The organism is Grimontia sp. THUN1695 (assembly GCF_059704325.2).
The window spans coordinates 3,170,387-3,280,897 of record NZ_AP046577.1 but is presented as its reverse complement, the minus strand read 5'-3'; the positions used below and the strand labels follow the sequence as shown (position 1 = coordinate 3,280,897).

At 51.4% G+C, this 110,511-nt stretch carries 119 protein-coding genes; 37 read left to right on the top strand and 82 right to left on the bottom strand.

The window, feature by feature from the left end:
- Window positions 1–488 precede the first annotated feature (488 nt).
- The 39 genes from rplQ to fkpA all read right to left on the bottom strand — a co-directional run bounded on the left by rplQ (window position 489) and on the right by fkpA (window position 22,756).
- Complete coding sequence (gene rplQ, locus AC6IB1_RS18605; protein WP_497567833.1) at window positions 489–875, bottom strand: 50S ribosomal protein L17; 387 nt, start codon at window positions 873–875, stop codon at window positions 489–491.
- 35 nt (window positions 876–910) lie between these two features.
- Window positions 911–1,900, bottom strand: coding sequence for a DNA-directed RNA polymerase subunit alpha (locus tag AC6IB1_RS18600; RefSeq protein WP_002541536.1), 990 nt, complete (start codon window positions 1,898–1,900; stop codon window positions 911–913).
- Window positions 1,901–1,923: 23 nt separating this feature from the next.
- Window positions 1,924–2,544, bottom strand: coding sequence for a 30S ribosomal protein S4 (rpsD, locus tag AC6IB1_RS18595; RefSeq protein WP_005501237.1), 621 nt, complete (start codon window positions 2,542–2,544; stop codon window positions 1,924–1,926).
- Between the two features lie 30 nt (window positions 2,545–2,574).
- On the bottom strand, window positions 2,575–2,964 hold the full coding sequence (gene rpsK, locus AC6IB1_RS18590) for a 30S ribosomal protein S11 (protein WP_002541534.1): 390 nt from the start codon (window positions 2,962–2,964) through the stop codon (window positions 2,575–2,577).
- Window positions 2,965–2,983: 19 nt separating this feature from the next.
- Window positions 2,984–3,340, bottom strand: coding sequence for a 30S ribosomal protein S13 (gene rpsM, locus AC6IB1_RS18585; RefSeq protein WP_002541533.1), 357 nt, complete (start codon window positions 3,338–3,340; stop codon window positions 2,984–2,986).
- Between the two features lie 147 nt (window positions 3,341–3,487).
- Complete coding sequence (gene rpmJ / locus AC6IB1_RS18580; protein WP_000868186.1) at window positions 3,488–3,601, bottom strand: 50S ribosomal protein L36; 114 nt, start codon at window positions 3,599–3,601, stop codon at window positions 3,488–3,490.
- A gap of 26 nt (window positions 3,602–3,627) precedes the next feature.
- Window positions 3,628–4,953 carry a preprotein translocase subunit SecY gene (gene secY / locus AC6IB1_RS18575; protein ID WP_005501240.1) on the bottom strand — a complete coding sequence of 442 codons (1,326 nt, stop codon included), beginning with the start codon at window positions 4,951–4,953 and terminating at the stop codon, window positions 3,628–3,630.
- Window positions 4,954–4,975: 22 nt separating this feature from the next.
- Window positions 4,976–5,410 (bottom strand): 50S ribosomal protein L15, encoded by a 435-nt coding sequence (rplO, locus tag AC6IB1_RS18570; RefSeq protein ID WP_005501241.1) that lies wholly within the window; start codon window positions 5,408–5,410, stop codon window positions 4,976–4,978.
- A 5-nt stretch (window positions 5,411–5,415) separates the two neighbouring features.
- On the bottom strand, window positions 5,416–5,595 hold the full coding sequence (gene rpmD / locus AC6IB1_RS18565) for a 50S ribosomal protein L30 (RefSeq protein ID WP_002541431.1): 180 nt from the start codon (window positions 5,593–5,595) through the stop codon (window positions 5,416–5,418).
- Window positions 5,596–5,601: 6 nt separating this feature from the next.
- Window positions 5,602–6,099 (bottom strand): 30S ribosomal protein S5, encoded by a 498-nt coding sequence (gene rpsE, locus AC6IB1_RS18560; RefSeq protein WP_005501244.1) that lies wholly within the window; start codon window positions 6,097–6,099, stop codon window positions 5,602–5,604.
- 13 nt (window positions 6,100–6,112) lie between these two features.
- Window positions 6,113–6,466, bottom strand: a complete 354-nt coding sequence (rplR, locus tag AC6IB1_RS18555) for a 50S ribosomal protein L18 (protein WP_005501245.1) — start codon at window positions 6,464–6,466, stop codon at window positions 6,113–6,115.
- 9 nt (window positions 6,467–6,475) lie between these two features.
- A complete protein-coding gene (rplF, locus tag AC6IB1_RS18550; RefSeq protein ID WP_005501246.1) occupies window positions 6,476–7,009 on the bottom strand; it encodes a 50S ribosomal protein L6 in 534 nt (177 codons plus the stop codon).
- A 10-nt stretch (window positions 7,010–7,019) separates the two neighbouring features.
- Window positions 7,020–7,412, bottom strand: a complete 393-nt coding sequence (gene rpsH / locus AC6IB1_RS18545; RefSeq protein ID WP_005501247.1) for a 30S ribosomal protein S8 — start codon at window positions 7,410–7,412, stop codon at window positions 7,020–7,022.
- Between the two features lie 23 nt (window positions 7,413–7,435).
- A complete protein-coding gene (rpsN, locus tag AC6IB1_RS18540) occupies window positions 7,436–7,741 on the bottom strand; it encodes a 30S ribosomal protein S14 (protein WP_002541426.1) in 306 nt (101 codons plus the stop codon).
- Window positions 7,742–7,758: 17 nt separating this feature from the next.
- Window positions 7,759–8,298 carry a 50S ribosomal protein L5 gene (rplE, locus tag AC6IB1_RS18535; protein WP_005501248.1) on the bottom strand — a complete coding sequence of 180 codons (540 nt, stop codon included), beginning with the start codon at window positions 8,296–8,298 and terminating at the stop codon, window positions 7,759–7,761.
- Window positions 8,299–8,315: 17 nt separating this feature from the next.
- Window positions 8,316–8,630, bottom strand: coding sequence for a 50S ribosomal protein L24 (gene rplX / locus AC6IB1_RS18530; RefSeq protein ID WP_005501249.1), 315 nt, complete (start codon window positions 8,628–8,630; stop codon window positions 8,316–8,318).
- 12 nt (window positions 8,631–8,642) lie between these two features.
- Complete coding sequence (gene rplN, locus AC6IB1_RS18525) at window positions 8,643–9,014, bottom strand: 50S ribosomal protein L14 (protein ID WP_005501250.1); 372 nt, start codon at window positions 9,012–9,014, stop codon at window positions 8,643–8,645.
- Between the two features lie 158 nt (window positions 9,015–9,172).
- Window positions 9,173–9,427, bottom strand: a complete 255-nt coding sequence (rpsQ, locus tag AC6IB1_RS18520; RefSeq protein WP_005501254.1) for a 30S ribosomal protein S17 — start codon at window positions 9,425–9,427, stop codon at window positions 9,173–9,175.
- Window positions 9,427–9,618 carry a 50S ribosomal protein L29 gene (gene rpmC, locus AC6IB1_RS18515; protein ID WP_002541421.1) on the bottom strand — a complete coding sequence of 64 codons (192 nt, stop codon included), beginning with the start codon at window positions 9,616–9,618 and terminating at the stop codon, window positions 9,427–9,429. The genes rpsQ and rpmC overlap by 1 nt, the downstream gene beginning before the upstream one ends.
- Entirely contained in the window at window positions 9,618–10,028 is a 411-nt protein-coding gene (gene rplP / locus AC6IB1_RS18510) for a 50S ribosomal protein L16 (RefSeq protein WP_005501256.1), read from the bottom strand. Before rplP ends, rpmC begins: the two co-directional genes overlap by 1 nt.
- Window positions 10,029–10,039: 11 nt before the next feature.
- Complete coding sequence (gene rpsC, locus AC6IB1_RS18505; RefSeq protein ID WP_005501264.1) at window positions 10,040–10,729, bottom strand: 30S ribosomal protein S3; 690 nt, start codon at window positions 10,727–10,729, stop codon at window positions 10,040–10,042.
- A 19-nt stretch (window positions 10,730–10,748) separates the two neighbouring features.
- Window positions 10,749–11,081, bottom strand: a complete 333-nt coding sequence (rplV, locus tag AC6IB1_RS18500; protein WP_005501278.1) for a 50S ribosomal protein L22 — start codon at window positions 11,079–11,081, stop codon at window positions 10,749–10,751.
- A gap of 11 nt (window positions 11,082–11,092) precedes the next feature.
- Window positions 11,093–11,371, bottom strand: coding sequence for a 30S ribosomal protein S19 (rpsS, locus tag AC6IB1_RS18495; protein WP_002541417.1), 279 nt, complete (start codon window positions 11,369–11,371; stop codon window positions 11,093–11,095).
- A gap of 20 nt (window positions 11,372–11,391) precedes the next feature.
- A complete protein-coding gene (rplB, locus tag AC6IB1_RS18490; RefSeq protein ID WP_497567832.1) occupies window positions 11,392–12,216 on the bottom strand; it encodes a 50S ribosomal protein L2 in 825 nt (274 codons plus the stop codon).
- A 19-nt stretch (window positions 12,217–12,235) separates the two neighbouring features.
- A complete protein-coding gene (gene rplW / locus AC6IB1_RS18485; RefSeq protein ID WP_005501280.1) occupies window positions 12,236–12,538 on the bottom strand; it encodes a 50S ribosomal protein L23 in 303 nt (100 codons plus the stop codon).
- Complete coding sequence (gene rplD / locus AC6IB1_RS18480; protein ID WP_005501281.1) at window positions 12,535–13,137, bottom strand: 50S ribosomal protein L4; 603 nt, start codon at window positions 13,135–13,137, stop codon at window positions 12,535–12,537. The genes rplW and rplD overlap by 4 nt, the downstream gene beginning before the upstream one ends.
- A gap of 16 nt (window positions 13,138–13,153) precedes the next feature.
- Window positions 13,154–13,783 carry a 50S ribosomal protein L3 gene (gene rplC, locus AC6IB1_RS18475; RefSeq protein WP_005501282.1) on the bottom strand — a complete coding sequence of 210 codons (630 nt, stop codon included), beginning with the start codon at window positions 13,781–13,783 and terminating at the stop codon, window positions 13,154–13,156.
- Window positions 13,784–13,797: 14 nt separating this feature from the next.
- The gene (gene rpsJ, locus AC6IB1_RS18470) at window positions 13,798–14,109 is read right to left on the bottom strand and encodes a 30S ribosomal protein S10 (protein ID WP_005501283.1); all 312 of its coding nucleotides are present in this window, start codon (window positions 14,107–14,109) and stop codon (window positions 13,798–13,800) included.
- A 380-nt stretch (window positions 14,110–14,489) separates the two neighbouring features.
- The gene (bfr, locus tag AC6IB1_RS18465) at window positions 14,490–14,972 is read right to left on the bottom strand and encodes a bacterioferritin (protein WP_497567831.1); all 483 of its coding nucleotides are present in this window, start codon (window positions 14,970–14,972) and stop codon (window positions 14,490–14,492) included.
- Window positions 14,973–15,051: 79 nt separating this feature from the next.
- Window positions 15,052–15,243 (bottom strand): (2Fe-2S)-binding protein, encoded by a 192-nt coding sequence (locus tag AC6IB1_RS18460; RefSeq protein ID WP_497567830.1) that lies wholly within the window; start codon window positions 15,241–15,243, stop codon window positions 15,052–15,054.
- 194 nt (window positions 15,244–15,437) lie between these two features.
- Window positions 15,438–16,622, bottom strand: coding sequence for an elongation factor Tu (tuf, locus tag AC6IB1_RS18455; RefSeq protein ID WP_005501288.1), 1,185 nt, complete (start codon window positions 16,620–16,622; stop codon window positions 15,438–15,440).
- A gap of 104 nt (window positions 16,623–16,726) precedes the next feature.
- Complete coding sequence (fusA, locus tag AC6IB1_RS18450; protein ID WP_005501290.1) at window positions 16,727–18,823, bottom strand: elongation factor G; 2,097 nt, start codon at window positions 18,821–18,823, stop codon at window positions 16,727–16,729.
- A 72-nt stretch (window positions 18,824–18,895) separates the two neighbouring features.
- The gene (gene rpsG, locus AC6IB1_RS18445) at window positions 18,896–19,366 is read right to left on the bottom strand and encodes a 30S ribosomal protein S7 (protein ID WP_005501295.1); all 471 of its coding nucleotides are present in this window, start codon (window positions 19,364–19,366) and stop codon (window positions 18,896–18,898) included.
- Between the two features lie 98 nt (window positions 19,367–19,464).
- The gene (gene rpsL, locus AC6IB1_RS18440; protein ID WP_005501297.1) at window positions 19,465–19,839 is read right to left on the bottom strand and encodes a 30S ribosomal protein S12; all 375 of its coding nucleotides are present in this window, start codon (window positions 19,837–19,839) and stop codon (window positions 19,465–19,467) included.
- Between the two features lie 179 nt (window positions 19,840–20,018).
- Complete coding sequence (gene tusB / locus AC6IB1_RS18435; RefSeq protein WP_497567829.1) at window positions 20,019–20,309, bottom strand: sulfurtransferase complex subunit TusB; 291 nt, start codon at window positions 20,307–20,309, stop codon at window positions 20,019–20,021.
- Window positions 20,310–20,318: 9 nt separating this feature from the next.
- Window positions 20,319–20,675 (bottom strand): sulfurtransferase complex subunit TusC, encoded by a 357-nt coding sequence (gene tusC / locus AC6IB1_RS18430; protein WP_497567828.1) that lies wholly within the window; start codon window positions 20,673–20,675, stop codon window positions 20,319–20,321.
- Between the two features lie 8 nt (window positions 20,676–20,683).
- Window positions 20,684–21,076, bottom strand: coding sequence for a sulfurtransferase complex subunit TusD (gene tusD, locus AC6IB1_RS18425; protein WP_497567827.1), 393 nt, complete (start codon window positions 21,074–21,076; stop codon window positions 20,684–20,686).
- The gene (locus AC6IB1_RS18420; protein WP_497567826.1) at window positions 21,073–21,795 is read right to left on the bottom strand and encodes a helix-turn-helix transcriptional regulator; all 723 of its coding nucleotides are present in this window, start codon (window positions 21,793–21,795) and stop codon (window positions 21,073–21,075) included. The genes tusD and AC6IB1_RS18420 overlap by 4 nt, the downstream gene beginning before the upstream one ends.
- A 169-nt stretch (window positions 21,796–21,964) precedes the next feature.
- A complete protein-coding gene (fkpA, locus tag AC6IB1_RS18415; protein WP_497567825.1) occupies window positions 21,965–22,756 on the bottom strand; it encodes an FKBP-type peptidyl-prolyl cis-trans isomerase in 792 nt (263 codons plus the stop codon).
- Window positions 22,757–22,877: 121 nt separating this feature from the next.
- Between fkpA and AC6IB1_RS18410 the strand changes: the two genes are divergently transcribed.
- Window positions 22,878–23,855 (top strand): WD40 repeat domain-containing protein, encoded by a 978-nt coding sequence (locus AC6IB1_RS18410; RefSeq protein ID WP_497567824.1) that lies wholly within the window; start codon window positions 22,878–22,880, stop codon window positions 23,853–23,855.
- 13 nt (window positions 23,856–23,868) lie between these two features.
- Window positions 23,869–24,093 carry a SlyX family protein gene (locus AC6IB1_RS18405; RefSeq protein WP_497567823.1) on the top strand — a complete coding sequence of 75 codons (225 nt, stop codon included), beginning with the start codon at window positions 23,869–23,871 and terminating at the stop codon, window positions 24,091–24,093.
- Between the two features lie 97 nt (window positions 24,094–24,190).
- Here AC6IB1_RS18405 and slyD read toward each other — a convergent pair whose 3' ends face one another.
- From slyD to kefG, 4 genes are all read right to left on the bottom strand, one after another.
- Window positions 24,191–24,766 carry a peptidylprolyl isomerase gene (gene slyD, locus AC6IB1_RS18400; RefSeq protein ID WP_497567822.1) on the bottom strand — a complete coding sequence of 192 codons (576 nt, stop codon included), beginning with the start codon at window positions 24,764–24,766 and terminating at the stop codon, window positions 24,191–24,193.
- Between the two features lie 100 nt (window positions 24,767–24,866).
- Complete coding sequence (locus tag AC6IB1_RS18395; RefSeq protein ID WP_497567821.1) at window positions 24,867–25,076, bottom strand: YheV family putative zinc ribbon protein; 210 nt, start codon at window positions 25,074–25,076, stop codon at window positions 24,867–24,869.
- A 55-nt stretch (window positions 25,077–25,131) separates the two neighbouring features.
- On the bottom strand, window positions 25,132–26,931 hold the full coding sequence (gene kefB / locus AC6IB1_RS18390; RefSeq protein WP_497567820.1) for a glutathione-regulated potassium-efflux system protein KefB: 1,800 nt from the start codon (window positions 26,929–26,931) through the stop codon (window positions 25,132–25,134).
- On the bottom strand, window positions 26,931–27,494 hold the full coding sequence (gene kefG, locus AC6IB1_RS18385) for a glutathione-regulated potassium-efflux system ancillary protein KefG (protein WP_497567819.1): 564 nt from the start codon (window positions 27,492–27,494) through the stop codon (window positions 26,931–26,933). Before kefG ends, kefB begins: the two co-directional genes overlap by 1 nt.
- 262 nt (window positions 27,495–27,756) lie before the next feature.
- Between kefG and AC6IB1_RS18380 the strand changes: the two genes are divergently transcribed.
- The 6 genes from AC6IB1_RS18380 to AC6IB1_RS18355 all read left to right on the top strand — a co-directional run bounded on the left by AC6IB1_RS18380 (window position 27,757) and on the right by AC6IB1_RS18355 (window position 33,597).
- Complete coding sequence (locus tag AC6IB1_RS18380) at window positions 27,757–29,679, top strand: ABC transporter ATP-binding protein (RefSeq protein WP_497567818.1); 1,923 nt, start codon at window positions 27,757–27,759, stop codon at window positions 29,677–29,679.
- Window positions 29,622–30,140, top strand: coding sequence for a TIGR02444 family protein (locus AC6IB1_RS18375; protein ID WP_497567817.1), 519 nt, complete (start codon window positions 29,622–29,624; stop codon window positions 30,138–30,140). Before AC6IB1_RS18380 ends, AC6IB1_RS18375 begins: the two co-directional genes overlap by 58 nt.
- 281 nt (window positions 30,141–30,421) lie before the next feature.
- Window positions 30,422–31,405 (top strand): hydrolase, encoded by a 984-nt coding sequence (locus AC6IB1_RS18370; RefSeq protein ID WP_497567816.1) that lies wholly within the window; start codon window positions 30,422–30,424, stop codon window positions 31,403–31,405.
- A gap of 42 nt (window positions 31,406–31,447) precedes the next feature.
- Window positions 31,448–32,425, top strand: coding sequence for a DUF3187 family protein (locus AC6IB1_RS18365; RefSeq protein ID WP_497567815.1), 978 nt, complete (start codon window positions 31,448–31,450; stop codon window positions 32,423–32,425).
- A gap of 14 nt (window positions 32,426–32,439) precedes the next feature.
- Window positions 32,440–32,655 (top strand): YheU family protein, encoded by a 216-nt coding sequence (locus AC6IB1_RS18360; protein WP_497567814.1) that lies wholly within the window; start codon window positions 32,440–32,442, stop codon window positions 32,653–32,655.
- Between the two features lie 72 nt (window positions 32,656–32,727).
- Window positions 32,728–33,597, top strand: coding sequence for a phosphoribulokinase (locus tag AC6IB1_RS18355; protein WP_005501321.1), 870 nt, complete (start codon window positions 32,728–32,730; stop codon window positions 33,595–33,597).
- A gap of 128 nt (window positions 33,598–33,725) precedes the next feature.
- Here the strand turns inward: AC6IB1_RS18355 and AC6IB1_RS18350 are convergent, their stop codons facing one another.
- Window positions 33,726–34,133: an OsmC family protein gene (locus tag AC6IB1_RS18350; protein ID WP_497567813.1), complete on the bottom strand. Its 408-nt coding sequence runs from the start codon at window positions 34,131–34,133 to the stop codon at window positions 33,726–33,728.
- Window positions 34,134–34,369: 236 nt separating this feature from the next.
- Here AC6IB1_RS18350 and crp point away from each other — a divergent pair, with 236 nt between their 5' ends.
- Window positions 34,370–35,002, top strand: coding sequence for a cAMP-activated global transcriptional regulator CRP (crp, locus tag AC6IB1_RS18345; protein ID WP_002535199.1), 633 nt, complete (start codon window positions 34,370–34,372; stop codon window positions 35,000–35,002).
- Between the two features lie 184 nt (window positions 35,003–35,186).
- The gene (locus AC6IB1_RS18340) at window positions 35,187–35,381 is read left to right on the top strand and encodes a hypothetical protein (protein WP_497567812.1); all 195 of its coding nucleotides are present in this window, start codon (window positions 35,187–35,189) and stop codon (window positions 35,379–35,381) included.
- 18 nt (window positions 35,382–35,399) lie between these two features.
- Here AC6IB1_RS18340 and AC6IB1_RS18335 read toward each other — a convergent pair whose 3' ends face one another.
- From AC6IB1_RS18335 to AC6IB1_RS18305, 7 genes are all read right to left on the bottom strand, one after another.
- The gene (locus AC6IB1_RS18335) at window positions 35,400–36,191 is read right to left on the bottom strand and encodes a DUF1338 domain-containing protein (RefSeq protein ID WP_497569177.1); all 792 of its coding nucleotides are present in this window, start codon (window positions 36,189–36,191) and stop codon (window positions 35,400–35,402) included.
- A gap of 18 nt (window positions 36,192–36,209) precedes the next feature.
- On the bottom strand, window positions 36,210–37,667 hold the full coding sequence (gene astD / locus AC6IB1_RS18330; protein WP_497567811.1) for a succinylglutamate-semialdehyde dehydrogenase: 1,458 nt from the start codon (window positions 37,665–37,667) through the stop codon (window positions 36,210–36,212).
- A gap of 12 nt (window positions 37,668–37,679) precedes the next feature.
- Complete coding sequence (gene astA / locus AC6IB1_RS18325) at window positions 37,680–38,696, bottom strand: arginine N-succinyltransferase (RefSeq protein ID WP_497567810.1); 1,017 nt, start codon at window positions 38,694–38,696, stop codon at window positions 37,680–37,682.
- Between the two features lie 43 nt (window positions 38,697–38,739).
- The gene (locus AC6IB1_RS18320; protein WP_497567809.1) at window positions 38,740–39,957 is read right to left on the bottom strand and encodes an aspartate aminotransferase family protein; all 1,218 of its coding nucleotides are present in this window, start codon (window positions 39,955–39,957) and stop codon (window positions 38,740–38,742) included.
- A 318-nt stretch (window positions 39,958–40,275) separates the two neighbouring features.
- Window positions 40,276–40,854, bottom strand: coding sequence for an aminodeoxychorismate/anthranilate synthase component II (locus AC6IB1_RS18315; RefSeq protein WP_497569176.1), 579 nt, complete (start codon window positions 40,852–40,854; stop codon window positions 40,276–40,278).
- A 79-nt stretch (window positions 40,855–40,933) separates the two neighbouring features.
- Entirely contained in the window at window positions 40,934–41,902 is a 969-nt protein-coding gene (locus AC6IB1_RS18310) for a response regulator (protein ID WP_497567808.1), read from the bottom strand.
- On the bottom strand, window positions 41,892–45,221 hold the full coding sequence (locus AC6IB1_RS18305; RefSeq protein ID WP_497567807.1) for a PAS domain S-box protein: 3,330 nt from the start codon (window positions 45,219–45,221) through the stop codon (window positions 41,892–41,894). Before AC6IB1_RS18305 ends, AC6IB1_RS18310 begins: the two co-directional genes overlap by 11 nt.
- Window positions 45,222–45,453: 232 nt before the next feature.
- Between AC6IB1_RS18305 and AC6IB1_RS18300 the strand changes: the two genes are divergently transcribed.
- The gene (locus AC6IB1_RS18300) at window positions 45,454–46,875 is read left to right on the top strand and encodes an IS1182 family transposase (RefSeq protein ID WP_497567189.1); all 1,422 of its coding nucleotides are present in this window, start codon (window positions 45,454–45,456) and stop codon (window positions 46,873–46,875) included.
- A 130-nt stretch (window positions 46,876–47,005) separates the two neighbouring features.
- Here AC6IB1_RS18300 and AC6IB1_RS18295 read toward each other — a convergent pair whose 3' ends face one another.
- The 4 genes from AC6IB1_RS18295 to rpe all read right to left on the bottom strand — a co-directional run bounded on the left by AC6IB1_RS18295 (window position 47,006) and on the right by rpe (window position 52,551).
- Window positions 47,006–49,816 carry an ExeM/NucH family extracellular endonuclease gene (locus AC6IB1_RS18295; RefSeq protein WP_497567806.1) on the bottom strand — a complete coding sequence of 937 codons (2,811 nt, stop codon included), beginning with the start codon at window positions 49,814–49,816 and terminating at the stop codon, window positions 47,006–47,008.
- A gap of 264 nt (window positions 49,817–50,080) precedes the next feature.
- Window positions 50,081–51,097: a tryptophan--tRNA ligase gene (gene trpS / locus AC6IB1_RS18290; RefSeq protein WP_497567805.1), complete on the bottom strand. Its 1,017-nt coding sequence runs from the start codon at window positions 51,095–51,097 to the stop codon at window positions 50,081–50,083.
- A gap of 77 nt (window positions 51,098–51,174) precedes the next feature.
- The gene (locus AC6IB1_RS18285) at window positions 51,175–51,873 is read right to left on the bottom strand and encodes a phosphoglycolate phosphatase (protein WP_497567804.1); all 699 of its coding nucleotides are present in this window, start codon (window positions 51,871–51,873) and stop codon (window positions 51,175–51,177) included.
- A 3-nt stretch (window positions 51,874–51,876) separates the two neighbouring features.
- The gene (gene rpe / locus AC6IB1_RS18280; RefSeq protein WP_497567803.1) at window positions 51,877–52,551 is read right to left on the bottom strand and encodes a ribulose-phosphate 3-epimerase; all 675 of its coding nucleotides are present in this window, start codon (window positions 52,549–52,551) and stop codon (window positions 51,877–51,879) included.
- A gap of 186 nt (window positions 52,552–52,737) precedes the next feature.
- Between rpe and AC6IB1_RS18275 the strand changes: the two genes are divergently transcribed.
- A complete protein-coding gene (locus tag AC6IB1_RS18275; RefSeq protein WP_497567802.1) occupies window positions 52,738–52,950 on the top strand; it encodes a DUF2970 domain-containing protein in 213 nt (70 codons plus the stop codon).
- On the opposite strand, the gene dam is transcribed toward AC6IB1_RS18275, so the two are convergent.
- The 9 genes from dam to pilM all read right to left on the bottom strand — a co-directional run bounded on the left by dam (window position 52,869) and on the right by pilM (window position 61,665).
- Window positions 52,869–53,774: an adenine-specific DNA-methyltransferase gene (gene dam / locus AC6IB1_RS18270; protein ID WP_497567801.1), complete on the bottom strand. Its 906-nt coding sequence runs from the start codon at window positions 53,772–53,774 to the stop codon at window positions 52,869–52,871. The genes AC6IB1_RS18275 and dam overlap by 82 nt on opposite strands.
- Before the next feature lie 102 nt (window positions 53,775–53,876).
- Window positions 53,877–55,382 carry an AAA family ATPase gene (locus tag AC6IB1_RS18265; RefSeq protein ID WP_497569175.1) on the bottom strand — a complete coding sequence of 502 codons (1,506 nt, stop codon included), beginning with the start codon at window positions 55,380–55,382 and terminating at the stop codon, window positions 53,877–53,879.
- Between the two features lie 30 nt (window positions 55,383–55,412).
- Complete coding sequence (gene aroB, locus AC6IB1_RS18260) at window positions 55,413–56,489, bottom strand: 3-dehydroquinate synthase (protein ID WP_497567800.1); 1,077 nt, start codon at window positions 56,487–56,489, stop codon at window positions 55,413–55,415.
- Window positions 56,490–56,504: 15 nt separating this feature from the next.
- Entirely contained in the window at window positions 56,505–57,023 is a 519-nt protein-coding gene (gene aroK, locus AC6IB1_RS18255) for a shikimate kinase AroK (RefSeq protein WP_040528019.1), read from the bottom strand.
- 283 nt (window positions 57,024–57,306) lie between these two features.
- Complete coding sequence (locus tag AC6IB1_RS18250; protein ID WP_497567799.1) at window positions 57,307–59,043, bottom strand: type IV pilus secretin PilQ; 1,737 nt, start codon at window positions 59,041–59,043, stop codon at window positions 57,307–57,309.
- The gene (locus AC6IB1_RS18245) at window positions 59,040–59,570 is read right to left on the bottom strand and encodes a pilus assembly protein PilP (RefSeq protein WP_005501373.1); all 531 of its coding nucleotides are present in this window, start codon (window positions 59,568–59,570) and stop codon (window positions 59,040–59,042) included. Before AC6IB1_RS18245 ends, AC6IB1_RS18250 begins: the two co-directional genes overlap by 4 nt.
- Window positions 59,567–60,160 (bottom strand): type IV pilus inner membrane component PilO, encoded by a 594-nt coding sequence (locus AC6IB1_RS18240; RefSeq protein ID WP_005501375.1) that lies wholly within the window; start codon window positions 60,158–60,160, stop codon window positions 59,567–59,569. The genes AC6IB1_RS18245 and AC6IB1_RS18240 overlap by 4 nt, the downstream gene beginning before the upstream one ends.
- Window positions 60,150–60,740, bottom strand: a complete 591-nt coding sequence (locus AC6IB1_RS18235; protein WP_497567798.1) for a PilN domain-containing protein — start codon at window positions 60,738–60,740, stop codon at window positions 60,150–60,152. Before AC6IB1_RS18235 ends, AC6IB1_RS18240 begins: the two co-directional genes overlap by 11 nt.
- On the bottom strand, window positions 60,730–61,665 hold the full coding sequence (gene pilM, locus AC6IB1_RS18230) for a pilus assembly protein PilM (RefSeq protein ID WP_497567797.1): 936 nt from the start codon (window positions 61,663–61,665) through the stop codon (window positions 60,730–60,732). The genes AC6IB1_RS18235 and pilM overlap by 11 nt, the downstream gene beginning before the upstream one ends.
- Window positions 61,666–61,811: 146 nt before the next feature.
- Between pilM and AC6IB1_RS18225 the strand changes: the two genes are divergently transcribed.
- Entirely contained in the window at window positions 61,812–64,322 is a 2,511-nt protein-coding gene (locus AC6IB1_RS18225) for a penicillin-binding protein 1A (RefSeq protein ID WP_497567796.1), read from the top strand.
- A 53-nt stretch (window positions 64,323–64,375) separates the two neighbouring features.
- Here the strand turns inward: AC6IB1_RS18225 and oxyR are convergent, their stop codons facing one another.
- Window positions 64,376–65,281 carry a DNA-binding transcriptional regulator OxyR gene (gene oxyR / locus AC6IB1_RS18220; RefSeq protein WP_497567795.1) on the bottom strand — a complete coding sequence of 302 codons (906 nt, stop codon included), beginning with the start codon at window positions 65,279–65,281 and terminating at the stop codon, window positions 64,376–64,378.
- A 144-nt stretch (window positions 65,282–65,425) separates the two neighbouring features.
- Between oxyR and AC6IB1_RS18215 the strand changes: the two genes are divergently transcribed.
- The 3 genes from AC6IB1_RS18215 (at window position 65,426) to AC6IB1_RS18205 (ending at window position 68,097) form a co-directional block, all read left to right on the top strand.
- A complete protein-coding gene (locus AC6IB1_RS18215) occupies window positions 65,426–66,157 on the top strand; it encodes a glutathione peroxidase (protein ID WP_497567794.1) in 732 nt (243 codons plus the stop codon).
- 80 nt (window positions 66,158–66,237) lie between these two features.
- Entirely contained in the window at window positions 66,238–67,689 is a 1,452-nt protein-coding gene (locus AC6IB1_RS18210) for a dihydrolipoyl dehydrogenase (protein ID WP_497567793.1), read from the top strand.
- A gap of 162 nt (window positions 67,690–67,851) precedes the next feature.
- On the top strand, window positions 67,852–68,097 hold the full coding sequence (locus AC6IB1_RS18205) for a DUF3624 domain-containing protein (RefSeq protein WP_497567792.1): 246 nt from the start codon (window positions 67,852–67,854) through the stop codon (window positions 68,095–68,097).
- Between the two features lie 46 nt (window positions 68,098–68,143).
- On the opposite strand, the gene argH is transcribed toward AC6IB1_RS18205, so the two are convergent.
- The 4 genes from argH to argC form a co-directional block, all read right to left on the bottom strand.
- Window positions 68,144–70,021 (bottom strand): argininosuccinate lyase, encoded by a 1,878-nt coding sequence (argH, locus tag AC6IB1_RS18200; RefSeq protein WP_497567791.1) that lies wholly within the window; start codon window positions 70,019–70,021, stop codon window positions 68,144–68,146.
- Window positions 70,022–70,058: 37 nt separating this feature from the next.
- Window positions 70,059–71,270, bottom strand: coding sequence for an argininosuccinate synthase (locus AC6IB1_RS18195; RefSeq protein ID WP_497567790.1), 1,212 nt, complete (start codon window positions 71,268–71,270; stop codon window positions 70,059–70,061).
- A gap of 69 nt (window positions 71,271–71,339) precedes the next feature.
- Window positions 71,340–72,119, bottom strand: coding sequence for an acetylglutamate kinase (gene argB / locus AC6IB1_RS18190; protein WP_497567789.1), 780 nt, complete (start codon window positions 72,117–72,119; stop codon window positions 71,340–71,342).
- Window positions 72,120–72,129: 10 nt separating this feature from the next.
- Window positions 72,130–73,137 carry an N-acetyl-gamma-glutamyl-phosphate reductase gene (gene argC / locus AC6IB1_RS18185; protein WP_497567788.1) on the bottom strand — a complete coding sequence of 336 codons (1,008 nt, stop codon included), beginning with the start codon at window positions 73,135–73,137 and terminating at the stop codon, window positions 72,130–72,132.
- 478 nt (window positions 73,138–73,615) lie between these two features.
- On the opposite strand from argC, the gene ppc reads away from it, so the two are divergent.
- On the top strand, window positions 73,616–76,246 hold the full coding sequence (gene ppc / locus AC6IB1_RS18180) for a phosphoenolpyruvate carboxylase (protein WP_497567787.1): 2,631 nt from the start codon (window positions 73,616–73,618) through the stop codon (window positions 76,244–76,246).
- A gap of 350 nt (window positions 76,247–76,596) precedes the next feature.
- Window positions 76,597–77,169 carry a helix-turn-helix transcriptional regulator gene (locus AC6IB1_RS18175; RefSeq protein WP_497567786.1) on the top strand — a complete coding sequence of 191 codons (573 nt, stop codon included), beginning with the start codon at window positions 76,597–76,599 and terminating at the stop codon, window positions 77,167–77,169.
- 83 nt (window positions 77,170–77,252) lie between these two features.
- Here the strand turns inward: AC6IB1_RS18175 and metF are convergent, their stop codons facing one another.
- The 3 genes from metF to AC6IB1_RS18160 all read right to left on the bottom strand — a co-directional run bounded on the left by metF (window position 77,253) and on the right by AC6IB1_RS18160 (window position 81,996).
- Window positions 77,253–78,143, bottom strand: a complete 891-nt coding sequence (gene metF, locus AC6IB1_RS18170; protein ID WP_497567785.1) for a methylenetetrahydrofolate reductase — start codon at window positions 78,141–78,143, stop codon at window positions 77,253–77,255.
- Between the two features lie 245 nt (window positions 78,144–78,388).
- Window positions 78,389–80,833 (bottom strand): bifunctional aspartate kinase/homoserine dehydrogenase II, encoded by a 2,445-nt coding sequence (locus tag AC6IB1_RS18165; protein WP_497567784.1) that lies wholly within the window; start codon window positions 80,831–80,833, stop codon window positions 78,389–78,391.
- Window positions 80,830–81,996, bottom strand: a complete 1,167-nt coding sequence (locus AC6IB1_RS18160; protein WP_497567783.1) for an O-succinylhomoserine (thiol)-lyase — start codon at window positions 81,994–81,996, stop codon at window positions 80,830–80,832. The genes AC6IB1_RS18165 and AC6IB1_RS18160 overlap by 4 nt, the downstream gene beginning before the upstream one ends.
- Window positions 81,997–82,232: 236 nt before the next feature.
- Between AC6IB1_RS18160 and metJ the strand changes: the two genes are divergently transcribed.
- Complete coding sequence (gene metJ, locus AC6IB1_RS18155; protein ID WP_005501412.1) at window positions 82,233–82,550, top strand: met regulon transcriptional regulator MetJ; 318 nt, start codon at window positions 82,233–82,235, stop codon at window positions 82,548–82,550.
- Window positions 82,551–82,631: 81 nt separating this feature from the next.
- Here the strand turns inward: metJ and AC6IB1_RS18150 are convergent, their stop codons facing one another.
- Window positions 82,632–83,888 (bottom strand): malic enzyme-like NAD(P)-binding protein, encoded by a 1,257-nt coding sequence (locus tag AC6IB1_RS18150; RefSeq protein WP_497567782.1) that lies wholly within the window; start codon window positions 83,886–83,888, stop codon window positions 82,632–82,634.
- A gap of 481 nt (window positions 83,889–84,369) precedes the next feature.
- Here AC6IB1_RS18150 and AC6IB1_RS18145 point away from each other — a divergent pair, with 481 nt between their 5' ends.
- Window positions 84,370–85,791 (top strand): IS1182 family transposase, encoded by a 1,422-nt coding sequence (locus tag AC6IB1_RS18145; RefSeq protein ID WP_497567121.1) that lies wholly within the window; start codon window positions 84,370–84,372, stop codon window positions 85,789–85,791.
- 132 nt (window positions 85,792–85,923) lie between these two features.
- Here the strand turns inward: AC6IB1_RS18145 and rpmE are convergent, their stop codons facing one another.
- Window positions 85,924–86,136 (bottom strand): 50S ribosomal protein L31, encoded by a 213-nt coding sequence (rpmE, locus tag AC6IB1_RS18140; RefSeq protein ID WP_005501414.1) that lies wholly within the window; start codon window positions 86,134–86,136, stop codon window positions 85,924–85,926.
- A gap of 249 nt (window positions 86,137–86,385) precedes the next feature.
- Between rpmE and priA the strand changes: the two genes are divergently transcribed.
- From priA to rraA, 7 genes are all read left to right on the top strand, one after another.
- Window positions 86,386–88,581 (top strand): primosomal protein N', encoded by a 2,196-nt coding sequence (priA, locus tag AC6IB1_RS18135; protein ID WP_497567781.1) that lies wholly within the window; start codon window positions 86,386–86,388, stop codon window positions 88,579–88,581.
- Between the two features lie 161 nt (window positions 88,582–88,742).
- Complete coding sequence (gene cytR, locus AC6IB1_RS18130; protein WP_497569174.1) at window positions 88,743–89,771, top strand: DNA-binding transcriptional regulator CytR; 1,029 nt, start codon at window positions 88,743–88,745, stop codon at window positions 89,769–89,771.
- A gap of 81 nt (window positions 89,772–89,852) precedes the next feature.
- A complete protein-coding gene (locus AC6IB1_RS18125) occupies window positions 89,853–90,410 on the top strand; it encodes an SPOR domain-containing protein (protein WP_497567780.1) in 558 nt (185 codons plus the stop codon).
- A 138-nt stretch (window positions 90,411–90,548) separates the two neighbouring features.
- Window positions 90,549–91,073, top strand: coding sequence for an ATP-dependent protease subunit HslV (gene hslV, locus AC6IB1_RS18120; protein ID WP_497567779.1), 525 nt, complete (start codon window positions 90,549–90,551; stop codon window positions 91,071–91,073).
- A gap of 13 nt (window positions 91,074–91,086) precedes the next feature.
- Window positions 91,087–92,421 (top strand): ATP-dependent protease ATPase subunit HslU, encoded by a 1,335-nt coding sequence (gene hslU / locus AC6IB1_RS18115; RefSeq protein ID WP_497567778.1) that lies wholly within the window; start codon window positions 91,087–91,089, stop codon window positions 92,419–92,421.
- A gap of 142 nt (window positions 92,422–92,563) precedes the next feature.
- The gene (locus AC6IB1_RS18110; RefSeq protein ID WP_497567777.1) at window positions 92,564–93,469 is read left to right on the top strand and encodes a 1,4-dihydroxy-2-naphthoate polyprenyltransferase; all 906 of its coding nucleotides are present in this window, start codon (window positions 92,564–92,566) and stop codon (window positions 93,467–93,469) included.
- A 144-nt stretch (window positions 93,470–93,613) separates the two neighbouring features.
- On the top strand, window positions 93,614–94,099 hold the full coding sequence (rraA, locus tag AC6IB1_RS18105) for a ribonuclease E activity regulator RraA (RefSeq protein WP_497567776.1): 486 nt from the start codon (window positions 93,614–93,616) through the stop codon (window positions 94,097–94,099).
- Between the two features lie 57 nt (window positions 94,100–94,156).
- Here rraA and zapB read toward each other — a convergent pair whose 3' ends face one another.
- Window positions 94,157–94,399 (bottom strand): cell division protein ZapB, encoded by a 243-nt coding sequence (gene zapB, locus AC6IB1_RS18100; RefSeq protein WP_497567775.1) that lies wholly within the window; start codon window positions 94,397–94,399, stop codon window positions 94,157–94,159.
- A gap of 588 nt (window positions 94,400–94,987) precedes the next feature.
- On the opposite strand from zapB, the gene glpK reads away from it, so the two are divergent.
- From glpK to AC6IB1_RS18075, 5 genes are all read left to right on the top strand, one after another.
- Complete coding sequence (glpK, locus tag AC6IB1_RS18095; RefSeq protein WP_497567774.1) at window positions 94,988–96,493, top strand: glycerol kinase GlpK; 1,506 nt, start codon at window positions 94,988–94,990, stop codon at window positions 96,491–96,493.
- A 157-nt stretch (window positions 96,494–96,650) separates the two neighbouring features.
- On the top strand, window positions 96,651–97,658 hold the full coding sequence (gene glpX, locus AC6IB1_RS18090) for a class II fructose-bisphosphatase (RefSeq protein ID WP_497567773.1): 1,008 nt from the start codon (window positions 96,651–96,653) through the stop codon (window positions 97,656–97,658).
- A gap of 205 nt (window positions 97,659–97,863) precedes the next feature.
- A complete protein-coding gene (locus AC6IB1_RS18085) occupies window positions 97,864–98,481 on the top strand; it encodes a helix-turn-helix transcriptional regulator (RefSeq protein ID WP_497567772.1) in 618 nt (205 codons plus the stop codon).
- 38 nt (window positions 98,482–98,519) lie between these two features.
- A complete protein-coding gene (locus tag AC6IB1_RS18080) occupies window positions 98,520–99,263 on the top strand; it encodes a ferredoxin--NADP reductase (RefSeq protein WP_497567771.1) in 744 nt (247 codons plus the stop codon).
- Window positions 99,264–99,545: 282 nt separating this feature from the next.
- A complete protein-coding gene (locus AC6IB1_RS18075; protein WP_497567770.1) occupies window positions 99,546–99,884 on the top strand; it encodes a DUF3135 domain-containing protein in 339 nt (112 codons plus the stop codon).
- Window positions 99,885–99,951: 67 nt separating this feature from the next.
- On the opposite strand, the gene AC6IB1_RS18070 is transcribed toward AC6IB1_RS18075, so the two are convergent.
- Window positions 99,952–100,299 (bottom strand): 5-carboxymethyl-2-hydroxymuconate Delta-isomerase, encoded by a 348-nt coding sequence (locus AC6IB1_RS18070; RefSeq protein ID WP_497567769.1) that lies wholly within the window; start codon window positions 100,297–100,299, stop codon window positions 99,952–99,954.
- Between the two features lie 280 nt (window positions 100,300–100,579).
- Between AC6IB1_RS18070 and tpiA the strand changes: the two genes are divergently transcribed.
- Both tpiA and AC6IB1_RS18060 read left to right on the top strand, forming a co-directional pair.
- Complete coding sequence (gene tpiA, locus AC6IB1_RS18065) at window positions 100,580–101,350, top strand: triose-phosphate isomerase (protein WP_497567768.1); 771 nt, start codon at window positions 100,580–100,582, stop codon at window positions 101,348–101,350.
- Window positions 101,351–101,462: 112 nt separating this feature from the next.
- Entirely contained in the window at window positions 101,463–101,927 is a 465-nt protein-coding gene (locus AC6IB1_RS18060) for a tRNA (cytidine(34)-2'-O)-methyltransferase (RefSeq protein WP_497567767.1), read from the top strand.
- A gap of 25 nt (window positions 101,928–101,952) precedes the next feature.
- Here the strand turns inward: AC6IB1_RS18060 and cpxA are convergent, their stop codons facing one another.
- Both cpxA and AC6IB1_RS18050 read right to left on the bottom strand, forming a co-directional pair.
- Window positions 101,953–103,326 carry an envelope stress sensor histidine kinase CpxA gene (cpxA, locus tag AC6IB1_RS18055; protein ID WP_497567766.1) on the bottom strand — a complete coding sequence of 458 codons (1,374 nt, stop codon included), beginning with the start codon at window positions 103,324–103,326 and terminating at the stop codon, window positions 101,953–101,955.
- Window positions 103,326–104,021, bottom strand: coding sequence for a response regulator (locus AC6IB1_RS18050; protein WP_497567765.1), 696 nt, complete (start codon window positions 104,019–104,021; stop codon window positions 103,326–103,328). Before AC6IB1_RS18050 ends, cpxA begins: the two co-directional genes overlap by 1 nt.
- A gap of 176 nt (window positions 104,022–104,197) precedes the next feature.
- On the opposite strand from AC6IB1_RS18050, the gene AC6IB1_RS18045 reads away from it, so the two are divergent.
- The 3 genes from AC6IB1_RS18045 to pfkA all read left to right on the top strand — a co-directional run bounded on the left by AC6IB1_RS18045 (window position 104,198) and on the right by pfkA (window position 106,946).
- Window positions 104,198–104,680: a CpxP family protein gene (locus AC6IB1_RS18045; protein ID WP_497567764.1), complete on the top strand. Its 483-nt coding sequence runs from the start codon at window positions 104,198–104,200 to the stop codon at window positions 104,678–104,680.
- Window positions 104,681–104,827: 147 nt separating this feature from the next.
- Window positions 104,828–105,724 carry a CDF family cation-efflux transporter FieF gene (fieF, locus tag AC6IB1_RS18040; protein WP_497567763.1) on the top strand — a complete coding sequence of 299 codons (897 nt, stop codon included), beginning with the start codon at window positions 104,828–104,830 and terminating at the stop codon, window positions 105,722–105,724.
- A gap of 259 nt (window positions 105,725–105,983) precedes the next feature.
- On the top strand, window positions 105,984–106,946 hold the full coding sequence (pfkA, locus tag AC6IB1_RS18035) for a 6-phosphofructokinase (RefSeq protein WP_005501449.1): 963 nt from the start codon (window positions 105,984–105,986) through the stop codon (window positions 106,944–106,946).
- An 81-nt stretch (window positions 106,947–107,027) separates the two neighbouring features.
- On the opposite strand, the gene cysE is transcribed toward pfkA, so the two are convergent.
- The 4 genes from cysE to AC6IB1_RS18015 all read right to left on the bottom strand — a co-directional run bounded on the left by cysE (window position 107,028) and on the right by AC6IB1_RS18015 (window position 110,138).
- Complete coding sequence (cysE, locus tag AC6IB1_RS18030) at window positions 107,028–107,873, bottom strand: serine O-acetyltransferase (protein ID WP_497569173.1); 846 nt, start codon at window positions 107,871–107,873, stop codon at window positions 107,028–107,030.
- 216 nt (window positions 107,874–108,089) lie between these two features.
- Window positions 108,090–109,106 (bottom strand): NAD(P)H-dependent glycerol-3-phosphate dehydrogenase, encoded by a 1,017-nt coding sequence (gene gpsA, locus AC6IB1_RS18025; RefSeq protein WP_497567762.1) that lies wholly within the window; start codon window positions 109,104–109,106, stop codon window positions 108,090–108,092.
- Window positions 109,107–109,124: 18 nt separating this feature from the next.
- On the bottom strand, window positions 109,125–109,598 hold the full coding sequence (gene secB / locus AC6IB1_RS18020; RefSeq protein ID WP_497567761.1) for a protein-export chaperone SecB: 474 nt from the start codon (window positions 109,596–109,598) through the stop codon (window positions 109,125–109,127).
- A 99-nt stretch (window positions 109,599–109,697) separates the two neighbouring features.
- Window positions 109,698–110,138 carry a rhodanese-like domain-containing protein gene (locus AC6IB1_RS18015; RefSeq protein WP_497567760.1) on the bottom strand — a complete coding sequence of 147 codons (441 nt, stop codon included), beginning with the start codon at window positions 110,136–110,138 and terminating at the stop codon, window positions 109,698–109,700.
- Window positions 110,139–110,511: the final 373 nt, after the last annotated feature.

Here is a 110,511-nt window from a genome sequence, read left to right as displayed (position 1 = left end):
GCGGTTTTTAGTAAAAAGCAATGCACTTGAGCAAATATTGGCCGAAAGACGTATTTCCACACATTTTACTCACATCAAGCACACAAAATATTGTGTATAACTTCGCGTTAATACTGCCCAAAACCTTTACTCTCCTGCCCCAATTATATTGGACCAGAGGTGTTGCACTATGCGGAGCTATCAGACCAGTCAAACAATGAAATCTTGATAATGGGAGAATACGAGAGATTAGGGATACTTCTTCACAGCTATAGAAGTAGAAGTAGAAGTAGAAGTAGAAGTAGAAGTAGAAGTAGAAGTAGAAGTAGAAGTAGAAGTAGAAGTAGAAGTAGAAGTAGAAAAGCGTATTGCTCGCCCTGTAAATATCAATCGTAAGTTTCAATGGATATTTAGTAGGTTCTTGGGGAAAACTAATGGCATTAGAAAAATACAGATAAATAAAAAGCCAGGTTAAACCTGGCTTTTTATCCGAATGGACCGAGAGCGAATTACTCAGCTGTTTCTTCAGCAACTTGCTCTGGACGATCTACCAACTCGATGTAAGCCATAGGGGCTTTATCGCCAGCACGTACACCGCATTTCAGAATGCGAGTGTAACCGCCTGCACGAGAGGCAAAACGTGGACCCAGTTCATTGAACAGCTTCGCTACAACCGCGTCATTGCGGGTGCGAGCGAATGCAAGACGACGGTTAGCAACACTGTCGTTCTTTGCTAGGGTAATCAATGGCTCAATTACGCGACGCAGCTCTTTTGCCTTAGGCAGAGTAGTTTTGATAACTTCATGAGTTACCAGAGAGCTAGCCATGTTGCTGAACATCGCTTTGCGATGGCTGCTGTTGCGATTGAGTTGACGACCACTCTTACGATGGCGCATGACCTAATCCTTCTAACTAAGTAATCAGAATCTGATTAATCTTCAGCGATTGATGCTGGCGGCCAGTTTTCTAGGCGCATACCTAGAGACAGACCACGTGAAGCCAGCACGTCTTTAATTTCAGTCAAAGACTTCTTACCGAGGTTTGGCGTTTTAAGAAGCTCAACCTCAGTGCGCTGTACCAGATCACCGATGTAGTGGATCGCTTCTGCTTTCAAACAGTTAGCAGAGCGAACAGTTAGTTCAAGATCGTCTACAGGACGCAGTAGGATCGGATCGAACTCTGGCTTCTCTTCTTTCTCTTCAGGAACTCGTACATCACGCAGATCTACGAATGCATCCAATTGCTCAGCAAGAATCGTTGCTGCGCGACGAATAGCTTCCTCTGGATCAAGCGTACCATTGGTTTCCATATCGATAACCAGCTTGTCTAAGTCTGTACGTTGTTCAACACGTGCTGCTTCAACATTGTAAGCAATACGGTCTACTGGACTGAACGTTGCATCAACAAGCAAACGACCGATTGGGCGCTCGTCTTCTTCAGTGTGAATACGCGCTGACGCTGGTACATAGCCACGACCACGTTCTACCTTGATTCTCATACTGATTTCAGCATTTGAATCTGTCAGATGGCAGATTACGTGTTCTGGGTTCGCAATCTCAACACCACCGTCATGGGTGATGTCGCCTGCAACAACAGGGCCTGCACCAGACTTATTTAGGGTAAGGATAACTTCATCTTTACCCTCTACCTTAACGGCCAGGCCTTTAAGGTTAAGCAGGATTTCCAGGATATCTTCCTGTACGCCCTCTTTGGTGCTGTACTCGTGCAACACGCCGTCAATCTCTACTTCTGTCACTGCACAACCAGGCATAGACGACAGTAGGATGCGACGTAGAGCATTACCTAGGGTGTGACCAAAGCCACGCTCTAGCGGCTCAAGAGTTACTTTTGCGTGCGTCGAGCTAACTTGTTCGATGTCAACGAGACGCGGCTTAAGAAATTCTGTTACAGAACCCTGCATTGTGTCCTCTCTTTAGTTTAGCCTTACTTAGAGTAAAGCTCGACGATCAGGTGTTCGTTGATGTCAGCAGACAAATCTGAACGCTCTGGCAGACGCTTGAAAGTGCCTTCCATTTTGTTGCTGTCTACTTCGATCCAAGTTGGCAGCTCGCGCTGAGCAGCAATTTCAAGTGCTGCTTTGATGCGTGCTTGGTTTTTAGCTTTCTCACGAATGCTAATAACGTCGTTGGCCGTTACCTTGAAAGAAGGAACGTTAACCACTTTACCGTTAACCAAGATCGCTTTGTGGCTTACCAGCTGACGTGATTCTGCGCGAGTTGCACCGAAGCCCATGCGGTAAACTACATTGTCCAGACGACCTTCTAGAAGTTGCAGCAGATTTTCACCTGTGTTGCCTTTCAGGCGAGCAGCTTCTTTGTAGTAGTTACGGAATTGTTTTTCCAGTACGCCGTAGATGCGACGAACTTTTTGCTTCTCACGAAGCTGAACGCCGTAGTCAGACAGACGACCACGACGTGCGCCGTGTACGCCTGGGGCGTTGTCAATTTTACACTTGGTATCAATCGCGCGTACGCCTGACTTCAGGAACAAGTCAGTACCTTCGCGACGGCTAAGCTTCAGCTTAGGACCCAAATATCTTGCCATGATCTTTCTCCAGAATTCTAAGAAACAGCGTTATACGCGACGTTTCTTAGGTGGACGACAACCGTTATGTGGGATTGGAGTCGCATCAACAATGTTAGTGATACGGAAACCAGCCGCATTCAGAGCGCGAATTGTAGATTCACGACCTGGACCTGGGCCCTTAACCATAACTTCCAGGTTCTTCAGGCCATATTCTTTAGCCATCTCACCACAACGCTCTGCAGCAACCTGTGCAGCAAACGGCGTTGATTTACGAGAACCACGGAAACCAGAACCACCTGCAGTTGCCCATGCAAGAGCATTACCTTGACGGTCAGTAATGGTTACGATTGTGTTGTTGAAAGACGCATGAATGTGCGCTACGCCGTCAGCAACTTGCTTGCGTACGCGTTTACGTGCGCGATTTGGTTGTTTAGCCATAGTACTTTACCTACCCCGATTATTTCTTGATCGGCTTGCGCGGACCCTTACGGGTACGAGCATTGGTCTTCGTACGCTGACCACGTAGTGGCAAGCTGCGACGATGACGCAAACCGCGGTAACAACCAAGGTCCATCAGACGCTTGATGTTCATGGAAACTTCACGACGTAGATCACCTTCTACAGTGTACTTGGCAACGCCATCACGCAGTAGATCGATCTGCTCTTCAGTTAGTTCACTGATCTTAGTGCTTTCAGCAATACCAGTTTCAGCCAAGATAGCTTTTGAACGGGTTTTACCGATGCCATAGATCGCAGTCAATGCGATTACAGCATGCTTCTGATCAGGAATGTTAATGCCTGCAATACGGGCCACTATTCACTCCTAGTACTTTATCAAGAAGAACCGCTGCAAAGCCCGTTTAGGATACGCAGCGGCCATACCACTTCTTTTGCACACACAAAAGGTGGGCTGGCTAATGTAGCCAGCCTGCCTAAATTTTGCAAGAAAAATATTCTGCTATTAGCCTTGGCGCTGCTTGTGCTTTGGCTCACTGCAAATCACGCGAACAACACCGTTACGCTTGATAACTTTACAGTTACGGCAGATTTTCTTAACGGAAGCACGAACTTTCATTGCTAAACTCCGTAAATGACAATCTGTTATCGGCCGTAGCCTTTCAGATTGGCTTTCTTCAACACGGACTCATATTGTTGAGACATCAGATGTGTCTGAACTTGAGCCATAAAGTCCATGATTACTACGACTACGATAAGTAGGGATGTGCCGCCGAAATAGAAGCGTACATTCCAAGCAATCATCATGAACTCGGGGATCAGACAGATAAAGGTAATGTACAACGCACCCGCTAGGGTCAGCCGTGTCATTACTTTATCAATGTACTTCGCAGTCTGCTCGCCCGGGCGAATACCAGGTACGAATGCACCAGACTTCTTCAGATTGTCTGCTGTCTCACGCGGGTTGAATACCAACGCCGTGTAGAAGAAACAGAAGAAGATAATCGCTGCAGCATAAAGAATTACATACAGTGGTTGCCCTGGGCTTAGTGCCAATGACACGTCTGCCAGCCAACCTAACTGCTCACTTTGGCCAAACCATTGAGCCAAAGTGCCTGGAAACAGGATAATACTTGATGCAAAAATCGCTGGAATTACGCCTGCCATGTTCAATTTTAATGGCAAGTGAGTGCTTTGCGCTGCAAAAACACGACGGCCTTGCTGACGCTTCGCGTAGTTGACGACAATTCGACGCTGACCACGCTCAACAAACACCACAAACGCAATTACCGCGAATGCAATTACCGCAATCAACAGAAGAAGAAGCACGTGCAATTCACCTTGACGCGCTTGCTCCGCTGTCTGTCCGATAGCGGATGGTAATCCTGCAACGATACCCGCAAAGATAATAAGGGAAATACCGTTACCAATACCACGCTCAGTGATCTGCTCACCTAACCACATCAAGAACATGGTACCAGTGACCAGACTCACAACAGCGGTAAAGTAGAACCCAAGGCCAGGGTTAACCACAAGCCCAGGAATCATACTTGGCAAGCCCGTAGCGATACCAATCGCCTGGAACGTTGCCAACACCAGCGTACCGTAGCGGGTGTACTGGCTAATCTTGCGACGGCCAGACTCCCCTTCCTTCTTCAACTCAGCCAAGGCTGGATGAACCACCGTGAGCAGCTGGACAATAATCGATGCCGAAATATACGGCATGATACCCAGCGCCAGGATAGAAGCACGCTCAAGAGCACCACCAGAGAACATGTTAAACAGTTCAATGATGGTGCCTTGTTGCTGTTCGAACAGATCGGCAAGTACAGCAGCGTCAATACCAGGAATTGGCACAAAAGAACCGGCACGGAAAACCAATAACGCGCCTACCACAAACAGTAGACGGCTTTTCAGCTCCGCAAGTCCACCTTTTGCACTACTAAAATTTTGTCCTGGTTGTTTTGCCATCTGTACCTCGTCCTCGAGCTAATTATTCCTCGATTTTACCGCCAGCAGCTTCGATTGCAGCTTTAGCGCCTTTAGTAACGCGAAGACCTTTAACAGTCACTGAGCGAGCGATCTCACCAGACAGTACGATTTTCGCCGTACGGATGTCTTTAGTGATCACGTTAGCTGCTTTCAGTGTCTCAAGACTTACTACGTCACCATCAACTTTAGCCAGTTCGCTCAAGCGAACTTCCGCTGCAGTCAGGCTCTTACGAGAAGTAAAACCAAATTTTGGCAGACGCTGTTTCAAAGGCATTTGACCGCCTTCAAAACCTGGGCGTACAGAACCACCTGAACGTGATTTCTGACCTTTGTGACCACGGCCACCTGTTTTACCCAGGCCTGAACCGATACCACGGCCAACGCGCTTCTTAGAAGGCTTTGAACCTGCAGCCGGAGATAGAGTATTCAGACGCATTGTGATTACTCCTCCACTTTAACCATGTAGTAAACTTGATTGATCATGCCGCGTACGCAAGCAGTATCTTCAAGTTCAACAGTGTGGTTGATGCGACGTAGGCCCAAGCCACGCAGGGTAGCTTTGTGTTTCGGCAAACGACCGATTGAGCTACGAGTCTGAGTTACTTTGATTGTTTTAGCCATGTCGAATTACCCCAGAATTTCGTTTACAGGCAGACCACGCTTAGCAGCTACCATTTCTGGAGACTTCATACCACCCAGACCATCGATCGTTGCACGAACGATGTTGATTGGGTTGGTAGAACCGTATGCTTTTGCCAGAACGTTGCGAACACCCGCAACTTCCAGAACTGCACGCATCGCACCACCTGCGATGATACCTGTACCTTCTGATGCTGGCTGCATGTACACTTTAGAACCAGTGTGGCGGCCTTTAACAGCGTGGTGCAGCGTACCGTCGTTCAGCGCAACAGTAACCATGTTACGGCGCGCTTTTTCCATTGATTTTTGGATAGCAGCAGGCACTTCACGGGCTTTACCGTAACCGAAACCTACGCGACCATTGCCATCACCCACTACAGTCAGAGCGGTGAAGCTGAAGATGCGACCACCTTTAACCGTTTTAGATACACGGTTAACAGCAATCAGCTTCTCATGCAAATCACTTTGTTGTTTATCGTTAGCCATCTTTCCGCCTACCTTAGAATTTCAGACCAGCTTCACGGGCAGCTTCTGCCAGTGCAGCCACACGGCCGTGGTATTGGAAACCGGAACGGTCAAAAGCAACAGTCTCGATGCCTTTTTCCTTCGCACGCTCAGCAATAGCTTTACCTACAGCTGCCGCTGCGTCTTTGTTACCGGTGCTTTTCACTTGCTCACGGATCGCTTTTTCTACGGTAGAAGCAGCTGCGATTACTTCGGAGCCATTTGCCGCGATAACCTGTGCGTACACGTGACGTGGAGTACGGTGTACCACTAGGCGAGTCGCACCCAGTTCAGCAATCTTGCGACGCGCTCGGGTCGCACGACGGATACGAGCAATTTTCTTATCCATAGTGTTACCTTACTTCTTCTTAGCTTCTTTAGTACGCACAACTTCGTCAGCGTAACGAACACCTTTACCTTTGTAAGGCTCTGGCTGACGGTATGCACGGATATCAGCAGCGACTTGACCAATCAATTGTTTGTCTGTACCAGTCAAAACAATTTCAGTTTGGCTTGGGCATTCTGCTTTGATGCCTGCAGGCAGTTCATGTTCAACAGGGTGTGAGAAGCCCAGAGTCAGAGCGACTGCGTTACCCTTCATTGACGCACGATAACCAACACCTTTCAGGATCAGTTTCTTGGTATAGCCTTCAGTAACACCAACAACCATGTTGTTCACCAGTGCACGTGCGGTACCTGCTTGAGCATTAGCTTTAGCTACACCTTCACGTGGGGCAAACGTCACAGCATTGTCTTCTAGGCTGACTACCACTGCATTGTTGATAACGCGGGTCAATTCACCTTTGCTACCTTTTACAGTGATTTCCTGACCGTTCAGTTTCACCTCTACGCCGGCAGGAATAACTACGGGTGCTTTTGCAACACGAGACATTTCCTACTCCTTATGCTACGTAGCAGATGATTTCACCGCCCAGACCCGCTTTGCGAGCTGCGCGGTCGGTCATCAAACCTTTTGAAGTTGATACTACAGCAATACCCAGACCACCCATTACAGAAGGCAGCTCATCTTTTTTCTTGTAGATGCGCAGACCTGGACGGCTTACACGCTGGATTTGCTCGATAACTGGTTTAGCTTCGAAGTACTTTAGAGTAACTTCCAGCTCAGGCTTAACTTCGCCAGAAACAGCGTAGTCAGCCACATAACCTTCAGCTTTCAGTAGCTCAGCAATTGCCACTTTCAGCTTTGACGAAGGCATCTTAACAGCAACTTTCGCTGCTGCCTGACCGTTGCGGATGCGGGTCAGCATATCCGAAATCGGATCTTGCATGCTCATAAGTCTTTACTCCCGTGATTCAATTACCAGCTTGCCTTACGCAGACCCGGAATCTCGCCTTTCATGCAAGCTTCACGAACCTTGATTCGGCTCAGGCCGAATTTGCGTAGGTAGCCATGTGGACGACCAGTCTGGTTGCAGCGGTTACGCTGACGAGACTTAGCAGAATCACGCGGAAGAGTTTGAAGCTTCAGGACTGCATCCCAACGCTCTTCTTCAGACGCATTAACATTTTTGATGATAGCTTTCAGTGCTGCACGCTTCTCAGCGAACTTTGCTACCAGCTTCGCGCGTTTTACTTCGCGCGCTTTCATTGATTGCTTAGCCATTACAGTAACCCTTCACCTTACTTACGGAATGGGAAGTTAAAGGCAGCCAGCAGAGCTTGACCTTCCTCATCAGTCGCCGCTGAGGTCGTGATAGTGATATCAAGACCACGGATACGATCTACTTTGTCGTAGTCGATCTCTGGGAAGATGATTTGCTCACGAACGCCCATGCTATAGTTACCGCGACCGTCGAAAGATTTCGAACTAACGCCACGGAAGTCACGCACACGTGGAAGAGCGATTGAAATCAGACGCTCCAAGAAATCCCACATACGCTCGCCACGCAGGGTTACTTTACAACCAATTGGGTAGCCCTCACGGATCTTGAAGCCAGCAACTGATTTACGTGCTTTTGTGATCAGCGGCTTTTGACCTGAGATAGAAGCCAGGTCTGATGCTGCGTTTTCAAGCAGTTTTTTATCGTTGATTGCTTCGCCCACACCCATGTTCAGGGTGATCTTTTCGATCCTTGGGACTTGCATGATACTCTTGTATTTGAACTTTTCAGTCAGTTCTTTTACAACAGTCTCTTTGTAGTAATCATGCAGTTTCGCCATAGTGTACTACTCCAGAATTACTTGATAGTTTCGCCATTCGATTTGAAGAAACGCACTTTTTTGCCGTCTTCGAATCGGAAGCCTACACGGTCTGCTTTACCAGTTGCAGCGTTGTAGATAGCCACGTTAGAAACGTCCACTGCAGCTTCTTTTTCTACGATGCCACCTTGGATGCCCAGAGCCGGTACAGGCTTCTGGTGTTTCTTAACCAGGTTAATACCTTCAACGATAACTTTACCGGTGGTCAGAACCTTCGTTACTTTACCTTTCTTGCCTTTGTCTTTACCAGCAAGAAGGATAACTTCGTCGTTACGACGGATTTTAGCTGCCATTTTAACCGCTCCTTACAGAACTTCTGGCGCCAGAGACACAATCTTCATGAACTTATCGCCACGAAGTTCGCGTGTCACAGGGCCAAAGATACGAGTACCGATTGGTTGCTCAGTATTGTTATTCAACAGTACGCAAGCATTACGGTCGAAGCGAATGACAGAGCCGTCTGGACGACGAACGCCTTTACGGGTGCGAACTACAACCGCCTTCAGGACATCACCTTTTTTTACTTTACCGCGTGGGATTGCATCTTTAACGGTAACTTTGATGATATCGCCGATATGGGCGTAGCGACGGTGTGAACCACCCAGCACCTTAATACACATTACACTGCGAGCGCCGGAATTATCGGCTGCATCCAGCATACTTTGCATTTGGATCATTGTTAGTGCTCCGCTGTTATTACATCTAGACCCATCTCGGGTCGGGCTGCCTCATTACAAGGGCGGCGAATAATAACACTATTTTTTGAAGATGGGTAGATAAAAAATAAACGGCCCCAGAAAAGGAGCCGCTTCGTTTTTATCGCCGGAAAGCTACCTTACAGGCGTGCTTTCTCAACTACGCGTACCAATGTGTGAGACTTAGTCTTCGACAGTGGACGGCACTCACGGATTTCAACGGTATCGCCTTCTGCGCACTCGTTGTTTTCATCGTGAACGTGCAGTTTAGTAGTCTGACGAACAAACTTACCGTAGATTGGGTGTTTCACAAAACGCTCAATCGCAACAACGATAGATTTATCCATCTTGTCGCTCACTACACGACCTTGTTGAGTACGGATTTTGTCGCTCATTATGCGTTGCCCTTCTGGTTCAGAACGGTTTTAACACGTGCGATATCGCGACGAACGTTCTTCAGAGTGTGAGTTTGCTGAAGTTGACCAGTAGCCGCTTGCATGCGCAGATTGAATTGCTCACGCAGCAGACCCAGCAGTTCTTCATTCAGCTGCTCAACGCTCTTTTCGCGAAGTTCTTGTGCTTTCATCACATCACCGCCTTAGTTACGAAAGTGGTTTTGATAGGTAGTTTACGAGAAGCCAGCTCAAATGCTTCGCGAGCAAGGCTTTCAGAAACACCATCCATCTCGTACAGGACTTTACCTGGTTGGATTTGTGCAACCCAGTAGCTCACAGAACCCTTACCTTTACCCTGACGAACTTCCAGTGGTTTGGTAGTGATTGGCTTGTCTGGGAACACACGGATCCAGATTTGACCCTGACGCTTGATGTGACGAGTCATAGCACGACGTGCAGCTTCGATCTGACGTGCAGTGATACGACCACGACCAACAGCTTTCAGGCCGAAGGTACCGAAGCTTATGTCAGTACCTGCAGCAAGACCGCGGTTACGACCCTTATGCGTCTTGCGGAACTTAGTACGTTTTGGTTGAAGCATCGATAGACTCCTTACTTACGGCCTTTACGCTGCTTCTTAGGCTTCTCAGCCTGAGGCTCTGCTACTGGCATACCGCCCAGAACTTCGCCTTTGAAGATCCAAACTTTGATACCAATTACACCATAAGTGGTGTGAGCCGAAGAAGTTGCGTAATCAATGTCAGCACGAAGTGTGTGCAGTGGCACACGACCTTCACGGTACCATTCGGTACGAGCAATTTCAGCACCGCCAAGACGGCCGCTTACTTCCACTTTGATACCTTTGGCACCCAGACGCATTGCGTTTTGTACCGCACGCTTCATAGCACGGCGGAACATTACACGACGCTCTAGCTGAGACGCGATGCTGTCACCAACCAGTTGTGCGTCAAGCTCAGGCTTGCGTACTTCTGCGATGTTGATTTGAGCAGGAACACCTGCCAGTTGTGCAACGCGAGCGCGCAGTTTTTCTACGTCTTCGCCTTTCTTACCGATAACAACACCTGGACGAGCGGTGTGGATAGTCACACGGATGCTCTTCGCAGGACGTTCGATAACGATACGAGAAACAGACGCTTTAGACAGTTCTTTAGTCAAGAACTGACGTACCTTGAAGTCGCCGTCTAGGTTATCAGCGAAATCTTGGCTGTTAGCAAACCAAGTGGAATTCCATGGCTTACAGATGCCAAGACGAATACCATTAGGATGTACTTTTTGACCCATTGCTTTCTCTCCTCGTCTCTTAGCGGTCTGCTACAACAACAGTGATGTGGCTAGAACGCTTCAAGATGCGATCGGCACGGCCTTTTGCACGAGGCATGATGCGCTTCATGACTGGGCCTTCGTCAACGAAGATTTTCGCGACAGACAGATCATCGATGTCTGCGCCTTCGTTATGCTCAGCGTTTGCAATTGCAGACTCCAGCACTTTCTTGATCAAAGTTGCAGCTTTTTTGTCGCTGAAAGTCAGGATCTCGATAGCTTGTGCAACGTTTTTACCGCGCACTTGGTCTGCTACCAAACGTGCTTTCTGAGGCGAAATACGAGCAAAGCGATGTTTAGCAATAGCTTCCATATCTTAACTCCTTAACGCTTCTTAGCTTTCTTATCCGCAGCGTGGCCGCGGTAAGTACGTGTTGGTGCAAATTCGCCCAGCTTGTGACCGATCATCTCATCAGTGATGAAAACAGGTACGTGCTGACGACCATTATGGACAGCGATGGTCAAACCGATCATCTGAGGGATGATCATTGAACGACGGGACCAAGTCTTAACAGGCTTCTTGTCACCGCTTTCCACCGCTTTCTCTACCTTCTTCAGCAAGTGCAGGTCAATAAAAGGACCTTTCTTGAGAGAACGTGGCATGGCTTATCCTCTGATATAAATTACTTGTTACGACGACGTACGATGTACTTGTCGGTACGTTTGTTCTTACGGGTCTTGAAGCCTTTAGTTGGCATACCCCAAGGAGATACTGGGTGACGACCGCCCGAAGTACGACCTTCACCACCACCGTGTGGGTGATCTACCGGGTTCATTGCAACACCACGTACTGTTGGACGGACGCCCTTCCAGCGAGTAGCACCTGCTTTACCCAGTTCACGCAGCATGTGTTCTGCGTTACCCACTTCACCAATGGTCGCACGACCTTCAGAAAGAACTTTACGCATCTCACCAGAACGCAGACGAATCGTCACATATGCGCCATCGCGAGCTACTATTTGTGCGTATGCACCTGCTGAACGAGCCAGCTGTGCACCCTTGCCAGGCTTCAGTTCAACGTTGTGAACTGTAGAACCGACTGGGATGTTGCGCATTGGTAGGGCGTTACCTACTTTGATCGCAGCATCTGAACCAGATTGGATCTGGTCACCAGCTTTCAGACCTTTAGGTGCAATGATGTAACGACGCTCGCCGTCTGCGTACAGAACCAGTGCGATGTTCGCGCTACGGTTTGGATCGTATTCCAGACGCTCAACTTTCGCTGGGATGCCGTCTTTAGTACGTTTGAAGTCAATTACACGGTAGTGTTGCTTATGACCACCACCGATGTGACGTACAGTGATACGACCGTTGTTGTTGCGGCCACCCGTCTTCTGGTTTTTCTCCAGAAGCGGCGCGTAAGGCTTACCTTTGTACAGGTCAGCGTTAACAACTTTAACAACGTGACGACGACCCGGTGAAGTAGGCTTACATTTAACAATTGCCATTTTCTGTTACTCCTCCGTCTTACTCAGCGCCGCCAGCGAAGTCGATGTCTTGACCTTCTTTCAAGATAACGTACGCTTTTTTCACGTCAGAACGACGGCCTTGGCGCATACCTTGACGCTTGGTCTTACCCTTAGTGATAAGAGTATTTACAGACTTAACTTCAACTTCGAACAGTTTTTCAACTGCCGCTTTGATCTCTTTCTTGGTTGCATCCATCGCTACTTTGAAAACGATAGTGTTCGCGTTTTCAGCAGCCATGGTTGCTTTTTCAGAGATGTGCGGAGCACGTAGAACTTTCAGGATACGCTCTTCAGTGATCATCCCAGCATCTCCTCAACTTGCTTAACTGCAGCTGCAGTCATAACTACTTTGTCGAAAGCGATCAGGCTAACTGGGTCGATGCCTGCTGCGTCACGAACGTCAACCTTGTACAGGTTACGCGCTGCTAGGAACAGGTTTTCATCAACTTCTGCAGTTACGATCAGAGCTTCTGTCAGCTCAAGCTCTTTCAGCTTAGCGATCAGCTCTTTAGTTTTTGGTGCTGCTACTGAGAAGTTATCAACAACGATCAGGCGCTCTTGACGAACCAGCTCAGACAGAATGCTCTTCAGAGCACCACGGTACATTTTCTTGTTAACTTTCTGGCTGTGGTCCTGTGGACGAGCTGCGAAAGTTACACCACCCGAGCGCCAAATTGGGCTACGGATTGTACCTGCACGGGCGCGACCAGTACCCTTCTGACGCCATGGCTTAGCACCGCCACCTGATACGTCTGAACGGGTTTTCTGAGCACGAGTACCTTGACGGGCACCAGCTGCGTATGCAACGACTACCTGGTGAACCAGAGCTTCGTTGAACTCACGCCCGAAGGTAGTTTCGGAAACAGTTAGCGCATCAGCGCCTTTTACTACCAATTCCATTACTATCTCCTCGACGTTACGCTTTAACGGCTGGTTTAACGATCACGTTGCTGCCAGTCGCACCTGGTACTGCACCTTTGATAAGAAGCAGTTTGCGCTCAGCGTCAACACGTACGATCTCAAGGTTCTGAGTAGTAACACGCTCAGCACCCATGTGACCTGCCATTTTCTTGCCTTTGAATACGCGACCTGGAGTCTGACATTGACCGATAGAACCAGGAGCACGGTGAGACAAAGAGTTACCGTGGGTCATATCTTGGGTGCGGAAGTTCCAACGCTTAACCGCGCCTTGGAAGCCTTTACCTTTAGATGTGCCAGTAACGTCTACTTTTTTGATGTCAGCGAACAGATCGACATTCAGCTCAGCGCCTACTTCGAATTCTTCGCCGTTTTCCAGACGGAATTCCCACAGACCGCGACCAGCTTCAACACCTGCTTTCGCAAAGTGACCAGCTTCTGGCTTAGTGATACGGCTTGCTTTCTTAACGCCTGTAGTTACTTGGATAGCAGAGTAACCATCAACTTCAGGAGTACGTACCTGAGTAACGCGGTTAGTTTCTACTTCTACAACGGTTACAGGGATAGAAACGCCTTCTTCAGTGAAGATGCGAGTCATGCCCACTTTACGACCGACTAGACCAATCATTATTAACTCCCCTCTTAACCTAGGCTGATTTGAACATCAACGCCCGCAGCAAGGTCAAGACGCATCAGAGCATCAACAGTTTTATCTGTTGGTTCAACGATGTCGATCAGACGCTTGTGAGTACGGATTTCGTACTGATCACGCGCATCTTTGTTTACGTGCGGAGAGATAAGAACGGTGAAGCGCTCTTTACGGGTTGGCAGTGGGATTGGACCACGTACCTGCGCACCAGTGCGCTTAGCGGTTTCAACGATTTCCGCGGTAGACTGGTCGATCAAACGGTGATCGAAAGCCTTCAGGCGGATACGGATACGTTGGTTCTGCATTAGACAGAGCTCCAAATTAAAAAAATACACAAACAATATCGCCACTCAGCCCTGTCAAGACAAGGGAATGCCGATTGATTTATGTGAAACCGTAGTATCAAGATCTGATACATTGTCAGTCATTTTATATGACTGCGAACATAAGCGGAGTGTACATTACCGACCTCATCAGACAATGTCTATAGCGATGGGTCTTCCTCCTGTGCTCATTGGTTCACAACTGCGCATGTGAAACGAATTGTTTCGGCAGTGCGGGGCATTATACAGATCACAAATCCGTTTGCAAGTGTGGTTTAAAAAATAATCAGGGAACTACCACGCAGTGGGTAGTGCGTTAGTGAACAGCTATAGATCCACCCCATTTTCTTTCCACACGGGGATCAGGTATCGTCACACTCTATGATTTGCGCCTGGTTGTAATTTTGAATGCCGACTTTTTCAATAAGGCCAAGTTGAGTTTCAAGCCAATCTACGTGCTCTTCTTCATCTTCAAGAATGTCCTGAAACAGATCACGCGATACATAGTCACGTACACTTTCAGCATATTCGATGGCATCACGCAGATCGGGGATAGCATCCATCTCTAACGCCAAATCACACTCAAGCATTTCTTGTGTGTCTTCTCCAATACGTAACTTTCCCAAATCCTGTAAATTTGGGACCCCCTCTAAAAAAAGGATACGTTCAATCAAGTCATCCGCATGTTTCATCTCATCGATTGACTCTTGATACTCTTTCTCTGCAATGACGCTTAAGCCCCAATCTTTATACATACGGGCATGCAGGAAATACTGATTAATGGCAATCAGTTCGTTGGCGAGAATGTTGTTGAGATGTTGGATGATTTTAAGATCGGCTTTCATCAGGCGCACTCCTTTACTCGGCATCTATTAAAAATAGAACCGCGCAGCGGCCTGTCAATGCTAAATACGTGTTACAAATTCAGCATGCCTGCTTATACAGTGAATTGGCTGTGGCTTCTTGCAAAAGCTCTTTAGTTGGACGAATGCATTTACCACACTGTGAGCCCAATGGGGTCATCTTACGAATTCCACGAATATCAGTCACACCCTGTTCGTAAGCAAGCTTCTTGATCACTTTGTCAGAAATTCCATGGCAAAGGCAAACATACATTTTGTTTTTCTCGTAACATGAATCTAACAATAAATATAAACAATAATGGTTCGTATTTCTAATCAATTTGTCCAATTAATGTTCTTTTTCTGAACGGGAAAAGGCAATTAAAAGGAATGGTGTTTTCACCGCTCTAAACGTAAAAAAGGACGCCGAAGCGTCCTTTCTCTGACATTGTGCTGTCAACGCTAAAATTAAGCGATGATCTTAGCAACAACACCTGCACCAACGGTACGGCCACCTTCACGGATTGCGAAGCGCAGACCTTCGTCCATTGCGATTGGCGCGATCAGCTCAACGATCATCTTGATGTTGTCGCCTGGCATTACCATCTCAACGCCTTCTGGCAGTTCGATAGTACCGGTCACGTCAGTTGTACGGAAGTAGAACTGTGGACGGTAGCCTTTGAAGAACGGAGTATGACGGCCGCCTTCGTCTTTAGACAGAACGTATACTTCTGATTCGAACTTGGTGTGAGGAGTGATAGAACCTGGTTTCGCCAGTACTTGACCACGCTCAACTTCGTCACGCTTGGTACCACGCAGCAGAACACCTACGTTCTCACCTGCACGGCCTTCGTCCAGAAGCTTACGGAACATTTCAACACCGGTACAAGTGGTCTTGGTGGTCTCACGAATACCAATGATTTCAACTTCGTCACCGACAGTGATAACACCTTGCTCAACACGACCGGTTACAACTGTACCACGGCCTTGGATTGAGAATACGTCTTCGATTGGCAGGATGAATGGCTTGTCGATCGCACGCTCTGGCTCTGGAATGTAAGAATCCAGCGCTTCTGCCAGTTCGATGATCTTCGCTTCCCACTCAGCTTCACCGTTCAGTGCACCCAGTGCAGAACCGCGAATAACTGGGCAGTCGTCGCCTGGGAAGTCGTACTCAGACAGCAGCTCACGCACTTCCATCTCTACCAGTTCCAGCAGCTCTTCGTCGTCAACCATGTCACACTTGTTCATGAAAACAAGGATGTATGGAATACCTACCTGGCGACCCAGCAGGATGTGCTCACGAGTTTGTGGCATTGGACCGTCAGTTGCCGCAACAACCAGGATACCACCGTCCATTTGCGCAGCACCGGTGATCATGTTTTTCACATAGTCAGCGTGTCCTGGGCAGTCTACGTGCGCGTAGTGACGTGAAGGAGTATCGTACTCTACGTGTGAAGTAGAGATAGTAATACCACGCTCACGCTCTTCTGGTGCGTTGTCGATAGATGCGAAGTCACGCGCTGCACCGCCGTAGTTTTTCGCCAGTACAGTACAGATTGCTGCGGTCAGAGTAGTTTTACCGTGGTCAACGTGGCCGATAGTACCAACGTTAACGTGCGGTTTCGTACGTTCAAATTTTTCTTTAGACACGATCGTGTTCCTTCCTAGTTGTGAGCCGCACTCACCGTCGTAAGTGCGATCAGAAGTTTTTATCAATGCGGGCCAATAATGCCAGCATTAAAACCGCCTATCAATCAAGAACGCTCTGCGATGATTGAATCAGCGATGTTCTTTGGAACTTCAGCGTATTCACTGAACTCCATAGAGTAAGATGCGCGGCCCTGAGTCGCTGAACGCAAGTCAGTTGCGTAACCAAACATCTCAGCCAGTGGGACCTGTGCGCGGATGATCTTCAAGCCGGCTGGACCTTCATCCATACCACCAATCAGACCACGGCGACGGTTTAGATCACCGACTACGTCACCCATCCAGTCTTCTGGCGTGGTGACTTCCACTTTCATCATGGGCTCAAGAATGACAGGTTGTGCTTCAAGCGCACCTTTCTTGAACGCCATCGATGCAGCGATCTTAAACGCCATTTCGTTGGAGTCAACATCGTGGTAAGAGCCATCAAACAAGGTCGCTTTTACATCAAGCACTGGGTAGCCAGCCAATACACCGCTACTCATTTGTTCTTCAACGCCCTTGCTGACAGCACCGATGTATTCCTTCGGCACCACACCACCAACGATTTCATCTACGAAAACAAAGCCTTCACCTGGTTCAGATGGCTCCAGTTTCAGCCATACATGACCGTACTGACCACGGCCACCAGACTGTTTGATAAACTTGCCTTCGACTTCAGTCTTACCACGGATGGTTTCACGGTACGCCACTTGTGGCTTACCTACATTACATTCAACGCTGAACTCACGACGCATACGGTCTACGATGATGTCGAGGTGAAGCTCGCCCATGCCGGAAATCAGGGTCTGGCCTGACTCATCATCAGTTTCAACGCGGAATGATGGATCTTCTGCTGCCAGTTTACCCAGCGCAATACCCATTTTTTCCTGGTCAGCTTTAGAGCGTGGCTCTACGGCGATCTGAATGACCGGCTCAGGGAAATCCATACGCTCAAGAATCACCTTAGCGTCTTGTGCACACAGGGTGTCCCCGGTTGTGACATCTTTCAGACCAATGGCCGCAGCGATATCACCGGCACGAATCTCTTTGATTTCTTCACGCTTGTTCGCATGCATCTGTACGATTCGGCCAAAGCGCTCACGCTTTTGCTTCACTGAGTTGTATACAGTATCGCCCGTGTTCACCACGCCTGAGTAAACACGCAGGAATGTCAGGCTACCCACGAATGGGTCGGTAGCAATTTTGAATGCCAGCGCTGAAAACGGTTCGTTGTCATCAGAATGACGTTCGATCTCGTTACCGTCTTCGTCTTCACCTTTGATCGCTTTCACATCAACAGGGGAAGGAAGGAACTCAATCACCGCATCCAGTACCGCCTGCACACCTTTGTTCTTAAATGCTGACCCACAGGTCGCCAGTACGATTTCGTTATTCAGTGTACGTTCACGCAGAGCTTGCTTGATTTCGGCTTCGGTCAGTTCGACACCTTCGAGGTACTTGTCCATCAGCTCTTCATTTGCCTCAGCTGCGGCTTCTACCAGATTCTGGTGCCACTCTTCAGCCAGCTCTTGCATGTCTGCCGGGATGTCTTCATAGGTGAAGCTCATGCCCTGGTCAGCTTCGCTCCAGTTAATCGCCTTCATCTTGATAAGGTCGATAACACCGCGGAAGTTTTCTTCAGCACCGATATTCAGGTGAATAGGCACTGGGGTTGCGCCCAGTCGAACTTTAATTTGTTCAACCACACGCAGGAAATCTGCACCTGCACGGTCCATCTTGTTGACGAACACGATACGGGGAACTTCATATTTGTCAGCCTGGCGCCAAACGGTCTCAGACTGAGGTTCAACACCGGAAGAACCACAGAATACAACTACGGCACCATCCAATACGCGCAGAGAACGCTCTACCTCAATGGTAAAATCAACGTGTCCTGGGGTATCAATGATGTTGATGCGGTGCTCAGGGAATTGTGCATCCATACCGCGCCAGAAAGTTGTAGTCGCAGCAGAGGTGATGGTGATACCACGCTCTTGCTCCTGCTCCATCCAGTCCATGGTTGCCGCACCATCGTGCACTTCACCAATTTTGTGGGAAAGACCGGTATAAAACAGGATACGCTCTGTTGTTGTAGTTTTACCTGCGTCTACGTGCGCACAGATACCGATGTTACGGTAGCGCTCAATAGGGGTTTTACGAGCCACAGTAGTATCCTCTTACTAAGGGTATCCTTAGAGTGTGGTTTAGGCGCGACCGGAGCCGCGCCCAAAAAGGCATTACCAGCGGTAATGAGCGAATGCTTTGTTCGCCTCTGCCATACGGTGAACGTCTTCACGTTTCTTAACGGCAGTACCTTTGTTCTCAGAGGCATCCAGCATTTCGTTAGCCAGACGCTGAGCCATAGATTTTTCACCACGCTTACGCGCAGCTTCAACCAACCAACGCATTGCCAGCGCGTTACGACGCACAGGGCGCACTTCTACTGGTACTTGGTAAGTTGAACCACCAACACGGCGAGATTTAACCTCTACCGCAGGGCGTACGTTTTCAAGAGCTTGCTCGAACACAGACAGGTGCTCTTTACCAGAACGCTCTGCCATAATGTCCAGTGCACCATAAACGATTTTTTCAGCAGTCGACTTTTTACCGTCAACCATTACGATGTTTACAAATTTTGCCAGCAGCTCTGATCCGAACTTTGGATCCGGCAGGATTTTACGCTGACCAATTACGCGACGACGTGGCATGGAAATTCTCCGTTGTCTTCTTCAGGTTTTATCCAAAACTTTTCAGTTTTTTCAAAATTACAAATTAATTAGTGTTTGGCCTTACTTAACGGATTCCATTAAGACTTAGGACGCTTCACACCGTACTTAGAACGACCTTGTTTACGGTCATTAACACCTGCACAGTCAAGTGCACCACGAACAGTGTGGTAACGCACACCTGGAAGGTCTTTAACACGACCACCACGGATCAGAACAACGCTGTGCTCTTGCAGGTTGTGACCTTCACCACCGATGTATGAAGTCACTTCATAACCGTTAGTCAGGCGAACACGGCAAACTTTACGCAGTGCCGAGTTAGGTTTTTTAGGCGTAGTGGTGTAAACACGAGTACATACACCACGTTTTTGCGGACACGCTTCCAGCGCAGGCACGTTGCTTTTTGCAACTTGCTTCATGCGTGGCTTGCGTACCAGCTGGTTAATAGTTGCCATTAAATAGCTCCTGATATTACTTACGTATAAGTGTGAAAAATCTATGCCCCACAAAAGTAGGGACGCGAAATTTTAGATGTCGTCAATTTGGGTGTCAAGATTTATACAACGATCTTTCCCCTGAACGTTTTATAACCGCCGCATTCCCAAGCCTTTACGCTAGTCGAAAACAGGCCTTTTCACCATGTCATTTGCGTGACATTCCGGACGGTAAGCTCAACAAACCCTTCCATATCAACAAGTTCAAATTGTGACGCGATCTGCGATCCGATCCCACGGGCTACGAGGTCCTCTTTCAGTACATAAATACGGCGTCCGGACGAAATCAGGCGCTCTTGCCACTCTCCGCCACAAACGGCTGCGATAACGGCATCTTCCAGCAACAGGATCTCACTGTGTTTTTCCGAATATCGCAGACAATGCTCCAGAGCTGAGGAGGAATACGGTGAATTTTTTACAATATGAAGCATGGCCAATCCTTAAAATTGAAGCACCTTAGCACACTGGCTGAGGGAAGCCGCTATCGCTTGTGGCGACACTTTTTCAGCCTCAACAATCAGTGGCAGTGCGTCCAGACCACGTTCTTTGAGCGACTCGGCACAAACGTAGATCTCTTCCACATCACAAAGGGACAACATTTTGAAGGTGGAAATATAGTCACGACAAAGGATGTCACCAGGCTGCTGGTCAGCAAGCAGTTGCATCACGCCATCGCCGACAAAATAGAGCACCAAGTCTTCGCTGTAATTGGAGGTTGCCAGGACCGCATCCAACCCTTCTCGTCCAGACGCGCAGCCATGAGGCGCGGAGGAAAAAACAAACCCCAGTTTTTTCATATCCCCTCCTAAAACTGGATAACGCGATCGGCGGTCAACAGCGCTTCAGAAAGTGCGCCAAGGCCCGCCTGAGAAAAACCCTCAGCCATATTTGACGACTGCAGCCCATGCTGGCTGGCTTCATCCTCACTGACTTGCCCACGGCGCAGCGCAGCGGCGACGCAGGTTTCCAGCTCAACACCGTGCTCATGGGCAAGGGATTGCCACGCGGCGACCAAATCAAATTCATCATTGGCAGGCACGGTCAGGGACGAGGCATTTGACACACCGTCCTGATAGAAAAACACACGAGTTAACGTGTGTCCTTTTCCAATCAGTGCCCTGGCAAAACGGTACGCGGTCCGTGATGACTGGCGTCCGTAAACCGGGCCATTCACCACCAACACATATGTCAGACTCATTTTTCGCCGTCCTCACCTTTACGCTGGCGGATATAGAGATACACCGTGTGCTTGGAGATATTGAGGCGGTCCGCCACCCGGTTGATGGCATCTTTGATATCGAAAATACCCTTATCAAAAAGCTCCATCACGATCTGGCGGTTCTTGGTGTTGTTCGAGACCGACTTATCTGCATTGATTTCTTCAATCGTGCGTTCTACCGTTTGGTCTACCAATTCATCCACATCGCTGGCGAAGTTAACGCTAGACACCGCCTGCCGGGCTTCATCCGTTGGCATAAACGCCTGCAAGACCTGGGAAAACGGTGCATCCAGGTTGATGTTAATACACAATAGGCCAATCACACGATTATCCGCATTGCGGATAGCCACCGTAATGGATTTCATCAGGGTGTTGCCCTTGGCACGGGTAAAGTAAGCGCGGGAAAAGTTACGTTCAGAGCCTTCAATATCACGCAGCATACGCAGCGCCAAATCCGTGATCGGCGAGCCGACCTGACGGCCTGTGTTTTCGCCATTGGCAATTTTGATCGCGGAGGTATTCAGATCTTCCAGCGAGTGCAACACGATTTCACAGTGCTGACCAATCAAGGCCGCCAGACCATCAACCACGGCTTCATAAGATTTCAGGATAACGCGGTCCGTGTCTGTGAAAGGATTACTCTCGATAACGTCACTCTCGACGATCACGTCCGCACCAAAGCTGTCTGTCGATACCACTGGCTTATCTTCCTTATTATTGGATTTCGTTTACCGCGGGCAAAGATAAACGAAAGCTGCAAACTTTAAAATCTAGCAATAAGTTTAACAGACTCGCTTCAAAAAGACGCAAAAACCCCCGGCAAAAAGCCAGGGGTTTTTTATAGCCCGAAAAGGCGCAGCGTTGGGATTACCCTTCCGCGTTGTCTTTGTCGCCTTTGTCTCCCTTATCTTTAATTTCAAGCAGTTCAACTTCGAAGACCAGTGTCGAATTGGCAGGGATAGCCGGTGTGTCCTGCGTACCGTATGCCAGCTCAGGCGGAATAACAAACTTGAACTTAGAACCGACAGGCATCAGTTGAACCCCTTCAGTCCAGCCCGGGATCACACGGTTCAACGGGAAAGTGGCTGGTTGGTTACGATCGTAGGAACTGTCAAATTGGGTACCATCAATCAGGGTCCCTTTGTAGTGCACCACAACCGTATCTTCTGCCGCAGGCTTTTCACCTTCACCCATTTTCTCGACCAGATACATCAGACCAGAATCGGTAGTGTTTACGCCTTCGGTCTTCGCAAACTGTGCACGGAATTCTTCACCGGCTTTCACGGCAGTCGCGGCTTTCTCCTGTGCTTTTTCCTGCGCCAGCTGGGCAACACGTTGGTCCAGCGCCTGCAGTGCCTGTTGTGCTTCTTCTTCGTTTAGTTTGGATTTGTCGGCAAATGCATCCTGCACACCTTGCAACACCAAATCGTTGCTCAGTGACAGACCCAGCTCTTGCTGCTGTTCCAGATTGGCTTTCAGGTACTGCGCCAAAGACGCACCAATCGCGTATGCCGCTTTGTCGTCTTCGGTTGCGAATGTCACGGTTTCAGCAGCCACAGGCGCTTCTACTTTCGCCGTTTCCTCTTTCGCTTCTTCCTGACAACCGACTGCAAGTGCAACAGTGGCAGCCAGCAGCGACATTTTAAAAACTGATTTCATGAGTGACTCCGTTGGTATAAACCCACATTTCTTCTATTCGCTTACGCGACAACGGTGCGAAAGCCCAAAACGATCAATATACTCGACGTTATAGGGGTCCAAGATAAGGAACACAAGGGCTATGCGACAATTCGTCCGCACATTTTGCTTATTTCTGACACTGTTAGCACTTTCTGGATGCTTTCATTCCACCGATGAAGCCCAGCGATGGGCGCTGGATCCTGACGGTGTCACCCGTTTTAGCCTCAGCCGCGACGGGCGTTTTGCCCTTATCGCCTCAACATCACGTGGCATTGATTTGTGGGATTTGGTGCAAAACAAAAAGCTGGCCGAGTTCGGTGATCAGGACCCGGATAAAAACACCGTCATCGCCAGCCACATTTCTGACAACAACCGTTATGCCATTACCGCCACCTCACAAAATTTTGCTGTGTGGGACTTGGCATGGGGACAAGCCGAAGGACTCTGGTCAATATCTGACGGCATTATCCGCGAGGTGAGCATCAGCAATAATGGCCAGAAAGTGCTGCTTGCCCTCTCTAACGGCAAAGCCCTATTCGTGGACTTAGGCACAGGAAGGCGGCTGGAGTTCCTTGCCCACCGGGATAAAGTGAACAGTGTTTCCCTTTCCCCCAATGGCAAGTTTGCCCTTTCTGGTGGCAATGACCACAATGCCTTTTTCTGGAGCACCGAGACCGGGCAGATTCTCAACACGTTTCCCCACGCTCACCGCATTACCCGTGTCGCGCTTCACCGCACCGGCAAGTATGCATTCTCTGCAGACGGCGATGACACCGCCATCATCTGGGATTTGTCCACTGGTGAGCCCAAAAGTGAGCTCAACATGTTCCATCGCCACCCTAACTTTTCCACTGCCCGTTTTTCTGATGATGGCAGTAAACTCGTAACCGGCACACCTGGCAGGCGCGTCGAGTATTGGGATACCGAAAGTGGAGACAACCTCGGCCGCTGGTTGGCCCGGGAACAACAAAATACCCGCCCTCCCAGCGCGGTGGTGTATGATGTGGCGATTGATCCCACCGGCCGCGTGATTTCCGGCTCTTCTGCCGGTATTGCCCAGGCCTGGATAGCCGAGTAACAGAGAAACCCGCATGACTGAAACAGAACAACTTCTGCAGAAACAAATTGACGATCTGGAAATCAAGCAGGCATTTCAGGAACAAACTATTGAAGAGCTGAACGACGCCCTGACCCAGCAGCAAAGAACCCTTGACAAGATGGGCACCCAGATTGCCTTTCTGGTGACCAAGCTTAAAGCTATGGAGCCAGCTAATATTGCCAGCATGTCAGAAGAGACGCCGCCGCCACACTACTGAGCTGCAGCCAGCCTTAACACTGGCGTCCTTTGTACTGAATAAAAAAACAAAAGCGCCAGAGGGGGAACCCTCTGGCGCTTTTTTATGATACCTAAGCTTAGTGAGAGCCGCAGCCACCACCGCCACAGCATTGGTGGTCATCGCCTTTGTCTTCGCCGCCACAGCAACCACCTTCGTGGTCATGGTCGTGACCGCCGCAACAGCCGCCAGACTGGTGAATGTGACCATGGGCAATTTCTTCTTCCGTCGCCGCACGCACATCAACCACTTCCACATTGAACGTCAGCGTCTGGCCCGCCAGCATGTGGTTACCGTCAACCACGACTTCGTCGCCATCCACTTCGGTCACTTCTACCGGGATTTGGCCCTGGTCAGTTTCCGCCAGGAAGCGCATACCGACCACAATCTCATCAACGCCCTGGAACACGTCCGCAGGAACACGTTGAACCATGGCATCCAGATATTCGCCATACGCGTCTTCCGGCGCCACTGTCACTTCGAAGGTATCGCCAGCTTCACGGCCTTCCAGTGCATTTTCCAGTCCTACGATCAGGTTGTTGTGACCTTGCAGGTATTGCAATGGCATCTCTTTGGTTGACTCATCAACCACAATGCCGTCTTCATTTTTCACTTGGTAAGCAATGCTTACTACCACGTCTTTAGTGATTTTCATCTTAACTCCGGAAGCGGTTCAGGGTGCCGACCCAGCGTTTTTGCCAGCGACACCTGCTCATTTCGGCGCCGATGATACAGAAACTTTGGGCTGGCGACTATTACTGCGGTTTAAATATCCCTATTATCTGTGTGTCTTGCTGTTGGGCTGTTGACGCCGTCTCTTCCGATGAGACTGGCGAACGGCGGTCGGTATGACCGCATTTCACGCACTCCACCACTTCTACGTGGTGTTCCTTCCACCAGCGCAGGGTGTCGCTCTCTTTGCATGAAGGACACGTTGCGCCGGCAATAAATCGTTTCTTGACCATAACCTTCCTTGCCTGGTTTTATTGTTGTTTTAATTGGTTGTTTTATAGGTAATCGTTATTCGCGGTTCCAGCTCTGGTGACGCTCTGTGTCGCCTTTCATTTCAAGGTCAAACAGTTCTTCAAGTTCCAGCCGGGCTTCTTTAGTCCGCGATGCTGCCGTCACATCTTCGCTATGATGAGGCTGCATTTCATTCAGGTGCATCTCATCAAGCTTTCGGAAAAACGCTTCTGCGCGTTTGGCTTTATACGGGTGCATTCCCAAGGCGATCAGTGTTTGTTTGCCCAGATCCAATGCACTTAGAAATGTCTCCCGGGAAAAACCTTCTACATTGTGCCCCAGCAACTGGTTCGCTTCTACCCGACTGCGTGCGCGGGCAAGTACCTTGAGATTCGGAAAGTGCTGCTGGCAAAGGTGCACAATTTCCATCACCTCTTCCGGTGAGTCCGCACAAACAATGATCGCTTCTGCTGTCGCCGCGCCTGCCGCCCTTAATAAATCAAGCTGGGTGGCATCACCGTAATACACCTTATAGCCAAACTGCCGCAACAGTGCGATTTGTGAGGGATCGCGCTCCAAGATAGTCAGTTTGATTTTATTGGCAAACAGTAAACGTCCTACCACCTGACCAAAACGGCCAAACCCGGTAATGATCACACGGGCGCCATCATCGTCAAACGGCTGCGCTTCCGGCGGCATGGCTGATTCGGCATTGATGGTGCGGGCAAACCATTTGGCTTGCAACATCAGCAACACCGGCGTAGTCATCATTGAAAGGCTCACCACCACTAGCAGGAAAGCATTCAAATCAGGATTTAACAGGTTCTCACTGCGCGCGGCAGTAAACAGCACAAAGGCAAACTCCCCGCCCTGACTGAGCAACAAGGCGACCTGGCTACGCGATTTTGCGCTACCCCCAAAAAGACGGACCAGTCCATAAATGATCGCGGCTTTCACACCAACTAAGGCCACCACTGCAGATATAATTTCCACCGGATACTGCAACAGCAAACTCAGATCCACAGCCATGCCAACCGCGATAAAAAAGAGGCCAAGCAGCAGGCCTTTGAACGGTTCGATAGCAATTTCCAGCTCATGGCGATATTCACTTTCCGCCAGCAGTACACCCGCCAGAAAGGTCCCCAACGCCATCGACAGCCCCAGAGATTGCATACCAAGGGCAATGCCTATCACCAACAGCAGGGCGGTCACGGTAAACATTTCTTTGACCCGGCTAAGCACGACCCAGCGAAGGAGTGGCCGCAGCAGGTAATGACCACCAACCAGCAGCGCCAGTATCGCTCCCAGCATGATCACCACATCCAGCCAGGTACCGGCGGCACCACCAGCCATCGCCGGCAACACCGCCAGCATGGGGATCACGGCGATATCCTGAAACAGCAGCACCGCAAAGCCAGATTGGCCCGACTCAGTGCGCATCAGTCTCTGCTCTTCGATAATCCGCATCGCAATGGCCGTGGAGGACAACGCCAATCCCATGCCCACCACCAGCGCATCGACTCGCCCGACATCCCAGAAATAGGCGATAAGGGCAATCACCAAGGTGCTGATAAACACCTGAGAACCACCAAGGCCAAGGATCGGCCGGCGCATCTGGATAAGCTTTTTCGGGTTAAGTTCAAGACCAATCAAAAACAGCAGCAGTACAACACCGAGCTCAGCAAAATGCAGAATGGCTTCTACATCGGTGATAAGGCCCAATCCCCAAGGGCCTATCACCACCCCAGCAATCAGATACCCCAGCACCGACCCCATTCCCAGACGCTGGGCCAGAGGCACGGCCACCACCGCAGCAGCAAGGAAGATAAGGGCATCCGTGAGATAGTTATACTCCATCACACCACCTCCGGCACCGGATTACAAAGCCAGTCCACATACAGCTCAGCATGTGCTTCCCTGTCTTCATCACTCACCCGACGCGCCCAGTGGAGCACCAGAGGGGCAACCCAACGCATCTGGCACAGGAGTGCGGTCAGTTCAAACGGCTGAAGTAACTCGTCCATACTGTATTTGTTATAACCAGTCTGACTGAAAGCTTCGGCCGCCCCGCCGGTGGTGACAGCAAAGCGGCAGGTTTTGCCTGCCAGTGCGTTACCACCACCATGGGCAAACCCTTTGCCCAGCACCACATCAATCCACTCTTTAAGCAATGAGGGACAGGAGTACATCTGCAACGGGTGCTGGAATACAATCACATCGTGTCCGAGCAACAGTTCACGCTCATGGTGGACATCAATAATAAAGTCCGGATAGGCGGCATAAAGGTCATGTACCTTGACATGTTCAAGCTGACCGGCGGCTTCAACCATCCGCTTGTTCGCCACTGATTCGTACGGATCCGGGTGAGCAAAGACCACCAATACTTTTGGTTTGAACAAAGATGTTGTAAGGGTATCCATTTCGCAGCAAAAATCCTTTTAGCTGTGACCGTTTAGCCGTGAAAAAAGGCAATAACGTCGTCGTTTTATACTCTTTTATCATGACACAAAACTGACCAATCTGTGATGCTCGGTGCCTACCCTCCACCATACGGTAAATCGCCTTTTTTTTCATCGTGGTCCCCTCTTTGACTGCCATTGACTTAAGGAAACGTCTGGCCTGTGATATAAATGCGCCAGATTTTTTCGACACCCAATCCTGCGGCCGGAGCCGCCCAGAGTCATGATCACTATTTCTGATATTCAGCTACTTCGTGGCGGCAAACCGCTGCTTAACCAGGCATCTGCAACCATTCACCCCGGAGATAAAGTCGGTCTGGTCGGTAAAAATGGCTGCGGTAAATCCTCCCTGTTCGCGTTATTGAAAGGCGAATTGTCCCTAGATGCTGGCAGCTGTAATCTCCCCAGTGGCTGGCAAATGGCATGGGTTGCTCAGGAAACCCCGGCACTTGAACGTGAAGCCATCGAGTATGTCATTGATGGTGACCGTGAATACCGCGCGTTAGAGCAGGCATTGCGCGCTGCCGAAGCCACTGATGATGGCCATAAAGTGGCCACCCTGCATGACAAAATTGATGCAGTGGGGGGGTACAGCATCCACGCCCGCGCGGCAGAGTTGCTCGACGGTCTGGGGTTCAGTCAGGAGCAAATGCGCTGGAACCTGACCCAGTTCTCCGGCGGCTGGCGTATGCGCCTGAACCTCGCCCAGGCGCTGATCTGCCGCTCAGACCTGCTACTGCTTGACGAACCGACCAACCACCTGGATTTGGATGCTGTCATGTGGCTTGAAAAATGGCTGCAAAACTACCGCGGCACCCTGGTGCTGATTTCCCATGACCGTGATTTCCTCGACCCTGTGGTCAACCGGATCATCCACATCGAAAATGAACAGCTGAACGAATACACCGGCAACTATTCGGCGTTCGAAACCATGCGTGCAGAAAAGCTCATTTTGCAACAGGCGATGTACCAGAAGCAGCAAAAGCAGATGGCACACATGCAGTCCTACATCGACCGCTTTCGCTATAAAGCCAGTAAAGCACGTCAGGCACAAAGCCGTATTAAAGCGCTCGAACGGATGGAAAAGGTGCTGCCCGCGCAGTTCGACAACCCATTCAGCTTTGAATTCCGCGAACCGTCCGCACTGCCAAATCCTATCCTGATGATGGAAGATGTCTGCGCGGGGTACGGTGATACCTTGATTCTGGAAAAAATCTTCCTGAATCTGGTGCCCGGCAGCCGCATTGGCCTGCTGGGACGCAACGGCGCAGGTAAATCAACACTTATCAAGCTGCTTTCCGGAACCGTACCGCCAAAAGCCGGAGAGCTACGCTACTCCCAAGGGGTGAAAATCGGGTATTTCGCCCAGCACCAGCTGGAGACCCTGCGTGATGACGAAACCGCCCTGCAGCACCTGATGCGGCTGGCACCGGAAGCCACCGAACAACAGCTTCGTGACTACCTCGGCAGTTTCGGTTTCCATGGCGACAAGGCACTGGACGTGATTGCACCTTTCTCCGGCGGCGAAAAAGCGCGGCTGGTGCTGGCACTGATCGTATGGCAAAAGCCCAACCTGCTGCTGCTCGACGAGCCGACCAACCACCTGGATCTCGACATGCGCGCCGCACTGACCATGGCATTGCAGTCTTTTGAAGGCGCAATGGTGATTGTCAGCCACGACCGTTACTTGCTGCGCGCCACCACTGATGATTTGTATCTGGTGCACGATCGTAAAGTGGAGCCGTTCAATGGTGATCTGAATGACTATCACCAGTGGCTGAGTGACCTGCAACGTTCAGAGCGCCGTCAGGAGCAAGCAGAAAACCCCAAACCCACAGGGGCAAATACACAGGCGGCTCGTAAAGAGCAAAAACGTCAGGAAGCCGAATTCCGCCGTCAGACTGCACCAATTCGTAAAAAAATTGACACGCTGGATACACAACTTGAAAAATTTTCTGTCAAAATTGCAGACATTGAATCTCAATTGGCAGAACCTTCTCTTTATGACGCGTCCAACAAAGAGAAGCTCACTGAATTGCTGCGAGAGCAGGCAGCGGCGAAATCATCGCTTGAAGAGGTTGAACTGGAATGGATGGATCTTCAGGAACAACTGGAGCAAATGGAGGCGGCGTTTCAAAGCCGCTGAAACAAAAAGCCACGGCCGATGGGCTGTGGCAATTCTGTCTGCATCACTATGGGCAACAAGAGGTTAAGCATGCCTGCCTGAAACTGCAGGACCAATGCAAAGGCAGTGTAAACCTTGCCCTTTTGCTGGCCTGGCTGGAAGATGCCGGCTTCACCCTTTCTGCGCCCTCCCTGTCTGCACTGCGCCATTCGCTGGTGCAATCAGAAACCCTGATCAGCCGCTACCGCCTGATGCGGCGGGAACTCAAACCCCAGCTTTCACGGGGCGCCTACCAGAAAATGCTCAACTATGAGCTGACACTGGAAAAATTCCAGCAGCAGACGCTGATCACCTGTGTCAACCAGCTTCCCTGGGAAGAACACACTTCCTCGGCGCTAGCTGCGTATTGCTCCCAATTGGAAGGCGACGGACGTCATCTCTATCCAACACTGATGAAAGGGCTTCACACCTGCCCGTCATAAAGCACAACCTGGGCTTAATGTGTTTACCTGCCTCATCCTTACCGAGAAAAGGCGGTGCATTAATGTCCTACCCAGATAAAGATCAGGAAAGATGCTGTCAATGTGCCCATCAGGCGATTGAATACCACCCAACTCCGCTACCTGCTCCGGCCCGGACACCATAGCCTACACACAGCTGTCCCATTTCAAATAAAACTGGCTCTTTGGTAGAGCCGTATGAAAAACTGGCACGGTTACTTGCCAATCCGCCTATCACCGAATTTACCTTGTAAGAGAAAAAGATGGTTACTGAATCACTCCCCTTTGTTCCACTGAAAGGCGGTAAAAACCCGCACATCCAGACCCTGTTGCCCCGTTTTCTGCGCAGAAAAGCGGTGTTTGAGCCAGTGTGGGAGCGTCTTGCCACGCCGGATGGTGATTTTCTGGATATCAGTTGGACAGAGCCACCGTCACAGGCGGGCAACAAGCCGGTTGTGGTCTTGTTTCACGGCCTGGCCGGCTGTTTTTACAGCCCGTATGCCAATGGACTGCTTAATGCTTTTAAACAGCAGGGATGGCTGGGCGTACTCATGCACTTTCGCGGCTGCAGCGGCGCACTGAACAGGTTGCCACGCAGTTACCACTCAGGTGAAACCAGCGACGCCCGCTTTTTTCTCGAACACTTGCAAGCACGCTTTCCAGACAATCCCAAAGCCGCAGTTGGCGTCTCTCTTGGTGGCAATATGCTGGTCAGGTATCTTTCGTCATACCGAAGTGACCCCATCATCCGGGCTGGATGTGCAATTAGCCCTCCCCTCAATCTGGCGGCCTGTTCGCAGCGTATTAACCAGGGGGTCTCTAAGATCTATCAGGCTTACCTGTTACGTTCAATGAACCGCACCCTCCATAACAAGTTGGCGCGCCACCCACAAATTGGCCATTGGAAAAGCGGTGACACTATCGATATATCGACCTTGTACCAGTTTGACCAAACTGTCACCGCTCCCCTCCATGGTTTTGGGGATGCAGAAGATTATTACCGACAATGCAGTGGCTTAGATGTGTTGCAAGATATTGCGACGCCATTAAAAGTGATCCATGCTAAAGATGATCCCTTTATGACCGAGGCGGTGATCCCTAATGCGCCGCTGCCGGAAAATATCGAGTATCACCTGACCGATTATGGCGGTCATGTTGGATTTATCTCAGGCACCTTGAAGCAACCGGATTTCTGGTTGGAAAGAGAGGTGCCACGCTGGCTACCCCTGCACATTGAGGCCGGATAACGGCTCTACAACACGAATAAAGCAGGGTAAGAGAGGTGAACCATGGCAATATTTCGCGCTGTTTGTTTATGTTTACTGTTGTTCTCTCATATTGGACAGGCAGAAGACAGTACGCCACCGAGCTTCGGACCGCTGATTGTCCAAAGTCAGGCGCCGCTGCAAATCACTGGGCTTACCCCCATCTTGCAAGATCCCTTGTCACTCAACGCTGGACAAAGCGACCTCTTTGCCAGCGCCACTGTTGGCAGCGTTTGGGCCAACACACCGGAATACCAACTCGACTATTACCACAACCAATTTATGGCAGGCTTTCTCCATGCATTGGATGAGCAAAAACGGGTAGGTCTATGGCTGCAATACCGTTACGCCGCCAACAACCGGCTGGATGGCCTGACTGAAGCCTTCCATCGCCTCTTTGGTATCGACCAAAATGGGCGTACAGAAATCGATGAAGATAGGTTCTACATCGATATTCCCGCAACGATGGACGCACCGGCAAAGGATTTTGTCGGCGATGCTATTATCAGTGCCATCAATGTCTATGGCGAGCAGACACTTTACCAAACGATGCACCATGCCGTCAGTGCGGGGGTTACCCTGTTCTTCAACCGCGTAAACCACGGGGTATTTGCCAATACGTCTTTCGAGCAAGCGGCACAAATCAACTATGGTTACCACCATGAAAAACACCGCCTGACTGCAACAGTCGCATTGGTTCACCGTCCGGATAAGCCCCAACACGTTATGGCGGTGAAACCCTGGGGCGTACATGCTGGTATCAGCTACCAATACCGCTGGCTTGATCACCACGAGCTTATTGGCGAATACCTTATTTCTCAGGGCAAAGGTGATGATCCCAGGCTGGGTGAGTTTAACGCCCTGGTACATGAATTTGCGCTGGGCTATCGCTACCTTTTTGGCTCCAGTGCGCTAGAATTGGTCGCGCTTGAAAATATGTTTAACCACGACAACAGCACCGACATTGTCTTTAGTGCCACTTTCCGGCACCGGTTTTTGTAGTAGGTAATGCCCCCATGATTGTTCCCTGGCAAGAAATTCCTGAAGAGACCCTGAGAAATCTGATTGAACACTTCGTGCTGCGTGAAGGCACGGATTATGGCGAGCAGGAAGCCAGTTTTACGGACAAGGTAGAACAGGTTTATTTCCTGCTCAAAAACAAAGAAGCTGTCGTCGTATATTCCGAGCTGCATGAAACGGTGGATATCAAACCTGTGCGATCACTTTCTTAGCACCCCCCAACTTGACCCGGACACCGAGACCCTGTTAACTGTTGCCATCTTTCTACATTGACAGGGTTTGTCATGTCTGCAAAACATCCCATTATTGCAGTCACCGGTTCATCCGGCGCAGGAACAACTACCACCTCTGATGCTTTTCGCAAAATTTTCAATATGATGAAAATCAGCGCAGCCTGGGTGGAAGGTGACAGTTTTCACCGTTATACCCGTCCCGAAATGGACGTAGAAATCCGAAAAGCGAAAGAGCAGGGCCGGCATATCAGTTACTTTGGCCCCACCGCCAACGACTTCCCAAGGCTCGAATCTTTTTTTAAGGAATATGGCGAGCAAGGTACCGGCCAGTTCCGCCGCTATCTCCATACCTTTGATGAAGCAGTGCCTTACAACCAGATGCCAGGCACCTTTACTGCCTGGCAGGATTTACCGGCCAATACTGATCTTATGTTCTATGAGGGCTTGCACGGCGGTGTGGTCGACGGTGAAAACAACGTTGCCCAACACGTCGATTTGCTGATTGGTATGGTGCCAATTGTAAACCTAGAGTGGATCCAGAAGTTCGTCCGCGACACCCGCGACCGTGGTCACTCCCGCGAAGCCGTCATGGACTCTATCGTCCGCTCGATGGATGATTACCTGAACTACATCACACCACAGTTCAGCCGTACCCACATTAACTTCCAGCGGGTGCCGACAGTGGACACGTCCAACCCGCTCAATGCCAAAGGAATCCCCAGTCTGGATGAAAGTTTCGTGGTGATCCGTTTCCGGGGCATCAAACATGTTGATTTTCCTTATTTGTTAGCGATGATCCAGGGATCTTTTATGTCACGCCACAATACTCTGGTGGTCCCCGGCGGCAAGATGAGCTTTGCCATGGAGCTCATTATCCGTCCACTTATCCAACAGCTGATTGAAACCGGCAAGATAAGCTAAACCTTTTGTCCCCCACGCAAGCACCACAACGATACAGACAACAACTTGTCTGATAGCCCCGCCCCCAAAAGAAACCGAAGGAGAGGCTTCCCCTCCTTCGGTTTCAGGTTGATAACAATGTTACATATTCAGACGGTCTCAATAACTTCATAACTGTGCGTCATTTCAACCCCCGCACCGAGCATCAAACAGACCGAGCAGTATTTTTCCAGGCTGTCTTTCACCGCTGATGCCACCAGACTTTCATCCAGACCTTTACCCGACACCACGAAATGAATGTTAATACGGGTAAACAGGCGCGGCGCTTGCTCACGCCGCTCTGCGCTGAGCTCTGCCACGCAAGACGTGACCTGCTGTGCGCCTGCTTTCAGTGCAGCGACCACGTCAACGGAGCTGCAACCGCCAGCCCCCATCAATACCATTTCCATTGGACTTGGTGCATTTTCACCACCATTTCCATCCATCACAATACTGTGACCAGAATTTGATAGTCCGAGGAAGGTCTCATTTCCACACCATTTGACGTTCGCTTGCATTACTTGCCTCCAATTACTTTCAGTGTCGTGATCTTGTCCACGTTTTTAGCCTTTAATAGCGGCCTAAGTCCATATCAAAATCAAGAAATCGTACTGGAAAAAGGATAAACTCAATGGCTCAAACAGAGAGCTTGTAGCCTGACTGCCGACACTTTATGCTATCCAACGGACTTGTGCCGCAAAACGGTGGGCTAAGGAAGACTCATCAGGCAACAACTGCAGAGGAAATGAGAGATATGGTTCCAGGAAAACCTCAAACAGACCCAACATTAGAGTGGTTCCTTTCACACTGCCACATTCATAAGTATCCGTCGAAAAGCACGCTTATCCATGCTGGTGAGAAAGCCGAGACGCTGTACTACATTGTCAAAGGTTCTGTGGCGGTACTGATCAAGGATGAAGAAGGCAAGGAGATGATCCTCTCTTACCTCAATCAGGGCGACTTCATTGGTGAGTTAGGCCTATTTGAGGAAGATCAGGAGCGTACCGCTTGGGTTCGCGCGAAATCTCCATGTGAAGTTGCAGAAATCTCATTCAAGAAATTCCGCCAGCTGATCCAGGTGAATCCGGATATCCTGATGCGCCTGTCTTCTCAGATGGCTCGCCGTCTGCAAGTGACCAGCCAGAAAGTCGGTGACCTGGCGTTTCTGGATGTCACCGGTCGTATTGCACAGACACTGCTGAATCTGGCAAAACAACCCGATGCAATGACCCACCCAGACGGTATGCAAATCAAGATCACCCGTCAGGAAATCGGTCAAATCGTTGGCTGTTCACGTGAAACCGTCGGCCGCATCCTGAAGATGCTTGAAGAGCAGAACCTGATTTCCGCACACGGTAAAACCATTGTGGTATACGGCACCCGTTAGACCCAGCCGCACCACAACGGATAAACGGATAAGAGAAGCCACCTTTTTTGCGGTGGCTTTTTTGCTGGTTAAGTGAGTGATCACAATCACGTCGATTTCCCGGCCATTCGGGCAGTTGAGTGCTAGATTTCAATGCAAGTTATGTATGCATTTGCGCACAGTCGTTGTAGCAGGGAGCATCGACATGGACATGGAGCTTCAGCATTTTTCAACACTATCACCCAAATCACCCATCATCGCTCCTCCCGGACACCTCAGCACAGAGTTGACCGGTTTCAGCGATCCGGGTCACTACCAGATCCAGCGTATGCTGGGAGAAGACCGTCGCCGCTTTGATACCCCGGTTAACGGCGAGTGGCCTTCGCCACAGGTCTACTGAGCAAGCAAAATCATCCCGTCAGTTGGTGCTTTCAAATATCTTGTCTGCCGAGGCCTCCACAAAGCCCTGGTAGAGCGAGCCATCCTCCAGCGGATAGCGCTTGGCAAACTCATAAAACCCACCCGGCACACATTTTTCACCGTCACTGAAACGTACCATCACCTTGTCCGCCATGGTTGATGACTGTTCAAGGAAAACCTCTGGACTGCCTTTGACTTCACCACCCGATTCATTGATAGAAAAGCCAGATTGACGCAGCACATCATTGACCCCTTTCACCGAGTTCAGGGTACTCAACGGATTCACACTGACAGTAAAGTGATTGGCACCAAAGCCATGGGCTGACAGCCAACCGGCATACTCACTCTCACTTGCCAGCGTCTGGTAAGTCTCAAAGTCGATATCCCACAGCCGGCCACCGTAGAGGAAGGCAGGATCGTCCAGCGCCGTTTCATCAACCTGATCGACCAACGCACGCACCGCCATCTGTAGCTCTGAAGAGCACTGCCCGACTAAAAGCTCACTGATAAACACTTTGGGCGCATCTGGATTCGGGAGCTCAAAATGGCGTGCAAACAGCTTCTTCGCTTTAAACTCGTATTCCCCTTTCGGTTCATAGCCGATGGCGATAAAAGGGGCCGCCAGACGATCCAGCCCCACTTTGGGCAGCGCAAAAGTGCGCAGTGCGATGTGGTCATTGAGCAGCGGTGCACCTTCTTCCAGCAGCGCATGCACCTTCGCTGCGGAGGGACACAAACGCGTGGTGTAGTCTTGCCAAAGTCCGTCGAATAAAGCCTGAACGCGTTCCATCATATCCTCCTGATATCATTAGAGAGTAAGACCCGGACTAAGCTGTGAGGGAAGCGATACGTCGCTCCCTTCCATCGATGCCATTGGGTAGGCGCAATAATCAGCGGCATAATACGCACTGGGGCGAAGATTACCGGACGCACCCGGCCCACCGAATGGGGCATCACCGCTTGCGCCAGTAAGTTGCCGGTTTCGGTTCACAATGCCGGCACGGATATGATCAAGAAAATATGCCCATTCCGCATCGTCTTTAGACACTAAACCGGCAGAAAGCCCATACCGGGTGTCGTTAGCAAGCTCCACCGCCTGCTCAAACGAATCGTAACGCACTACCTGCAACAGCGGGCCAAAATATTCCTCATCCGGCAGATCGACGATGTTGCTCACCTCAATGATACCGGGGGACACCACTGCATCATGCAGCAATTTGGCGTTCAGCAGCGGTTCACCGCCCAGAGATTCCAGATTCGCCTGCGCCGCCAGAATACCTTCCGCGGCGCGGACAGAAATTTGCGCCCCCATAAACGGTGCGGGGTCGTCAAACTGGCCACCGACACGGATGTTTTGGGTCATCTCCACCAGCCGGTTTAACAGGGCGTCCCCCCGCTCCCCTTTTGGCAGATACAAACGGCGGGCACAGGTACAACGCTGCCCGGCACTGATAAACGCAGACTGAATAACTGTATAGGCCGTGGCATCCAACTCGCCGAACTGTTCGGAGATCACCATCGGATTGTTCCCCCCCATCTCCAGTGCCAGCATTTTGCCCGGCTGGCCGGCAAACTGGCGGTGGAGGATGTGGCCAGTGTTGGCACTGCCGGTAAACAATAGGCCATCAATACCCTTGGATTGCGCCAGCGCTTCACCGGTTTCCCGGCCTCCCTGAACCAGATTGATAACCCCTTGCGGCAGGCCTGCCTCAATCCACAGCTTGATGGTTTCTTCTGCGGTTTTAGGTGTCAGATCTGATGGCTTAAACACCACGGTATTCCCTGCAAGAAGCGCAGGCACAATGTGCCCGTTTGGCAGGTGCCCCGGGAAATTATACGGCCCGAAAACCGCCATCACGCCCAGTGGACGGTGACGCAATACCGCCTGAGTGCCTGCTACATCTTTGGCACGCTCTCCGGTGCGCTCTGCGTAGGCGCGCAATGAAATCGCGATTTTGCCCACCATGGCTGCCGCTTCAGTGCGGGTTTCCCACAACGGCTTACCGGTTTCCTCAGCCATCACAGTGGCGATATGTTCGCTGTTCTCTTTGACGTTTTCGGCGAAACGCTCAACCAGCGCCTGGCGCTCCGAGAATGGCGTATTCTTCCATTTGGCAAACGCCTTCCTTGCAGCACTAACAGCGGTGTCAACCTGAGCAGGTGTTGCCGCCTTACCCGACCAGATAGTTTCACTGTTAAACGGGTTAAGCGAATCAAATGCCTCACCTTCCCCAGTCACTGCTTTATTATCAATCCATTGAGTCATTGATTGCGTCTCCTAAACTGACACCAGCCGTACTGTCTCACCGTCTTCCACCCCCAGTGCTTCTGCCACTTCCCTACCGATAAGGGCTTCGTTGCGCTCCTCATCAATGGCCACTTTGCTTGCGGTGGCACGGAAGTTTTCAAAATCGCTGTTACAAACCAGGTAATCCTGTGCACTGCTGTGCTCGGCAATCTTCACTCTGGCGGTAAATGACCGTCGAATGGAATCTATATTCTGGCGAAGGCATTCCACCGTCGGACCCGCATCGAAAATGTCGACATAGCCACGGCAAGTGAAACCTTCTTTTTCCAAAAGGCGGAGTGCCGGGCGGGTTTTCTCGTGCACCTGACCAATCACAGCCCGGGCCTCCTCGCTCAGCAAGCTGGTATAAATTGGCAATTTTGGCATCAAATCGGCAATAAAGCCTTTCTGGCCAGTGCCCGTCAGATAATCCGCCAAGGTGAAATCAATTGAGAAGAAATGCTCTTTCAGCCATGCCCAGAACGGGGAATTACCGTCTTCGTCTGAGACACCACGCATCTCGGCAAACACCACGTCTGAAAACTTTTCCGGGAACTGTGCCAGCATGAGAAAGCGACATTTAGACAATAACTTACCGTTCAGCCCGTCACGGAATTCCGGACGCAAGAACAAGGTGCAAATTTCTGTGGCACCAGTGTAATTGTTGCCAAAAGTCAGCACCTCCACCACATTGTGCACATTAAGACGGCGCGAATGGTGGACGATTTTGCTGATATGATAACTGTAGAACGGGTTATCCATCCCAATAGCGGCTTCAATGCCTGTGGTGCCGGCCACGTCGCCCGTTTCGGTATCTTCCGCCACCATCAGGTAGCCTTCCATTCCCGGCACCTGAGCATTACGGGCAAAGCTTTCCAGTGAATGATCAATGCGCCCTTTGATAAGGGTGTCATCCACTGGCAACGAGGTAAAACCATGTCCCGACTCCTCGGCACACAGCATCAGGGCATCAAAATCCGTTTCCCTGATTGGGCGAATTACCAGCATCGTACTTCCTCCTGATGCAACGGAGAGCCTAAACCGCCAGGGGTTAAGCCGCCGTCAGCGTTGCCAGCGCGCGATCCAGCCGCGCCAAACCTTCGTCTACTTCTTCCTGAGTAATGACCAGTGATGGGGTCATGCGCACCACATTAGTGCCAGCAACCAGCAACAATAAGCCCTCGTCCCCGGCAGCTAACAACACATCCCGGGCACGCCCTTTCCAGTCGTCATTCAGCACCGCCCCCATCAACAGCCCCTTGCCACGGATTTCGCTGAACATCTTGTATTTGGCATTCAGCACTTGCAGCCCTTCACGAAACCAGCCTTCTCGCGTTTTCACGCCTGCCAGTACCTCCGGCTTACTGACTTCGTTGACTACCGCCTCTGCCACAGCACATGCCAAGGGATTACCACCGTAAGTCGAACCGTGGGTGCCGACCTTCATGTGGGCCGCCAGTTTTTCCGTGGTCAGCATGGCACCGATAGGAAAACCACCACCCAGCGACTTCGCCGTGCTGAGAATATCTGGCGTCACCCCGGTTTGCTCATAGGCGTAAAACGTACCGGTGCGGCCATTGCCCGTCTGGACTTCATCGAAAATCAACAGGGCATTGTGCTTATTACAAAGCTCACGCACCCCTTGCAGGAATGCAGGATCTGGCGAAACAATACCGCCTTCCCCCTGCAATGGCTCCATCATGATGGCGCAGGTTTTATCAGACATGGCATCAGCAAGCGCGTCGAGATCGTTATAAGGCAAGTGGGTAACATCCCCCGGCTTTGGACCGAAACCGTCAGAATAGGCGGCCTGACCACCAACTGTCACGGTGAAGAACGTACGACCATGAAAGCCCTGTGTAAACGCAATAATTTCGCTTTTCTCCGGCCCGTGGACATCCACCGCCCAGCGGCGCGCCAGTTTCAGTGCCGCTTCGTTGGCTTCTGCGCCAGAGTTGGCAAAAAAGACCCGCTCAGCAAAGCTCACTTCCGTCAGTTTTTTTGCCAGACGCAGCGCCGGCGCATTGGTCATCACATTACTCAGGTGCCATAGTTTGTCAGCCTGAGCCTTCAGCGCGTTGACCATCACAGGGTGGCAATGGCCGAGGCAACTCACGGCGATACCACCGGCAAAATCGATGTATTCACGACCGTCCTGATCCCAGATTCGCGACCCCTGCCCCCGATCCGGGATCATTGCCATCGGGGCATAACACGGCACCATTACCTCATCGAACAGTTTACGTTCTACTTTATGTTCGGCTGTCATCGCTCATATCCTTCTGTCGATTCTGCTATAAGCATAGTATTTACATTTCATTAACCGCATCAATAGCAGAAAATTTCATTATCCCGGACTGTAAATAAAGGGAAATTCATCCAAGTATCATAGTTATGCGCGAAGAAGGCGAAATGATTAATAGAACAAGCGGTAAGAGTGTCTTTCCTGTTGGGAAACAAATAGAAAGTTGTCAGACAGAAATGAATAAGGTTTCACTGTTAATAGCAGGAAAGTGGTGATACGAAAATGTAAAAACAGTGATAAAGATCGGCTTTCACCGGCGGTAAAAGCCCGCATAAAAAGGCGTCAGTAGCGGGAAAGAAAGTTTTGTAGCAACTGGTGCCCCTGTTCAGTCAGGATACTCTCCGGATGAAATTGTACGCCTTCCAGTGCCAGAGTCTTGTGACGGATCCCCATGATCTCATCAAACTGCCCATTCTGCTCTGTCCACGCGGTGATCTCAAAGCAATCAGGCAAGGAGTCGGCCTGCACGACCAGAGAGTGATAGCGGGTCACGGTGAGCGGATTATTCAGCCCGTGGAATACTCCACCGTTATTGTGTTTGACCGGGCTGGTTTTGCCATGCATCACTTCCCTGGCGCGGACAACCTTGGCACCAAAGACCTGCGCCAGCGCCTGGTGCCCCAGACAAACCCCCAGAATAGGCAGTTTCCCGGCAAAATAGGTAATGGCTTCAAGGGATATACCGGCATCATCCGGGGTACAGGGGCCAGGGGAAATCACCAGATGACTCGGTGCCATAGCTTCGATATCAGCAATCGTGATGGCATCGTTGCGGTGCACGTCAACATTGACACCCAACTGACAAAAATATTGATACAGGTTGTAGGTAAACGAATCGTAGTTATCAATAATCAGCAGCACTGTTGTTCCCATCGCGTCCTGCCCGCCACACACCCGCGGGACTGGGCGCAAATCCTAACACAGCATCATCACGGCTGCATCAGTACTCGTTAATGGGAAGCACAGGCGTTGGCCAGGGTGAAGACAGCCAGTCATCATACAGGCGGCAGAGCTCGTCACTGTTTTCATCGAGAAGATGAATTAACCGGGGATCAATCAGGGTGCCGGCCTGATGTGACAAGGCTAAAATCGCTGCATTTACGCGTTCAACCACGCTGCCGAAGCTGCTTTCTACGGCTTGATCAAGTGCCTCTGCTGCCGTCACTACCCGGCATTCCTCGGGGATTTTATCTGCCCCAATTTCCGGGAAACCCGTGCCGTCCCAACGCACATTTTTGTAAGTCAGCAAGGTGGCAGCCACGCAGGCAAACCCTTTGGTCGCTACGGACAACAGCAATAAACTGCGGTTTTCTGCCGTGATGCAGCTCCCCCTGTCATCCCACAGCCCGCCAATAAAACAGAGTGGGTATGCCAACCCAATGTCTTCGGCTTTAGATTTGGTAAGGCCATATTTCACCGCCAGCCATTCGCAGCATTTGGCAATACGCGGAGCGGCTATTTCCACTTCGTTGTGGCGCAATGCTGCAACGGCAGCAATCTGGTTCACGATCAACTGGTAATTTTCCCGCATGATAGTTGCCCGCGCCTCACCAAGCAGGTTGGCGACCCGGCTTTTCACCAGATCAGGTGACACCGGCTTTATCAGAAAGTCGGCCGCACCACTTTTCAGTCCTTCTACCTCACTTTGATATTCATCAAGCGCGGATACAATGATCACCGGAATATGACTGACCGAGTCTTCGCGCTTCAGGGCTCGGCACACTTCATAGCCGTTCATCCCCGGCATCATAATATCCAGCAGGATCAGGTCCGGACGCTGTTGTATCGCCAGCTCAATGGCCCGCTCACCGCTTTTGGCAAAGATCAGCGTGTAGTGTTCTTGAAGAATAGTCCGCATTACATGCAGGTTGCTCGGCTCATCGTCAACCACCAGCACCTTATACTCCATAACCTTGTACCCCCGTGCTCTGTGACACTGGCATCTGCTCCATCAACGTCACCACCAGACGGTATGCTTCATCCAGCTCGAAGTTTTCCACGGATGTTACAAACTGCAACAGCTGGGAGGGCGATACAAACCCCGCCATGATTGGCACCAGTTCCTTATACAGCGCCTCGTCGTATTGCCCTTCCGCCAGCTTACTGATAAAGACTTCCGCCTTCCGTTCAAAAACATCCTGAGGAAGATTGGCGACGATAGCCCCCTCTTCCAGTTCTTGCTTCCTGACCCCTAGATAAGCGAGCGCCCGCTCAAACGTTGCCCGTAGCAATGTATTCAACGGTTCGAGTTTCGATTCCGCTTTGGCCACATCCCCAGCCTCCACATCCCACAACAAGCGTGTAAGATCATGCTCAACCATAGAGAAACCGATACTTTTTGCCGCATCCCGCGCCTGTTTTAGCAACGGCTCCAAGGCTTCGGGCTGCTCTTTCATCCGTTGACGGATCCCTTCCGACAAATCGGCATAGTGGCGGTGAAACTCCCGAATAACGCTGATTAGGATTTCATTGGTTGGCCAGTGCTGAAAGGCCCAGGCATCGTCAAATAAATCCAGCGCTTCACTGGGCGGGTTAAGGACTGCAATATTGTCATCATTCGCCCCATAGCACTGTGCCAGCATGGTAAAGATATCCTCGCAGATAAACGGCTTGTCGACAGTGAAGTCAAAGCCAAGTGCATCCCACTGGTCATAGGAAGTAGAATCAACGGCAAGCTTCATGGCTACCACTTTCAGCGGTTCATCACGGCAAACCGCTGCCCAGCTTTTGAGGGTTTCCGGTGTCGGATAGTGTTCGCCACTAAGATAGGCATCGAGAAAGACCACATCCACCGGCTGGGTTTTCAGCACATCTTCCACAGCCTCGAGATGGGTAAATGTGAGCACTTTCACCCCTTGTCGCAACAACATATCCCTCAGTTCTTGCTGGTTCCGCTGCACATCGTCAATCACCAACACTTCAAGGGGCGGAAGAGTGACACTAACACCTCCACCATCACGCATTTTTGACGAATTCTGGGTAGGGATCAGCGGTAAGTCAGCGTACATCACCGAACCGTGAATCGACTCACCATCAAACCACAGGTGTCCCCCCATCAATTCAATCAGCTGAGTGACCAATGTGGCCGACAGGGTTTGCCCCGTGTTGACCAACTCATCTTCCCGCACCGCGTTTTGGTCACGAGCAAAGCTTGAGACGGCAAAACGTACCATGTCGTAAGTCGGCAACACATGCAGCGCCACGTATCCTTTCTCGGTCCGGGTCAACGCACTGCGCATCATGTTTTGCAGGAGCTGTTTAATACGGCGTGAATCCCCGACATAGTGTTCCCAGAGTGCTTCGTTGTAATGCAAGCTGACATGGAGATCACGAGCCTGCACGGTTTCACGGGCGATAAATTCAATCTGACGGCAAAGCTGCACCAGAGAAAAGTCAACGATATCGAGTGGCAGGGAGTGGCTTTCCAATTTTGAGGTATCCAGGATATCGTTGATCAGCCTGAGCAGGCTGTTACCCGATTCACGGATCACCTCCAGATGGTGACGGTGAGTGAGGTTTTTCGTCTCCTCAATCAAAATATCCGTCAGCCCGAGAATCGAGTTCATCGGTGAGCGGAATTCGTAACTCATTTTGGCAAGAAAAGAGGCTTTCGACTGGGTTGCCCTCTCTGCAAGGCGTATTTTCTCTTCAACAGCCTCTTCCTCTTCATGTTTTTCGGTGATATCAAGAATCACGCCATCAATCCATGTACTGCCATCCTCAGCGCGATAACTCTGGCCGATCTCCCAGAACCACTTCTGCTCATCATCACGGGTAGTAAACCGGTACTGACAATCATATCTACCGTTACGGCGGGCTGCTTCTTCCCGCGCTTTCTGGTAGCAGTCGATATCTGCCGGATGAATACGGCCAACGAAATGGGAAAGCCCGTTTTCACTGGTCAGGAGAGACGCGCTGTACCCGGTCAGGGACTTAGCTGCATCACTGATAAATACAATATGCCGGCTTGCCCCGGTCATTTCCCGAAACGCCATACAGGGTAAATTGGCTACCAGCGCACGGTATTGCTTGGCATTCTCACGTAATGCCCAGGCCATGCTGCGCTGTTCGGAGATATCTGACACCACAGCCACGAACTCATGCGGCCCCATGCCCCCATGGTGACCAATGGACAGCCTGACAGGCAGCTGAGAACCATCTCGGCGTTTTGCCATCACCTCACGCACCGACCCCACCACGGAAGGGCCACGCCGTTCAAGGTAATTTTGAATGTACATATCGTGACGGTGCTGATGCTCATCAGTGACCAGCAAGCGGATGTTTTTTCCCGTCACTTCATACGCAAGCCAGCCAAAGAGCCGCTCAGCGGTCCGGTTGAAGAAGGTAATGTTACCCTTCCTGTCTATCGCAATGATGGCTTCAGTCGCCGTCTGCAGGATAGAGGTAAGCTGTTCTTCACGCTGGCTGAACAAGCGCGCTTCGGCATGACTGCAAAGCCAGGCATTAGCAAGCTGGTTGAACACCACGATAAACATCAATAGAAACGCCAGAACCAACACCACATCCAGCGTCGAAAACACCACTGCTCCATCACGAAGCGGTTGGGCAGAAAGCACAACCGACGCACTGGATGTCAGCGCAACCACCAGTAATGCCAACGTAATACAGGCACCACTGACCAAACCTTCAGTCAGGTTTTTATCCCAAAAACCGCTTCTGGGCGGTGAAAAGCGGCGCCAGATAGCCATAGTCACTAACGCTGCTGCAACAATAACAGACAAGCTGAAGCGGGCCATATCGAGATGCGCAATAGACACCCTATTCACTCCAGCAAACGCCAGCAGATTCTGAAGCACCATGGCAGTGACAATCAATCCTGACGCGATAATGATCCGGAAAGGGGCATTTTGGGCAAACGCAACCATACGCAGGGCGGCAACATTTAATGCAAACGTGACCAACAAGGGCAAAAACAGCAACAGAGGTTGAAACCCGAACGCTTGGTAAATGGGACTGGCGGAGACATTAGCGACAACAATCAGCGACATACTGACGCTCAGGGTCAGGGCATTGACCGGCACAGAGGAAAGCCGCAGCCAGGGTTGCCGCTTCTCCTGCAGCGGACGATGAATAAAACTCATGGTCGCCGCTAACATGGCGGCCATGGCTGCCAACAACTGGAGCCAAGGGTCAACGAATACCACCGGCAACAGTTTTTCTGTTCCCGAAGGCAGGAGAAACATCGACAGTGATTCAATGATCGACATGAAAACTTCCGAAACCATAAGGCAGTGCTTTACATCCAACACCACAAATTCAAGACACCGCACCGCTCGTGAGACACGTTTAAAGCTTAGTCAAGAATCTGCAGGCAACCCATTAAAAGGGCAGAAAAAAACAGGCTCCCGGAGGAGCCTCAGACTGCTGACAAAGCCCTGGCCATTTGGCTGGGGCTTTGATCTAATAAGGGATAAGCAAATCAATCATGGATGTGGTGACATGCTTAAAGACCCTGGCCCTCAGCAATATGAATTCGAGATGGTGACACTCGAACAGTTGGTTCCCAAAAACCATCTTGTTCGCAAAATCGATGCTGCCGTCGACTTTGAGTTTATCCGCGACGAAGTCGCCCATCTCTACTGCCACAACAATGGCCGTCCTGCGATAGACCCCGTTCGCCTGTTCAAAATCCTGCTCCTAGGCTTCCTCTTCGGTGTTAAAAGTGAACGCCAGCTCGTCAAAGATATCGAGGTCAACGTCGCTTACCGCTGGTTCCTTCGCATGTCGCTAACCGAAAAGGTGATTGATGCGTCCACCTTGAGCCAGAACCGCCGCCGTCGCTTCAACGATACCGACGTGTTCGAGCGCATCTTCATCCGCATCGTCGAGCAGGCGATGAACAAAGGCATGGTCGAGGGACGCGTCTTATTTACCGACAGCACTCACCTGAAAGCCAATGCCAACAAGCGTAAATACCGTAACGAACTGGTGAAACAAAACGTCAGTGCTTATGCCGAGCTGTTAGATGAAGCGGTTGACGCTGACCGTGCAGCAGAAGGAAAACGCCCACTCAAACCGAAAGATGGTCACATTGAGAAAAACACCAAAGTCAGCACCACCGACCCAGACAGCGGGTTCATGACACGGGACCAAAAACCACAGGGCTTCTTCTACCTTGACCATCGCACCGTCGACGGCAAACACGGCATCATCCTCGACACCCATGTCACGCCAGGCAATGTGAATGACGCCCAACCGTATATCGCCCGTCTGGATACCACGTTAGCGCGCTTTACGCTCTCGCCTGTTGCCGCCGGGCTTGATGCCGGTTACTTCACCGCGACTATCTGCCATGAACTGGAGCAGCGCCAAATCCTGCCGGTGATGGGATACCGCCGGCCGCACCGTACGAAGAATCCTATCAAGAAAAAGCACTTTCATTACGACAAAGAGACGGACCGCTATCTCTGTCCTCAGGGACAGGAGCTGGTTTACAAGACCACCAACCGTCAGGCATACCGCGAGTATCACTCTGACCCACAGATATGCAAAACCTGTCCGCTGCGCGATGATTGCACCAAGAGCAAGAATCACAAACGGGTGATAACCCGGCACCTGTTCGAGAAATCGGTAGAGAATGCCAATGCCTTGAGGCTGACAGCCTGGGGAAAGAAAGTGTACCGACGACGGGCAGAGACGGTGGAGCGAAGCTTCGCAGATGCCAAACAACATCATGGCCATCGCTATGCGAGGTTCCGTGGTCTGTTGAAAGTACAAATCCAATGCTGGTTGGCGGCAGCAGCGCAAAACATCAAGAAGATAGCCTTACTGGAGGCTTATCTTCGCAAAATCGGGCTCAATACACGGCAAATAGTCCAGATAGTGACGCAATTTAGCGTCTATGGGCTAAAAGCAGCCTGAACATAACAATATGGAAAAATAGCGCGATCGCGGCCTTCGGCCACTAACAAAAGAAAACCCCGCTTGAAAAAGCGGGGTTAGTCAGCAATCTGAGGCTCCCGGAGGAGCCTGCTCATGAAGACATTGAGGACTATCTGATCTTACAGCTAAATCCCTGAAAGACTGCGCGGACATTGTCTCCCAGCACGGTCTCACCACAGGGAATGCGGATAACACCCCACAGGCGGTAACCCAGCTTGACTTTATCACCATACTGGGCACCGATATCATCGAAGTAAGCACTCTTTTCGGTATATTTACGGTTGGCTTTCCAGCGCAGCCAAGGACGCTCACCATCCACTTTCCCGTTCACTGTCGGCTGAACCCAGAAGAAGCTCTTGTTCTTAAAGTGCAGTTTGAACGCCTGCGGTTTTTCCGGATAACGCAAGCTGACAATTACCGGATCATGGTCGGACGACGAGTAGGGATTGGTCGATTTCACCAAATCGCCGGTAAAGCGGCTGGGGTATTCAAACAAAGCGCTTTCTACCGAATTGATATGCCAGTCCTCAATCCCAGTCACTTTTTTCAGCACGCTGGCGTTACCCAGGGCGTGGTCAAGGCTGCCCAGCTCCCCGTCGAAGGTGTAGGAGAAAGCCTCATCACCCAGCACTTCGCTGGCAAGGTTGATGTAACCAAAGCCGTCACCCACTTCACGTGCGGTTTCATCAAGCGTCACGCCTGCAACCGAAGTGCCAGCGGCAGTGACAATTTTACGTTCTGCGGTATCAGCATCGTAGTCAGTCAGCACACGAATAGGGTCTTCCTTGGCATAGGCATTGAAATCCCCCAGCGCAATCACGTCACCTTTGACATCGGCCAGTGCATTCCCCAGCGTTTCTGCCGCCGAAACACGGAACGCATTGCAGTGTCCCTGAAGATCTGCCGGATCATCGTCAAACTCACCCGCCACCCAGTCTTCATAGCAACCTGATCCTTTCGACTTAAAGTGACTGACAGCAACAGACAAGGTTTCACCGTGGTTGAGACTGAATGTTTGCATCAGACTATCGCGTTGGAATTTGTCCAGCTGGCGGATTTCGCCCTGAGGGTTTTCGCCACTAATGTGCTGCTCAGGCATGCGTATCACCCTGGCATCCCCTTTCAGTTCAACGCGGGCCGGACGATAGATCAATGCCACCTGAATCGCATCGCTGCCAAGGAAAGCGCCTTCAGTCAGGTCAGCCTCGGCAGGGATAACATACGCATAATGATCAGCACTGTCTGCAAACTGGGCATTCAGCTCAGCCACCAGGTTTGCCAGTGCCCCATTGTCGCCAAAACCGTTGTTTTCAACTTCCATCAAACCCACGATATCGGCGTCAATAGCGGTCAAAGCATTGACGATTTTTGCCTGCTGAAGCGCAAACTCTGCCGCATCTTTGGTACCACGGTTACACCCATTTGATGCGTCGGCATCAGCCTGATCGTCACAGGTGACATTGAGATCCCCGCCAATAGCGCTGGCACTGGTGAAATAGTTCAGTACATTGAAACTGGCGACTTTCAGATTAGTGCCGTCAAATGCTTCAGGCGCTGCGGTACGATCGTCTTCGTGGACAAAATCACTGGCTACCAGCGTATTAGTGGCCACCAGCCGGTAATCGCGGAAGCTGTACCCAATCACCCCTTCCAGGTTGGTGACAGTATCGCCAATCCGGATATAACCTTGCTCGGCATCCAGACCGGGGAAATACGGCACTACGCCATCCGGCGCTTTATGGTCAGATTCGATAACCAGCTGGTTGGCATCATTCGCTGCCGCCAGCACTGCGGCATCGTGTGAGCCAGCCATGTAAAGCTGGGTCGGTTTGACGTTTGGCGCTTCATGTGACAGTACCATGTTGTTGCGGAATGCATCGAAGTCAAAACCGAAATTACGGGTCACCACCAGTTCGCTGTCATGGGTCAGGCGTACTTTCATCCCTTCATGGCGTTCCAGCGCGTCATCCAACGTCTCACCGTCTTCAACCACCAGCGCGGTTGCAGGCAGTTCACCTTGGGTATCGAGCACTTCCCATTGCTTGTCTGACGCATCCAGTTGAGTCTGGTTAAAGTACTCTTTCACTGTACCGGCAACACACACCTGCATGCCCGGCTCAATCCCTTGCGGTGCGTCACCCGTATAGATAAACAGGCCATCAGAGGTTGTCTTATCGCCATCACCGTTGGCATCCTGCAACCAGAAACCTTTATACAGGCTTTCGGTGACCGCAGTCACTACACCTTCAACATAGTACGTCCCCGGCGCTTCAAAACGGCCTTCCGGCACCAGCGGGCTGCGATCGCCTTTGCCTTGAATCGCATAGGTTGGGGTCAGGGTTTCCCCGTCACAACTAAAGGTACTTCCGCCGCCACTGTCACAAGCATCAACACCGTCACACCCCAGACCGTCAAAGGTATCCTGGACGAAAGACTGCCATGCGACAGCAACATCAAATGCGGAGGTGGGATCGGTGCGTCCGGAACTGCCATCACGACGGCGTAGTGTCACGTCCTTACCATAATTGCTGCTGTTGCCCAACTGCCCAAGGCTGTCCAGCACCTTCTCATTGTCATCAACCAGAGCGACCACATCATTGCCATTAAACGTCAGTGAGCCTGACGTTTGTCGGGCAACGCCGGTGATCTCTCCGTCCGCATTGCTGTTAGCAACCACATAGCTTTCACCGGCGCCAAGGGAGCCGGAAAGAGGAATGCTACGACTAAAAGTAGTGTCGCCGTTAAACGCTATCTTTAGCGAGAGAGAGTCGAGGAAGACAGAAGCTGGCCCGGTATTGGTCAACTCAATGGCTTTGTTATTCGACAAGCCTTCGACATATTCCGTAATGATCACATCGGCACTGGCAGGCCATGCCGAAACGAGAGCCAGAGCCAAAGGGCTCCATGTAAAGTTCTTCATTTGCTGTCCTTATTTGCGAGTGAAGTCATAAACACTGCAAATGATTTAACAGCTCGGCATGTCATTTAAGTGACGAATGCCACGATTTTTTATTTCAACAATAAGTCTTGCATGATTTATTGGGATGGCGTTCCGCAATCAACAGTTTCAGATAACAACGAGGTTAGGTTGAAAACGTAATGTGGTGGCAATCAGGGGGTTCGAAGGGGGAAACAAAGAAGCAGCGGACGTCCGCTGCTTCTTCGAGAAAGATTTTTAGGGGGATTATGGACGCGCAACAAATCCTACGGCGTGGTAAACCTTCTTCAGGGTGTCTGCTGCCCGGGCTGACGCTTTCTCTGCACCGGTTTTCATCACCTGATCCAGATAGCCACGATCTGCACGGTACTCTTTGTAGCGGGCCTGAACTGGCTCCAGCATAGCAACGACGGCATCCGCCGTGTCGGTTTTCAGGTGGCCGTACATCTTGTCTGCGTACTCAGCTTCAATCTCGGCAAAGCTTTTACCTGTTGCCACAGACATCAGTCCCATCAGGTTTGCCACACCCGGTTTGTTTTCAATATCAAACACCACACGTGGCGGCTCATCAGAGTCAGTGACCGCCCGTTTGATTTTCTTGGCGATGGATTTCGGATCTTCCAGCAGGCCAATCACGTTGTTGCGGTTATCGTCTGACTTCGACATCTTCTTGGTCGGATCTTGTAGGCTCATTACCCGGGCGCCCACCTGTGGGATATAAGGTTCCGGTACGGTAAACACCTCACCATAGAGGTTGTTGAAACGGATAGCGATATCGCGCGCCAGTTCCAGATGTTGCTTCTGGTCATTACCGACCGGCACCTGATTTGCCTGATACAGCAGAATATCAGCGGCCATCAGTACCGGATAGCCAAACAGGCCTGCATTGATGTTTTCCGCGTGGCGCTGGGATTTGTCCTTGAACTGGGTCATGCGGTTCAGCTCACCCATCTGCGCGTAACAGTTCAGTACCCAACCCAGTTGTGCATGCTCAGGCACGTGTGACTGGATGAAAAGGTTACTTTTCTCCGGGCTGACCCCCACTGCCAGGCACAGCGCCAGCGAGTCCAGGGTTGCTTCGCGCAGCTTTTCTGCTTGCTGACGAACCGTGATCGCGTGCAGGTCAACGATACAGTACTGGCAATCGTAATCATCCTGCATTTGCTCCCACTGACGCAAAGCTCCAATGTAGTTGCCGATACTGAGTTCACCAGAGGGCTGAACACCGCTGAGTACAATGGGTTTGGTCGTAGGATTGCTCATGTTGTTTCTGTTCCTGTCAGTCAATTCAGCCAGCAGGGCTGCTGGCTGTCATTTCGAGAAATACGCGACGTATTAATTTACGCTGTTTTTCCGGTGCTGAGAACCGTTAAAAGCTGGTTGAAGTGGTCAGCCACAAATTCTGGGGCACTGTCGCTGATGGGTTCACCATAGTTATATCCGTAAGTCAGGCCAACTGAAGCGAAACCAGCGTTTTTCGCGGCAAGGATATCGTTTTTGGAATCCCCCACCATCAGCATGTTGGCATCTTCCAGGCCATGCTTGTCACGCAGGCTGAAAAGGCCTTCCGGATCCGGTTTGTTGGTAGGCAGGGAATCGCCACCAATCACATCGGTGAAGTAGTGCGCCAAATCCAGATCTGCTAGGATTTCCGGCACAAACTGATACGGCTTGTTGGTCACTATACCCAAGGTATAACCTGCCGCTTTCAGCGCAGCCAGCGTCTCTTTCACCCCCGGATAGATGATGGTCTTGCTATGGCCGTTGTTGGCGTAGTGAAAGTCAAAACGCTCACGCACTTTTTCATACAGTGCCTGATCCAGATCCGGTTTGATGGTCACGTTCTGGCTCAAGGCACGCTTGAGCATGATTTCTGCACCGTTGCCAATCCAGTGGCGCACCTCATCGTCAGTCACGGTATGCAGGTTGTTGTCTGCCAGTGCCATGCGGATAGCTTCCGCCAGATCCGGCACGCTGTCTACCAGCGTTCCGTCCAAATCAAACGCGATATATTTGATCGCATCAAAGTTTACCGTCACGGTTTATTTTCCTACTTTACTGAGTTCTGCCCGCATTTCGTCGATCACGGCCTTGTAGTCTGGCTGGCCGAAAATGGCCGAGCCTGCAACAAACATGTCCGCGCCGGCTTCCGCAATTTCACGGATATTATCCACTTTTACGCCGCCATCAATTTCCAGGCGAATGTCTCGGCCGCTTTCGTCAATACGACGACGTACTTCACGCAGTTTATTTAAGGTTTCCGGAATGAAAGACTGGCCGCCAAAGCCCGGATTCACCGACATCAACAGGATCATATCCAGTTTGTCCATCACGTGATCCAGAAAATGCAGTGGGGTCGCCGGGTTGAACACCAGACCGGCTTTACAACCGTGTTCTTTGATAAGTTGCAGACTGCGATCGATATGCTCACTCGCCTCGGCGTGGAAGGTGATCATGCTGGCACCCGCTTTAGCAAAATCCGGAATGATACGGTCAACCGGCTTCACCATCAGGTGTACATCGATGGGCGCGGTAATGCCGTAGTCACGCAGCGCTTTACAGATTGGCGCACCAAAGGTGAGGTTGGGTACATAGTGGTTGTCCATCACATCGAAATGAACCACGTCAGCCCCTGCCGCCAGCACTTTTTCTACGTCTTCACCTAAACGTGCAAAATCCGCCGAGAGAATCGACGGCGCAATGAGAAAATCCTTCATCCTGTAGCCTCACTGTAAAATGGCATTACCCGAAATTCGACGCAATTCTACCCGATTGCACCCCATCTGTCTCATCAGATCCATAGATGCCAACCATAAGCGTTAGATGTTGAAGTTGGGACAGACTCATACCGCTTACCTGAACTAAGCTAGAAACAACAGCCAGTCAGGAGCACAGTCATTACCATGCCAGAAAACAGGTCTGAGCAGGAAAAAGTCAACGTGGCCGACGTCGTGAAAAGTGTCTTCGCAGCCATGTTTGGTGTGCAGTCAGACAAAAACCGTCAACGGGATTTTCAGCAATCCAGTATGGTGCCTTATATCGTTGCCGGTTTTGTGTTTGTCGCGGTGTTTGTATTGACGCTAATTGGACTGGTGTCGCTGGTTACGCCCGAATAAGGCAGTTCAGGGCTTTCAAACAGGGCCAACAGCTCGTCCACCTTATTGCGGCCGCCGCCATTACGGCTGATGGTGCGTTTCACTTTGACCATATTGAAGTGTGCGCCATGATACAGACTTCGGGTCAGCGCCGTGTCGTGGTTGGAAATCAGCACCGGAACACGTCTTTCGCTACTCACCTTTCTTGCCCACTCGCCAAGTAATGCCTGATCATCGAGGCTGAAACCACTGCTGGCATAGGTGGTGAAATTCGCGGTGGTGGACAGCGGCGCATAAGGTGGATCGCAATAAATCACGCTGCCACGGCGGGCACGTTTAAAGCTCTGCGGGTAACTTTCACAAACAAACGTCGCTTTTTTGGCTTTTTCTGAGAAAAACTCAAGCTCGGCTTGTGGGAAGTAAGGCTTTTTATATGAGCCAAACGGCACATTGAACCCGCCCTTTTTGTTGTAACGGCAAAGGCCATTAAAGCCATGGCGGTTCATGTACAGGAAATAGAGTGAGCGTAGATACGGATCTTTGCTTTGGTTAAATTCTTCACGAATCGCAAGATACGCTGATTTCTGGTTGTATTCCGGCGTAAACAAGCGCTTTGCATCGTCAATGTAGCGTTCAGGATCTTGCTTCAGCAGATTGTAGAGATTGATCAGATCTGGATTGATATCTGCCAGGCGGTACTGCTCATAGTCGGTATTGAGAAACACCGACCCTGCACCCACAAACGGTTCAATCAGCTTTTTGCCTTCCGGCAGGTGTCTGCGGATATCTTCGACCAGGGAATACTTACCCCCCGCCCACTTCAAAAAGGCACGATGCTTTTTCATTAATATGTATCCACCACCACAGACGCTCGAAAGGTGGCGGATTGTATCTCATTTTTCACCATCAATCAGCGTAAATTCGTGCCAGTTTGCACCTAAGACCAATCAGTTAACCAGTTCGATTTCTTTATGAATTTGGACAAATGACTTTGCCCAAGGCGCCAGTGCCTGAATATTGGCTGGCAGCTGCAGCTCAGCGCGCCGGGCTTCGATCACCGATGGGTAGTCGCCAAGCAGCACCATAAACCAGGCCTCACCATTACGGCGAGTTTCATACACCATCACGCGATCCGCTATCTGGTATTGCTGTACAAACGCATTCACTGCCTGTCTGGATTGCAGCGCGGCCAATTGCAGCGCATAGCGCGATTCCGGCACCGTCAGCAGCAGTTGGTTCGCCAGCGGGATATCGATACTGGCAGCGGATTGGGCCAAGGGTTTAGCAGTCTCAACCTCTTGGGCCACACTCTCTTCGACCGGTGCTGCCGGAGTTGGCTCAACGCGGACAGTGTTTTCCACTGGCGCAGCCAATTCAGGGATAAGAGGTTCATCCACTGCGCGGGTGCCATCGCCCCCTATCGCCTGTTCATCGATAATGGCATCCACAACGTTGTCAGGTACGACAATCCGGCGGCTCTGATCACGGCGGCCGACGGTCATCCCTTCCACGGAAGGCGTTTGCGGCAAGACGACCTCATCGTCGATCACTTCTGTTGTATTCGTTGTTGCCTGCCCGTTGTCCTGCGCCCCACCCTGCGGCTGCTTCGCCTCTCTTTCTTCCAAAATGGCCGCCTGTTCTTTCACGCCGTCAGGCACAACCGCTTCTGCAACACTCTCTTCTGATAACAGGTTTGGACTAATAGACCACCAAACCAGCCCTCCTCCCAAAACCAATAGCAGCAACACCAATACAACCAGTGGGAGGGGGGAGCGACGTTTCTTTTCTTCCATTGCAGCGGTCTCCTGCTGTTCCAGCCCTCGAAGGGCTCCGGGTAAAGAAGGCAATGATGCAGCTTTCTGTTTCAGGGCGCGTCGTTGGGCGGCATCCAACTGGCGGCTGACCATCATCACCTCAATAAACATTTCACGTTCATTGTCCGCCAGAGGGCTGATTTCAAGCTCCAATGGCTTGATGCCCTGCCCATACGAGACTTTATGCAACCACTTATTGAGCTTGCCGCGCAGGCTGAACAGTAAGACATTGATTTGCCAATTGTCGCGCTGTTGTGCTTCGATCACCAAGGCCCATAGCTCAGCAATCAGGTTGGCACTCAACCGCTGTGCATTATCAATCACTACCAACGCGTGGATACTGCGGCCTTCGAGCATAGAATCGAGGCTTTGCAGCATTGAATCCTGCTCATTGAAGATACCATCACGCACGATTTGCCTGAGAATAATGGCACGATGCTGGGCATCCTGCTGACTTGGATTACAGATTAGAAGGGATTGGACAGGTTCATTAGCCCAGTTTTCGAGATAGCGTTCACTGAGCCAGGTTTTTCCCGCCCCTGATTCACCCGTGATCTGGACAAGGTTGGAGCTGAACCGGGTTAGAAACTGGATTCTCGATAAAAGTTGGATCTGGCTATCCAGATCCAACGCAATCATTTCATGGGAGCCTGTCATATACAAACCCGCTTAGTGTGTCTTAATGACCTCAGCTAGCGTTTCAGGGGTTACGTTTGCAACGACTTCGGCTGAACCAATGGCGGTAGGCAGCACGAAGCGCAGTTGCCCGGAAAGCACTTTTTTATCGCGTTTCATGTGTTTAATAAAGGCATCATAGCCCATGGATGTGGGTGCTTTCACGGGGAGATTGGCTTTTTCAAGTAAGGAAGTGATACGGCTAACATCTTCTGGTGCCAGCAATTGTTGGTGAGCCGCTGTCACCGCAGCCATGACGATGCCGGCAGAGACTGCCTCACCATGCAACCAGTTGCCATAGCCCATTTCAGCTTCAATCGCATGTCCGAAAGTATGTCCGAGGTTGAGCAGGGCACGGAGACCGGATTCTTTTTCGTCTTTCGCCACCACATCAGCCTTGATCTGGCAACAGCGTTTAATGGCGTACACCAATGCGTCGGCATCCAGTGCGTTGAGTCGTTGATAGTTTTGTTCCAGCCAAACAAAAAAATTATGATCGGCGATAATGCCATATTTGATGACTTCTGCCATCCCGGCAGCAAACTCACGCTGGGGCAAGGTTTGCATCACGTCAATGTCTATCACTACCGCTTTGGGCTGATAAAACGCCCCAATCATGTTCTTGCCCAGCGGATGGTTAACGGCGGTTTTACCCCCGACAGAAGAGTCAACCTGGGAAAGTAAGGTGGTAGGAACCTGAATAAAGTCCACACCACGTTGATAGCAGGCAGCCGCAAAGCCAACCACATCGCCAATCACTCCCCCACCCAGAGCAACAACCAGCACGTCACGGCCGTAATTCCCCTCTAGCAGGAAGGTGTGGATAGTATTGAAGGTGTCGAGAGTTTTATACTGCTCGCCATCAGGAAGTGTCAGCAACGCTGGCTCACCGCCAGCGTTGCGCAGGGTTTCCATAAGCAAGTCCGCATAAAGCGGCGCGATGGTGTCATTAGTAACCACCACCACGCGACGTCCCAGCGCATCAGAAAATAAACCAGGATTGGCGAGCAACCCAGCACCAATTGAAATAGGGTAACTTCTGTCGCCTAAGCTTACGTCGATCCTTTCCATGGAATCCCTTGTTGATTAATGATTTTCCAACAGTTCGATGATTTGGTTTGCCACCACTTTGGCGCTTTGGTCGTCAGTACGCACCACATAGTCCGCAATTTCTTCGTACAGTGGGTTGCGCTCAGCCGCCAGCGCTTCCAGTACTTCACGCGGTTGCTCAGTTTGCAGCAGTGGACGTTTTTTGTCGCGCTGCGTACGCGCCAGTTGTTTCTCAATGGTGGTTTCCAAGTAAACCACAATACCACGGGCAGACAGGCGGTTACGGCTCTCTTTACTCTTGATAGAGCCACCACCGGTTGCCAGAACGATACCTTGTTTTTCAGTCAGGTCGTTGATGACGTTCTCTTCGCGAACGCGGAATCCCTCTTCACCTTCAACATCGAAAACCCATGCAATGTCTGCCCCTGTGCGTTCTTCGATCACAGTGTCAGAATCGTAAAATTCCATGTGTAGTTGTTGTGCCAGGTGTCGACCAATTGTGCTTTTGCCAGCCCCCATTGGACCTACAAGAAAGATATTTCGTTTTTCAGCCATTTTAAGCAGTTTACGCGCGGTTAAATGAAAACAACATCGCCCACAGGCTTGTTAATCGAAAGCCTGAGGCGCCAAATTCCTCACAGATAATTCGTGATCAGGCCAAAAATTATCTCAGGTCGACTGGGCATTTGGCAACTTAAAATACGTTTCGTGGATGCTTTAAATTCCCGGTTACTGGCAGAAAGGCATATAAAAAGGCAGAAGTTCACACTTTTTGTGACCTTCTGCCCCTCCTTATCATTCGCCCACGAGATCATATAAGGCAATGATAAAAATACAATTATTGAGTCATTACTCTCGGAGTAACAAAGATGAGAAGTTCCCGTTTGCCGGTGGTTTCGTAGTTTCGTCTAAAGAGCTGACCCAGCCCGGGAATATCCCCCAATAACGGGATCTTGTCGACACCTTCCATCATTTCGTGTTGATAGATACCACCGAGTACCACCGTTTCACCGTCATTGACCAGCACCTGGGTACCGATGCGTTGGGTATTGATGGCCATCGCCTCACCGGTTCCGGCTTTTACCGTGCCTGCCGGTTTATCCTGAGTCACCTGAAGATCCAGCACCAGCTTATTGTCCGGGGTGATTTGCGGTGTCACTGACAGGCTCAGTACCGCTTTTTTGAATGACACTGCCGCCGCGCCACTGGAAGAGGCTTCTAGATACGGCAACTCTGTGCCCTGCTCGATGTAGGCTGGACGCTTGTTAGTGGTCAGGAGACGGGGACTGGAGATAATTTCAGCGCGCGATTCCGCTTGTAGCGCAGAAAGCTCTAAATCCAGCAGCAGGTCCTTACCAAGATTGGCGACAGAAAATGCAATACTGGTGGCATTCGGACTGATAGCTCCTAAGTTCACGTTCAAAAGGTCATCCAACTTTAGCTCATCAGGCTCATTGTCCGCACCAACGTCAATACGATCTGAGTGCTGCCAGTTACCTTCAATTGACCCACCCATAGTGAAATTGCCATTTTGGCTGTTCAATCCCCAACGCACCCCAATTTCATCCAGTGTGCCTTCATCTACCGTTACAATGCGCGCTTCAATTTCCACCTGATCGACCGGAATATCCAGAGAGTCAATCAGCGATTTCACTACATCGATATTGTCAGACAGGTCTTTGATCACCAGCGAGTTAGTCCGTGGGTCTACGGCGATACTGCCGCGCTCTGACAGCAGGCTTATCCCCCCCTCTTCGGCATCACTGCCACCCAACATCTCTTTAAGGTCAACCGCATTGGCGTACTTAATCTGGATAACTTCCGAACGCAGCGACGCAAGCTCTCGTGCCTGACGGCGTTTTTCCAGAACCAGACGTTCTTGCTCATCAAGCTCGATTTTAGGTGCCACCAACAAAATGTTACCCGTCTGGCGTTTATCCAGCCCTTTCACATTGAGAATAGTATCCAGGGCTTTTTGCCAGGGCACATCATCAAGGCGCAGTGTCAGGCTGCCCTGAACAGTGTCGGAGACCACCAGGTTAAAGCCATTATGCTCTGCGACCATCTGCAGTACAGAACGGACAGGGATATCCTGGAAATTAATGGAAATATTCTTATTACGTTTGCCTTTTTGCGTGCTGGTATTCTTGCTGGATGGCAAAGAGGCGTAGGGAAAAACTTCCACCGTCAGGACGTTGTTGGTCTGGTAATAGTCATAGCCAAAGTGACCGGATGTGGTAACTAACAGCTCAACATCGTCCTCTATGGGTTTAACCGCGAGGTTTTTTGTGCCCTTCCCGACATCACTAAGGCTTCTGACACCGACGAGGTTATCCTCTACCGACGTGCCTTTAAGGCTGATAGCAAGGCCAGTGTCCGTTTTATTAAAATTGGTCACTACCGACTTGTCTTCCAACGTCAGGGTTAACAGGGTTTTACCGTTTTCCCCATCCGTGACATCAATTTGTTGCAATTGGTTTTCCGCCAGTGCCCATGGTGCGGCAAAGATAGCGGCTGCTACCCATCCGACCATGGCCAGCTTCTGGTGTTGGCATCCTTTCCTCAGGCTTTTCATTGCTTACCCTTTTGATTGTTATTCAGTGCCAATCTGACGTTGCGAACCTGCCAGCAACCCAAACCGTCAGGAAGGTGTTCTGTAATTGATAACGTGTGTTGACTGATGCTGTCGACCCGTCCACGGTTGTTCCCTAATACCCGCCCAAGCCCCACGCGGTGGATGGTATCGTCCGGCGCAGCAACCAGTGCCCAATAGCTGCCTGGCAAACCAATAACACCTTTGAATTCGAGTGAAGACAGCTCATAACTCTCAAGAGGATCTTTTAGCGGTAAGCCATCAGGCTGCCAGCAATCCCCTTTCACCAGTTTCTCTTCTTCTGTGGCGGACGGAAGGACAAAGGGGTCGGTATCCACGCCCGGAGAGAAAGGAACCGGGAAATATGTCGGCTCGGGCGGCAAAGGGGTCGCCGTGACTTTTGCCGATGCGTAGGTTTTGACGATAAAGCGTTCCAGGTCGTCGTTTCTTCCGTCAGACATACAGGCAGTCAGCAACAGGGTGCCAGCAGCCATGAAAATCACTCTCATGGTGTCGCCTCCGGCTGGTTTTCATAACGGTAGGTATGGGCAGTGACGGAAAAGCGCAGTTTTTCTCTCTGTTCACTTTCGCGGGAGAGCGTGAAGCCCTGCAAAGCGACAATCCGCGGCAACCTCGCAATCGCCGCAGAAAACTGCCCCATGCTGGCATACACACCGGTCAATTCGATATCCAAGGGGACCTGATACAACCAACCCACATGCTTTCCTGTCTTCCAGTTCAGTTTTTCAAAGCTGAGGTTGTATTGCAGGCCCGTATCGTTGATGCCAGCCAGCAACAGAGCAAGTTCATCTTCACCCGGTAACTGCTTCGTTAAATCGCTATAAAAACGCTGGAGTTCTTCCACCTGCTCATCCACATCTGGCAAGGCAGCAACCTGTTCAGCTTTGATGCGAAACTGAGTTCGTAACAGATTTTCTTCCTGCCTGGCAAGCTCTACGTCCTGCGTCGCGGGCAACACCACGAAAAAAAACGCCATCAACAACAGGACCGTCGCCAGGGCTATCAGGAGGATGTTTTGTGCCGTCTCCGGCCACTCGGGGATCTCATCGACCTCCCAATCGCGCCAATCAGCGGCCATTGTTGTTATCCTCCTCAGGCAATTCCAACGCCACGTAATCAGACAAGTAGAAGGTTGCCCGGAAATTTTTTGCAACCCGTGACGGGCTTCCTGCATTGTTGATGATCGAGTGGATCTGGACGTGTTCAACGCCTGCATTTGACTCAAGCAGCGCTAACAGGCTGGCGAGTTTAGCATTGTCCCGACTACGGCCTTCAATCATGACGGAACCCACCGCCATAGAAACCTTGTCCAGTACCACGCCATCTGGGATAACCTGAGGCAGGAGGTTAAACAGTAAGGTGGCATTATTACGCTGCTTTTGCAGTGAGTTCACCAGAGTAAGGCGACGTTGGAGTTCATCGCGTTCGACTTCGCGCTTAGCAAATTCCCTCAGGGAAGTGTTCAACTGGTCGATTTCCTGCTGCAAACGGGCATTCCTTGCCTCTTGCTGTGTCAACTGGTGATACACCACCCAACGCCCAGCGACCACTAACAGACTGACCAGTACAAGCCCAAGGACAGCTTTGTTGAAAAAGCGCCGGCGCGTCGCCTGGCGCTGTATCTCTCGCCAGGGAAGGAGGTTGATACTAGTGCCCATCCATCACCCCCCTGAGCGCCAATCCAATCGACGTCGACCAAGCTGCAGCGGGCTCATCCAAACGTTCAACCAGCGAGGGGGAATAGCTCAATCCCTGCAAGGGGTTCAGCGCCCGGACTTTCCAGCCAAGCGCCTCCTCCAGCGCAAATACATCCAGCTTTTTTGCCCTATCGCCCGATAGCCACACAGTAGAAATCCGGGCCCCCTGGAGCTGGGTAGCAGCGAGCTGGTACTGGCGCTGGACCGTCTCGGCCAGCTGTTGGGTATACTGTGTCCTGTCGCCATCACCGTGTTCATCCACGTCAACCGGTACAGGAATTTCACGGTAGAAATGCCCGTCCTTGTTATCGTCCAGACAGATTTGCAGGCGTTCAGTGCCTACATCTACCATCAGTGACAACCCACTATCGGGCTGAAAACGCTGATGCTGGTTATACAGACGCATCAGGGCATGGGTTTGCAGTTCGATCACAGTCAGCTTGTAGCCAACCGCATCGAGTGCGGACAAGATCTCTTTGAGCATTGGCTTACGGCAGGCATAGGCCTCTACCCCATCGTTGCCCGGCAGAGGGCGGTAGTCGTACAGCAGGTCATCCATCGGCAATCCCAGACTTTCACTGAGTTGCAGGCCAACCTGCACATATTGCTCATTTTCCGTAATATCCGCAGAGGTAGGAAAACGTTTGGTGGCCACACTGCTTTGTGCCACCCCCATGATTTGCCGGACAGGCCATTGCCAGGGAGCCCTGCAAGCTTTACGCAGCTGTTTTTTTACAGTGTTGAGTGCTTCCTCAAGGGACATGCTGTGACGGGGAGCAACAACGAGTGCCTGCAACCTTAACGTCTTCCCGCGTTTCTGGATCATGGCTGCCCTCACGCATTGCGTGCCGACATCGATTCCCATAGCCGAAGTACTACCAAACATTTGAAATGCCACCTTCTAAAAAGTCAGCATCAAGTAACTTTTTTGAAAGTTCTCTCAGCAGATTCGTTATTTTTTGCTCAGTTCTCTTTATACTACGGACACTATTGGTTTGAACGACTCGACTGAAAACTTACGGGAAATATCAAGTGAAGTTCATTAAGCGACTGCTTATTCTTGCAATAATTTGCATATTACTTGGAGTGGGTACAATTTTTGGGTTTTATCTCTATGTAAAACCGGAATTGCCAGACGTTGCCACCCTCAAGGATGTTGAACTGCAAACCCCGATGCAGGTATACAGCGCCGACGGTAAACTGATTTCCCAGTTTGGTGAAAAACGTCGTATCCCAGTCATTTATAAAGACATCCCACAGGATCTCATTGATGCGCTTATCGCCACTGAGGACAGTCGTTTCTACGATCATCCAGGTATTGACCCTATCGGTATTACCCGTGCGGCTATCGTAGTGGCAATGTCCGGCAGTGCCAAGCAGGGAGCGAGTACGATTACCCAGCAGCTGGCACGTAACTTCTTCCTTTCCAACGAAAAGAAGATCATGCGTAAAATCAAAGAGATTTTTATCGCTATCCACATCGAGCAACTGCTGACCAAGCAGGAAATCATGGAACTGTACGTTAACAAGATTTTCCTGGGTTACCGTTCTTATGGTTTTGGTGCAGCAGCGCGGGTTTATTTCGGCAAAGACCTCAATGATCTGACTCTGAGCGAAATCGCGACCCTGGCCGGTATGCCCAAAGCCCCCTCAACCATGAACCCAATTTATTCATTGGAACGTGCAACCCATCGCCGCAACGTGGTGCTGAAGCGTATGCTCGATGAAAGTTACATTACCCGTTCTGAATATGAACAGGCGAGAAATGAGCCGATTATCGCCCGCTACCACGGCGCAGAAATCGAAATCGACGCGCCCTATATTGCAGAGATGGCACGCGCCTGGGCTGTAGAAAAATACGGTGAAGATGTCTACGAGTCAGGCATCAAAATCTACACTACGGTTGATTCACGCCTGCAACAGGCTGCGGAAGACGCTGCGTTAAACAACCTGCTGGCGTATGACGAGCGCCATGGCTACCGCGGTGCTGTTGCTACCCTTTGGAAGGCCGGTACGGCTCCCTGGGATGCAGAAAAGATTGCAGCACACCTGAATAAACAACCGACGTATGGCTGGCTCAACCCGGCCGTCGTGGTGGCAGTGGCAGGTAAAACCGCACAAGTGATAATGCAAAGCGGGGAAACGGTTACCCTGCCGTGGAATGGCCTGAAGTGGGCACGCCGTTACAAAACAGATAACCGCCAGGGCACAGCACCAAAACAGGCAGCCGACATTCTGACTGCAGGTGAACAAATATGGGTACGCCAGGTGGGTAACGAATGGCATTTAAGTCAAGTACCGGATGCAAACACTGCCATGGTTGCGATGTCGCCAGAAAACGGGGCTATCAAAGCACTGGTTGGTGGCTTTAACTTTGTCCACAGCAAGTTTAACCGCGCCACCCAATCCGTACGCCAGGTTGGTTCGGCCATTAAGCCATTCATTTATTCCGCGGCCTTGGATCAGGGCATGACGCTGGCCACCCTGATTAACGATGCCCCCATCAACAAATGGGACTCCAGTCAGGGAACAGCATGGCGTCCGAAAAACTCGCCACCGACGTATAGCGGTCCAACCCGCGTTCGCATCGGCTTGGCTCAGTCAAAAAACGTCATGGCCGTTCGTGTGCTACGTAAAGTGGGGCTGGATGAAACCATTGACTTTCTGACCCGCTTTGGCTTTAAACATGGCGACCTGCCGCGCTCTGAAACACTGGCGCTCGGGGCGGGCAGCCTGACACCCATGGAAGTGGCGCAGGGTTTCAGTGTGTTCGCCAATGGCGGCTACTACCTCAAACCTTACTATATCAGCAAGGTGGAAGACCCATTCGGTGAAGTGCTGTTTACCGCCAAACCACAATCCATCTGCCATGAAAACTGTGACAACATGGTCTCCCAGCTAGACGCTAACAACCTGATGGAAGAAGAAAACCTGCTTGAGCAAACGGCAGCAATGGAAAATGAACCGGTATATGCCCCCCAGGTGATCAGCGAACAAAACGCCTTTCTGGTGCGTGAGATGCTGGAAGCCAACATCTGGGGCGGTGGTGACTGGGCGCAGGGAACAGGCTGGAACGGCACAGGTTGGCGCGCCCAAAAGCCACTGAACCGACGTGATATCGGCGGCAAAACCGGTACCACCAATGATTCAAAAGATGCCTGGTACAGTGGTTTTGCACCGGGGCTGGTCGCCACCGTCTGGGTTGGCTTTGACGACCACTCGCGGACACTTGGACGCACCTCACACAACGCAAATCTGGACAATACCCAGGTTTCCGGTGCGGAAGCTGGCGCAAAGACGGCCCAGCCCGCCTGGATAGACTTTATGGTTGATGCCTTGGTTGATGTCCCGGAGCAACGTAAGGTGATCCCGTCAGATATTGTGAAAGTGCGCATCGACCGTGACACCGGCCTGCTGACCCGCAGCAATGACAGCAGCTCGCTGTTTGAGTACTTCGAGAAAGGCACCGAGCCGACCGAGTACGTGTCTTCTGCTGCCACCAACGGCAATATTTATGAATCAGAAGGTGAAGAGCTGTTCTAACGCTTTCATCAAAGACAACAAAGGCGCTGGTTGGCGCCTTTGTTGTCTTTGTTTTAGCTGACCGGATTGCAAATCCCGGTCATGGTCTCAGAGATCACACCAGCCAGCTTCTCATAGCGGGCGCGCAGCGGTGAACCCGGGCGGTAAGCTAAAATGACCAGCCGCTGTGGCTCAGGCTCAACCGCTTTGACATACACCACACCATCACGATGCATGCTCTCCGGCACAGACAATTTCGGCAGCAAGGTGATACCGGTTTGTGCTGCAACCATGTTTCTCAGGGTTTCCAGACTGGTTGCACGAAAACGTGTATCTTCCTTGGCACCGGCGGCAAAGCAAAATCCCATCGCCTGATCCCGTAGGCAATGACCATCAGCCAACATCAGTAACGTCTCTCCCTGAAGATTGGGCATTGGTACTTCTTTTTCATTGACCCATTTGTGACCTTCAGGCAACGCCAACAACATAGGTTCAAGATAAAGCGGGATTTCCTTGAAGTGTTCTGTCTCTTTTACCGACGCCAGAATGATGCAATCCAACCTCCCTTCATCCAACTGCTGTACCAATTGTTGGGTCTGGGCCTCATGTAGGAAAAGCTCAAGATCCGGGAATGCTTTTTTTACAACAGGCACGATGTGTGGCAACAAATAAGGGCCAACCGTTGGAATAAAACCCACATGCAGTGGGCCAGCCATCTCCTCGCCCTGCTGGCTTGCCATCTCTTCAAGCACCCTGACTTCCATCAGGATCTTCTGCGCCTGGCGAACCAGTTGCATCCCCGCATCCGTAAACAGCACTTTGCGGCTGGTACGTTCCAGCAATACCACACCTAGCTCATCCTCCAATTTGCGGATTTGGCCGCTTAATGTTGGCTGGCTAACAAAACAGGCTTCCGCTGCTTTTCTGAAATGCTGGTGCTCAGACAGCGCTACCAGGTATTCGAGATCGCGAATATTCACACCACACCTCTTGATAGTTTTCACTTATTAAAATGATAAACCCAATCAATTAGAACTATCCACCCCTTTCCCCCTAATATACACACATCAACCGGGCAATCCTGGTTAACAAATTGAAATAAAACATATTTAAAGGGTAATACAATGGAGTTTATGAACAAAGAAGGCCAAAAGGTACCAAGCGTGACATTCCCAACCCGCCAGGGTGATCAATGGGTAAACGTAACGACCGACGAGCTGTTTGCCGGTAAAACGGTAGTAGTGTTCAGCTTGCCAGGTGCTTTCACCCCAACATGTTCCTCAACACACCTGCCACGCTATAACGAGCTGTATCCGGTGTTTAAAGAACAGGGTGTTGACGACATTCTTTGTGTCTCTGTGAACGATACGTTTGTGATGAACGCATGGAAAGCCGATCAAGAAGCAGACAACATCACCTTTATCCCGGATGGCAATGCTGAATTTACCCGCGGCATGGGAATGGCCGTTGCCAAAGATGACCTGGGTTTCGGTGAGCGTTCATGGCGTTACAGCATGCTGGTAAAAGACGGCGTGATCGAAAAAATGTTCATTGAACCCAACGAACCAGGCGACCCGTTCAAGGTGTCTGACGCCGACACCATGCTGAACTACATCGCACCGGGTTACAAACTGCAAGAATCCATTACGGTCTTCAGCAAACCAGGTTGTCCTTTCTGTGCCAAGGCAAAACAATTGCTTATCGACAACAAGCTACAATTTGAAGAAATTGTGCTGGGTCAAGATGCGACCACAGTGAGCCTGCGTGCAGTCAGCGGCCGTGCAACCGTGCCTCAGGTATTCATTGGCGGTAAACATATCGGTGGCAGCGACGAGCTGGAAGCGTACTTCGCATAACACCGACAGGGGCAGCGCAGGCTGCCCTACCTTTTCAAAACGACATTAACGCTTATCACTGGAATGACCCGGAGAACAAAATGAATACCTTGAATGTAGATGTTGCCATTATCGGTGGAGGCACAGCAGGCCTTGGGGCATACCGTGCAGCCAAAGCCCATACCGACAGTGTTGTGATCATTGAAGGCGGCCCTTACGGCACCACCTGTGCACGCGTGGGATGTATGCCATCCAAACTGCTGATTGCCGCCGCAGAAGCAGTGCACCACATTAAGAAAGCACCGGGTTTTGGAATACATCCCCAAGGTGACATCAACATCAATGGCCGGGAAGTGATGGATCGCGTCAAGCGCGAGCGTGACCGCTTCGTTGGCTTTGTCCTTGAAGGTGTCAACGAGATCCCTGCGGAAGACAAAATTGCCGGTTACGCAAAGTTCGTTAATGACAACACGCTGTTAGTGGATGACCACACCCGCATTGAAGCGAAACGCATCGTGATCGCGACTGGCTCACGTCCAACCTGGCCAGCCCCCTGGAACGAGCTGGGCGATCGCCTGGTCATCAACGACGATGTGTTTGAGTGGGATGATCTGCCAGAATCTGTCGCTGTTTTTGGCCCGGGCGTCATCGGCCTTGAGCTTGGCCAGTCACTGCACCGCCTTGGCGTGAAAGTGAACGTATTCGGGGTCGGCGGTCAGGTAGGCCCGCTGACAGACCCAGCCGTGATGGCCTATGCCAACAACGCGTTTAACGAAGAGTTTTATCTCGACGCAGACGCCAACATCGAAGAGATAGTGCGCGAAGGCGATAAGGTTCATATCCGCTATCTCGACAAACAAGGCCAGCAACAACAGATTCAGGTCGACTATGTGCTGGCAGCTACCGGTCGTCGCCCAAACGTCGACAAGCTGGATATCGAAAACACCGGCATGGTACTGGATGCGCGCGGTGTACCAACGGCAGACCCCTACACCATGCAAACCAGCGTACCGACAATTTTTATCGCCGGTGATGCCAGCAACCAAATCCCTCTGCTGCACGAAGCGGCTGATCAGGGCCGTATTGCCGGTGACAACGCAGGTCGATTCCCGGATATTCGTGCCGGGTTGCGCCGAAGCAAAATCGCCGCGGTATTCTCCGATCCGCAAATCGCCATGGTGGGAGAAACCTACAAAGAAATCACTGAGCGCTTGGGCAAATGTGGCTGTTTTGAAACCGGTATGGTGTCATTTGAAAATCAGGGCCGCTCACGGGTGATGCTGCGCAATAAAGGCGTGCTACACGTTTACGGCGAACAAGGCACCGGCCGTTTCCTTGGTGCAGAGATGATAGGCCCGAATGCTGAGCACCTCGCACATCTGTTGGCCTGGGCACACCAGAACCAGATGACGATTTCGCAGATGCTGGATATGCCTTTCTATCATCCTGTGATTGAAGAAGGTGTCCGTACTGCCCTGCGAGACCTGAATGCCAAACTGCACTTAGGTCCTGACATGATTAAACATTGCCTGGATTGCGGTCCTGGCTGTTAAAAGACTCAAGCGATAACAAGAAACCTGAGTAAAGTCATCCCCTTACTTGCATAACTTGCACGTTCACAAAACTCCCCCAAGAGTTTGTGCTTTGCCCTCCTTTGACGGAGGGCTTTTTTCTTTGTAGGCTGCAACCTGTTGATAAATTTAGGCCAGTTATCCATGAGTTGCCGTTTCTGCAAAGATGCCTCGTTAACGATTCGTGCCAAGCTCGGACGCTGTAAACGCTGCATGATCCAGCTTGCTGTGATGAACCTGGTTCTCTGGCCGATTTGGTTTATCGGCTTCCGTGACACCCCAACCTCGATTGAATCGATCGCTTTGCTGTTTGGTGCCGGTGCCAGCGCCCTGCTGCTGACGTTGCACCTGATACTTGCCCCGTTTCACAGGGACAAATCCAAGACGTAAAAAAACCGGCCTGAGCCGGTTTTTGAATCCGAGTAATCACATCCCTTTACGCCACATTGGCTTTGGCAATCAGTCTGTCCTGGTCGAATGTAAACTCCAGTGCCACTTCATCACAGGCATGCAGGCGCGGACAAAGCTCGCAATCTTTCATCACCTTCTCAGGTAACAGGGATTTAGAGGTTGGAATAAAACCCAGTCGCATAAAAAACTCCGGCACCCGTGTTAACACGAACACTTTCTTGATCGCCATATTCTCAGCCTTTTTCAGCAGATGCTGCACAATCGCACTGCCCTGTCCCTGATGCTGCCAACCGGCCTCCACACCGAGAGAACGCACTTCCGCAAGCCCGGAGTCGTAAACATACAGTGAGGCACAACCTGTGACTTCACCCTGATGTTCCGCGACCGCAAAGGAGCCGATATCGCGTACCAGTTCATTGCGCTCACGCGGCAGGTTTTCACCGAGCCCTGCCCAGTAAGCCACCATACCCTCAATTGCATCAAGGTCGGTCAGGCGTGCACCGCGCACTTTCACGCTGGGTGAGTAGCGTTTTTCCAGACGCTTTTCTGCCTGACTGATGGCATATTCCACCTGATTCGGTGCCACCCCGCCCAACGCACAACGCTTCTCAAGGCAAGATTCAATGGTCAGGACAGGATACACATCGTCATCGATCACTGGCGAGAACTGCTTCATCTCTTCAAGGGAGAGCTCTTCCAGCGCGCAGCCTTTTTCAATCGCCGCGACCACTGCAACACCCACGATATGGTGAGCCTCACGGAATGGAATACCCTTAGCAACCAGATAATCGGCCAGCTCAGTGGCATTGGAATACCCCTGCATTGCCGCTTCCAGCGTACGTTCTCTGTTAATTTTGATGCCATCAAAACAAAGTGCCGCCATCTCAATGCAGTCAAACCAGGTGTCGAGTGCGTCAAACAGCCCTTCCTTGTCTTCCTGCATGTCTTTGTTGTACGCAAGTGGCAGCGCTTTCACTGTCATCATCATCGCGGACATCGCGCCATAGACACGGCCGGTTTTACCACGGATAAGCTCCAGCGCATCCGGGTTTTTCTTCTGTGGCATCAGCGAAGAGCCCGACGTTACGGCATCCGCCAGCTCAACGAAGTTTGACTCGCCAGAGTTGTAGAAAATAAGGTCTTCCGCCATACGCGACAGGTGCAACATAGATACCGACGCCACCGACATCAGCTCCATCACATGGTCACGGTCAGAGACCGAATCCAGACTGTTGCGGGTTGCTCGGCGAAAGCCCAGGCTGTGTGCCAAGGCTTCACGATCAATCGGATACGCCGTTCCTGCCAGTGCACCAGAACCCAGCGGGCAGGTATCCAGGCGGTTCAGGGCATCATTCAGGCGCGAGTAATCACGCTCAAACATCTCGACGTAAGCCAGACACCAGTGGGCGAAGGTGACTGGCTGGGCACGTTGCAGGTGGGTATAGCCCGGCAGCACCGTGTTCTGGTTTTCTGCCGCCACTTTCACCAGCTGGTTTTGCAGTTTATCGAGGGCAAGGAGAAGCTGCTGGCCCTGCTGACGACACCAAAGCTTAAGGTCAGTCGCTACCTGATCATTCCGGGAGCGACCGGTGTGCAGCTTTTTACCCAGATCGCCGACTTTGGCAATCAGTTGCTGCTCCACCCAGCTGTGAATGTCTTCCGCATCCGAGCGCAGGATTTGCTCGGGGTCTTCCATTACCGCCAGCTTTATTTCGTTCAGCGCCAGTTCAAGACGTTGCTGCTCTATCTCAGATAACACACCCACTGAGCGCAATGCCTTTGACCAGGCAATCGATCCGACGATGTCCTGTTCCGCGAGGCGATAGTCAAAACGCAACGAATCGTTGAACTGCTTGAACCGCGTGTCTGCTGCCTGACTAAATCTTCCGCCCCATAGCGCCATATTGACTTCTCCTTAAAACCCGGTTGCTTCCAGCTGCCTATTTATGTTTCTTTTCGTTCAGCGCACGAATGCGGCTCGACAGCGAGTAGAGGCGGATAAAGCCACCAGCATGGCTGTGATCGTATACGTCATCTTCACCAAATGTGGCGAATTCTTCTGAATACAGGCTGTTGAGCGAGCGCTTCTGCACTACTGTAGCCTGTCCTTTATACAGTTTCACTACCACTTCACCACTCACAGGCTCTGCCAGTGATTCTGCGGCTGCCAACAATGCCTTACACAGCGGCGTAAACCAGCGGCCATCATAGATAAGGTGAGACGCTTTCAGGCCGATTTCTTCACGGTATTCGAAGCAGTCTTTGTCCAGCACCAGCTGCTCAACACCGCGCAGTGCTTCCATCATGATGGTGCCTCCCGGGGTTTCATAACAGCCACGGGATTTCATGCCTACCAGGCGGTTTTCGACGATATCGATACGGCCAACACCGTGACGCGCACCTTTCTCGTTCAGCGTGATCAGCACTTGGTATGGGCTCATACGCTCGCCGTCCACGGCAACCACTTCGCCTTTTTCCACCAGCAGGGACACCGTTTCCGGTTGGTCCGGTGCCTGCTCAGGGTCAACCGTCCATACCCAGCACAGATCGTTTGGCGCATTCCAGGTATCTTCCAGTACCCCACCTTCGGTGGAGATATGCCAGGCATTGGCATCACGGCTGTAGATTTTCTCAAGGCTTGCCGTACAGGGAATGTTACGCTCCGCCAGGTAATCCAGCAGGGCTTCACGTGAACGCAGGCTCCACTCACGCCAAGGGGCAATCACTTTCAGTTGCGGTGCCAGTGCGGCAAACGCACTTTCAAAACGTACCTGGTCATTACCTTTACCGGTACAACCGTGACACAGTGCATCTGCGCCCACTTCCAGTGCACATTCCACCTGCGCTTTGGCGATGATAGGACGCGCCATAGAGGTGCCCAGCAGGTATTTACCTTCATAAACGGCGCCGGTTTTCAGGCTTGGGTAAATGTAGTCAGCAACCATCTCTTCTTTCAGGTCGGCGATGTAACACGCTGACGCGCCGGATGCGATGGCTTTCTCTTCAATGCCGACCAGCTCTTCTTCGCCCTGACCAACATCGGCAACGAATGCCACCACTTCACAGTCATAGTTTTCTTTCAGCCATGGAATGATCGCAGACGTATCCAGACCGCCAGAGTATGCAAGTACTACCTTTTTGATATCGCTCATTTTAACTTCTCCTTGTTCACCGCTCTGACGGTCAGTACAGGCGGTAATGACTAATACATTTTGTGTTGCTTAAACCGTGAAACAGGTGCCGATATTGCTGCCGCCAAACAGGTCAGCCAGTTTATCGGGATAACGCCAGCTCGCGATCTGGATAGGACGGCCCAATGCGTTTGCCGCTTCAAACGCCGCTTTCACTTTGACGATCATGCCGTCGGTGATCACACCGCTTTCAATTAATTCGCCTGCGGATTTCTCATCCAGCGTCGGCATCAGCTTGCCTTTGCCATTGAGAACGCCACTGACGTCTGACAACAAAACCAGCTCAGCATCCAGCGCCGCCGCAACGGCAACAGCAGCCTGATCGGCATTGACATTCATCAGTTCACCTTCTGCATCAATGCCGATAGAGCTGATGATGGGCACCGCACCTGCGGCGAGAATGGCTTGCAGCACAGTGGAATCACCGGGTGTTGCCTTGCCAACATTCCCCAGTTCAGGGTCAAGTTGGGTCACCTGGCAAAGGCCACCGTCGGCCAGACTCAGCCCCACGGCGTTTATGCCGCATTTAATCGCTTCGCCCTGAAGTAACTTATTTGCAGTACCGGCCAGTGCGCCGGCCACCACATTGATGTGATCTTTTGGGGTGACACGCAAACCCTGCTTTTTCTCTACCTTCAGGTTCAGCGCCTTCATCAGATCATCCACCAGATAGCCACCACCATGGACAATCACCAGATCGCGGTGCGCCGCTGTCTGATATTGGTTAATAGCCGCGAAAAGCTTATCCAGCGTTTCTGTACAGGACAGGGCCGCACCACCCAGTTTCACTACCAATGGACGTAAACTCATTGCCGCTCTCCTAAACAATCGCCATCAGCGGCGAGAAGCCAAACCGAATGTTTATGCATTGCATTGCCTGACTTGCAGCCCCTTTGAGCAGGTTATCGATGGCAGAGGTCAGGATCAGGTGTTGCCCTTTCACTGACCAGCCAATATCGCAAAAACCAGTATTCTGTACTGACTGAAGTCTGGCACTTTGACCAGCCCCCAGTGGGCGCACCAAAGGCTGGTTTTGATAGGCGTTTTCCAGTGCTTCCGACACCTGCACTTCACTGACGCCATCTGCCAGTTTCACCGTGATGGTGGCGAGGATACCGCGCTTAAAGTTCCCCAGATGCGGCGTGAAAATCACCTCACAGCCAAGGTGGGTTGAAATTTCAGGTTGGTGACGGTGAGTAAACACCCCGTAAGCATGCAGACTCACTTCGCAAAAACTGTTGGTCATCGACGCTTTGCGGCCAGCCCCAGACACGCCACTGACCGCATTGATCACCGGCCACTGGCTGGTATCAACAAGCCCTGCATCAAGTAACGGCTTCAGTGCCAACTGAGAGGCGGTAGGGTAACAACCGGGAACAGCCACCAGATCTGCCGTGGCAATGGCGTCACTGTTCCACTCTGCAAGACCGTAAACAGCTTTTTCCAGCCAGTCGCCATGCTGGTGAGCAAAGCCGTAGTAGTCGGTGTAAAAGCTGTCAGACTGGACACGGAATGCACCCGACAAATCAAAGACTTTGCACCCCGCCGCCAGAAATATCGGCGCAATATCATGGCTGACTTCATGCGCAGTAGCCAGCAAGACGACATCTGCCTCTTCCGCGACCGCCGCAATATCGTTTAAAGGTTGCAGTGGCAGGTCAACCAAACCTTTCAACGCACCATGCAACTCGCTGATGGCTTTATGCGCATCGGCACTGTTTTCAGACACATACAGACCTGACAATGCAAGCTCAGGGTGAAGGAATACCATTTTGGTCAATTCGGCACCGGTGTAGCCACTGGCACCGACGATCACAGTCTTTAGCATGAAAAATCCGTTTAATTTTTGGGTTGAATGATGACACATTCAGCTCGCTCAGCTGCGGGAGGGGCAAGGATGCCCAACGTGGTTTAACGTCGGCGTCGTCGCTGGAGAGTGGGGTTCGTGAACGTATCCATATTCGTATCGTACCTTTTCGCAGCTTCCATGAGCTAATTTCTGGCGAGTTATGATTTTTTATTCTGTCAAAATGAATTTGTATGTGGTTTTTAACGTTATCTCTGACTAATGTCAACACTCTGTTTAAAATAATATCGCCGCTCTGCGACGGGCAGCGGCTTTCTCGTCGAGCGGGTTGTTTGCATGTAATTTTGTTACAATCCTTTCCATACTTTGTCTGGTCAAGGAATAGGTAAAAAAGCCGCAAAATAGTGCCGGGAATAATTGACCTCGATGCCACTCATTGGCTAGATTGGGCCATTAGGATTGCAATTAGGATGTAACAAAGTTACGAAATGGAAGCCTTATGAATGAAAAGTACGACGCCCTGAAAAGCAACGTCAGCATGCTCGGCCACCTGTTGGGCAATACCATTAAAGATGCCCATGGCGAAGCATTGCTGGCCAAGGTAGAAGAAATCCGCCAACTGTCTAAATCGGCTTCCGCAGGCAATAAAGAAGATCACGCAAAGTTGATCGATGTACTGCAAAGCCTGCCAAACGACCAGTTACTGCCGGTAGCACGTGCGTTCAGCCAGTTTCTTAATCTCACCAACATCGCAGAGCAATACCATTCCGTTTCGCGCCACTGTGCAGAGCAGGTATGCAACCCAGATACCCTTGACGATCTATTTATGCGCCTGAAACACGCAGACGTGTCAGACAACGAGCGTGACAACGCGGTTGACGATCTGAAAATTGAGCTTGTACTGACTGCCCACCCGACCGAAATCGCGCGCCGTACTACCATTCATAAACTGGTCCAGATCAATAAATGTCTGTCGAAGCTTGAGCTGGGCGATCTCTCTTTGGGCGAACGAGCCAAAACCGAGCTCCGCCTCGAACAATTGATTGCCCAAGCCTGGCACTCCGATGTGATCCGCAAACAACGCCCCACCCCGCTGGATGAAGCCAAGTGGGGATATGCGGTGATTGAAAACAGCCTTTGGCAAGCGGTACCTGAGTTCCTGCGTCAGTTTGACCAGAAGATGAAAAAACACCTGGGTCGAGGCCTTAGCGTAGATGCTTCCCCTATCCAAATTTCAAGTTGGATGGGCGGCGATCGCGACGGTAACCCGTTTGTCACCGCCGATGTCACCCATGAAGTGCTGCTGCTGTCACGCTGGAAAGCCGCCGACCTTTACCTTGGAGACATCCAGGAGCTCATCAGCGAGCTGTCGATGACCCGTTGTAATGACGTGGTTCGGGCCATGGCCGGCGACCAGCACGAACCGTACCGTGCGATCCTTAAATCGCTGCGCCAGACGCTGACCAACACACTGAAATACCTGGACGAGAAAATCCATGGCCGCCGCAATGATGAAAAAGATATCCTGACCCATGTCGACCAGCTCTGGACGCCATTGCACGCTTGCTACCAATCGCTGCATGAATGTGGCATGGGCATCATCGCTGACGGCCTGTTGCTCGATACCCTGCGCCGTATCCGCACCTTTGGGGTGAACCTGATCAAGCTGGATATCCGCCAGGAAAGCACCCGTCACGCTGATGTGCTGTCTGAAGTCACCCGCACACTCGGTATGGGCGATTACAGCCAGTGGAGCGAACAGGACAAACAGGCTTTCCTTATCCGCGAGCTGAGCTCCAAACGTCCCCTGCTTCCACGCGACTGGGAGCCGTCTGACGAGGTGCAGGAAGTACTCGATACCTGCCGTATTGTGGCGCAGCAGCCACGGGAAGCGTTGGGTGCCTATGTGATCTCCATGGCGCGTACTGCCTCTGACGTGCTGGCCGTTCACCTGTTACTGAAAGAAGCAGGTTGCCCGTTCCGCATGGATGTGTGCCCGCTGTTTGAAACCCTGGACGATTTAAATAATGCCAAATCCGTGATCAAACAGCTTTTAAGCATCGACTGGTACCGCGGTTTTATTCAGAACTTCCAGATGGTGATGATTGGCTATTCGGATTCCGCCAAAGATGCCGGTGTAATGGCGGCAGGCTGGGCACAATATAAAGCCATGGAGCAACTGGTTGAACTGTGCGAAAGTGCGGGTGTTGATCTGGTGCTGTTCCATGGTCGTGGCGGCTCTATTGGCCGTGGTGGCGCTCCTGCCCACGCCGCTCTTCTGTCCCAGCCACCACGCAGCCTGAAAGGCGGCCTGCGTGTCACCGAACAAGGCGAGATGATCCGCTTCAAACTGGGTCTGCCGGATGTGGCCATCCAGAGCCTGAACCTGTATGCCAGCGCGATTTTGGAAGCCAACCTGCTGCCACCACCAGAACCTAAGCAGGAATGGCGTGATCTGATGGAAACCCTGAGTGAAGTCTCCTGCGAGGCATACCGGGATGTTGTACGTGGTCACAAAGATTTCGTGCCCTATTTCCGTGCTGCCACGCCAGAGCTGGAGCTGGGTAAACTGCCTCTTGGGTCGCGCCCCTCTAAACGTAACCCGAATGGCGGCGTCGAGAGCCTGCGCGCCATCCCATGGATTTTCGCCTGGAGCCAGAACCGCCTGTTATTACCTGCCTGGCTGGGTGCTGGTCAGGCCATCCAGTTCTCTATCGACAAAGGTCACCTGAAGTCCCTGGAAGAAATGTGCCGTGAATGGCCGTTTTTCTCTACCCGTCTGGGCATGTTGGAAATGGTCTTTACGAAAACCAATCCATCTATTTCCCAGTATTACGATGAGAAACTGGTGGACCCATCACTGTGGGCTCTGGGCAAAGAACTGCGTGAGCGTCTGGCGGAAGACATCAAAGCTATACTGATGGTTGAAAACAACGCCCACTTGATGGAACAAAACCCCTGGGGGGCCGAATCTATCCGCCTGCGAAATATTTATGTTGAACCTCTCAACATGCTGCAAGCCGAACTTTTGTGCCGGACCCGTGCCACAAATGAGGAAAATACGGAACTTGATGAGGCACTGATGGTGACCATTGCAGGTATCGCAGCAGGGATGCGAAATACCGGATAATGAGAAAAATGTATTATTTATAAGAAAGGCTGCCATGTTGCAGCCTTTTTTATTTTTTGGACGTCTTTTTCGTTTGTTGTTGCATTGATAATGTTATTAATATGTTTTCTTGCCTGTTCTTAATGTCGTCATGACAAAGGTATAGGCAAAACACCGAAGTATAAATAATCGTTTAAGTGTATTCATTCAGTACGTTTCGCACCGCATTGTTCGGTGTATTGTTGGCAAGAAGTGCTGTGTGTATGACAACGAAAAACGTGTCGATCCGCCCATGTAGTGGAACAAATAAATTCGCCACAGAGCGACATCCCAGGGTTATGGATCGCCTTTTAAGATTTTGGATAGAAGAGATGTCATTACCGCATGTAATACTCACGGTGCTCAGTCATCGTGACGCAACTGGTTACGATATAACCAAAGAGTTTTCTAACGCTATCGGGCACTTCTGGAAAGCCAGCCATCAGCAGGTCTATCGTGAACTCAACAAACTCGCCGACATGGGCGCCGTGAGTTGTCGACTGGAGCCGCAAGATGGTAAACCTGACAGAAAGGTCTACTCCATCACGGACATTGGCAGACAGAGCCTTTATGAATGGCTCCTGATGCCCGCCAAACACCCCACTGAACGCGATGAAGTTTCGGCAAAATTGTTGACCTGCAGCATTTTCGACCCCGCACCTATGATCGAACACATGCACGCACTGATGGATCAAAGCCGCCTCCAACTGAGTCAGTTTCGGGATATGGAACGCAGCCATTATGCGGATACTGCCCAGCTAACCCGGGAAGGCCGCTTGGAAAGGCTGACCCTGCGCCGCAACATTCTTCGCAAAGATGCATGGCTGACCTGGGCAGAAGAAGTCCTGTTTGAGCTTAACGCCATGGAAACCATGTCGATAAGCAAGAAAGTCGCTGCGCAGTAAAAGGGGTTCCTAAAGCAAAAACCGTCGCAATACGACACGACGGTTTTTTGGTTTCTGGTGTTCAGGCTGTTGACCTTTTGCCGTTAAACCATGGGGCGCACACCCAGTGTATGGCAAAGCGCGTAGGTCAGCTCTGCACGGTTTAGGGTATAGAAGTGAAAATCTTTCACCCCTTCACGGCTGAGGACACGGACCATATCAATCGCATTGCTTGCCCCTACCATCTGGCGGGTAACCGGATCGTCTTCCAGACCGTCGAACTGCTTGTGCATCCATGCCGGGATGCGCACATTGGTCATGTTGGCAAACTTTGATACCTGCTTAAAGTTAGACACCGGTAGAATGCCCGGAATGATTTCGACATCGATCCCTGCTGCTGCGCAGCGGTCACGGAAACGCAGGTAGCTCTCGACATCAAAAAAGAACTGAGTGATCGCACGGTTGGCGCCGGCATCCACCTTACGTTTGAGGTTAATGAGATCAGCCTGCGCGCTTTTGGCTTCCGGATGGACTTCTGGATAAGCGGCCACGGAAATATCAAAGCCCGCTTCACCTTTTAAAAGCTCAACCAGATCGGCAGCATACATATCCGGTTTCTGGCTTTTCTCAGGCAAATCACCGCGCAATGCCACAATGTGGCGGATACCACTGTTCCAGTAATCACGGGCAATGTCACGCAGCTCGTCACGGCTTGCATCAATGCAGGTCAGGTGGGGGGCGGCCTCAATACCGGTCTCCTGCTTGATGCTTTTGACGATGCCGTGGGTGCGATCGCGCTCACCGGAGTTTGCACCGTACGTGACAGAGACAAATTTAGGTTTCAGGGTTTTCAGACGTTGTACCGATGCCCAAAGTGTTTGCTCCATCGCCTCTGAGCTTGGCGGGAAAAATTCAAACGACACGTTGATATCGCCGTTCAAATCAGAAAGGTTTTGATTCAGTGCATCCAGATGACTGGCGTGTGAGTATCCCATAACGTCTCCCTACCCCGGCATGTTCTGCCGGACAATCCTTTTAAATTGACATCCATTTAGACGTCTATATGTCTAGATATTGAATTGCGAACAATTTAAAGTCAACCGACTTCACGTGAATTTTCTTCATGATCATCATCTACGTCTCTCATGCTTACGCCATTATCGTTAAAAGATAGCGGATACCCGTTTTCAGGAGACGAAAAAGCGGAGACTCCGCTCCGCTTTCTACTGTAAGGATGTGATTATTTCAGCAAGGATGCGATGCGATTCAAGTCAGAGAGCAGCGCCCCTGCGGTGACATCACGCCCGGCTCCGGGGCCGCGGATCACCAGTGGGTTTTCACGGTACCATTGGCTTTCAATCGCAAAGATATTATCGCAGGGCAAGAGGTTAGCCAGAGGGTGCTCTTCCGGCAATACCTCAATACCGACCCGCGCCTTGCCATCGCGGGACAATCTTGCAACGTAACGAAGCACGCCCTGTTCTTTTTTCGCGCGCGCCAGCCACTCTTCCAGTACGTCATCAAGCAGGGCACTTTGATCCAAAAACGCATCCAGCGACAGTGCCGACAAGGCTTCCGGCACCAGTGACTGTACCTGAACCTGTTCAGGCTCCAGATCCAGCCCTGACTCACGGGCCAGGATCACCAGTTTGCGCATCACATCTGCGCCACTTAGATCCTCACGCGGATCCGGTTCGGTTAACCCCTGTTGCCATGCCTGCTCTAATAGCTCACTGAATTTAACCTCGCCATTGAACTGCTGGAACAGCCAGGACAGTGTGCCGGAGAAAATACCGGAAATCGCGATGATTTGGTCGCCACTTTCCCGCAGGTCACGCACGGCATGGTTAACCGGCAATCCCGCCCCGACCGTCGCATTGTAGAGCCAGAAGCGACCGGTTTTGGCAAACGCATCCTGCACCTGATGGTACGACTCGCCGCTGGCAGAGCCCGCCACTTTATTGGCAGAAATCAGATGGTATCCGTGCTCGGCCAAATCCAGGTATTGCAGCGAAATCGGTGCACTGGCAGTGACGTCTAACACTACAATGTCATCGTAAGGGTGGTTCAGCAATGCCGCCAGCCACTCATTGCCCTCATAAGGTGTTGCCACCTCATCAAAGCGGGACATCACGGTGTCAGCGTCGATGCCATCAAAATCAACCCACTGGTTATCACGGTCCAGTACCGAAATCAGCTCAAAGTTCATGCCATGGCGCTTTTCCAGTGCCGCCTTCTGTTCAGCAAACAGGCTGAGCCAGCGGCTGCCAATATTGCCCTTGCCAAGCAAAACCAAGCCAATACGGCGCTGTGCCTGAAACAGGGCCCGGTGAATATCAGACACCAGTGCCGCAGTGTTGGTCTTACGCAAAATAGCGGCGATGCTGAGACCACTGGCTGATTCAGAAATAAATTCAATCGGCTGGCTACGAAGCTGCTGATAAAAACCATGGCAATGGACCGGGTTTGCTGTCACCCCTGCACCGACAGCCGCCACCATACTGTAGCCTTCGCGCAGGCGGATATCGGCGGGAATACCGGCATCCTGCAACTGCTCCAGCACGCTGTTTACCACTTCGGCAGTGTACGCCAGTTGAATGCGGTGTTGGTCTGCACTGAAACAGGCTGCCAGAGGCTGGGTTTGGTGACGGGCCAGTAAGCGTTCAATGTCACGTTGCGCGGCCATAAAATCGTGAGCGCGTGGCACATCCAGTTGTAGCAGACACACATCGCCGAGCGATGTAATGATTTTGGCGCCGCGGCCTGATGCCAGCACGCGTTCAATACGGGTAGAGCCAGATTCCGGCTCGTAACTGCAACGCAGGTTCAAATCAATGCTGCTTTGTGCCACCGGTTGCAAGGTGCGGGTGTGCAAAACCGGCGCAGCCAGACGCGCCAACTCTGCCGCTTCGTCAAGGCGCAGCAGCGGCAGCAAACAGGCATCACCGACAATGCGGGGGTCAGCGCTGTAGACACCGGCGACATCACTCCAGATAGTGACGCGGCTGACATCCGCCAGGGCACCAATGATGGTGGCAGAGTAATCAGAGCCATTTCGTCCCAGCAACACAGTTTCGCCGGCAGCGTTTTGTGCCATAAAGCCGGTGATCACGATACGGCGTTTGGTGTGCTGCGCCAACTGCGCCTTTAGCAGTGGCCAGGATCCTGCCCGGTCAACTTCCGGCTGTGCGGCACGCTCTGCACGCAAGAATGAGCGGGAGTCGAGCTTCACGGCGGGCATGCCAAGCTGGGTCAGCAGTGCCGATAACAGGCGCGCTGACCAGACTTCACCAAAGCCCTGCGCCCAGGCGCGCTGTGCGCTAGACAGCGGGTTTTCTGCCACTTGAGCCAGCACACTGAAATCTTCATACAGGGCGTCAACCAGCACCTGTTTTTGTTCGCCTTCGATCAGGTTTTCAATCAAATCCTGCTGATATTTACGCAGGCTATGCAATGCATCATGGGCCAGACGGCCGTCTTTGCCTAATAATGTCAACCATTCAATCAACCGGTTGGTGGTTTTGCCTGCGGCTGACACCACGATGATATCGGTCTCACCACTGTATTGCGTCAGGATACGGGCAACGCGGCGAAAGCACTCTGGATCGGCAAGGCTGCTGCCACCAAACTTGTGTAACTGACGGGTCTGCGACTGCTGAGGGGATACGACTTCAACCGCGCTCATTGCTGGTTCTCTCTTACTTTATCGAATGCTTGTTTCAGGTCGGCGACGAGGTCGGCCTTGTCTTCCAGGCCTACTGACAACCGGAGCAAGGTAGCAGCAAGCCCCGCTTCTGCCTGTGCGTCGTCCGACATGGCCCGGTGCGTCATCGAGCCGGGGTGGGTTACCAGACTCTCTACACCGCCCAATGATTCAGCCAAAGTGAACAGCTTAAGTGACGAAAGAAAAAGTTTCAGCTCACTTTCGCCACCTTTAAGCTCAAAGCTCAACATTCCGCCAAAACCTGATTGTTGTTTCTTCGCAATCTCATGTCCCGGGTGAGTGGACAGCGCCGGATGATAGATGGTATTCACCAGAGATTCCTGTTTCAGGTATGCCAGCACGGCTGCGCTATTTTCTTCATGCTGGCGCATACGAGCGCCCAACGTACGAAGGCCACGCAACGTCATATAGCTGTCGAAGGCATTGCCGGTCGCCCCGATACAGTTTCCCCACCACTTCAGCTCTTCATACAGCCCGGCATCTTTGGCGACGACCACGCCGCCTACCGTGTCGGAATGGCCATTGATAAATTTGGTGGTTGAGTGCACAACAAAATCTGCCCCCAGGTTCAGGGGCTGTTGCAGCACCGGTGACAGGAAGGTATTGTCTACCCCCACCCACGCCCCCACGCTACGCGCTTGCTCACAGATTGCGGCGATATCGACTACCCGGAGTAACGGATTGGATGGGGTTTCCAGCCATACCAGCTTTGGCTGCTTCGCCAATGCTACCGCCAACGCTTCGGGGTTGGTCTGATCAACAAATTCGACCTTGAATGCCCCCATCCGGGCACGGGAATCAAACAGCCGGTATGTACCGCCATAGCAATCGTGCGGCGCAATGATCAGATCATCCGGTGACAACAGGGAAAGCAGCAGATTGATGGCAGACATGCCGCAGTTAGTCACTACTGCGCCCGCACCATTCTCCAGTTCTGCCAATGCCGTTTCCAGCAGGGATCGTGTCGGGTTACCACCACGGGCGTAATCATAGGTTGGCACAGTGCCAAATTCCGGAAATTCGTAGTTGGTTGACAGATAAATTGGAGGCACAACAGCGTGGTGCTGTGAATCTGTGGTGATACCGGTGCGGACGGCAATGGTTGCGGACTTCTTGTCGCTCATGGCGTGCTTCCCTGTCTATGGATGATCGTATTCAGTGCAATCACAGATCAAAATGTGATCTGATGGGTATTTGGTCAACCTTAACCACTCAAGACTAAGACGTCAACACTTCTAGACGTCTATATGTCTTTACTTGTAGCGGTTAATATCGCTAAAATTTGGGTTTCATCCAACCTGGGTTGTGTTTTCCGGCGTTGGCAGCGATTTAGAACCTAAACTGCTAAAGAAGGTGAACAATGGCAGACTGGAATGGCGAATATATTAACCCTTACGCCGAGCATGGTAAAAAGAAAGAGCAGGTAAAGAAGATCACCGTTTCTATCCCGCTGAAAGTGCTTAAAATCCTGACTGACGAACGTACCCGTCGCCAGGTCAACAATCTGCGCCATGCCACCAACAGTGAACTGCTGTGTGAAGCATTTCTGCATGCCTATACCGGCCAGCCACTGCCAACGGATGATGATATTCGCAAGGATAAGAGCGATAGCGTACCGGCTGAAGCCAAGCGTATTATGAAAGAACTTGGCATCGAGTTTAACGAAGAAGAGTATTGATTTCGTTAGCGCTGCGACAGGATACAAACAAAAAACCAGCCGATTGATTGGCTGGTTTTTTTCATTGATGGTTGAAAACCCTTAGATTTCTTTGTCGGCCATGTAGTTTTCAGGCATATCAATACGCGCAACGCCTGAGTCTACCGCTGCCTGTGCTACCGCTTTGGCAACACGGGGCAGCAGGCGCGGATCCATCGGTTTTGGAATGATGTAATCCTTGCCAAATTCGAGTTTGTCGACACCCGCCGCTTTTAAGACGCTTTCCGGCACCGGCTCCTTGGCAAGGCTACGGATCGCTTCCACTGCCGCCAGTTTCATATCATCGTTGATTTGGCTGGCACGCACATCCAGCGCACCGCGGAAAATGAACGGGAAGCAAAGCACATTGTTGACCTGGTTCGGGTAATCAGAACGACCGGTACCCATGATAAGATCATCACGCACTTCATGAGCCAGCTCCGGTTTGATTTCCGGATCCGGGTTCGAACAGGCAAACACGATAGGCTTGTCTGCCATCAGCTTCAACGCTTCCGGCGGCAGCAGATCCGGGCCTGATACCCCCAGGAAAATGTCCGCGCCTTCAATCACGTCTTCCAGTGTGCGCTTGTCGGTATTGTTGGCAAACAACTGCTTGTATTCGTTGATGTCATCACGGCGGGTGTGAATCACACCCTTACGATCCAGCATGTAGATTTTCTCACGCTGTGCACCGCACTTGATAAGAAGCTCCATACACGCTACCGCTGCCGCACCGGCACCCAGGCAGATGATCATGGCTTCTTTGATGTCTTTGCCCTGAAGCTCCAGCGCATTAAGCATACCCGCCGCGGTCACAATCGCTGTGCCGTGCTGGTCGTCATGGAATACCGGCACATTACAGCGCTCAATCAACTGCTTTTCGATTTCAAAACAGTCCGGTGCTTTAATGTCTTCCAGGTTAATGCCACCAAAGGTGTCGGCGATATTAGCAACGGTGTCGACGAATTCTTCGATAGTGCGGTGTTTGACTTCAATATCGATAGAATCCAGACCTGCGAACCGCTTGAACAGCAGCGCTTTACCTTCCATCACTGGCTTGGATGCCAGCGGGCCAAGGTTGCCCAAGCCCAAAATCGCAGTGCCGTTTGAAATCACGGCCACCATGTTGCCTTTGGCGGTGTATTTATAAACGTTATCAGAATCTTGTGCGATTTCACGGACTGGCTCAGCCACGCCTGGGCTATAAGCCAGCGCCAAATCTTCTACGGTATCTGCAGGTTTGGTGAGTTCAACGGAAATTTTACCCGGCACCGGATACGCATGATAGTCCAGTGCCTGTTGGCGTTTGTCTTCAGACATGTATTGTTCCTGATTTCATTGTTATTGGCTAAAAGGGCTCTCTGCCTGACCCATTACCTTGCTGATGATGGTTCCCGCAAGCAGGGCCCCATATCAACAAGTGGCGGAATATGCGCATTCCCATGTTTCTGTATCTTGCCGATCTCCCTACACTGGCACTGATGTGTCCCTCTATTGAGTCTAGTGGACTCAAACAAAAGACACGTATCACCGTTTCGGGTCATTGAGCCGAAGACATAGAGAGTTAAAATGTTAACGCAGCGCGAATCACAGGACCAGCAAGGATTTATGCCTGATTATTTTCGCTTGGAAATACTGTCTCAGTCTACTTATACATCAATGATGTAAAAGGCCTTACAAGCGGTATCAGGAAACAAAAAAGGGTGCTTTCGCACCCTTCAGACTGCTGACAAAGCCCTGGCCATTTGGCTGGGGCTTTGATCTAATAAGGGATAAGCAAATCAATCATGGATGTGGTGACATGCTTAAAGACCCTGGCCCTCAGCAATATGAATTCGAGATGGTGACACTCGAACAGTTGGTTCCCAAAAACCATCTTGTTCGCAAAATCGATGCTGCCGTCGACTTTGAGTTTATCCGCGACGAAGTCGCCCATCTCTACTGCCACAACAATGGCCGTCCTGCGATAGACCCCGTTCGCCTGTTCAAAATCCTGCTCCTAGGCTTCCTCTTCGGTGTTAAAAGTGAACGCCAGCTCGTCAAAGACATCGAGGTCAATGTCGCTTACCGCTGGTTCCTTCGCATGTCACTCACTGAAAAGGTGATTGATGCGTCCACCTTGAGCCAGAATCGCCGCCGTCGCTTCAATGATACCGACGTGTTCGAACGCATCTTCATCCGTATCGTCGAACAGGCGATGAGCAAAGGTATGGTCGAGGGACGCGTCTTGTTTACCGACAGCACTCACCTGAAAGCCAATGCCAACAAGCGTAAATACCGTAACGAACTGGTGAAACAAAACGTCAGTGCTTATGCCGAGCTGTTAGATGAAGCGGTTGACGCTGACCGTGCAGCAGAAGGAAAACGCCCACTCAAACCGAAAGATGGTCACATTGAGAAAAACACCAAAGTCAGCACCACCGACCCAGACAGCGGGTTCATGACACGGGACCAAAAACCACAGGGCTTCTTCTACCTTGACCATCGCACCGTCGACGGCAAACACGGCATCATCCTCGACACCCATGTCACGCCAGGCAATGTGAATGACGCCCAACCGTATATCGCCCGTCTGGATACCACGTTAGCGCGCTTTACGCTCTCGCCTGTTGCCGCCGGGCTTGATGCCGGTTACTTCACCGCGACTATCTGCCATGAACTGGAGCAGCGCCAAATCCTGCCGGTGATGGGATACCGCCGGCCGCACCGTACGAAGAATCCTATCAAGAAAAAGCACTTTCATTACGACAAAGAGACGGACCGCTATCTCTGTCCTCAGGGACAGGAGCTGGTTTACAAGACCACCAACCGTCAGGCATACCGCGAGTATCACTCTGACCCACAGATATGCAAAACCTGTCCGCTGCGCGATGATTGCACCAAGAGCAAGAATCACAAACGGGTGATAACCCGGCACCTGTTCGAGAAATCGGTAGAGAATGCCAATGCCTTGAGGCTGACAGCCTGGGGAAAGAAAGTGTACCGACGACGGGCAGAGACGGTGGAGCGAAGCTTCGCAGATGCCAAACAACATCATGGCCATCGCTATGCGAGGTTCCGTGGTCTGTTGAAAGTACAAATCCAATGCTGGTTGGCGGCAGCAGCGCAAAACATCAAGAAGATAGCCTTACTGGAGGCTTATCTTCGAAAAATCGGGCTCAATACACGGCAAATAGTCCAGATAGTGACGCAATTTAGCGTCTATGGGCTAAAAGCAGCCTGAACATAACAATATGGAAAAATAGCGCGATCGCGGCCTTCGGCCGCTAACAAAAGAAAACCCCGCTTGAAAAAGCGGGGTTAGTCAGCAATCTGAAGGGTGCTTTCGCACCCTTTTTTCATTTGAATCGCACAATTATTTGCTAGCAAGAACACCGAAACGTTTCTTGAAGCGGTCAACACGACCACCGGTGTCAACTACACGCTGAGTGCCAGTGTAGAATGGGTGGCACTTGTCACATACGTCCAGGTTGATGTCTTTACCCAGAGTCGTTTTGAATTCAAAAGTGTTGCCGCAAGAACATTTTGCAGTTACTGCGGTGTATTCTGGATGGATACCAGCTTTCATAGGGATAACCTCTAATCTAAGGCCGTGTCGCTCTCCCGAGCCTATCGGGCACCACACGTCGTTAACAAACAGTTTGTAAGGCGCGAAATTCTAATCAAGGTGACCGTCGATCGCAACTTTTTTGTTCAATTCATTTTCACCCGTCATCACCGCGCGATGCCAAAGAAAATCACCGCCAGCCTTTGCGCCTGCCAACAGCATGGGTACACTGTCGCCAACCTTGTCTGATTGCCTAAGCGTTATCGCACCATGACCCCAACGATTGCCCAGGTGGCGCTGCCCGTTCCGCTATACAAAACCTTCGATTACCGCATTGCCGGTGAAAGGCCCGTCGTGGGAGGACGTGTGCGCGTGCCTTTCGGCAAGCAATATAAAGTGGGCGTCGTCACGGCATTGACTGACAGCTCAGACTTTCCTCTTGAGCAACTCAAGCCCATCAATGCCGTGCTGGACACCTCACCACTTTGGACGCCACCTTTATATAAGGTGTTGAACTGGGCAAGTGGCTACTACCAGTATCCACTCGGTGATGCACTGGCCACCGTGATGCCGGGTGCCCTGCGAAAAGGCAAACCCGCCGTCCGGGAGCGCGAAAGATACTGGCAACTGACAGACGCAGGGAAAACACAACCGCTGTCGTCGCTCTCCCGCGCCCCAAAACAAGCGCGCGTGCTGACCCTGCTTCGCCACGGCGCAATGGCACACAGCGATCTGCTGGAAGAAGACCTGACCGCCGCTGTCCTGAAAACAGTGGAGGAAAAAGGCTGGATTGAAACCACCAACGCCCAGCCTACCAAACCCTGGCAACCAGAGTATGCGGTAGTAGAAGAAAAACCCAAACTGAACAGTGAACAGGCCATGGCGGTCGCCACGATTAATGCCAATCCTGACTTTGCCTGTTACCTTATCGAAGGGGTGACAGGCTCTGGCAAAACCGAGGTATACCTAAACCTGCTGGAACCGGTGTTAACACGTGGCCAGCAGGCGATGATTCTGGTGCCAGAGATTGGCCTCACTCCACAGACCATCAACCGCTTTAAACGCCGCTTCAACGTGCCGGTCGTGGTGATGCATTCCGCACTGAATGACACTGAGCGTCTCAACGCCTGGCTTGCCGCACGCGACAATGAGGCAGCCATTATTATCGGCACCCGCTCAGCCCTGTTTACTCCCTGCAAGTCCCTCGGCATCATCATCGTTGATGAAGAACATGACGCGTCCTATAAACAGCAGGATTCCTTTCGCTATCACGCCCGCGATCTGGCGGTGATGCGTGGACATGAAGAAAACATTCCTGTAGTGCTGGGCTCTGCCACCCCCTGCCTTGAAAGCCTGCATAACGCCCAAACCGGGAAATACCATCACCTGATTTTATCGGTGCGGGCAGGGAATGCCCTGAAAACCCAGAATGGTGTATTGGACATCCGGGGCCTTTATCTGGAAGCCGGGCTGTCTGCCCCTTTGATTGCCGAGATGCGAAAGCATTTGTCGCAAGGCAATCAGGTGATGCTGTTTTTAAACCGCCGCGGTTACTCCCCAGCCATGATGTGCCATGAGTGCGGCTGGCTGGCAGAATGCCAGCGCTGTGATGCCTATTACACCCTGCACCAGAGCAGCCATGAGCTTCGCTGCCACCACTGTGGCTCACAGCGCCCCATCCCGCACCAATGTGGTCAATGTGGTTCAACACAACTTATCAGTGTCGGGGTGGGTACCGAGCAACTTGAAGCCCAGCTTGAAACCTTGTTTCCGGAATACAAAACCATCCGTATCGATCGCGACAATACCCGTCGGAAAGGATCATTGGAAGCCTATCTCAACGCGATTCACAACAAGGAATACCAAATCCTGATTGGCACCCAGATGCTAGCAAAAGGCCACCATTTTCCCGACGTTACCCTGGTGGCTCTGGTGGACGTCGACAGTGCGCTGTTCAGCAACGATTTCAGAGCGCCGGAACGGCTGGCGCAGCTTTTTGTCCAAGTTGCCGGCCGCGCAGGACGCGCCAGCAAACCCGGGTACGTGCTGTTGCAAACCCACCACCCTGAGCACGTTTTGCTACAATCACTGGTTCGCAAGGGGTATGGCAGTTTTGCTGCTGATGCACTCAACGATCGGAAAATGGCCCACTTGCCACCGTTCAGTTACTTCGCTTTGCTCCGGGCCGAAGCCCACCACAGTGGTGAGATCGAACAATTCCTGCACCAGGCACGGACCGTGCTTGAGGCCACGCCGATCCCTGATGATGAATGTGCCGTTATGGGCCCGGCACCGGCACCGCTTCACCGCCGAGCAGGACGGTTCCGCTGGCAATTGGTTTTCCAGGCACCTAGCCGCCGGATTCTACAGCAAAGATTATCAATGGCTCTGCCCGCAATCCGGCAACTTCCCCTGGCGAAAAAAATCCGCTGGTCACTCGACATTGAACCGCAAGACATGAGCTGACTGCAATTTCATTCACTTAAACCGACCGAGATCACGATATTCTTGTAATTACTGTTAACATGACCGTGTTTAATACATCGTCATCGGATTAATATAGGCACGTGGACAAAAATTGTCCCGTTGCTGAAGGTCCCGGTCGCGTCTGGGAAGCATCGCCAATCATAACGAGAAAGAGGAATGACACTATGGCGACAATGAAGGATGTTGCCCATCTGGCCGGCGTCTCAACCGCGACGGTATCCCGCGCACTGATGAATCCGGAAAAAGTCTCGGCATCTACACGCAAAAAAGTTGAGCAAGCGGTTATGGAAGCGGGCTACAGCCCCAACTCGCTGGCAAGAAACTTACGTCGTAATGAATCAAAAACCATCGTCGCTATTGTGCCTGATATCTGCGATCCCTATTTCACAGAAATCATTCGCGGTATCGAAGAAGCAGCAATGGAAAACGGGTACCTTGTACTGCTGGGTGACAGTGGGCAACAGGAAAGCCGTGAAAGTTCTTTTGTGAGCCTGGTTTTCACCAAGCAAGCTGACGGCATGCTCCTTTTAGGTACTGATCTCCCTTTTGACGTCAGCAAACCCGAACAAAAGAACCTGCCCCCTTTGGTCATGGCCTGTGAATATGCCCCCGAACTGGAACTGCCAACCGTTCACATTGATAACCTGACCGCGGCATTTGAAGCCGTGAACTATCTGGCCCAAGTTGGCCATAAGCAGATTGCACAGATCACCGGAAACCCAGATGCCGCATTAACCCAATTCCGTATACAGGGCTACCAGCAAGCACTGCGCCGCGGCGGAATAACCATTAACCCGGCATATACTGTGACTGGCGACTTTACTTTCGCTGCCGGCGCCCGCGCCATGACCACCCTGCTGTCGCTGCCGACCCCACCAACCGCCGTGTTTTGTCACTCCGATGTAATGGCAATTGGCGCCATGCAGCAGGCAAAACGGCTGGGTTTTCGCGTGCCGCATGACATTTCCATCGTTGGCTTTGACGATATCCAGTTTGCCGAGTATTGCGACCCGGCACTGACCACAGTGTCCCAACCACGCTATGACATTGGCCGTCAGGCAATGCTAATGCTGTTGAAGATCCTGAAAGGCAGTGATGTGCAAGCCGGTTCACGCCTGCTTGACACACAACTGGTGATCCGCGAGAGTGTGGCCCCCCCTTCACGCTAATCAAGCCTGACAGGTACTGGCGTGTGTCTTCGCAAGCCAGTACCATATAGCCTTCATTGAGCAGAAAAGATACCAGAATCAGTGGCAACCAGAGATTACGTCAAACGTGGCAAAGCGCCACGGAAACCGACCCGAAATACCAAAAAACAACCACCCAAGCCGGTATTCCCGTTGAAATGGGCGTTCGTCGCGCTGTTTCTGGTCGTGGGCTTTGGTTATGGTCTCTACTACCTCTCTACCAGCGAGCCACCTGCCCAACCCGTCGTGGAAACCCGGCCGGCAACCAAACCCCAGCCAAAAGACGGAGAAGTGATACCACCGAAACCTGAGGAAAAGTGGAGCTACATCGAAGAGCTGGAAAACAAGGAAGTGAAGGTAGAAGCCAATGAACCTGAACAGCCCAGCCGCCCATACCTTATGCAATGCGGCGCCTACCGCAGTGCCAGTCAGGCTGACGAGCGTAAAGCCTTAATTGCCTTTCAGGGCCTGCAAAGCCACATTAAAACCAGTCAAGGTGAAAAAGGGCTATGGTACCGTGTGGTGTTGGGGCCTTATCCCATGAAACGGGATGCTGAGCGAGACCGCAATCTGCTGCGCCGTGCGGGGATTGAACCTTGCGCTATCTGGTACTGGGACTGATGATTTTGACACTGAACTGATTTTGAACACTTGAAGGGCAACGCGATGCTTTGCCCTTGAATTTATTGTCTCTCGTCCCCACCTTTGCTGTAACAACCCATACTGGTAATAACCAGAAAGAAAAGTAGAGGTTCTTCCGTGACAACTATCGTTTCTGTTCGCCGCAACGGCAAAGTAGTGATCGCCGGCGATGGCCAGGTGTCACTGGGTAATACCATCATGAAAGGCAATGCCCGTAAAGTCCGCCGTCTGTATAACAACAAGGTACTGGCAGGCTTTGCCGGTGGCACAGCAGACGCGTTCACACTGTTCGAGCGTTTTGAACGCAAACTGGAAATGCATCAGGGTCACCTGACAAAAGCAGCAGTTGAACTTGCCAAAGACTGGCGGACTGACCGCGCACTGCGCCGCTTGGAAGCCTTGCTGGCGGTCGCCGATGAAACCGCCTCACTGATCATCACAGGTAACGGTGACGTGGTACAGCCGGAACACGACCTGATTGCCATCGGCTCTGGTGGTAACTTTGCCCAGGCGGCAGCAATCGCACTGCTTGAAAATACCGAATTGGATGCCCGGGAGATTGCTGAAAAATCCCTGACCATTGCTGGTGACATCTGTGTCTTCACCAACCAGCACCACACCATTGAAGAACTCGATTATTAAAGCAGGATCCAGCATGTCTGAAATGACCCCACGCGAAATCGTATCCGAACTGGACCGACACATTATCGGTCAAAACAAAGCCAAACGCGCGGTGGCGATTGCACTGCGTAACCGCTGGCGCCGTATGCAGCTCAATGAAGAGCTGCGTGCAGAAGTCACCCCGAAAAACATTCTGATGATTGGACCTACCGGTGTGGGTAAAACCGAAATTGCCCGCCGCCTGGCCAAGCTGGCGAATGCGCCATTTATCAAAGTCGAAGCCACCAAATTCACCGAAGTCGGCTATGTCGGTAAAGAAGTGGAAAGCATCATCCGCGATCTGACAGACGTGGCGATTAAAATGACCCACCAGCAGGCGATGGAAAAAGTGAAATTCCGCGCTGAAGAGCTGGCAGAAGAGCGTATTCTGGATGTTCTGCTGCCGCCGCCACGTGATGCCTGGGGCCAGTCTGATGAGCCCAAAGCTGACTCTGCGACCCGCCAGAGCTTCCGTAAGAAAATCCGTGAAGGCAAACTCGACGATAAAGAAATCGAGATTAACCTGGCGGCACCACAAATGAGCATGGAGATCATGGCACCGCCTGGCATGGAAGAAATGACCAGCCAGCTGCAGAGCATGTTCCAGAATCTCGGTGGTGGCACCACATCGAAAAAGCGCAAAATGAAGCTGAAAGATGCCCTGAAAGCAGCCACTGAAGAAGAAGCGGCCAAGCTCGTCAACCACGAAGAGCTGAAAGAGCAAGCCATTGCTGCGGTGGAAAACAACGGCATCGTGTTCATCGATGAAATCGACAAAATCTGTAAACGTGGTGAAAGCTCAGGCCCGGATGTGTCACGTGAAGGTGTACAACGCGACCTGTTGCCGCTGGTCGAAGGCAGCACAGTGTCTACCAAGCACGGTATGGTAAAAACCGACCATATCCTGTTTATCGCCTCGGGTGCATTCCAGGTGGCGTCACCATCAGATCTGATCCCTGAATTGCAGGGCCGTCTGCCAATCCGCGTTGAACTGGAAGCCCTGTCTGCGTCTGACTTCAAACGTATCCTGACCGAGCCGAATGCGTCACTGACCGAGCAATACATAGCGCTGATGGGCACCGAAAATGTCAACCTGACCTTTACCGAAGACGGTATTGAAGAGATTGCCAATGCTGCCTGGCGTGTGAATGAGAAAACCGAAAACATCGGTGCCCGACGTCTGCACACCGTGATGGAGCGTCTGGTTGATGAAATTTCTTTCAGCGCCAGCGAACGCGGTGGTGAGTCTTTCGAAATCGACGCCGAGTATGTACGCAATTGTCTGGAAGAGTTGGTTGACGACGAAGATCTGAGCCGCTTTATCCTGTAAACTTCCGGCAAAAATCTCACCGAGGGCAGTGCATCGCTGCCCTTTCTTATGGCAGATATTTCCCAGTGTGGGGATTGTTATTGCCCCCCACCGAAAAAACACCAATAATGCTCTCTGCGTTAACTCATTCAATGCCAAGGCTATGTCCTCATCTACTCTCAAAACCTGGCTCGATGCCGCACGTCCCAAAACCTTGCCACTGGCCATTGCCTGTATTTTGTGTGGCAGTGCCGTTGCAGCGCAAACTGCACAGTTTTCCTTTACCCTGACGGCATTGGCCCTAGTAACAGCACTCTTGCTGCAAATCCTGTCCAACCTTGCCAATGACTACGGTGACGCACTAAAAGGCACCGATAACGAAGTCCGGCTTGGTCCCAAACGCGCCATCCAACAAGGCCTGATCACACCGCAGACCATGGAAAAAGCTATGGCTGTCAATGTGATACTGACCGTCACTGTTGGGGCGACCCTGATATTAACCGCTTTCGACAACGCCACTGATATCCTGAGCTTTGTTGGCCTTGGCGCCTTGGCCATCGTAGCCGCCATCTGTTACACCGTGGGCAACAAACCCTATGGCTATAAAGGGCTTGGCGATCTATCAGTATTGATTTTTTTTGGCTGGCTGGGTGTGGCCGGCACCTACTATTTACAGGCAGGAACGCTGAATACTATCGTCTTGTTGCCGGCCACCGCATGCGGCCTGCTGGCCGTCGGTGTGCTGAACATTAATAACCTGCGTGATATCGACAATGACCGAACCTGTGGCAAACATACCCTGGTGGTACGCATGGGGCCGAAATGGGGGCGCACCTATCACCAGATTTTGCTTGCAACTGCCTTTATCTGCTTCGCCCTGTTTGCCCTGATACAACCTGTAGGATGGCAAGGCTGGCTGTTTATATTGGTCCTGCCACTGGCCATCAAACATGGTTATGCCGTCATGACATCGCCGGATGGAGAGAGCCTGCGTCCGATGATGGGAGACATGGTACAGGTCGCGCTGCTGACCAACGCATTATTTGCAGCAGGCATCCTACTACATTAATACACGGGATTGGCGGCCAGAGGATTTGTGCCGTCAGTCATTGCAAACCCCCGGCTTGTCGTATACTTTTTTGCTTAGGGTGGCGCAAGGCTTGAGCCAGCGCCACAACGATTCGGCCACTAATTGCCAAAGAGAAGTCTGATTATGGAATACAATACCTCTGAACTGTGTGACATGTACCTGGATCAGGTTGATGTTCTTGAGCCTATGATGAGCTCCTACGGCGGTCGTAGCTCGTTCGGCGGTCAGGTGACGACCATCAAATGCTTTGAAGACAATGGACTGATTCGTGAAGTGGCCGAACAGGATGGGCAAGGCCGGGTGATGCTGGTCGACGGCGGTGGATCGCTGCGCCGTGCACTGATTGATGCTGACATTGCCACACTGGCAGCTGAGAACAATTGGGAAGGCATCGTGGTGTACGGTTGTGTGCGCGATGTTGATGCCATTGACGAACTGGATATCGGTATCCAGGCATTGGCATCGATTCCTGTCGGTGCAGACACTCAGGGCATGGGTGAGGTAGATGTGCCAGTCAATTTTGGTGGGGTAACATTCCTGCCAGAAGATCACTTGTATGCCGATACCACGGGCGTTATCCTGTCGCCGGAACCGATTGATATCGAATAATCCTGCGTCAAACGCAGAGAGAAAAACAGAGCCAATTGGCTCTGTTTTTGTTTGGGCTTACTCGACTTCTTCAATCTTACCGAGCAGGTTGCGAATGCGTTGTTGCCATGCTTCCTGATCAGCCTTCAGCCGCGCATTTTCCTGCTCTAATGCTTCACGGCTTTCACGGATAGCCTCCGCTTCACGGCCCAATGTTTCGTTTTTCTCTTTCAGTTCTTCGATTTCCATTTGCAGCAACGAAATTGTGTCTACTGCCATCTGAACTTTGGCTTCAAGCTGCTCTAAAATTTCCAATGACATCAAGGCCACCTATGTGTTCCAACTTATAAGCGCATTGCGCAATTTTCTCGCCAAGGCTTGCCATCTCTGGCTTCTGCCCTTGAGCGCCCCAGCAGCTATTCTAACTGTGCCTGACCAATGTCGCACCTTTGGATTTCCTATTTCAGTCACAAGCGAACAAAAAAGCATCAAACCCAACGCTCCCTCAGAGACCTTATTGAAGGAGACTTTGCCTCAATACGCACCAATACGACTAAAAATGCAGTATTAAGAAATATCTATTCAATATCACCGTAATAAGTTGGCAAAAGTCGTATCTTCCTTGGAGTATTCCAAGACTTGCCAAATTCAGCCGGGCTGACAGTGAACAACCCGCCTTTTCTTTTGGGTTTTTACCCCTTTCTCAACATCAAGGATCAAATGCTCGAAATCACTCAAAAAAGAACAAATAATGAGCGAACGCACATTTTACTCCTTAATGGCTTTCCGAAAATGGTTTCACCGATAAAGTGGCGATACCACCCCCTGATTGCCTTGGCAAAGGTATCCTGTTACCTGATGTATCAGGGCAGATAACGCTAAGCTTTCAATAAACCGCAAGGAGAGCCCATGAGCACCGAGCCAACGTATATTGTCGCCCTGGATCAGGGAACCACCAGCTCACGCGCCGTGATCCTTGACCACGATGCCAATATTGTTACGGTCGCCCAACGCGAGTTTGCCCAGATCTATCCACAAACCGGCTGGGTAGAACACGATCCGCTGGAAATTTATGCCACCCAGACTGCAACGCTGGTAGAAGCCATGGGGAAAGCCGGCATTCGCTCTGACGAAATTGCCGCTATCGGCATCACCAACCAACGTGAAACCACCATTGTCTGGAACCGCCATACCGGCAAACCCATTTACAATGCCATCGTCTGGCAATGCCGCCGTACCGCCCCAATTTGCGAACAGCTCAAATCCGATGGAATGGAAGATTACATCCGTGAGAACACAGGGCTAGTGGTCGACCCCTATTTCTCCGGCACCAAAATCAAATGGATTCTGGATCACGTCGACGGAGCCCATGAACTGGCACAACAAGGGGATCTGCTGTTCGGTACCGTCGATACCTGGTTGATTTGGAAAATGACCCAAGGACGCGTTCATGTCACTGATTACACCAACGCCAGCCGCACCATGCTGTTTAACATCAATACCCTTGAGTGGGACGAAACCCTGCTTAAAGCACTGGGTATTCCATCGTCGATGATGCCGGAAGTGAAATCATCATCAGAGGTTTACGGTAAGGCTAATCTGGGTGGCAAAGGCGGCACCCGGGTGCCGATCGCCGGAATTGCAGGCGATCAGCAAGCGGCACTGTTTGGCCAGATGTGCGTGGAAGCAGGGCAAGCCAAAAACACCTATGGCACCGGCTGCTTTTTGTTGATGAATACCGGCAAAGAGAAAGTCACCTCAAAAAATGGCCTGTTAACGACCCTTGCCTGCGGCCCAACGGGCGATGTTGTTTATGCGTTGGAAGGCGCTGTCTTTATGGGCGGCGCATCCATCCAATGGTTGCGCGACGAAATGAAGCTATTGACCGATGCCAAAGACTCAGAATACTTTGCCACCAAGGTTGACACCAGTAATGGGGTGTATGTGGTTCCGGCATTTACCGGGCTTGGCGCCCCGCACTGGGATCCGTATGCACGCGGCACCATCGTCGGTATTACCCGTGGTGTGAATGCCAACCATATAATCCGTGCCACCCTAGAAAGTATTGCCTACCAGTCACTGGATGTACTGACTGCCATGGAGGCCGACTCCGGGATCAGGCTCGATTTCCTCAAAGTCGATGGCGGAGCCGTGGCTAACAATTTCCTGATGCAGTTCCAGTCAGATGTGCTGAACACCGAAGTTCAACGACCAACCGTCACCGAAGTCACCGCGCTGGGCGCCGCCTATCTCGCGGGTCTTGCCGTTGGCTTTTGGGGTTCAATTGATGAGCTGAAAAACAAAGCACAAATTGACCGGGTTTTCACCCCGTGCGAAGACGACGGCAAACGCGAACGCCGTCACCGGGGTTGGCAACGCGCCATTGAATGTGCCAAAGGCTGGGAGCAACCTTAACCGCAAGTTACGCCTTTCTCCCTGAAAGGCGTAACTTGCCTTAAAAACGCAAACGTTTCCTTTTGCTTATGGTAGAATCCGCGCCGAGTTTTTTGTTGTCGGCGTCTTCCCCGGTAACACTCTCCCACATTCATGTATCAAGTTCTCTGGAGTTAGAATGAAACGCGATTTGGCGATGGCTTTTTCACGCGTCACAGAAGGCGCAGCACTGGCAGGTTACAAGTGGCTGGGCCGCGGTGATAAAAACGCAGCTGACGGTGCTGCGGTTGAGGTAATGCGCGTTTTACTGAACAACACCGAGATTGACGGTGAAATTGTGATTGGTGAAGGCGAAATCGATGAAGCGCCGATGCTCTACATTGGCGAAAAAGTGGGCTTAGGCGGCGATGCTGTCGATATAGCGGTTGATCCAATTGAGGGAACCCGCATGACTGCCATGGGCCAGTCCAACGCGCTGGCCGTACTGGCTGCCGGTGAGAAAGGCACGTTTCTTAAGGCCCCAGACATGTACATGGAGAAACTGGTGGTAGGCCCAGAAGCCAAAGGGGTTATCAATATCGAGCTGCCACTTCGCGACAACCTGATCAACATCGCCAAGGCGCTGGGCAAAACGCTCAACGAGCTGGTGGTAACTACGCTGGCAAAACCCCGCCATGAAGCAACCATCCGTGAAATGCAGCAGATGGGTATCAAGGTGTTTGCGATCCCTGACGGCGACGTGGCGGCCTCCATCCTGACCTGTATGCCAGACAGCGAAGTCGATGTGATGTATGGCATCGGCGGCGCACCGGAAGGGGTGGTATCTGCCGCCGTGATCCGTGCACTGGGTGGTGACATGAATGGCCGTCTGCTGCCCCGTCATGAAGTAAAAGAAGACAACGCTGAAAACCGCCGTCTGGGCGAGCAGGAAATCGCACGCTGCAAGGAAATGGGCATCGACACCCACGTGCGCCTGAAAATGGAAGACATGGCCAGCAGCGACAACGTGATTTTCTCCGCCACCGGCATCACCAAAGGCGATCTGCTGGAAGGCATTACCCGCAAAGGCAATATCGCCACCACCGAAACCTTGCTTGTCCGAGGGAAATGCCGCACTATCCGCCGCATTAAATCGACCCATTATCTGGATCGTAAAGACGATGCGGTGAAGGCAAATATCCTCTGATCCCACACCATAAAATGGGTAAAAGCACGTCCCGGCGTGCTTTTTTGTTCCCATATCTTTTTCATCGCCATTCCAGGACCTGTCTTCCCATGAACGCAGCAAAGCGTAAAAGGACGGTGCGAGTCACCATTAAATAAGTAAAGACATTGCTTTATTTAGCCACATCCACACATAATGACACATCTGGAACCGTGACAAAGACGCAATGAAAACAGTCGATAAAATCCTGCACAAGATAAAACGTGAAGGCGCGGTCAGCGCACGTGTGCTTGCGGACGAGATGGGCCTGACCACCATGGGGATCCGCCAACATTTGCAAACCATGGAAGATGAAGGCTTGGTGAATTTCAGCGATATTCGCGTCAAAGTCGGCCGTCCAACCCGTCATTGGTCACTGACCGCAGAAGGTCACCGCCGTTTTGCAGACAGCCATGGTGATCTGGCAGTCTCTGTGATTGATTCGGTAGAATCGTTGTTTGGCGAAGCGGGGCTCAAAAAAGTCATTGCCCAGCGCGAGGAAAAAACATTACAGCATTACCGTGATGCGATCAAAGATTGCCATAATTTGAAGGCTAAACTTGAAACCTTGGCGTATCTTAGAGAGAGTGAAGGTTATATGGCTGAGCTACAGGAAGTGGATAACGGCTTCCTGCTGATCGAAAATCACTGCCCTATCTGCCAGGCCGCCAAGCGCTGCCCGATGTTGTGTGAATCAGAGAAAAATATTTTCCATACCGTTTTAGGCGATAACTATCAGATCACGCGGGAAGAACACATTATCGAAGGACAACGCCGTTGCATTTACAGGGTTCAATCACGATAGTCACTGCACACACATTATGGATTGCATGAGGAGGATGTATGGCCACCTGGATCAAAGCGAAAGTTATTGAAAACCGTCGCTGGAATAAAGATCTGTTCAGCCTCGTCCTCGACGCCGACGTTGATCCCTTTATTGCCGGGCAATTCACCAAGCTTGGCTTGGAAATCGACGGAAAAATCATTCAACGCGCCTATTCTTTCGTCAATCCTCCCAACAGCAAATACCTCGAAATCTATGCGACCCGGGTTGCTGATGGTTTATTATCACCCCGACTGCATGCCCTGGAAGCCGGTGAAACGGCTCTTATCACCAAAGAGGCCAGTGGGTTTTTTACTCTTGATGAAATCCCGAAAGGCGAAGATCTGTGGATGCTGTCCACCGGCACGGCAATTGGTCCCTTCCTGTCGATTCTGCAGCAGGACGAGGTCTGGCAACGCTTTCGCAAAGTGGTACTGGTTCATGCTGTCCGTTTCTCCGCGGATCTGAGCTACCAGGCCGAAATTAACGGGCTAAAACAAAAACGCAGCGATCAAATCATCGTGCAACCTTTTGTCAGCCGGGAGCCTAAAGCTGGCGCACTTTCAGGACGCATAACCCATGCACTGGAAGACGGATTGTTGGAACGTGTGGTGGGACTCAAACTGACCGCAGAGAAAAGCCAGGTCATGCTGTGTGGTAACCCTCAGATGGTCAAGGATGTCCGTGCCATTTTGCTCAACAAAGGGCTGGAGAAAAACCTTCGTCGTAAACCCGGTAACATCACTACCGAGCAATATTGGTAACCTTTTGCGGGCCGGGCCTGTTGCCTCAAGAGGGAAAAGTGCACGGTTTTTCCCTCAACAAACAAAACACCAAACACTTTCACCGCAATTCTTATCATTGAGACTCCCAAATACCGTATGCCGTGTTTTAGGCCACAATCAAACAATTACCTGTATCAAAGCCAAAACACACCTCAGTGGCTAACATTCACCGTCTCATTATTGAGGCATTTACGCAATTGAGCGCTTGTTTTTTAACCGTATAGTCAAAGGCAAGTCATGCGCAGCCAGAGGAGTCATGCCATGAAAACCTTGCCTTCATTTGACGAATTAAAAACGTTAGCAGAGAGCGACCCACACGCGCTGGAAGCACTGCGGCTTGAAATGAGCGAAGCGATCATTGAGAGCGCCTGTAAGCACATGCAGCCACAACTGCGGGCACAGATGAGCCATATTAACCGGGTGATAGCATCGGGGAAAAACCCTCACCACGTTAACACACTGCTGATGAAAGAACTGATGCGCCAGTTTGATCGCTTCTCAACCGCAGTGAATAACCCTGCGGCGTTGACAGAGCGAAGCGCGACCGTCACCACATTGCACCCCAAACACAACCAGGCCACGGTTGCAATAGAAGGCTAACCCCATTATTGGCGGTAGTCTGCTACCGCCCCTTTTTGCCTTCCGCATTTACGCAGGCCTCTTCGCATCAACGCGCCACTTTAGCGTACCAACGCCTGTCCATATCCCGCACGTCTACGGTTAAACTCGCCACGTCTGATGCGTGTTGCTGCACCACATCCAGCAATGCATGGCTGAGACTGCGTTTCTGCTCTTCACTCCGCCCATCGAGCAACCACAGGGTAATGTGGATAAAGTTCTCCTGATCATCCTGCTCACCAATCAACCAGTCATGACAGGCATAAGCGCGGGACTTCACATCACTGGCGCCAAAAACACCACTGTCAATTGCCGTCTGGTGCAACCCCTCTAACAACTGGCCAATGCTAACCCGCTCTGAAACCGGGTCGCTGTACTCCATGACAATATGAGGCATAACTCACTCCTTGTTACGATAATGAGCCACTTTACCCCAGTATTTCGGACGATTGTTACTGATGAGAATAATATTCTCCCTTGATCACACCACGTTATCTGATTCACATGCGCAATAGTCAGAAAATTAATAACGGAATTTTGTTACTCAAAGGTTCACATTTGCGCGTAAAACAAGTACAAACGATGGCGTTTATGATTTTGGACAGGAAACGCTGGCAGCGGTGCTGCTATTGTTTCCGCAACTGAATATCGATAATTGGATTACGGAGGAATTCCCTATGCGCCGTCCATTGGTAATGGGTAACTGGAAACTTAACGGCAGTAAAGCCATGGTAACAGATCTGATCAAAGGCCTGGACGCACAACTGGCTGGCGTTGAAGGTGTAGACGTTGCTATCGCACCACCCGTGATGTACCTGGATTTGGCAGAGCAGCAGCTGGACAAGGCAGAGAGCAAAATCCTGTTGGGTTCTCAAAACGTTGACGTGAATGCAAGCGGCGCGTTCACCGGTGATATTTCTCCGGAGATGCTGAAAGACTTTGGTGCGACCCATATCATTATTGGTCACTCTGAGCGCCGTCAGTACCACGAAGAGTCTGACGAGTTTGTCGCCAAGAAATTTGCCTTCCTGAAAGCGCACGGTCTGGTGCCTGTACTGTGTATCGGTGAATCAGAAGCACAGAACGAAGCGGGCGAAACCGTGGCAGTGTGTGCACGCCAAATCGACGCCGTGATCAACACCCAGGGTGTTGAAGCACTGAACGGCGCAGTGATCGCATACGAGCCAATCTGGGCGATCGGCACAGGTAAAGCGGCAACAGCAGAAGACGCACAGCGTATCCACGCTGAAATCCGCGCGCACATTGCAGCGAAAAGCGAAGACGTGGCGAAGAACGTCATTATCCAGTATGGCGGTTCTGTTAAGCCTGAAAACGCAGCAGCCTACTTCGCACAGCCAGACATCGACGGTGCCCTGGTCGGTGGCGCAGCGCTGGATGCAGCGAGTTTTGCCGCGATTGCGAAAGCTGCCGCACAAGCAAAAGCGTAATTTTCCTCATACAAACAAAAGGAGAAGCCCCGTCTTCTCCTTTTTTGTTTCTGCTTTATCCGCCTATAGCCGCCCGCTATACTGCACTTTTCTATTTGGCGAGTCTGCCTCCATGTTTCATATTGCACTCCATGAACCCCAGATTGCCCCAAATACCGGCAACATTATTCGTCTTGCAGCGAACACGGGCTGTAAGCTTCACTTGATTGAACCCCTAGGCTTCGATTTCGAAGAGAAAAAACTGCGCCGGGCCGGACTCGACTACCATGACCTGACAAGTATTACCCGTTATCCGGATTACGAAACATTCTTGGACGCTATGGGTGATCGCCGTATCTTTGCCTGCACCACCAAAGGCAGCCGCCCACATTCGGATATCAACTATCAGGCAGGTGACGTATTCCTGTTCGGTTCAGAAACATCGGGATTACCAGACGACATACGGAATGCCTTTTCACCAGACCACCGGATCCGTGTCCCGATGTTACCCAATAACCGCAGCCTGAACCTGGCCAATTCGGTCTCTGTCGTTTGTTATGAGGCCTGGCGTCAGTTGGGATTCAAAGGGGGCTTATAAACAGCAAAAGCCGGTTATCGCCGCCTTATTGATTCATCAGCTTCAATGAGAGCAAGACTGTCAGGCCACCATTTTCATTTATCGACGCGCTGGCACTGCCACTGTGCTGGCGCATGGCACTGTCGGTGATTGCCAGCCCAAGCCCGGTGCCGCCACTTTGCCTGTCCCGTGCGATCGATACACGATAGAAAGGCCGGAAAATATCGCTCAACATCTCCTCAGGCACACCTTCCCCATCGTCACTGACCCTGACAGCTAACTCGCGTCCGGCCAGCGAAAACGACACAGTCACCTTGGCCTCCGCGTACCTGATGGCGTTGCGCACCACATTTTCCAACGCGCTGCACAGGAGGTTTCCATTCCCTTCGATGCGCGCATCCGGAATCGTGTCATACACAAAAGATTTTCCGCTTTCGCGCGCTTCAAACTCCGCGTCCTGCAACAGGGTTCCCCAAAGTTCTGAGAGTGTGAACACGTCGCGCTCCGCATGGCTGTTGAGCTGCATACGTGACAGCGACAGTAGATCGGCAATCATCTGCTCCATCCGCTCAGCTTCAGTATCGATGCGGGCGAGGTCAGGGCTTTCCCCCTGTTTTCGGATAGCCAGCGCATTGGCCATCCGTAGACGGGTCAACGGGGAACGAAGCTCATGGGAAATGTCTGACAGCAGGCGCTGTTGACCACTGATCATCTGGTTCAGCGCCGTCACCATCTGGTTAAAACTCGCTCCGGCCTGATGGAACTCCCTCGGGCCGGTTTCCAGTAAAGGGTCTGTTTCAAAACGCCCTTCCCCGACCCGTTCGGCCGCCGCTTGCAGCCTGCGAGCCGGACGGGTAACCGCCCATGCCAGCCAAAGCAACAAGGGAGTACTGACTGCCATCGTAACCAGCAACAACTGGAAAGGCCTATCGAGGATTTGCACGTAAAATGGCGGCTTTTCCCGCCACAATTTGCCGACATACATCAGTGCCTGCGCGTTGCCATCTTCAATCAGGAAGGGCCCCGCCAACATCCAGCGGCCATACAGGCGTTGCACCGGTTCATCAGGGTCATCCGCCAGTGAGGTGAAATTTTTCAGTATCCGGCTGCTGCCGTGATGCCCCCTGACCATCTGCTCGCCATCCAATGTGGTGAAATAGAATTTCACTGGTGTGCGCTCCGGTTGCATTCTCTGCAAACGGACAAGCTTCTGCCTGAGCGTCCCCGGCATTGAGGACACTTGCGCCGAAATCTTTTTCGACAGATCTGCGAATTCAGCTTTCATCGATGGCGGCACAGTATGTTGCTGGCGGGGGTCACTGTGCTGGGCAAACAACACAGCAATCAGTACCAACAGCAGTGTCAGCCAGAAAATCGCGAAGATGCGCCCGTAAAGGCTTTTTATCGTCGGCAGCTTCATTATGCCTCCACCAACAGATAGCCGCGGCCCCGCAAGGTTTTAATACGTGGCTTACCATCTTCACGCTCCGGCAGTTTTTTGCGGATATTGGAGATGTGCATATCGATAGCACGGTCAAACGGGGCCAGACGCTTGCCCAGCACATTGAGGCTGATATCCGCTTTCGCCACCACATTGCCCGGCTGCCTGATAAGGTAGGCCAGCAGTGCCGTTTCTGTGCCGGTCATATCAATCAACTGTGACTGGCAATAGACTTCCATTTTTCCGGGGTAAATAACGATATCCTGATACTCCAGCCTGTCATGCGGTTCTTCCCGGCGCTTTTCTTCGCTATGTTTGGCCGTGCGACGCAAAATGGCACGCATGCGCGCCAGAAGCTCGCGATCTGAAAACGGTTTTGGCAGGTAATCATCGGCACCCAGCTCCAGACCCATTACGCGGTCGATCTCTTCGCCTTTGGCCGTCAGCATCAATACGGGGGTCTCCCAGGTATCGCGGAGACGGCGCAGGGTTTCCATCCCGTTCAGCACCGGCATCATTACATCCAGCAACACCAGATCGGTCTGGTCACTGATTTTTTCCAGCCCTTCCTGGCCATGATTCGCCACTTCAACCTGATAGCCTTCCAGCTCCAACAGGTCCTGAAGAAGGCCGGTCAGTTCTGTGTCGTCATCAATAAGAAGAATGTTTGCCATGGTGTACGCCCGATATGGTTTCATTACCGTTAGTATCTGCCATTCAACGCGCTGATTCCATGTGTAAGTCCGGGCTTTACCCGGCTTTACATTGCTTTACGTTGCCAGAACACCGGTTTACATCCCACTGATTACAATGCCCCTAATGAGCGACACAACTAACCGGAGAGAACACCATGAAATTTTCAAAACGTATTGCAGTAACGGCTATCGCCCTGCCTTTAATGATAGGCTCAGTGTCTGCGATGGCCTATGGCGGCAAGCACCACGGTGGCGCAGGAATGCATGGCGGCAAAGACATGATGGGTAAGCACCTGTTGCGTGGTATCGACCTCACAGACGAGCAGAAAGAAGAAATGAAAGCCCTGCGCCAGCAGAACCGGGAAGCCATGCAAGCCAACAGGGCAGAATTCCACGCTCAAATGATGGCTGAACGCCAGCAAATGCAAGCACTGATGCTGGCAGACAACTTTGATGAAGCGGCTGTCCGCGCACTGGCAGAAAAGATGGTTGACCAGCAAGTTGAGCGACGCGTCGCAATGATGCAAAGAAAACATCAAATGCTAAGCATCCTTACCCCTGAACAAAAAGCGCAGGTAAAAGAGAACATGGCGAACATGTCAGCGCGTATGGAAAAGTGCATACAAAAGAATATTTAAGAGAATCGCCACGCCTCCGGCAACCAGTCTCCCATCAAAAACCCATGCTTTCTCTGTATCGCATGGGTTTTACCTTTCCTGCCAGTACGTTAAATCCCCCTAAAAAAACGTTATACTGCCCCCAGTGCATTCATGTTGATGATGGTTATGACAGAAAAATACGCCCGACTCGTTCAGGCCGCCGCTTGGGCAGCCACCCTGACCGCCACCTTTCTCCTTTTCATGAAACTTTTCACCTGGTGGTATACCGGCTCTGTCAGCTTACTGGCATCACTGGTCGATTCTTTGATCGACCTTTTGGCCTCCGTCACCAACCTGGTGGTGGTGCGTTACGCCCTGCAGCCGGCCGATGAAGAGCATAAATTCGGGCATGGGAAAGCGGAATCACTGGCCGCTTTGGCACAGTCAGCGTTTATCATCGGTTCAGCCTGCTTCCTGTTGCTTAATGGCGTTGAACGCCTGTTTAAGCCCACAGATCTTCACCATCCGGAAGCCGGTGTCCTGATCAGTGGTATTGCGACAATCATTACCGCGGTACTGGTGTTGTTCCAAAAATGGGTGGTGCGTAAAACCGCCAGCCAGGCCATTGCTGCCGACTCACTGCATTATCAATCTGATCTATTGATGAACCTCGCAATCATTGCTGCCCTTGGCCTGGCCTGGTATGGCTTTCCGGTGGCAGATGCCATTTTCGCTATCGGTATTGGGATCTTTATTCTGGTCAGTGCCTTTAAAATGGCGTATGACGCGGTACAGTCACTGCTTGACCGCCAGCTTCCAGTCGACGATCAGGAGAAAATTTACACTCTGGCTTCCACGGTTCCCGGTGTAGAAGGCGTACATGACTTGCGCACCCGTCAGGCAGGAGCGACCCGCTTTATCCAGCTTCACCTTGAACTTGATGACAACCTGAAGCTCGTTGACGCCCACAGAATTGCAGACGCGGTGGAAGACCGCTTAGAAGTCGCCTATCCGGGCGCCGATATCCTGATTCACCAGGATCCGGTCTCAATCGTAGGAAAATCTCCCCGAGAGCAAATTTAATACACGCAAGAGCACTATTATTTGCAACGGTTACTGATATTTATCAACGAAAAATGTTATCTAAACTGTAATAGTCTTTCATAAGTAAGAAAGTTACAGTTTCAAACGGTGTGTCAGCAAGCTAAACTGGCACATCTCGAATGTTGAGGCAAACCCGCGTTACCCGCTAAGACTTTCACTGCAAAGCAGGGGTGGGATGACTGCGCCAACACAGAGTATATGGATTTGAAATTTCAATTCCCAAAGTCAGAGGGTAACCATGGTTAGTAAAATTGGTGTTTTGACCAGTGGCGGTGACGCCCCAGGTATGAATGCAGCGATTCGTGGCGTTGTTCGTGCCGGACTGAGCGAAGGTCTGGATGTTTACGGTATTTACGATGGCTATCAAGGCCTGCACCAGAATCGCATTGAGAAACTGAACCGCACCAGCGTGTCAGACATTATCAACAAAGGCGGCACCTTTTTGGGTTCAGCGCGTTTTCCTGAATTCAAAGAAGAAAAGGTGCGCCAGCAAGCCATCCAGAACCTGAAGATGCACGGCATCGATGCTCTGGTTGTGATCGGTGGTGACGGTTCATACATGGGCGCGAAGAAGCTGACCGAGATGGGCTTCCCATGTATCGGTCTGCCGGGTACGATCGACAACGATATCCCAGGTACGGATTACACCATTGGTTACCTGACAGCACTGAATACGGTTGTTGAAGCCATTGACCGCCTGCGCGATACCTCCTCTTCCCATCAGCGTATCTCTATCGTCGAAGTGATGGGCCGCCATTGTGGCGACCTGACCCTGGCAGCATCTATTGCTGGTGGGTGTGAATATCTTATCACTCCGGAAACTGGCTTAGATAAAGAAAACCTGCTGGCGAAGATCAAAGAAGGCATCTATAAAGGCAAGAAACACGCGATCATTGCTATCACTGAGCTGATGACCGATACCAATGAGCTGGCAAAATACATTGAAGCCGAAACGGGCCGTGAAACCCGAGCTACCATTCTCGGTCATATCCAGCGCGGCGGCCAACCACGTGCATTCGACCGTATTCTGGCGTCCCGTATGGGTGCGTATGCGGTAGAACTGCTGATCAATGGTGAAGGTGGCCGTTGTGTAGGCGTCCAGAATGATAACTTGGTTCATCATGACATTGCTGATGCCATCGACAACATGCGCCGTCCATTCCGTAAAGATTTATACGAAGTCGCGGCCAAACTGTTCTAAATGAGCCACTGGCGGTAAAAAACGGAGCACTTAGGCTCCGTTTTTTGTGCATATCGTTTTTGTACGTAACACAGTTGGCGATTAAATGCCGTCGCCTTCGCTAAACGTCTGGCTGCATTTAAACTTCTGATCCATATCCAAAGACGGCTTATCACTGCTCGGCGCACCAACAATTTTCGCCGGTACGCCGGCGGCCGTCGTATGTGGCGGTACATTGATTAGCACAACAGAGCATGCAGCCACTTTCGCCCCTTCCCCAACTTCAATGTTACCGAGAATTTTCGCGCCTGCGCCAATCATGACACCCGAGCGGATTTTCGGGTGACGATCGCCCGACTCTTTACCGGTACCACCCAGAGTCACATCCTGAAGGATAGAAACATCATCTTCGATCACCGCAGTTTCACCAACGACGATGCCAGTGGCATGGTCAAACATGATGCCTCGGCCAATGGTCGCTGCCGGGTGCACATCGACCTGACAGGCAACAGAGATCTGGTTTTGCAGGTAGACAGCCAACTCACGGCGGCCTTGATGCCATAACCAGTTTGCCACACGGAATCCCTGGAGTGCATGGAAGCCTTTCAGGTACAGCAAGGGCGTAGAGTAGAGCTCAACCGCGGGATCACGCTCGACCGTGGCGCAGATATCACACGCTGCCGATTCCACAATACACCTATCACCGGCATACGCTTCCTCTATCACTTCATGCACCGCCATCGCGGACATGCTGGGCGTTGCCAGTTTGTTGGCGAGAATATAACTCAGTGCACCACCCAGTGAATCATGTTTGATGATCGTGGCATGGAAGAAGCTTGCGAGCATGGGTTCACGCTCAGAGTGTTCTTTGGCTTCCCGCTTAATGGCTTGCCAGACTTTTTCCTGCTGGCACTTTTTATCGCGGCCTTCACCGCATATCCTTTGCATTCTGATACCCATATCTTCTGTCATAACATTGCGTTCGCCCACCTCTTTATCCGTGAGGTGTTGCGATGAAACTTAACCTAAGTGTGACATAGAACGCCAAACAACCCAAGGCAATGGCCTCGCCAAACAGATCGAATGGCCTTCCATCCCTAGTTTGTCGCAAATTAAAAACGCGAGACCTTCCCCGCGTTTTATAGACCCGACCGAACGGATAACTCATTCAGACGTGCGTTGACGTGCCAGCAAATCCTGCGCTGCCTGACGGGCATCTTTACCCTCATACAACACCTGATAAATCTGCTCAACAATCGGCATTTCAACGCCGGTGCGTTTTGCCAACGCACGGACTTCCTTGGTGTTACGGTAGCCTTCCACCACCTGGCCAATGTCATCCTGCGCTTCATCCACACCTTTACCCTGCCCCAACGCCAGACCAAAACGGCGATTGCGGGATTGGTTATCGGTACAAGTCAGCACCAGATCACCCAGTCCTGCCATGCCCATAAAGGTTTCACGTTCTGCGCCCAGCGCCACGCCAAGGCGTGTCAGCTCAGCCAGTCCACGGGTAATCAGTGCTGTCCGGGCGTTGGCACCAAAGCCAATGCCATCAGACATCCCCGCGCCAATTGCAATCACGTTTTTCACTGCACCGCCAAGCTGGATGCCGATAAAGTCACTGTTGGCATACACACGGAACGTGCGGGTACAGTGAATTTTCTCCTGAAGATCAGCAAGAAATTCTGCATCTGGCGACGCGACTGAAATCGCGGTTGGCATGCCCGCTGCCAGCTCTTTTGCAAACGTTGGGCCGGACAATACTGCCAGCGGCACGTTTTTACCGAGTTGCTCCCGTGCCACATCTTGCAGCAAGCGGCCTGTTTCTGGCTCCAGCCCCTTAGTGGCCCAGCAGACCCGCTGGTCATCCCGAAGGAAAGGCTTTACCTGTGACAATACCTGACCAAAAACATGGCTGGGCACCACCACCAGAATGTCCCGGCTGGCCTGAATAGCCTGTTCGAGATCCGCACTCAGGATCAGGGAATCGGGAAAGGTGACACCCGGCAGAAACGCTTCGTTTGCACGATCAATGTCGAGCTGCGCTATGTGCTCAGGTTCATGTCCCCACAGCACCACATTGGCCCCGTTACGGGCCAGTGAGATAGCCAGTGACGTCCCGTATGAGCCTGCACCCAATACGGTCATAGCCACATTGGCGTTCGCGATATCTGTCATCAGTGTCAACCTTACTTCTTACGCGTCAGCGCTGTCTTTCGTTTGCGCTTGTTGGTTTTTCAGGTAGTTCATGAACAGTGCGTCAAAGTTAACTGGCGCCAGGTTCAACTGTGGGAATGTACCTTTCACCACCAGGCTAGAAATGGTTTCACGGGCGTAAGGGAACAGGATATTCGGACAGAATGCCCCCAGGCAGTGTGCCAGTTGCGGCGCTTCCATCCCGTCGACAGTGAAGATACCACCTTGTTGCACCTCACACAGGAAAGCATTTTCTTTGCCGTTTTTCACGGTGACAGTCAAACGCAGAACCACTTCGTAAACGCCTTCACCCAGCTCGCGGCTTTGGGTGTCCAGGTCTAGGTTTACATCTGGGTTCCACTCTTGCTGAAACACTTCTGGAGAGTTCGGCGCTTCGAAAGAGACATCTTTCAGAAAGATGCGTTGAATCGCGAAATTTTGTTGCGGTTGTTGGTTGGTTGCTGCTTCAGCCATAGTGATAAATCCTTGTTATTTGGACAAATGCTTTCGCGCATTTAAAAACGTGTCAGGCAGCCCTGTGGGCTGCCCTGAAAATCGTGATGCCGCCAGCCGTTATTTTTTCTTCTTGCTGCGGACCAGTGGCAGGTTTGCCTCATTCCACGAGATCAGGCCGTCTTTCAGAACATTGACGTTCTCGTAGCCCGCTTTTGCCAGTGCATTGGCACTTTCAATCGCGGTTTGACCCGTCTTACACACCAAGATAATGGGGTCAGACTTATGTTTTTCAATCTCAGCGGCATTGTTGGCTTTGATGTCTTTTGCCAAAACGTGAAGTGCGCCCGCAACATGGCCACTGCGGTAGTCGTCGCGGCTACGAATATCGACAAACACGCCATTTTCACGGTTTACCAGCACGGTGGCTTCGCTGGGAGTGATGGTTTTATACGGTGCGGTTTTCTGCTTGATGACTGACAGGATCAGCGCAACAACCAGACCAACCCACACCAGGGACAAGATCAAATTGGCTTGTACAAATTCAATAAACTGCTGCATGGCTCGCTTCTACTAAGTGTCGGCACAAAAAAACGACCCCGAGTATACCCTTCAAACTGCTCAAATACAGCATAGGCTTGGATTTCCATCCCCCTACTCACTGGCAATCAAGGCAAAAAACTTGAAACGGATCACGTTCACCCCAATATCTGTCTGGCAGGAAGACGCCATTACTGGTCCTGACGGCGCAGTTAACACGCCATCGTGCATCTAACCGGCTGATTTGTTTACTTACTACAGAAAGCTCGTCGGTATTCGTCAACGTCAAGAACCGCTCGAAAAGGCAAGACAATCCCTTACGCCAGCAATGACCGGGGCAGGCATCCTCCATGATAGTATTTTTTAAGTGTTAGCAAAAAAGTTTGCCTACTGC

Bases quoted from the DNA above. Each gene is read 5' to 3' on its own strand.
- rplQ (WP_497567833.1), bottom strand. From the start codon at position 875: ATGCGCCATCGTAAGAGTGGTCGTCAACTCAATCGCAACAGCAGCCAT.
- AC6IB1_RS18600 (WP_002541536.1), bottom strand. From the start codon at position 1,900: ATGCAGGGTTCTGTAACAGAATTTCTTAAGCCGCGTCTCGTTGACATC.
- rpsD (WP_005501237.1), bottom strand. From the start codon at position 2,544: ATGGCAAGATATTTGGGTCCTAAGCTGAAGCTTAGCCGTCGCGAAGGT.
- rpsK (WP_002541534.1), bottom strand. From the start codon at position 2,964: ATGGCTAAACAACCAAATCGCGCACGTAAACGCGTACGCAAGCAAGTT.
- rpmJ (WP_000868186.1), bottom strand. From the start codon at position 3,601: ATGAAAGTTCGTGCTTCCGTTAAGAAAATCTGCCGTAACTGTAAAGTT.
- secY (WP_005501240.1), bottom strand. From the start codon at position 4,953: ATGGCAAAACAACCAGGACAAAATTTTAGTAGTGCAAAAGGTGGACTT.
- rplO (WP_005501241.1), bottom strand. From the start codon at position 5,410: ATGCGTCTGAATACTCTATCTCCGGCTGCAGGTTCAAAGCCTTCTAAG.
- rpmD (WP_002541431.1), bottom strand. From the start codon at position 5,595: ATGGCTAAAACAATCAAAGTAACTCAGACTCGTAGCTCAATCGGTCGT.
- rpsE (WP_005501244.1), bottom strand. From the start codon at position 6,099: ATGGCTAACGATAAACAACAAAGTGATTTGCATGAGAAGCTGATTGCT.
- rplR (WP_005501245.1), bottom strand. From the start codon at position 6,466: ATGGATAAGAAAATTGCTCGTATCCGTCGTGCGACCCGAGCGCGTCGC.
- rplF (WP_005501246.1), bottom strand. From the start codon at position 7,009: ATGTCTCGTGTTGCAAAAGCACCCGTAGTTATTCCTGCCGGCGTAGAG.
- rpsH (WP_005501247.1), bottom strand. From the start codon at position 7,412: ATGAGCATGCAAGATCCGATTTCGGATATGCTGACCCGCATCCGCAAC.
- rpsN (WP_002541426.1), bottom strand. From the start codon at position 7,741: ATGGCTAAGCAATCAATGAAAGCGCGCGAAGTAAAACGCGCGAAGCTG.
- rplE (WP_005501248.1), bottom strand. From the start codon at position 8,298: ATGGCGAAACTGCATGATTACTACAAAGAGACTGTTGTAAAAGAACTG.
- rplX (WP_005501249.1), bottom strand. From the start codon at position 8,630: ATGGCAGCTAAAATCCGTCGTAACGACGAAGTTATCCTTCTTGCTGGT.
- rplN (WP_005501250.1), bottom strand. From the start codon at position 9,014: ATGATCCAAATGCAAAGTATGCTGGATGCAGCCGATAATTCCGGCGCT.
- rpsQ (WP_005501254.1), bottom strand. From the start codon at position 9,427: ATGAGCGACAAAATCCGTACTCAACAAGGTCGTGTAGTGAGCGACAAG.
- rpmC (WP_002541421.1), bottom strand. From the start codon at position 9,618: ATGAAAGCACAAGAACTTCGCGAAAAGAGCGTTGAGCAGCTGAATGAA.
- rplP (WP_005501256.1), bottom strand. From the start codon at position 10,028: ATGCTTCAACCAAAACGTACTAAGTTCCGCAAGACGCATAAGGGTCGT.
- rpsC (WP_005501264.1), bottom strand. From the start codon at position 10,729: ATGGGTCAAAAAGTACATCCTAATGGTATTCGTCTTGGCATCTGTAAG.
- rplV (WP_005501278.1), bottom strand. From the start codon at position 11,081: ATGGAAGCTATTGCTAAACATCGCTTTGCTCGTATTTCGCCTCAGAAA.
- rpsS (WP_002541417.1), bottom strand. From the start codon at position 11,371: ATGCCACGTTCTCTCAAGAAAGGTCCTTTTATTGACCTGCACTTGCTG.
- rplB (WP_497567832.1), bottom strand. From the start codon at position 12,216: ATGGCAATTGTTAAATGTAAGCCTACTTCACCGGGTCGTCGTCACGTT.
- rplW (WP_005501280.1), bottom strand. From the start codon at position 12,538: ATGATCACTGAAGAGCGTATCCTGAAAGTTCTACGTGCTCCGCACATC.
- rplD (WP_005501281.1), bottom strand. From the start codon at position 13,137: ATGGAATTGGTAGTAAAAGGCGCTGATGCGCTAACTGTTTCCGAAACT.
- rplC (WP_005501282.1), bottom strand. From the start codon at position 13,783: ATGATTGGTCTAGTCGGTCGTAAAGTGGGCATGACTCGCATCTTCACT.
- rpsJ (WP_005501283.1), bottom strand. From the start codon at position 14,109: ATGCAGAACCAACGTATCCGTATCCGCCTGAAGGCTTTCGATCACCGT.
- bfr (WP_497567831.1), bottom strand. From the start codon at position 14,972: ATGAAAGCCGATCTTAAAATCATCCAACATCTCAACAACATTCTCGCC.
- AC6IB1_RS18460 (WP_497567830.1), bottom strand. From the start codon at position 15,243: ATGTATGTTTGCCTTTGCCATGGAATTTCTGACAAAGTGATCAAGAAG.
- rpsG (WP_005501295.1), bottom strand. From the start codon at position 19,366: ATGCCACGTCGTCGCGTAATTGGTCAGCGTAAAATCCTGCCGGATCCA.
- rpsL (WP_005501297.1), bottom strand. From the start codon at position 19,839: ATGGCAACTATTAACCAGCTGGTACGCAAGCCACGCATGAAGCAAGTT.
- tusB (WP_497567829.1), bottom strand. From the start codon at position 20,309: ATGCTTCATATTGTAAAAAATTCACCGTATTCCTCCTCAGCTCTGGAG.
- tusC (WP_497567828.1), bottom strand. From the start codon at position 20,675: ATGAAAAAACTGGGGTTTGTTTTTTCCTCCGCGCCTCATGGCTGCGCG.
- tusD (WP_497567827.1), bottom strand. From the start codon at position 21,076: ATGAGTCTGACATATGTGTTGGTGGTGAATGGCCCGGTTTACGGACGC.
- fkpA (WP_497567825.1), bottom strand. From the start codon at position 22,756: ATGAAATCAGTTTTTAAAATGTCGCTGCTGGCTGCCACTGTTGCACTT.
- AC6IB1_RS18410 (WP_497567824.1), top strand. From the start codon at position 22,878: ATGCGACAATTCGTCCGCACATTTTGCTTATTTCTGACACTGTTAGCA.
- AC6IB1_RS18405 (WP_497567823.1), top strand. From the start codon at position 23,869: ATGACTGAAACAGAACAACTTCTGCAGAAACAAATTGACGATCTGGAA.
- slyD (WP_497567822.1), bottom strand. From the start codon at position 24,766: ATGAAAATCACTAAAGACGTGGTAGTAAGCATTGCTTACCAAGTGAAA.
- AC6IB1_RS18395 (WP_497567821.1), bottom strand. From the start codon at position 25,076: ATGGTCAAGAAACGATTTATTGCCGGCGCAACGTGTCCTTCATGCAAA.
- kefB (WP_497567820.1), bottom strand. From the start codon at position 26,931: ATGGAGTATAACTATCTCACGGATGCCCTTATCTTCCTTGCTGCTGCG.
- kefG (WP_497567819.1), bottom strand. From the start codon at position 27,494: ATGGATACCCTTACAACATCTTTGTTCAAACCAAAAGTATTGGTGGTC.
- AC6IB1_RS18380 (WP_497567818.1), top strand. From the start codon at position 27,757: ATGATCACTATTTCTGATATTCAGCTACTTCGTGGCGGCAAACCGCTG.
- AC6IB1_RS18375 (WP_497567817.1), top strand. From the start codon at position 29,622: ATGGATGGATCTTCAGGAACAACTGGAGCAAATGGAGGCGGCGTTTCA.
- AC6IB1_RS18370 (WP_497567816.1), top strand. From the start codon at position 30,422: ATGGTTACTGAATCACTCCCCTTTGTTCCACTGAAAGGCGGTAAAAAC.
- AC6IB1_RS18365 (WP_497567815.1), top strand. From the start codon at position 31,448: ATGGCAATATTTCGCGCTGTTTGTTTATGTTTACTGTTGTTCTCTCAT.
- AC6IB1_RS18360 (WP_497567814.1), top strand. From the start codon at position 32,440: ATGATTGTTCCCTGGCAAGAAATTCCTGAAGAGACCCTGAGAAATCTG.
- AC6IB1_RS18355 (WP_005501321.1), top strand. From the start codon at position 32,728: ATGTCTGCAAAACATCCCATTATTGCAGTCACCGGTTCATCCGGCGCA.
- AC6IB1_RS18350 (WP_497567813.1), bottom strand. From the start codon at position 34,133: ATGCAAGCGAACGTCAAATGGTGTGGAAATGAGACCTTCCTCGGACTA.
- crp (WP_002535199.1), top strand. From the start codon at position 34,370: ATGGTTCCAGGAAAACCTCAAACAGACCCAACATTAGAGTGGTTCCTT.
- AC6IB1_RS18340 (WP_497567812.1), top strand. From the start codon at position 35,187: ATGGACATGGAGCTTCAGCATTTTTCAACACTATCACCCAAATCACCC.
- AC6IB1_RS18335 (WP_497569177.1), bottom strand. From the start codon at position 36,191: ATGGAACGCGTTCAGGCTTTATTCGACGGACTTTGGCAAGACTACACC.
- astD (WP_497567811.1), bottom strand. From the start codon at position 37,667: ATGACTCAATGGATTGATAATAAAGCAGTGACTGGGGAAGGTGAGGCA.
- astA (WP_497567810.1), bottom strand. From the start codon at position 38,696: ATGCTGGTAATTCGCCCAATCAGGGAAACGGATTTTGATGCCCTGATG.
- AC6IB1_RS18320 (WP_497567809.1), bottom strand. From the start codon at position 39,957: ATGACAGCCGAACATAAAGTAGAACGTAAACTGTTCGATGAGGTAATG.
- AC6IB1_RS18310 (WP_497567808.1), bottom strand. From the start codon at position 41,902: ATGGAGTATAAGGTGCTGGTGGTTGACGATGAGCCGAGCAACCTGCAT.
- AC6IB1_RS18305 (WP_497567807.1), bottom strand. From the start codon at position 45,221: ATGTCGATCATTGAATCACTGTCGATGTTTCTCCTGCCTTCGGGAACA.
- AC6IB1_RS18300 (WP_497567189.1), top strand. From the start codon at position 45,454: ATGCTTAAAGACCCTGGCCCTCAGCAATATGAATTCGAGATGGTGACA.
- AC6IB1_RS18295 (WP_497567806.1), bottom strand. From the start codon at position 49,816: ATGAAGAACTTTACATGGAGCCCTTTGGCTCTGGCTCTCGTTTCGGCA.
- trpS (WP_497567805.1), bottom strand. From the start codon at position 51,097: ATGAGCAATCCTACGACCAAACCCATTGTACTCAGCGGTGTTCAGCCC.
- rpe (WP_497567803.1), bottom strand. From the start codon at position 52,551: ATGAAGGATTTTCTCATTGCGCCGTCGATTCTCTCGGCGGATTTTGCA.
- AC6IB1_RS18275 (WP_497567802.1), top strand. From the start codon at position 52,738: ATGCCAGAAAACAGGTCTGAGCAGGAAAAAGTCAACGTGGCCGACGTC.
- dam (WP_497567801.1), bottom strand. From the start codon at position 53,774: ATGAAAAAGCATCGTGCCTTTTTGAAGTGGGCGGGGGGTAAGTATTCC.
- AC6IB1_RS18265 (WP_497569175.1), bottom strand. From the start codon at position 55,382: ATGATTGCGTTGGATCTGGATAGCCAGATCCAACTTTTATCGAGAATC.
- aroB (WP_497567800.1), bottom strand. From the start codon at position 56,489: ATGGAAAGGATCGACGTAAGCTTAGGCGACAGAAGTTACCCTATTTCA.
- aroK (WP_040528019.1), bottom strand. From the start codon at position 57,023: ATGGCTGAAAAACGAAATATCTTTCTTGTAGGTCCAATGGGGGCTGGC.
- AC6IB1_RS18250 (WP_497567799.1), bottom strand. From the start codon at position 59,043: ATGAAAAGCCTGAGGAAAGGATGCCAACACCAGAAGCTGGCCATGGTC.
- AC6IB1_RS18245 (WP_005501373.1), bottom strand. From the start codon at position 59,570: ATGAGAGTGATTTTCATGGCTGCTGGCACCCTGTTGCTGACTGCCTGT.
- AC6IB1_RS18240 (WP_005501375.1), bottom strand. From the start codon at position 60,160: ATGGCCGCTGATTGGCGCGATTGGGAGGTCGATGAGATCCCCGAGTGG.
- AC6IB1_RS18235 (WP_497567798.1), bottom strand. From the start codon at position 60,740: ATGGGCACTAGTATCAACCTCCTTCCCTGGCGAGAGATACAGCGCCAG.
- pilM (WP_497567797.1), bottom strand. From the start codon at position 61,665: ATGTTTGGTAGTACTTCGGCTATGGGAATCGATGTCGGCACGCAATGC.
- AC6IB1_RS18215 (WP_497567794.1), top strand. From the start codon at position 65,426: ATGGAGTTTATGAACAAAGAAGGCCAAAAGGTACCAAGCGTGACATTC.
- AC6IB1_RS18210 (WP_497567793.1), top strand. From the start codon at position 66,238: ATGAATACCTTGAATGTAGATGTTGCCATTATCGGTGGAGGCACAGCA.
- AC6IB1_RS18205 (WP_497567792.1), top strand. From the start codon at position 67,852: ATGAGTTGCCGTTTCTGCAAAGATGCCTCGTTAACGATTCGTGCCAAG.
- argH (WP_497567791.1), bottom strand. From the start codon at position 70,021: ATGGCGCTATGGGGCGGAAGATTTAGTCAGGCAGCAGACACGCGGTTC.
- AC6IB1_RS18195 (WP_497567790.1), bottom strand. From the start codon at position 71,270: ATGAGCGATATCAAAAAGGTAGTACTTGCATACTCTGGCGGTCTGGAT.
- argB (WP_497567789.1), bottom strand. From the start codon at position 72,119: ATGAGTTTACGTCCATTGGTAGTGAAACTGGGTGGTGCGGCCCTGTCC.
- argC (WP_497567788.1), bottom strand. From the start codon at position 73,137: ATGCTAAAGACTGTGATCGTCGGTGCCAGTGGCTACACCGGTGCCGAA.
- ppc (WP_497567787.1), top strand. From the start codon at position 73,616: ATGAATGAAAAGTACGACGCCCTGAAAAGCAACGTCAGCATGCTCGGC.
- AC6IB1_RS18175 (WP_497567786.1), top strand. From the start codon at position 76,597: ATGTCATTACCGCATGTAATACTCACGGTGCTCAGTCATCGTGACGCA.
- metF (WP_497567785.1), bottom strand. From the start codon at position 78,143: ATGGGATACTCACACGCCAGTCATCTGGATGCACTGAATCAAAACCTT.
- AC6IB1_RS18165 (WP_497567784.1), bottom strand. From the start codon at position 80,833: ATGAGCGCGGTTGAAGTCGTATCCCCTCAGCAGTCGCAGACCCGTCAG.
- AC6IB1_RS18160 (WP_497567783.1), bottom strand. From the start codon at position 81,996: ATGAGCGACAAGAAGTCCGCAACCATTGCCGTCCGCACCGGTATCACC.
- metJ (WP_005501412.1), top strand. From the start codon at position 82,233: ATGGCAGACTGGAATGGCGAATATATTAACCCTTACGCCGAGCATGGT.
- AC6IB1_RS18150 (WP_497567782.1), bottom strand. From the start codon at position 83,888: ATGTCTGAAGACAAACGCCAACAGGCACTGGACTATCATGCGTATCCG.
- AC6IB1_RS18145 (WP_497567121.1), top strand. From the start codon at position 84,370: ATGCTTAAAGACCCTGGCCCTCAGCAATATGAATTCGAGATGGTGACA.
- rpmE (WP_005501414.1), bottom strand. From the start codon at position 86,136: ATGAAAGCTGGTATCCATCCAGAATACACCGCAGTAACTGCAAAATGT.
- priA (WP_497567781.1), top strand. From the start codon at position 86,386: ATGACCCCAACGATTGCCCAGGTGGCGCTGCCCGTTCCGCTATACAAA.
- hslU (WP_497567778.1), top strand. From the start codon at position 91,087: ATGTCTGAAATGACCCCACGCGAAATCGTATCCGAACTGGACCGACAC.
- AC6IB1_RS18110 (WP_497567777.1), top strand. From the start codon at position 92,564: ATGTCCTCATCTACTCTCAAAACCTGGCTCGATGCCGCACGTCCCAAA.
- rraA (WP_497567776.1), top strand. From the start codon at position 93,614: ATGGAATACAATACCTCTGAACTGTGTGACATGTACCTGGATCAGGTT.
- zapB (WP_497567775.1), bottom strand. From the start codon at position 94,399: ATGTCATTGGAAATTTTAGAGCAGCTTGAAGCCAAAGTTCAGATGGCA.
- glpK (WP_497567774.1), top strand. From the start codon at position 94,988: ATGAGCACCGAGCCAACGTATATTGTCGCCCTGGATCAGGGAACCACC.
- glpX (WP_497567773.1), top strand. From the start codon at position 96,651: ATGAAACGCGATTTGGCGATGGCTTTTTCACGCGTCACAGAAGGCGCA.
- AC6IB1_RS18085 (WP_497567772.1), top strand. From the start codon at position 97,864: ATGAAAACAGTCGATAAAATCCTGCACAAGATAAAACGTGAAGGCGCG.
- AC6IB1_RS18080 (WP_497567771.1), top strand. From the start codon at position 98,520: ATGGCCACCTGGATCAAAGCGAAAGTTATTGAAAACCGTCGCTGGAAT.
- AC6IB1_RS18075 (WP_497567770.1), top strand. From the start codon at position 99,546: ATGAAAACCTTGCCTTCATTTGACGAATTAAAAACGTTAGCAGAGAGC.
- AC6IB1_RS18070 (WP_497567769.1), bottom strand. From the start codon at position 100,299: ATGCCTCATATTGTCATGGAGTACAGCGACCCGGTTTCAGAGCGGGTT.
- tpiA (WP_497567768.1), top strand. From the start codon at position 100,580: ATGCGCCGTCCATTGGTAATGGGTAACTGGAAACTTAACGGCAGTAAA.
- AC6IB1_RS18060 (WP_497567767.1), top strand. From the start codon at position 101,463: ATGTTTCATATTGCACTCCATGAACCCCAGATTGCCCCAAATACCGGC.
- cpxA (WP_497567766.1), bottom strand. From the start codon at position 103,326: ATGAAGCTGCCGACGATAAAAAGCCTTTACGGGCGCATCTTCGCGATT.
- AC6IB1_RS18050 (WP_497567765.1), bottom strand. From the start codon at position 104,021: ATGGCAAACATTCTTCTTATTGATGACGACACAGAACTGACCGGCCTT.
- AC6IB1_RS18045 (WP_497567764.1), top strand. From the start codon at position 104,198: ATGAAATTTTCAAAACGTATTGCAGTAACGGCTATCGCCCTGCCTTTA.
- fieF (WP_497567763.1), top strand. From the start codon at position 104,828: ATGACAGAAAAATACGCCCGACTCGTTCAGGCCGCCGCTTGGGCAGCC.
- pfkA (WP_005501449.1), top strand. From the start codon at position 105,984: ATGGTTAGTAAAATTGGTGTTTTGACCAGTGGCGGTGACGCCCCAGGT.
- cysE (WP_497569173.1), bottom strand. From the start codon at position 107,873: ATGCAAAGGATATGCGGTGAAGGCCGCGATAAAAAGTGCCAGCAGGAA.
- gpsA (WP_497567762.1), bottom strand. From the start codon at position 109,106: ATGACAGATATCGCGAACGCCAATGTGGCTATGACCGTATTGGGTGCA.
- secB (WP_497567761.1), bottom strand. From the start codon at position 109,598: ATGGCTGAAGCAGCAACCAACCAACAACCGCAACAAAATTTCGCGATT.
- AC6IB1_RS18015 (WP_497567760.1), bottom strand. From the start codon at position 110,138: ATGCAGCAGTTTATTGAATTTGTACAAGCCAATTTGATCTTGTCCCTG.